This window comes from Prevotella sp. LCP21S3_D2 (genome assembly GCF_052118345.1).
Lineage (GTDB): Bacteria > Bacteroidota > Bacteroidia > Bacteroidales > Bacteroidaceae > Prevotella.
Genome location: NZ_JBQKHJ010000003.1, coordinates 1 through 115,343, shown reverse-complemented (window position 1 = coordinate 115,343; position 115,343 = coordinate 1). Strand labels below are relative to the sequence as shown.

The window sequence follows — 115,343 nt, the reverse complement described above, 5'->3', positions numbered from 1 at the left end:
TCCTTGTCGCTGTAAGCCGGTTTGTACTGCAACTTCTCGCCTACCGCATTCTCACTATATACATCCTTCTTGATCTGATTGCGATTATTCTTAATCAGACTGTTGGCTGCCTTCACGATAGTCTGGGTAGAACGGTAGTTCTGCTCCAGTTTGAAGAGCCGTGTACCCTTCAGCTGCTTCTGATAATTCAGGATATTGTCAATATTGGCACCACGGAAGCTGTAGATACTCTGCGAATCATCACCCACGGCACATACCCGAAGTTTCTCCTTGCACAGCTGCATCACGATAGACATCTGCACATGGTTGGTGTCCTGATACTCATCTACCAGGATATAATCGAAGCGGGCTGCATATTTCTGTCTGATTTCTTCATGTTCTCTGAACAACTGATGGGTCAACACCAGCAAATCATCAAAATCCATGGCGTTGGCTTGTTTGCAACGCTGCACGTAAGCCAAGAATATCTTTCCCACTTCCGGCATCTGTGCACGCTTGTTCTGCTCATAGATGGCAGCATCACTGGCATAGGATTCGGCACTCACCAGATTGTTCTTAGCCATCGATATCTTGGCATGAACAGCAGCAGGCTTGTATGATTTATCATCCAGTCCCATCTCCTTCACGATTGCCTTAATCAGCGAGCGTGAGTCGGCTTCATCATATATGGTAAAGTTGTTGTTGAATCCGATATGCTCAGCTTCAGCACGGAGAATGCGTGAGAAGATGCTGTGGAAGGTACCCATATAGAGATGCTGGGCCAAGTCGTCGCCCACCAGTCTGCCGATACGTTCCTTCATCTCCCTTGCCGCCTTATTGGTAAAGGTAAGAGCCATGATGCTCCAAGGCTTCATCCCCTGGTTCAGGAGATAAGCAATCTTATAGGTAAGCACACGCGTCTTACCCGAACCGGCACCGGCAATCACCAGCGACGGTCCGTCAATATATTCAACCGCAGCTCGCTGCGCTTCATTCAAGTCGTTCAGTAAATCCATTAATCAATATTTACCAGATTTTTCACTCTTCATTCTTCACTCATTACTTTCCCCTATATCCTCCCACAGCTGTACTTGGGTCATAATCCTCACCTTCTCTCGGGAAGGAAGGGATGAATCTCATCTGATGCTCTATCTGGCGCTGACGCTTCTTCATATAGGCACTCGGATGAAGAGAACTGAATTTGCGGGGATTAGGCAGTGTAGCAGCAATCAGGGCGCACTGGTCACGGAAAAGATCCTGCGCTTTCTTGTCGAAATGATACTCAGCCACAGCATCCACACCATAGATTCCAGGTCCCATCTCGATACTGTTGAGATAAACCTCCATGATGCGCTGCTTGCTCCACATCATTTCGATGAGAAAGGTGAAATACACCTCGAAGCCCTTGCGGGTCCATGATCTTCCCGGCCAGAGGAATACATTCTTTGCTGTCTGCTGACTGATGGTACTGGCTCCATGCACCTTTCCGCCACGGGCATTATTCTTGGCTGCACTCTCGATGGCATTGAAGTCAAAACCGTGATGCTTCAGGAACCGGGCATCCTCACTCGCCATCACAGCCACAGGCATATGGGGAGAAATCTTGTCCATCGAAACCCAATGATGATGCAATGTAATACTCTCACCATCAGCTACTTGCTGAAAGCTGCGGATAAACATCAAGGGAGTGAAATACACCGGAATGAAACGATAGGCTACAACAGCAAGAATGGTGGTACTGAAAAACAGCACCACCACCCATCTTACTATATTTCTAATCTTCTTGAGTATCATTATTTCAATGTACCGTTATTAGCAGCGTTAACCATTGCCTGAGAAGCATACATGTATACCTCTACACGACGGTTAGCCTGACGGCCAGCTGCTGTTGAGTTGTCTGCAACAGGATTAGAAGAACCGAAGCCCTGAACAGATTTGATCTGTGAATTCTGCACACCACAAGACATCAGGTAGTTGTATACAGACTTAGCACGGTTCTCGCTCAAAGGCAAGTTGATACCATCGTTACCGGTGCTGTCAGTATAACCCTGGATAGAAACCTCGCAGTCTGTATTATTCTTCAATACGGTAGCAAAGCTAGCCAAATCGTTCTTGGCATTGGCATTGAGAACATACTTGTTGGTCTGGAAGAGGATACCAGAATCGAAAGTAACTTTTACTGCAGCCAAACCGTTGGCATCAGTCACAGTCTCAACCTGTGCATTCTTCACAGCCTCAGCCTCGGCCTTTACCTTATCCATATGCTTGCCAATCAGATTACCTGCAGTACCACCAACAGCTGCACCGATAGCAGCGCCTACAGCAGCACCAGTTCCACGATGGCTATTATTCAACAAACCACCAACGATTGCGCCCAAGGCAGCACCTGCACCTGCACCAGCAGCTGTACCTGTCTTCTGACTTGTTCCACAACTTCCCAAAACGAGCAGCGCTGAAAGTGCTACTACTGTAAAATTCATCTTTTTCATTACTTATTCTCCTATATTTTATGTTATTTAAATGCAAAGATACGTATTTTTTCTCCAATAAGGAGAGATTTCTAATATTTTTTTGTATTTTTGCATGCAAAATTAAAGGTATTTGTCCAAACAGGGTAAGGAAATCTCCTATTTTGGGGTGGAAAATCCCTATATATGACAAAAAAAAGATGATACCTTATTATATAATATAGAAGAATAAAAATAAAATATAAAATAGTAATATGGCTAAAGAACTTAAGAATTTGACCAAGCGCGCTGACAACTACAGTCAGTGGTACAACGACTTGGTAGTGAAGGCTGACCTCGCAGAGTTGTCTCCTGTTCGTGGTTGTATGATCATCAAACCATACGGTTACGCTATCTGGGAGAAGATGCAGCAGCAGCTCGACAAGATGTTTAAGCAGACAGGTGTACAGAACGCATACTTCCCTCTCCTCATCCCGAAGAGTTTCTTCTCTCGTGAGGCAGAGCACGTGGCAGGTTTCGCCAAGGAGTGTGCAGTAGTTACCCACTATCGCCTCCGTTCTACAGAGGATGGCACAGAAGTTGAGGTAGATCCTAACGCAAAGCTCGATGAGGAGCTCATCATCCGCCCTACTTCAGAGACCATCATCTGGAACACATATAAGAACTGGATCCATTCATGGCGTGATCTCCCTATCCTCTGCAACCAGTGGTGCAACGTAATGCGTTGGGAGATGCGTACCCGCCCATTCCTCCGTACTTCTGAGTTCCTCTGGCAGGAGGGTCATACCGCTCATGCTACCAAGGAAGAGGCTGAGGCAAAGGCTCAGGAGATGCTGAAGGTTTACGCTGATTTTGCAGAGAACTACATGGGCGTTCCTGTTTTGCAGGGTGTGAAGAGTGAGACTGAGCGCTTCGCCGGTGCCCTGAACACTTATACCATCGAGGCAATGATGCAGGATGGTAAGGCTCTCCAGAGCGGTACTTCTCACTTCCTGGGTCAGAACTTCGCCAAGAGTTTCGACGTAACATACTTGAACAAGGAGAACAAGCCTGAGTATGTATGGGCTACTTCATGGGGTGTTTCTACCCGACTGATGGGTGCCCTCATCATGGTTCACAGCGATGACAACGGTCTCGTATTGCCTCCAAAGCTGGCTCCTATCCAGGTGGTTATCATCCCTATCAACAAGGGCGACGAGCAGTTGGCTCAGATTACAGCCAAGTTGCAGCCAGTCATCGACCAGTTCCGTGAGCTCGGCATCACTGTGAAATATGATGACAATACAGCTAAGCGTCCTGGGTTCAAGTTTGCTGACTACGAGTTGAAGGGTGTTCCTGTTCGTCTGGCTATGGGTGGACGTGACTTGGAGAACAACACCATCGAAATCATGCGTCGTGATACATTGGAGAAGGAGAACGTTAGCTTCGACGGCATCGTAGAGCGCGTAAAGGATATGTTGGAAGACATCCAGAAGAATATCTTCGAGAAGGCTCGTGCTTACCGTGATGCTCACGTTTACGAGTGCGACAACTACGAGGAGTTCAAGGAGCGTGTGAAGGACGGTGGTTTCTTCCTCTGCCATTGGGACGGTACAGCCGAGACCGAGGCAAAGATCAAGGAGGAGACTCAGGCTACCATCCGCTGCGTGCCTTTCGCTTACGAGCAGACTCCAGGTGTAGATATGGTAAGCGGCAAGCCAGCCGTAGCCCGTGTCATCATCGCAAAAAGCTATTAATCATCCCCGGTGTCGGGAGTTCATCCTGACACCATAATATATTTAACATGAGGCAGTTGATACTTTACATCCTTTTTCTGATGTCCATGGTCTTCGCAGGCTATGGAGAGGTATCTGCTGCCTCTGTTTCTTATACCTCCGACGCTCTTCCAAAGAAGGATAAGCTGGCTAAGGTAGAGTACGACCAGCATCAGGGTGATGCCCAGCTGGAGAATGCTTCCGAGCTCGCCTATCGCATTTGCAGCAGTCGTCCGCAGCGCTTATTGCCTAGTGGTAATATGCACGGAAATCAATCAGCAAGTAGATTGCTTTCAAATAGAATTCATTTATTATTCACCCTTTTATCCGCTATAGATGGTGCGATGGAGCCTTTCCGCCAGGAGACCGCCCCTATCCACTTTGATGTCGCCAGCAAATATTATATCATTTGCCTGCGGCGTCTCCTCTGTTAGCACTTGTTTTTCTCTTATATACATAATATATCATATCGTTTGTCGCATCATCTCTTCAAGATGCGATAAGGATTATCACACCCCTAGCATAACAAAAAAACAGTACAATATATATATTCATTTAAGATAAAAACAAGTAATAAGATTATGGCAAAGATCAATCATATAGAAATGGGTGAAGACGTAATGGCACTCAATGACGTACAGGTAAAGAAGGGTTTCATGGGTTGGAGCGTCAAGCTCACCTACAAGCCAACACAGAGCAAGATCCAGATCAAGGAGAAGGAATATACTGCTGAGGACGGAAAGAAGCTTGAGAACATCCTCACTGCTGCTCCAGCAGAAGTGGAAACTGCCATCAGCAAGTTCCCGGTTTCAGCCATCAGTATGGGAAACTTCAAGTTGCAGGCATGTCTTTCTGACGATTCTCAGTTTGCTGCCCTCCAACTCCTCGCCTACAAGGATTTCGGCTACAAGCCTGTTACCGAGATGAAGGTTTATACCGGTAGAACCGCCGAAGTTTTCTCCAGACTGTTCGCATAGTAACGATAGATAACTATCAGATAGGTTCACCCTCTTCATAGATGGAAGAGGACTTTATTTCATGTGTTTCATGTGCTCCACTTTGCTCCCCGCAAGTGGAGCATTTTAGATTCATTACAGTCATCTTTATAAGCAAGGCGGTCTCAACCTTTTTTCATAACTTCGCAGCAGCTTTCAAGAACGAAGGCTGAAGCTGAACTTTAGCGTTTCACTCTTTTTATAAGCAGCGCATACTAAAGAATATAAAGAAATATGTATCAATAGGTTATATAGAATTTAAACATCCCTTAAACGCAGTTTTTACCCCATTTTCAGTGTTCAGAGTTCAGTATTCAGCCTGATGTTCAGTCTCATGAGACATTGAGCAAACAAGTACTATCAATCTTAATTTACCGAATGGTGAACAGCGGGGTGAACACTTGCCCCAAGCATTCACCTTTTCGGCTCCGGGGTGAACCCTAGTAAAAAGAACTTTGTATATACAGCGCATGCTAGAAATATAAGAGTCTATATTATAATGGGTTATATAGTGTTTTTAACACATTATTAACGCTAAAGGTTGGCTTCGGGGTTCACCCTTCACCGACTTCATTGCCAAGTGTTCACCCCCACTCTTATTTAGAGAACGACTATTCCCTGCAGGATACCGCCCCGACCTGCCCTTCCAGGGGTGGGTAGGGTAAGTAAGGCGTAAACAAGATAGTTACGATTGCTAAGTATCATGGTTACGATTGCTAAGTATCATGGTTACGATAGCTAAGTATCATACTTATGGAGTTATACCAAGCAGGCATTTCCATATCTTCTGATGGACGGCATGAACGAGGCCGGCTTTACCGTATCCGTACTCCATCTCGACGGCAAGCCAACCCAGCAGGCAAGCACGGGCAAGAAACTGACTACAACCCTGGACTTACGCATGATGCTGGATCATGCCAAGACGGTAGATGAAGCTCTCAAGATTCTGGACGGATATGACCTCTGTATACCGGATAATGACGGTAACTATCATTTCTTTATGGCAGATGCCACGGGCCGTTATGCCATCGTAGAATTCGTATATGACAAGGACCACCAAAGCAAGATTTACATCGTCGATGAATATACGGGTGAAGACGGAAAGACTCATTTCAAACATCCTGACGTATTGCCAAACACCCGCGAGGTGATAGAAAAGCGCTATGCCAGCAACTTCTATGTATCTGAAACCATGGCATGTTCAGATAAAGGTCCGAAACTCTCGAACCACGGCAAGACCCGCTACGATATTATGGAATTCGTTCTGAAACAGAACAGCAACCAGTTGTCAGAGGAAGGAGCCATGAATCTGCTCAATGGTATGAGTCAGGCAGAAACTCCAGGCAATCCAACGAGCCATACCCAGTGGTCAGTGGTATACAATCTCTCCAAGCGCAAGGCAACCGTCTGCGTGAACAGAGATTACAAGAACAAGTTTACGTTCTATGCAAAAGAATACATTTTATGCAAAAGAAGATTTTGCAGAGAAATAATATAAAAATAGGTCTAGCGACCCCCGCAAAGCGCGGTGTTGCTAGACCTATCTTCTAATCTATCAAGAACTTATATTCTTATTTTAGTCTTCATCAGCAAACTCATCAAGAGTATATGCGCTGCTGCCATCGAAACAATGGGTACATACCTGGCACTTTGGAAGACCGATAGCCTCTACCAGCTGCTCGATGGTATTGAACTTCAATGTAGTCAAGCCCAACTGGTTGGCAATCTCATCTACCATCTTCTGATACTCAGGAGAACCAGTGGTAGCGTATTTATCAAGATTCTTGTTGGCATCACCCTCAAACTTCTCGATGATGCGACGGGTAATCAGCTCCATATCACTCTTTGAAGAAGTGAAGTTGATAAACGGACAACCATATACCAATGGAGGACATGCAATACGCATATGGCACTCCTTCAAGCCTGCCTGGTCGAAAAGCACCTTCACGTTATCGCGAAGCTGGGTACCACGAACGATACTGTCATCACAGAACAACACACGCTTGCCCTTGAGCATCGCCTTGTTAGGAATCAGCTTCATCTTGGCTACCAATGAACGCATGCTCTGGTTGCTTGGAGTAAAGCTACGAGGCCATGTAGGAGTATACTTGGCAATACAACGCTGATAAGGCACACCCTTGCCGGCAGCATATCCCATCGCCATACCAGTACCAGAATCCGGAATACCGCTGCAGCAGTCTACCTCAACATCATCACTCTTGGCGAGATTGAAACCGTTGGTAAAACGAGCCTCCTCTACATTCTTGCCCTCATAGGTAGATGTAGGGAAACCATAGTAAACCCAGAGGAAAGAACAAACCTGCATCTTCTTGTTGGCAGGACGAAGCTGCTCCATCTTGTCGGCAGTAATCTTGACGATTTCTCCCGGCCCCAGCTCATATTCTGTTTCATAATTGAGGTTAGGGAACGAGGTGGTTTCGCTGGAAGCAGCATAGGCACTATCCTTCTTACCTATAATTATAGGTGTACGTCCCCAACTGTCGCGAGCGCAGATAATACCATCCTCGGTTAGAATCATCATGGTACAGGAGCCCTTGATGTGGTGGAATACATTCTCGATACCTTCGCGGAATGTCTTACCCTGAATAATGAGTAATGCAACCAACTCGGTTGGGTTGGTGCTGCCTGAAGACATCTCTGCAAAGTGCATGTTCTTGTCTAGCAGGTACTGGGTTAGTTCATCCTTGTTTACAATCTTAGCTACAGTACAAATGGCGAAACGGCCAAGATGTGAGTTCATGATTAATGGCTGCGCATCCGTATCGCTGATTACGCCGATACCAGATGTTGCTCCCTCAAACTTGTTGAGTGTAGGCTCAAACTTCGTTCTGAAATAAGAACTTTCAAGGTTGTGAATTGAGCGCACGAAGCCTTTCTCACTACTGTAGGTTGCCAAACCGCCTCGACGTGTGCCGAGATGTGAGTTGTAATCAGTGCCGTAGAACAGGTCTGCGACACAACTTTTCTTGGAAATAGTTCCGAAAATACCTCCCATAAGAGTATAATTCTATGTTATTGTTTGTAATATTGGGTGCAAAGGTAATAAAAAGATGTAAATTATGCAAGAAAAAACAGTCGATTTTCAGAATTTTAATGTATCTTTGCGCTCAACATAAGGTGACTTTGCACATGAATATCAGAATGAACATCATACTGAGCGCGGGTATTATCATAGCCAGATATGGCTATGACCAGATGCCTCCGGTCCTTTGGCTCATTCTCCTGCTGGTCATGACTGGCATGGCTATCATCCTGCGGAAATGGATACTAAGCCAGCACATCCTTTTATATATCTGTATGTTTCTTCTGGGTGGTCTTCTCACTTCCTATCAGGAATATCGGGAGCGAAAGCCTGATACCTATTTTACGATAGATGAACTTTCGGAACTGGACCGGTTTCAGATAACTGCGCAAGAACGGAGAGCGGAAACAGAACAGAAGATGAAGGGATTGGGCATTGAGAATGAAGACTTTGGGGTCATTGCAGCAATGGCACTGGGCGACAAGACGGCGCTGGACAAGGACACGAAAGAGGTTTATTCCGTAGCTGGAGCAAACCATGTATTAGCCGTAAGCGGACTGCATATCAGCATCATCTTCCAGCTGCTCATCATGCTGTTAGGTGGCAATCGCCGCCATATCTTCGTCATTTTTTCTGCCCTTCTAGCCATCTGGATGTATGTTCTGTTCATTGGCGTGCCTGCGAGTGCCGTCCGCTCTGCCACCATGCTGAGTGTTTATGGATTTGTAATGATGACCCGGCGAAAAGGAGAATCGCTCCATTTGCTCTCCACCGCTTTAACCTTCATGCTATTGTGGAATCCACTTTATCTCTTCGACCTCAGTTTCCAGATGTCGTTTGCGGCAGTTGGTTCCATCATCGTGTTTATGCCGTTGCTCAGTTCTCTTTACCATCCTGCTCATCGCCTATCACAATGGATATGGAGTATGCTTTGCGTATCGGCAGCTGCCCAGATTGGAACTCTTCCGCTCATCACTTATTACTTCGGGCGCATCTCGTGCTATTCCCTTCTTACCACATTCATTGCAATTCCTGCCGCCACGGGCATTCTTTACCTCTGTTGCATGCTGATGTTGCTGAGTCCCTTCCTGCTTCTGTCGCCGACAGTCGCTCCCGCCTCCTGGCTGACAAGCTGGATTGCCAAGGCATTGGTATCCATCACTCATTTTGCCAATACCGCCTTCCATCTCATCTCCTTGGCTCCCGGTGCCAGCATTGATGGAATCCACCTTCCCCTCCCTGCCCTATTCTGCATCTATGCCGTTATAGGGTTAGTGTATGCCGGATGGGTAAGAATAAAAAGGATAAGAAACAAAATGGCGAGAAGTCAGGAAGACTTCTCGCCGGAGAATGCATTATTTATGAATCATAGATAATGCTCAAAAAAAATAGGGTTGTCGGGAGAAACCACAGAAGGCATCTCCCAATCATTTTCATTCATTAATCCAACTTCAGGCTCTTCTTGATAGCCTCGATCTTATCCATTGCAGCAGCTGTGCAGCGGTTGTAGCAGCCAGCGCACTTGAATGAAGGATCCTTAACCTCAATATAGAACTTGATCTTAGGCTCTGTACCTGATGGACGGACACTTACCTTGGTGTTGTCATCGCAGAACCACTGGAGTACATTGCTTGTAGCAGGCATATCGAGCTTCTCTACGCTGCCGTCAGCATGCTTAGCCTCCAAAGACTGGTAGTCCTTCCAGGTTACCACCTTGCTGCCACCCAACTCCTGTGGAGGGTTGGCACGGAAGTCTGCCATCATCTGCTTAATCTCGTCAGCACCAGTCTTACCTGGGCGAACTACGTTTACAGTAAACTCCTTGCTGAAGCCATACTCTGCATAAATCTGCATCAGGAGGTCGTAGAGAGTCTTGCCCTGATCCTTAGCCCATGCTGCAATCTCGCAGATGAGGCAGATAGAAGCAGGAGCATCCTTATCACGTACCTTATCGTATGGCAAGAAGCCGAAGCTCTCCTCACCACCACCGATGTACTGCTGCTTGCCCTCAGAGATAGCAATCTCGCGTGCAATCCACTTGAAACCGGTGTAGCAGTCGCGCAACTCTACGTTGTTCTTCTTGGCAATCTCAGCAATAACTTCTGTTGTTACGATGGTCTTTACGAGGAAGTCTGTTGGCTTCAACTTGCCCAACTTCTTCTTGTTCTCGATGATATAGTAGCAGAACATCATGGCTGTCTGGTTACCATTGATGATTATCCACTCACCCTTGTCATCACGGCAAACGATAGCCAGGCGGTCAGCATCTGGGTCTGTAGCTACCACGAGGTCAGCGTTCAACTTAGTACCGAGCTTCATACCGAGGGTCATAGCCTCTGCATTCTCTGGGTTAGGAGAAACCACTGTTGGGAAGTTGCCATCTACAACCATCTGCTCAGGAACAACATTGATGTTCTGGAAGCCCCAAGAACGCAGACAGAGAGGAACGATGACACGACCTGTACCGTGCATAGCTGAATAAACGATGTTGAGGTCTTTCTGACGGTTGATGACATCCTGGTCAATCATAGCAGAATGAACGGCTGTCATGTAGTCGTAATCCATCTCACCACCGATAATCTTGATTTTATCCCAGTTAGCCTCAAACTTCACCTGGTCGATAGTAACCTTGTTCACCTCCTCGATGATACCTGTATCATGTGGAGCCAGAACCTGAGCACCGTCGCTCCAGTAAGCCTTGTAACCGTTGTACTCCTTAGGGTTGTGAGAAGCTGTTACGTTGACACCAGCCTTGGCACCGAGCTCGCGGATAGCGAAAGAAATCTCTGGTGTAGGACGGAGGCTCTCGAAGAGATAAGCCTTGATACCATTGGCAGAGAAGATGGCAGCTACGGTCTCAGCGAAGAGACGGGAGTTGTTACGGCAGTCGTGACCTACCACTACAGAAAGGTTCTCCTCACCTGGGAAAGCCTTGAGAATGTAGTTAGCAAAGCCCTGGGTAGCCATACCAACGATATACTTGTTCATACGGTTGGTACCTGCGCCCATGATACCGCGCAAGCCACCAGTACCGAACTCCAAATTCTGATAGAATGCATCAACGAGAGCAGACTTATCCTCTGCATCGAGCATTGCCTTTACTTCCTTACGGGTTTCTTCGTCAAAAGCAGGTGTGAGCCACTGCTGTGCTCTTTCTTCACACTGCTTGATTAATTCTGCGTTATTAGCCATAGTTTGATTCTATTTTGTTATTAATAATGTTCATATAGAGGGTTGTGCTCGAAAACAGCACAATATATCTCTTTTTGCGTACAAAGTTATATAAAAATTTTGATAAACCAAACAAGATTGAAGTTTTTTTTGTATTTTTGCACATTGAAAAAGAAATAAAATAAAAAGTTAGGTATATGGAATTATATTATACGGGCGTCATCATCGCCATTTCCACCTTTTTAATAATAGGTATCTTTCACCCTATTGTTATCAAGACAGAATATCATACCGGCACCCGATTCTGGTGGGTGTTTCTCGTGACGGGTATCATCTGCGTAGGAGCAGCCTTTCTGGTTGCCAATGTCCTCGGCTCTGCTCTTCTGGGCGTAGTAGGAGCTTCGTGTCTCTGGAGCATCGGTGAACTCTTTGAACAAAAGGAAAGATGCGAGAAGGGATGGTTCCCGAAGAACCCGAAACGGGAAAAGAAAGGATACTATAGGGACGAAGTGAAGAGTGAAGTGTGAAGAGTGAAGAATTCAAGTGTATAGGAAGAAAAATTCAACGAAATGAAAACAGAACTCATACTGGTCGGAAAGACCGTGAACAAGCATTTCATTGCGGGCATCAAGGATTATGCCGAGCGCATCACGCACTACATGCCGTTCAATATAACCACGATTCCTGAGCTCAAGAATACCAAGAGCCTCAGCGAACAGCAGCAGAAGGAACGGGAGGGAGAACTGATTCTGAAGCTTCTGCAGCCTTCTGATACCGTGGTATTGATGGATGAGCATGGACTGGAATTCCGAAGCATAGAGTTTGCGAAGTGGATAGAACGCAAGCAGGCTACGGCTAGAAGGCTTGTGTTTATCATCGGAGGTCCTTACGGATTCTCGCAGGCAGTATATGACCGCGCCAACGAGAAGATCTCGCTTTCCAAGATGACCTTCTCGCATCAGATGGTACGCCTTATCTTTACCGAGGCACTCTATCGCGCATGCACTATTATAAAAGGTGAGCCTTATCATCACGAGTAAAAGAGGATCACTAATCATAAAGTTCAAAGCTCAAAGTTCAAAGTTCAATGTCAAAAGAGAAATATATAGAGATTAAAGGGGCGAGAGCCAACAACCTGAAGAATATCGACGTGAAGATACCGCAGGGCAAGTTTGTTGCCATTACGGGGGTCTCCGGGTCGGGAAAGTCTTCTTTGGCTTTTGATACCTTATATGCAGAAGGTCAGCGACGCTATGTGGAGTCGCTGTCTTCGTATGCCCGCCAGTTTCTGGGCAGAATGAGTAAACCGGAATGCGATTTCATCAAGGGATTACCACCTGCCATCGCCATCGAACAGAAGGTGATTTCACGCAATCCCCGTTCTACCGTGGGAACGAATACGGAGATTTACGAATATCTCCGACTGCTCTATGCCCGCATCGGCAAAACCTATTCGCCTATCAGCGGACAGGAAGTGAAGCGCCATACCGCAGAGGATGTCTTAGCCTGTACCCGCCAGTATTCAAAGGGTACCAAGTATGTCATCCTTGCACCTATCCATGTCATCGAAGGCAGAAGCCTCAGCAAGCAGCTGGAGATGTACATGCAGGAAGGCTATGCCCGCATCATGGAAAAGAATGAGTTTATACGCATCGAAGACTTCCTGGAATCTGCAGATAAGGAACTGCTGGAAGCCAGCGGAGATGACCTCAAGAAAATTATAGAACAACAGGGAAAAGAGATTTATCTCGTCATCGACCGTGCGTCGGTAAGTGATGAGAAGGACGACATCAGCCGTCTCTTCGATTCTGCCGAGACAGCCTTCTATGAAGGAGACGGTGCCTGCCGAATTCTCTTCCTGCCTAGCAATATCAGCTACGATTTCTCTACCCGTTTCGAGGCAGACGGCATCACCTTTGAAGAACCGACAGACAACATGTTTGCCTTCAACTCTCCACTGGGTGCCTGCCCTACCTGCGAGGGATTCGGAAGCGTGATAGGCATCGATGAGAAACTCGTGATTCCCAACACCTCGCTAAGTCTTTACGACGGCTGCGTGGTTTGCTGGCGTGGAGAGAAGATGGGCATGTGGCTCAAAGAGTTTATCCGCCGTGCTGAACCATTCCACTTCCCTATCTTCAAGCCATACTATGAGTTGACCCAGAAGGAAAAAGACTGGCTCTGGCATGGTCTGCCTACAGAGAAAGACCGGGATCCGCACGACCGTGTGAGCATCGATGAATTCTTCAGAATGGTGAAGGAGAACCAGTACAAGATACAATACCGTGTGATGCTGAGCCGATTCCGCGGAAAGACCATCTGTCCGGACTGTCACGGAACCCGACTCAAGAAGGAAGCCAACTATGTAAAAATAGGTGGCAAGAGCATTACGGAACTGGTAGACATGTCGGTTACCAATCTGAGTGCATGGTTCAAGAAGCTGGAGTTGACCGATCACGAGAAAGAGATCAGCAAGCGACTACTCACAGAGATAACCCATCGTCTGCAATTCCTTCTGGATGTGGGACTTGGTTATCTTACACTCAACCGCCTCTCCAACAGTCTTTCTGGCGGTGAGAGCCAGCGCATCAACCTGACCACCAATCTCGGTTCATCGCTTGTAGGCAGTGTCTACATCCTCGATGAGCCAAGTATCGGTCTGCACAGCCGTGATACCGATCGCCTCATCAAGGTTTTGAGAGAACTGCAGGAACTGGGCAATACGGTAGTGGTAGTAGAGCACGATGAAGAAATCATGAGAGCTGCCGACTATCTGATAGATATCGGTCCGGATGCAGGACGCCTTGGCGGAAGAATGGTTTATTCCGGACCTGCATCAGAATATTCCGTAACCGACCAGAAAGAACAGGAAAAGCTTCTGGCGAAATATCCGGAGAGTTATACCATCAAATATCTCACCCATGCCGAGAAGATAGAACGTCCAACCAGTCATCGTGCCTGGAACATGGCGTTGGAAATCAAGGGAGCACGCATGAACAACCTGCGTGGCATCGACGTAAAGATTCCGCTCAACGTGTTCACCGTAGTAACCGGAGTATCCGGTTCAGGAAAGAGTTCACTCATCAAGGGCATCCTCTACCCTGCCATGCGCCGCAAGCTGGATCTGGTAGCCGATGCACCAGGCGAATATACCTCGATAGAAGGCGACCTGAATGCCATCAACCACGTAGAATTCGTAGACCAGAACCCTATCGGCAAGAGTACGCGAAGCAATCCTGCCACCTATCTGAAGGCATACGATGCCATCCGTACGCTCTTTGCCAACCAGCCACTTGCCAAGCAGATGGGTTTCACCACACAATACTTCTCCTTCAATACCGAGGGAGGACGATGCGAGGAATGTAAGGGAGCGGGCTATGTAACCATCGAAATGCAGTTTATGGCTGACCTTGCCCTGACCTGCGAAGCCTGCAAGGGCAAACGGTTCAAGCACGACATCCTGGAAGTGAGATACGGAGGAAAGGACGTGAACGACGTACTCAACATGACCGTAAACGAGGCTATCGAGTTCTTCAGCAACGAGAAGCTGCAGCATAATGAAGAAGACTTTGCAACCTGCCGCATCATCGTGAGCCGCCTGAAGCCATTACAGGAAGTAGGACTCGGCTATATCAAGCTGGGACAGAACTCCAGTACCCTCTCCGGTGGTGAAAACCAGCGTGTAAAGCTGGCATATTTCATCGGCAAGGAAGAACAGTCGCCAACGCTTTTCATCTTCGATGAGCCAACCACGGGACTTCATTTTCACGACATCAAGCGACTGCTCCATGCCTTTGATGCCCTGATAGAAAGAGGACATTCGCTGGTAGTCATCGAGCACAACCTCGATGTCATCAAGTGTGCCGACTACATAATCGACCTGGGACCGGAAGGCGGAGATAAGGGCGGCAGCCTGGTTGTGGCAGGAACACCGGAAGAAGTGGTGGCCTGCCCAGAGAGTCTGACGGGCAAATTCCTGCAGAAATATCTATAGGTAATGAAGCAAAAGACAGGCAAGCGAAGTAACTATTAATATAAATAATGTAAAAAATTAACGTTATACTAAACTTTATGTGTACTTTTGCATCGAATTATATAAAAAAGAAAAGAAATAATAATAAAATAAGAAAGGAAATGAAAAAGAAAAGAATCATATTGGCATTGACTATGCTTGTAGCTATCACAGCGACAGCCTCTGCCCAGGCAGAGATAAAGTTTGAAAAGCTCGTTCATAACTTCGGAACCTTCGAAGAGAGCAACCCTGTGCAGAAAGCAACATTTACTTTCACCAACGTGGGCGACAAACCTCTTATCATCAACCAGGCTATTGCTAGTTGTGGATGTACAGTACCTTCATATACCAAGAAGCCTATTGCTCCAGGTCAGAAGGGACAGATCAGTGTGACTTATAATGGCAAGGGCATGTTCCCTGGACATTTCAAAAAGAGCATCACTGTTCGTACCAATGGCAATGTAGAAATGTCACGCATCTATATCGAAGGCGTGATGTCTGAAAAGAAATAATCATGATATTCTATTTTTCAGGAACAGGAAATACCAAGTGGGCAGCTTCCAAACTGGCGGCTGCCACACATGACAGCTTGATATCCATCGCCCCTTATATGAGAGCCGATGATACCAAGTATGATATGACCGAGCCGTTTACCCTCCAGGAGGATGAACGGCTTGGTTTCGTTTTTCCGGTACATGGCTGGAGAGTACCGAGACTGGTGAGAGAGTTTATCGCAAATCTCAAGATTCAGAGAGCTGAAAACACAGAAGATGGAAAGAAAGAAGAGACAAGACGTCCTTTCGTCTACTGTGTATGCACGGCTGGTGACAGCATCGGACTCACCATCGAGAACCTCAATGAGGTCATCTCATCCAATCCTTCTCTTGCAGATCTGGGCATTACAGCCGTAGATTCGTCCTACTCCCTGATTATGCCGGAATCATACGTGGGACTTCCTTTTATGGATGTAGACCCAAAGGAGCGTGAAATCCGGAAGAAGGAAGAGGCGGCACAGGAACTGGCGGTGGTATGCGAGGAGATATTCAATCGCAAGCAGGGCGTAAACAGGCTCGTAAAAGGTCCCATTCCCTGGTTCTTCACAAAGGTAGTAGGAGGATTCTTTGAGAAAGTGCTCATCACCGACAAGCGATTTCATGTTGAGAAAGACCGCTGCGTGAAGTGTGGCATCTGTGCCAACGTCTGTCCGGTAGGTGATATCAAGGGCGGTCATGGTGCTTACCCGGAATGGCTGCATCACAAGGATTGCCTCACCTGCTTCACATGCTACCACCATTGTCCGCATCATGCCATTGAGTTTGGAAAACAAACCCGGAAGAAGGGACAGTATTTCTTTAAGTAGAGAACTGTATTCCATGATAGAACGGAAAGTATTTCATTTAATAATAACCCATCCTAAACAGTTTAACTATATGAAGAAAATCTTACTAAGCCTGGCATTTTCATGGATGGCAGCAAGTTCTTTGTTTGCTGCCAAAGCAAAGCCTGGCGTATGCCGACTGATGATGACTGACGGAAGCTACGTTTCTGCTACCCTCAAGGGAGATGAAAACTTCCATTACTATACCCTCCTGGACGGTACTCCCTTACAGAAGATGACCAACGGGACATACGAGAGATCATCAACCCAGGCATTGCAAGCTAGATTACAGGCTAGCATGGCACGCAAAACGAGAGCCAGCAGTATCGGAAACCAGCAGTATTTTCCACATCTCGGAACTCCAAAAGCACTGGTTATCCTGGTAGAATTTCAAGACGTTAAATTCAAGAGCACCTCGCCGGCAGCCACCTTCAACCATTATCTCAACGCAGAAGTGGGAGAAGCAGCACCAGTTGCCGATGCCAAGGTTTTCTCGACAAAGGAAGAAACAACCAACTACGGTTCGGTAAGAGAATACTTCAAGCACTGCAGCCTGGGCAAGTTTGTTCCACAATTTGATGTGGTGGGACCGGTTACACTCAGTCAGAACTTTGCCTATTATGGAAATAACAGAAGCGAAGACGACATTGACATTCATTGCGACCAGATGCTGGGTGAAGCCTGCAGCTTGGTTGACGATCAGGTGGATTTCTCCCAATACGATGCAGATGGCGATGGCTGTGTAGACCTGGTTTACGTCATCTATGCCGGTTATTCGGAAAGTATCAGCGGCAATTCAGATGACTGCCTCTGGCCAAAATCAGGAGCTACCCTATTCTACCGATACGACCAGAATGGAAATCCGGCAGGCAACCTGGAGTGCGACGGAATGAGCTTCTCCCGCTATGGCATCAACAACGAACTGAACGGTACCCCGAAGGATACCCAAGACGGCAAGTATCTGCTGAATGGCATCGGCCTCTTCTGTCATGAATTCTCACATACCATGGGTCTGCCGGATCATTATCCGGTATCCGGCTCATCAACCTATGCAGACAATCAGAGTCCGGAATACTGGGACCTGATGGACGCAGGAGAATATACCCAAGACGGCTATTGCCCTACTCCATATACTCCATGGGAAAAGATGATGATGGGTTGGATAGATCCTGTCACTCTATCTTCAACCCAGGCAGAACAGCTGACGCTGGAACCATACGATATGGCATCGAAAGCCTATAAGATTATGGCAGATGTTGACGACAGCAACTTTTTCATCAACGAGAACTACTCTGCCGGCATCATCAGCGAGGCAACCAGACAGAACCTCAAGAAGAGAGCACAGGGAGAATTCCTGCTGCTGCAGAATATCAGAAACGAAGGCTGGTATAAGAGCCTGCCGGGATATGGATTGCTGGTTTGGCGCATAGATTATGCTGACAAGGATTGCGTATCACTCTACGATTATCCCAACGATATCAAGGGAATATCCAGAGTGATGGTAGTACCGGCAGATGGTCTCGTCATCAACCAGATGAACTGTGGAGACAACAACACATATACCTGGAGCGATTATGACACCAGCAACCAAAACGACCCATTCCCAGCTTATGGCATCGGTAAGGATGGCAGCGATGTGAACAGTCTGACCAAGGTGAAATTCAACTGGAGTACCCTTACCTCCCGTCCTCTCTACAACATCAAGAAGGATGAAGCTACGGGTATGGTTACCTTTGATTACCTCAAGGACTTCGCTTCTACAGGCATCAGCAAGACAATCATCAACATTACCGACAAGCGACCTACAGAATACTACGATATGGAAGGTCGTAAGGTGAAGAATCCTATCAAGGGACATCTCTATATCACCAACAAGGGATATAAGATGATATTCTAGAGAAAACAGAAATATACATATAAAATAAGGAGGATGTGACTTTTCATCATCACATCCTCCTTTTTTCATATTAGAGATATTCTTAAGTCTGATAAACTCAAAGACACTATAATCAATAGATTCTAGGACCAAAGATGGTAGTACCCACACGCACCATATTACTACCGTGCTTTACGGCAATCCGATAATCGTGACTCATACCCCAACTTCTTTCACAGAAAGCATCATCATCGGCAAAATACTTCTCCTTCACTTCCTTGAAGAAAGCATAGGCAGCATCAAACTCCTGAGCTATCTGCTGCTCATCATCCGTATTGGATGCCATCATCATGATACCGCAAATCTGCACATGCTCCATCGTTCTCCATTCGCCCGCCTCCAGGAGTTCACGGCAATCATCAAACGAGAAGCCCGACTTGGTTTCTTCCTCTGCAATATGCAATTCCAGAAGAACCTTTACCACACGGTCGTGCTTGGCAGCCTGCTTGTTGATTTCCTTCAGGAGTTTCAGGCTATCCACCGATTCTATCATAGAGATATACGGAGCGATATACTTCACCTTATTGGTCTGAAGATGACCGATGAAATGCCACACGATATCCTTAGGCAAGGACTCTACCTTCCTGGCAAGTTCCTGTTCATGGCTTTCACCAAAGATACGTTGCCCCTCAGCGTATGCAGCCTCGATATATTCGTTGGGATGAAACTTACTGATGGCTACGAGATTGACTCCCGCAGGCAAGTTGCCCAACACTTCCCGAAGATTTCCTTTTACATCATACATAGTTCAATTAATAATTAAGAATTTATAATTAATAATGATTCCTTAGCCATTTGCTTTGCTGGAAGTATGACATAAGGTATACCTAATTACTCAGCTGGCTGTTCTGCATTGCCTTGCTCATACTCAGGCACATCGTTCTTCTCCTCCTTATTAGGAGCCTGATGCTCGAATACATCCATCAGGTTGGTCTCGTTAAGACCAATTGTGTCATAGTCGATCATGGTCTTACCCATTTCCTCGTCAACATAACGGAGTGCACGGGCCAGAGACTTAGCCTGAACGAGATAGTTTACAGTAGAACGCTTCTCCTTCTCAGTCTTATCATCAAGGGTGATAAACTGCAACTTAGCCTTGTACCACTTGTCATCATCGTCTACATCGCTGAAGAAAACCTCATGGTAGGCAGCCTTTGCAATACCACTAACCTGAAATTCTCCGCTGACATAAACAGACATTTCATCGGTGATAGCGCTCTCTGCCTCTGTAAAGCTTAAAGCATCTACGAGATAATTCTCTGTAACCACCTTCTCAGAACCATCCTCCATTGTTTTCTGATATCTCACTTTGGTTGAAAACCAAGTAACATTTGATCTACTTCTCATTTTTTACCTTTTTTATTTTAAATATTTAGTTTTATAATCATTTATTTGAGGATAGGACGAACAAGCCGCTCTACCCGGTTTTGCAATTCTAAATCACTGTTTGGAGATGCAAAGTTATAAAAAAGAATGCAGAAAAGCAACAGAAACACAAGATTTTTATTAAAATATAAAATTAAATTAAAATCTTTTCCGTATTTTCAGCTAATTTTCTTAACTTTGCACACGATTAGCGAGAAGTGGGCTCTTTTTAATGGCCGTAAATTATCTTCTCGACTTGGATAATTAATAGAAAGAAAGAAAAAGATGCCAGAAATATCTGTACGCGGTCTTGAGATGCCAGAGTCACCAATCAGAAAGTTGGCTCCTTTGGCTGCCGCAGCAAAGAAACGTGGAGTAAAGGTATATCACCTCAACATCGGTCAGCCAGACCTGCCTACTCCTCAGTGTGGTCTCGATGCCTTGAAGCATATTGACCGCACCATCCTGGAGTATTCTCCAAGCCAGGGCTATCTCAGTTATCGTGAGAAGCTAGTAGACTATTACAAGAAATTCAATATCAACGTAACTGCCGATGATATCATTATCACATCGGGAGGTTCCGAGGCTGTACTCTTCTCTTTTATGAGTTGCTTGAACCCAGGAGATGAGATTATTGTACCAGAACCTGCTTACGCCAACTATATGGCTTTCGCCATTTCTGCAGGTGCCAAGATCCGTACCATCGCTACCACCATCGAGGAAGGTTTCTCATTGCCTAAGGTAGAGAAGTTTGAGGAGCTGATCAATGAGCGCACACGTGCCATCCTGATCTGCAACCCTAACAACCCAACAGGTTACCTCTATACACGCCGTGAGATGAACCAGATTCGTGACTTGGTGAAGAAGTACGATCTCTATCTCTTCTCTGATGAGGTTTACCGTGAGTATATCTATACGGGTAGCCCTTATATCAGTGCGATGCACCTGGAGGGTATTGAACAGAACACAGTGCTTATCGACTCTGTATCCAAGCGATACAGCGAGTGTGGTATCCGTGTGGGAGCCCTGATTACCAAGAATGCAGAAATCCGCAAGGCTGTGATGAAGTTCTGTCAGGCTCGTCTTTCTCCTCCACTGATTGGTCAGATAGTAGCCGAGGCTTCTCTCGATGCACCTGAAGAGTACTACCGTGACGTATATGATGAGTACGTAGAGCGCCGTAAATGCCTGATTGACGGACTCAACCGTATTCCTGGCGTATACTCTCCTATTCCTATGGGTGCCTTCTATACCGTAGCCAAATTGCCTATCGATGATTCGGATAAGTTCTGCCGCTGGTGTCTGGAAGAATTCGAATATGAGGGCGAAACCGTGATGATGGCTCCAGCTTCTGGTTTCTATACCACTCCAGGTGCAGGTCGTAATCAGGTACGTATGGCTTACGTTTTGAAGAAGGATGACCTGAACCGTGCATTGACAGTTCTTGCCAAGGCACTGGAAGCCTATCCGGGAAGAGTGGAGGATGAAGGACTATAATAATTAATAATGTATAATTGATAATTTATAATTGGGTACATACCATCATCCGCAAGGCAATTAGTAATTATTAATTCTACATTATAAATTCTACATTATAAATTATTCATTAGAATGAATTTTCCTCTATTTATAGCAAAGAGATTATATAGCGATCAGGGCGACAAACGTAAAGTTTCTCGCCCTGCTATTCATATAGCCACTGCGGGTGTTGCCATCGGTCTCGCCATCATGATCATGTCAGTATGCGTGGTGCTGGGATTCAAACATACCATCCGCGACAAGGTGATAGGATTCGGAAGCCATATACAGGTAGCCGACTTCCTGACCCTGCAACAGCAGAACCAATACCCGGTGGTGGTGAACGACTCGATGGTAAACGTCCTGAAGAAGATACCAGGCGTCAAGCATGTACAGCGATTCGCCATGAAGGAAGGCATTCTCAAGACTGACAATGACTTCCTGGGAGTTGTTCTCAAAGGTGTAGGACCAGATTTTGATTCAACCTTTATCAATCAGAACATAGTTGAAGGAAGCATTCCCAAGTTTGACGACAAAGCGAGCCATAACCAGATTCTCATATCCAAGTTGATGGCAGACAAGCTGAAATTGAAGAACGGAGAGCGAATCTTCGCCTACTTCATCGATGACAGCGGAGTAAGAATGCGCAGATTCACCATCAAGGGAATCTACGAGACCAATCTGAAGAAGTACGACGAGATTATAGCTTATACAGATCTCTATACAGCCGTGAAGCTGAATGGCTGGGAAGATGACCAAGCCAGCGGAGCGGAGCTCACCGTCAATGACTTCGGGAAGCTCAACGAAACGGAAGACTATATTATAAATAAGGTGAACCGTACCGTAGACCATTATGGAGAGACCTACAGCAGTGCAACCATCAAGGATTTGAACCCTAACATCTTCCAGTGGCTCAGCCTGATGGACATGAATGTATGGATTATTCTCGGCTTGATGATAATAGTAGCCGGCGTAACGATGATAAGCGGCCTGCTCATCATCATCCTGGAGCGCACTTCAATGATTGGAGTGATGAAGGCATTGGGAGCCCGCAACAATATCATTCGCCACACCTTCCTCTGGTTTGCCGTATTCATCATCGGCAAGGGAATGATATTGGGTAACATCATCGGTCTGGGACTGTTAGCCATTCAGAATCTGACAGGCATCGTGAAGCTTGATGCGCAGACTTACTACGTAAGTAACGTCCCAATAGAGTTTAACTGGCTCTTCATTCTGGCATTGAATGTAGCCACCCTGCTCATCAGCGTATTCATGCTTGTAGCACCAAGTTATCTCATCTCTCACATCCATCCAGCTAAGTCGATGAGATATGAATAAATCTCTTTATCCCATTATTGCTATCCATTTATAGCAATAATGGGATAAAAACTTTACTATTTTACCTAGTTTTTGCATTATTTTGCCTTTAGCACGAAAATAATGCACATTTTTTTTTGCGATGTGCAGTATTTTCTGTATCTTTGCACAAAATTTTGTAAATTGTGCAATGGATTCAATACCAAGTTTTAACTCATATATTGAGAGAAGCATCATCAAGAACTGGAACCTGGATGCGCTCACCGATTATAAGGGAGCTACACTCCAGTATCATGATGTTGCAAGAAAGATAGAAAAACTTCACATCCTGTTCGAGAACAGCGATGTCAAGAAGGGTGACAAGATAGCCGTGTGCGGAAGAAATAGTAGTCAGTGGGCAGTAGCCTTTCTGGCCATTATCACATACGGAGCCATCGTCGTACCTATACAGAACGAATTCAAGCCTGAGCAGATTCACAATATCGTGAATCACAGCGAGAGCAAACTTCTGTTCGTAGGAGATGTGGTAGCTACAGAGATAACTCCTGAAGAGATGCCCTCTCTGGAAGGAATTATCCACCTACCTGACAATTCACTCGTCATATCTCGCTCTGAAAAACTAACCTATGCCCGTGAACACCTCAACAAGATGTTTGGTCACAAGTATCCGAAATACTTCAGAGCAGAACATGTAAAATATCACGTAGACGCCCCGGAGGAGTTGGCGATGATTAATTACACCAGCGGAACAACAGGTTTCTCTAAGGGCGTGATGCTGCCATATAGAGCGCTTTGGGGTAATCTTGATTATCTCATCGACTCGGTAAGTCCTAAGATAGGAAAGAATTGCAACATTCTCTCTACCCTGCCGATGGCGCACATGTACGGACTGATGACAGAGTTTCTCTACAATATCGTAGAAGGTAACCACATATTCTTCCTCACCCGTCTCCCGAGTCCTACGCTCATCTCAGAGGCGCTGGCAGAAATCAAGCCCGACATTCTCTTCGCTGTACCGCTCGTGGTGGATAAGATCGTAAGAAAGGAAGTGTTCCCACATATCCAGACCAACCGCGCAAAGCTTCTGATGAGCATGCCTGTCATCAGCAAGCGCATCAAGGAGAAGGTTCGCGAGTTCGTGCTGCGTAAGTTTGGTGAGCACCCATACGAGGTAGTTGTCGGTGGAGCTCCGCTCAACAAGGAGATAGAGAACTTCTTTATCAGCATCGGATTCCCTATCGCCATGGGATACGGTACCACAGAGACTGCACCGCTCATCACCTTCGCCCATCAGGACAACTACGTGGCAGGAAGCTGCGGTGTTGCCGTGAAGCACATGGAGGTAAAGGTATTGAGCGATGACCCTGAGAATGTAGCAGGAGAACTGGTTTGCCGCGGCATCAACGTGATGAAGGGATATTACAAGAATCAGGAGGCTACAGATGCTGTACTCGACGAAGACGGATGGTTCCATACTGGCGATTTGGCTACCATGAGTGCCGACGGACATTTCTTCGTAAGAGGACGCAGCAAGAACATGCTTCTCGGTCCTAACGGTCAGAATATCTATCCGGAAGAAATAGAGGACAAACTCAATTCCCTGGCAATGGTAAACGAGAGCATCGTACTGCAAAGCAATGACAAGCTCGTAGCGCTGGTTCACCCGGACATGGATGAAGTAAGCAATCTCGGATTCACAGACGAAGACCTTGCCAACATCATGGAAGAAAACCGAAAGGAACTGAACCAGCAGATGCCAAGCTTCGCTCATATCTCACGCATCCAGTTGCACGATACAGAATTCGAGAAGACTGCCAAGAAGTCTATTAAAAGATATTTGTATCAAGACGTAATATAACAGACAATTGTATCAAAACACAATAAATATGGAGATACCAAGCTTTAACGCACTAATAGAGAAGAGTATCATAGACCATTGGGATATGGATGCTCTTACCGACTACAAGGGAGCCACCTTGCAGTTCCATGATGTAGCACGTAAAATAGAGAAACTACACATCATGTTCGAGAATTCAGGCGTGGTAAAGGGTGACAAGATTGCTCTTTGCGGTCGCAATAGCGCCAACTGGGCTGTAGCTTTCCTTGCTACCCTCACCTATGGCGCCATCGCTGTGCCTATTCTGCATGAGTTCATGCCAGATCAGATACATAACATCGTGAATCACAGCGATGCTAAGTTGCTCTTCGTTGGTGATGTAGTAGCTACCCAGGTAGATGCTACCAAGATGCCGGGACTCGAAGGCATCATCTACATACCGGATTACTCGCTTGTTGTATCTCGTACAGATAAGCTGACTTACGCTCGTGAGCACCTCAATGAGATGTTTGGTATCAAATATCCTAAATATTTCCGCAAAAATCACGTCAGCTATTACAAAGAAGAGAATCCTGAAGAGCTGGCTATGATTAACTATACCAGTGGAACCACAGGTTTCTCCAAGGGTGTGATGATACCATACCGTGCGCTTTGGGGCAATGCCGACTTTGCCGAGAATGTATTGGGCAAGAAAATCAAGCCGGGAGATTCTATCATCAGTATCCTGCCGATGGCCCACATGTATGGCATGGCATTCGAATTCATCTTCGAATTCATCAAGGGTTGCCACATCTTCTATCTCACCCGCATCCCTAGCCCAGCCATCATCGCTGAGGCTTTCGGACGCCTCAAGCCTGCCGTCATCATTGCAGTACCATTGGTTATCGAGAAGATTATCCGCAAGAAAGTATTCCCTAAGATACAGAACAACCGCATGCGCATGCTCCTCCACATGCCTGTCATCAGCAAGAAGGTGAAGGAGAAGATCTGCGACCAGGTAAGCAATGCCTTCGGTGGAAACTTCTATGAGGTGATTATCGGTGGTGCAGCCTTCAATCAGGAAGTAGAAAGCTTCCTCCATAGCGTAGGCTTCAGATATACTGTAGGATATGGTGCTACCGAGTGTGCGCCTATCATCTGCTACGAGGATTACAAGCATTTCGTACCGGGTTCCTGCGGCAAGGCAGCTCTCCACATGATGGTTCGCATCGACAGTCCAGACCCAGAGAATGTACCAGGAGAGATTCTGGCTAAGGGTCCTAACGTGATGTTGGGCTATTACAAGAACGAGGAAGCAACCAGGCAGACCATCGATAAGAACGGATGGTATCATACCGGCGACCTCGGCACCATGGATGGTGACGGCAACGTATTCATCAAGGGACGCAGCAAGAACATGCTTCTCGGAGCAAGCGGTCAGAATATCTATCCGGAGGAAATTGAAGACAAGCTCAATTCCCTGGCTCTTGTGGCTGAAAGCGTAGTAGTACAGAAGGGTGATAAGCTCATCGCACTGGTTCACCCGGATTATGACGAGGCTCAGACGCTCAACCTCGGCAACAAAGAACTTGCCGACATCATGGAGCAGAACCGTCAGGAACTCAATTCCATGATACCAGCATACAGCAAAGTATCAGAAATCAGAATCCACGAAGAGGAATTTGAGAAGACTCCTAAGAAGAGTATCAAGCGATTCCTGTATACCATCAATGATTAAACGAATCTCGTCAAGATATAAAAAAAGTGAGCTGTCTTCGGAAGAAGAAGCTCACTTTTTTGTTTTATGTAAATGTTGATGATATCCAATCAACGCCTGAGAGATTTACTCCTGCTCAGCACGATCATCTACATTGTCACCCTCTGTAGGAGAAAGGGTAGCCTTGAAGTCGGTAATACCGTACTTAGCCATGATGTTGTACCACTGGAGCAACTTCTTGATGTCGCTGTCACGTACACGGTCACGGTCATAGCTAGGAAGAACCTCTGCGAAATAGCTGTGCAACTCCTCAGCAGAAGCCTTCTTGTAGTTGAAAGAACTAACCTTACCCTCTTCCTTCTTGCTTACGCTGTCGAGAACTTCCCACAATGGCACCTCATCAGCATCTGTATACATAGCGATGTCGCCAAGGCTTGTTACGCGATCTGTAGCGAAAGCAGGCATACGCTTATGTGACTCGTCGAGCATTTCAACGATTAAGTTTCTATTACCTCTAGATACCAGTTTGTAAAGGCCTGGCTTACCTGCAATTGAAAGAATTGTTTCCATTGTTTTTAATTCAATTATTGATTTATCCTTTTATATTATTATTTTAATTATCTCTCTAAAGCAATCGCCTGAGCAATTGCTGAACCTGCTCTTCCACATCCCTCACTCCATCATTCACGATTTCAAAATCAGAACGGGCAGCAAGTTCTTCCTGCGGCATCACGGCATCTATCCATTCCTGTGCTTTCTGCTCCGAAATATGATCCCGCAGCATGATACGCTTCAGACGTACTGGAACAGGAGCTGTAACACAGACCACGAAGTCGAAATGAGTACGGCGGTCGAAACCACTGTCAAAGAGAATAGCACTCTCCAACCATTGGTAATCGCTCTGCTCAAAATCTCTTGCCACAGCAGGATGCACCACATCATTGACCGTCTGCTTGTTTGCCTCACTAGCCAGGAGAAACTGGGCAAGCACAGGTTTCTGCAAGATTCCCTCTGCACTATATACCTCCTCGCCCACCAGCTGCTTCAAGCTTTCCTGCAAGTCGGCATCATAGCGCATCAACCGTTTGGCTTCAGCATCACAGTCATATACCTTGATGCCCTGTTTTTCCAAGATGCGGCATACATAGCTTTTTCCGCTACCAATGCCCCCCGTTATAGCTATCTTCATCACAATGAATTATAAATTATTAATTGTAAATTAAAAATTATTAATTATCATTGCTGTTCCAACAGATAATCTACAGTTTCGTTTTCCAGATGCGCCTTGCTGACAGAACGAGGCACACTCCTCAGCTGCAAAGTACACTTGTCAGACGGATTGTTAGCCAACTCATTGTAATCCACTACCACCTTGAACTGTTCAGGAGTAATGGTACGGAAGAGACTGGCTCCCACAGTGAATCTCACCGCAACCCTTGCCGGGAATGTACGAAGCACCATATTATCAGGCATATTGATTGCCTTTACCGGAACTTCAACAGATTCCTCTGTCAAGATATCCGGGTAAACGGAAAGTCTCACCTGCTTAGGCACGATTTTCACACCCCGAATCTGCTTGATCTTCACGTCCTGCTGAATCGTATCTTGCAGGTTGCGCTGATTGAACGGAACGATTTCTACCGATTCCAGCTGATCGAGCTGTCGCTTGTTGGCATAGACCGTAACCATTGTCGGGAAAAACTCAGTATGAGCCAGATAATAACGCCTGCTGGTAGTAATCCTACCCTTGAAGACCACCGGCACCTTCTTGGAAGAGCCATAGGTGAAGTAGAAATCAAACTTTCCTGGTTTGACAGAGAGCAACTTGCTGGAGCCATACAACTGCGCCTGCACCTGTTTCTGCACATCAGCCAGTGGTATTACTCCTGCGCCAGCATCATCATCAGCATAAGTTGAGAATTTGAAAGAGATAGGGTGGAATTTCCTTCCATAGGCATAAGTAGCCAGCGTAAATCCCTTATCTCTCACCGTAATCTTAACCGTATCAGGTAATTCACCTGTAATGATCGCATTACGTGGCATGCCAACCAGCTGTACGGGAATAGCAAATTCCCTCTCCAGCGTTTCGTTGAGCGACATCATCAACCAGAAGCCGCCACTGAGGGCCAAAAAGAACAAAAAAATCAGAAACTCCTTATTCATACCACTGAACAGGAAGTTTCTGACAGCAAGCAATATGTTCTTGATACTATGCATTAGGAGTCTGACTTGTAGCATCAGCAAACACGTAGCCCTTAGCCACAGTGATTACCACGCCACGAGCTATCTCAACATCGATAGTGTTAGCCTCTACATTCACGCGCTTTACGGTACCATAGACGCCACCACCAGTAACCACCTTAGAACCCTCCTGAAGAGAATTCTGGAACTTACGGATTTCCTTCTGCTTCTTCTGCTGAGGGCGAATCATGAAAAACCACATGATAACGAAGATAGCCACCATCATAATGAGGAAGGTCATGCTGCTTCCACCCTGCTGTGCCTGTAATACTAAATTTGTCATAGTCTTGTTATATATTTCTTTATAATTATTGATTCTTTTTTATATATCACGCGAATTAGTTCTCGTGATGATCTCTATACTTAGACTTGCGCTCTGGCAAATCTTTGGCAATGATACCCTGCTCATTCAGGTAACGGGCGATATTGTCAAGCATACCGTTCACATAGCCACCACTGCGAGGAGTACTGTAAACCTTAGCCATTTCCACATACTCATTGATGGTTACTGTAGCAGGAATACCAGGGAAGGTAGTCAACTCAGCGATGGCAATCTGCATGATAACCACATCCATGTAAGCCAGACGTGAGAAGTCCCAGTTGCGTGAAGCAGTACTCATATAGCGCTGATAAGAATCTGCATTGAGGATGGTAGCACGGAAGAGCTTTCTAGCAAATTCTCTATCCTCCATGTCCTTGTACTCAGGAAGGAGTTCCTGCTTGCTCTTGTTAGCCTTGTCAAAGCGCTTGATGGTCTTCAGCACGAAGGTATCAACGATATCCTTGTCATCATTCCAGTACAGGCTCTTCTCCTCGAGGAAAGCATCCATCTCATCATTGTTCTGGATAAACTTCTTATATACACGACGCCACCACTCACGGTCACGGTCGTAATCATCCATATCAGGGAGTTCTGCATCGAAAGCACCACTGACATAATCGGCATAGAGATCACTAGAAGTAATAGTATTGTACAAGCTACGAACCACCTCAATGTTCTCATCCCAATTAGAATGCTTCACATCAATCCAGTCGAGCAACATCTTATTCTCCTCCAACTGTACAGCAAATTCATTGAACGCCAAACGAGCAGAAGGCTCCTGGTGGCCCTCACGCTGCGCACGAACCACCTCAACATCGTAACGCTTACGGGCTTCCCCTGTAATAGCAACGATGAGCTGCAACATGTAGTTGTACAGATCGTACGACTTGGAGAGACTGAACATCAACTCCTTCTCAGCATTATCCATGTTGTAATTGCTGTTTTGATAGTATGCGTAGGTTAACTGCACAATCTTACGTCTTATCAAATCCCTATTAATCATTCTCTAATGTTTTTAAAAGATTTATTTATATGTTTACCAATTACGAGTGCAAATATACATATTTTATATAATATGAGCAAGAAAACGAGGAATATTTTCTACTTTTTTAAGGATAAAGGCATTATTTTTGATATTTTCTTCCAAAATATTTGCATATTCCAAATAAAATGAGTAATTTTGCAGCCGCTTTGCGGAAAAGATTCGCAGACACGCTTTTTCAAAGCTAATCCGTGTGATGGCGAGTTAAGGCACATTATTTAATTTTTAACAACTTAATTTAGAGTAACACAAATGAAAGAGATTAATGTAACAGGTCAGAAGCGTACAGACCTTGGTAAGAAAGCTTCTAAGTCATTGCGTAAGGAAGGTTTCATCCCATGTAACCTTTATGGTGAGAAGAAGGATGCTAACGGTGCTCCTGAGGCTATGTCATTCGCAGTTCCATTCACAGAGTTGCGTAAGATTATCTACACTCCTCATGTATATGTAATCAACCTCATCATCGACGGTGAGAGCCACACAGCTATCATGAAGGAGATTCAGTTCCACCCAACAACAGACGCTCCTTTGCACGTTGACTTCTACGAGGTGAACGATCAGAAGCCTATCACTATCGGTATCCCAGTTAAGTTGGTAGGTCTTGCACAAGGTGTACGTGATGGTGGTCGTATGAACCTCTCTATCCGTAAGATCAACGTTACAGCTCCTTACCAGGTTATTCCTGAGCACCTCGATGTAGACGTTACTGAGTTGAAGATCGGTAAGAGCATCAAGGTTGGCGACCTTTCATACGAGGGTCTCGAGTTGGCAACAAGCAAGGCTGTTGTAGTTTGCTCTATCAAGATGACACGTAACGCTCAGCTCGCTGCACAGGCTGCAGCTGAAGAGGAGGCTTAATTGATAAGTCATCGAGATTTTACGAACCTGAGTAAAGCATTATCAAACATTGGATAAATATTTGATTTGTGGGCTTGGTAACCCTGGCGATGAATACGCAGGAACCAGGCACAACACAGGATTTATGGTATTGGACGCTTTTGCTAAAGCGTCCAATATTCATTTTGAGGATAAGCGATATGGATTCGTCGCTGAAACCACACTCAAGGGCAGAAAGATCATTCTCCTGAAACCTACCACCTTCATGAACCTCAGCGGTAATGCAGTGAGATATTGGCTGAATCAGGAAAAGATTGATCAGAGCAGACTTCTGGTAATCAGTGATGAGCTTGCCCTACCCCTCGGTGCTTTCCGTCTGAAAGCCAATGGCAGCAATGGCGGGCACAACGGTTTGGGACATATCCAGCAACTTATCGGACAAAACTATGCTCGCCTGCGCATGGGTATCGGCAACGATTATCCGCGCGGTGGACAGATAGACTGGGTACTTGGTAAATACACCGAGGAAGACATGAAGGAACTTCAGCCTGCTATCGACCTGGGCGTAGAGATTATCAAGAGTTTTGTATTGGCTGGCATCAACAATACGATGAACCAGTACAACAAGCTTGGGAAAAAGTAATCATGAAAGAATCAGCAAGAATAGACAAGTGGCTCTGGGCAGCCCGCATTTACAAGACGCGCAGCATTGCAGCAGATGCCTGCAAGAATGGTCGTGTGACGGTGGGAGGCGTAAACAGAAAGCCATCCTTTATCATCAAGCGTGGCGATGTGGTGAGCGTGAAGAAGGCTCCTATCACCTATTCTTTCGAGGTACTCGACTGCATTGAGCAGCGCGTAGGTGCCAAGATGCTGTTTGGCGTTTACAAGAACGTTACCGATCCTAAGCAGTACGAACTTCTGGAAATGAGCCGCATCAGCGGATTCGTAGACCGTGCAAGAGGTACCGGACGCCCTACCAAGAAAGAGCGCCGTGCGCTCGATGCCTTCGTTGATCCAGCCCTGTTCGGATTCGAAGATGAGGATTGGGACGAAGAAGATCAATAATAAAAAAGAGACGCCCTGTAAAGGCAAAAGCATTCCGACATGGAAGCTTTACCTTTACAGGGCGTTTTTTGTGTTTATATTCCAATGCTTATTACATGAGTACATTAGAACGGATACGAGACAATGTTTCCGGCGTCATCTGCAGATAATTAGCAATATAGGTGAGCGGAGCTCTTAATACTACCTGTGGATTCATCTCGCAAAGGCGCTTATACTTGTTTGGCGCTGTCTCAAAGCGCATCAGGTCGGCATGCACTTGCGACTGTATCAAACTCTCTTCCAGAATCTTACGATACAGCATCTGAATATTGACATTACGCATCGCAGCCGCCTCGAGCTTCGCCTTTGGCAAGATGTAAACCAATGTAGGTTCCAATGCTTCCACTTGTAGATGAGAAGGTTCCTCTTTAAAGAGACTTTCAATACACATGAAGATAGAGTGATCCACACCCAGGTGCTCGGTCACCTCCTTGCCATTCTTGATGTAATACTGTCGCACCAAGCCCTTCTCTATATACGAAATACCCGTACATACTTCTCCCTCGGACAAGATTCTCTCGCCCTTGCCATACTTCACCGGCACAAGCAAATCTTCCAGGACATCCAGCTCGTCGTGAGTCATCGTACTATACTTACGTGCAAGCTCTCTGGCTATGTCGCGCTTAGGTACTATAACCTTCATCAAGTCAGCCATAATAAAAAAAACTCCTATAATTTAGTTAATGTTATTTCAATATTAATCGAGTTTCAGCACAGCAAGGAAGGCCTTCTGTGGAACCTCCACATTACCAATCTGCTTCATGCGCTTCTTACCCTTCTTCTGCTTCTCCAGCAGCTTACGCTTACGGCTCACGTCACCACCATAACACTTGGCAGTAACATCCTTACGCACCTGCTTCACGGTCTCACGTGCCACAATCTTTGCACCGATAGCTGCCTGGATGGCAATATCAAACTGCTGACGTGGAATCAGGTCCTTCAACTTCTCGCACATTCTGCGTCCGAAGCTCACGGCATTGTCGCGATGGGTCAAGGTGCTCAGCGCATCCACCGGTTCTCCATTCAGGAGGATATCGAGCTTCACCAGGTCGGAGTGGCGGAATGAATCGATATGATAGTCGAACGAAGCATAACCCTTGGAAATACTCTTCAGCTTATCGTAGAAATCGATGACAATCTCGCCCAATGGCAACATGAAGTGCAACTCCACACGATTGCCGCTCACGTATTCCTGGTTAATCAATTCGCCACGCTTATCCAAACAGAGCTTCATGATTGGACCGATGTAATCGGCAGCAGTGATGATGGTAGCTCGGATGTATGGTTCCTCGATATGGTCAATCATGGTTGGGTCAGGCAATCCGGAAGGATTGTGGACCTCTTTCTCGCCTCCCTGCTTGTCGTATACCATATAGGATACGTTAGGCACGGTGGTGATGACATCCATGTTGAACTCACGGTCCAGACGTTCCTGCACAATCTCCATGTGGAGCAATCCGAGGAATCCGCAACGGAAACCGAAGCCCAATGCCACGGAACTCTCTGGCGAGAAGGTAAGCGAAGCATCATTGAGCTGCAGTTTCTCCAATGAGGCACGCAGATTCTCGTAATCGCTAGGATCGATAGGATAAACGCCGGCAAAGACCATCGGCTTCACTTCCTGGAAACCGGCAATCGCCTTGTCACAAGGACGGGCGATATGAGTGATGGTGTCACCCACCTTTACTTCGGTAGCATTCTTGATACCCGAGATGATATAACCTACCTCACCGGTACCCAATTCCTTGCGAGGAATCATGTCCATCTTCAGCACACCAATCTCATCAGCATCATATTCCATGCCGGTATTGAAGAACTTCACCTTGTCACCCTTGCTGATCACGCCGTTTTCTATCTTGAAATAAGCGATGATACCACGGAAAGAGTTGAACACAGAGTCGAAAATCAAAGCCTGCAATGGAGCCTTGTCATCGCCTGTAGGAGCAGGCACACGTTTTACAACCGCCTCCAACACCTCTTCAACGCCCTCACCGGTCTTACCGGAAGCGCGGAGGATATCCTCATGCTTGCAACCAATCAGGTCTACGATTTCGTCTTCCACCTCCTCCGGCATAGCCGAAGGCATATCTATCTTGTTGATGACCGGAATGATTTCCAGGTCATGCTCAATAGCCATATAGAGGTTAGAGATGGTCTGAGCCTGCACGCCCTGTGTGGCATCAACGACCAGGAGCGCTCCCTCGCAGGCAGCGATGGAACGTGAAACCTCATAAGAGAAGTCTACGTGTCCCGGAGTATCAATCAGATTGAGAATGTATGTATCACCATCCTTTGCCTTATACTCCATCTGTATGGCATGGCTCTTGATAGTAATACCACGCTCTCTCTCCAAGTCCATGTCATCAAGCATCTGTCCTTCAGTAATCTTGATGGTCTGAGTCTTCTCTAACAATCGGTCTGCCAAGGTACTTTTACCATGGTCTATATGTGCAATAATGCAGAAATTTCTTATCTTATTTATATTCTCCATATAATTTTCTCTCTTTAGAGTGCAAAGATAGTTATTTTTTTCGTATCTTTGCACAAAATATCAGAAATTATAGAGATTTTTAGGTAAAATATAGAAAAATCATGAAGAAAAAGTTGATTTACATCGCTGTTTTGGTCTCTTTATTAGCATCTTGCACCGAAAGTCTGGAAGAAAAGGCTGAAAGAGAAGCTAAGGAGTATACGGAGAAAAACTGTCCTACACCTTTCGTGAATGACAGCAGAACAGATAGTGCAACCTTTGATAAGAACACCAGGGTTTACACTTATTATGTCACCTTGCGCAACAAGGCAGACAACAAGCAGGTCATAGATGCCAACAAGGACAAACTGCATAAGCTCCAGAAAGATGCCCTTGACAACAATCCCGGCTTGCAGAAATACAAGGAGAAGCATTTCAGCTTCCGTTTCGTTTATCATTCGGCAAAGAATCCGAAGGAGGTTCTGCTGGATGATTTGTTCAAGTATTAGATAAGGCACAGATTACTAGTATTAGAAAAGGCACGGATTACAGATAAGGCACGGATTACACGGATTACACGGATTTATGGCGCTAATCAATAGAGCTCATTTATAATTCCGTGTAATCCGTGTAATCCGTGCCTAATATATATCCGTGCCTAAAACACTCTTAATATCCCATTTCCTGCAAGGCTGTGGCCAACTGATCTGGACAGCTAGTAGGCTTATTGCCACAAGTGATACCCTTCAGACGGGCAATGATCTCCTTCGCCTTCATGCCACGAATCAGCGAGCAGATGCCCTTGGTATTGCCATCGCAGCCGCCGATGAACTGGGCATCCTGCACTTTTCCATCTTTATCTATACTGATGCAGATGTATTTTGAGCAGGTACCATGAGTCTGATAAGTTACCTTCTGCAACTTATCCTGATTTTCATTGTTAGAATTAATCATAATGTTTTCTCCTTATTTTAAAGCTTTTGCTCTTACAGGGCGCGTGGTGAAATAAACACAAAACCCAGGGCGGTGCCCTGGGCTATGTGCTTCTGCCCTTTACCTTTCCCTTCGGCCGGTGACCGTTGGTTCAGGGCGTGCCTGTAAAAAGCAGCGCCTATCAGGGCGTAATATTATTCTGCGTCTGCAGGAATTTCTGGCTTCATGTTGGTATAAACAGTCTGAACATCGTCAAACTCTTCCAACTTCTCAACCATCTTGTCGATAGTTTCACGCTCCTCAGGAGTTACATCCTTCAAATCGTTAGGGATGTAAGTGAACTCGGCACCAGTTACCTCGAAACCCTCAGCCTCCAGATGCTTCTGAATCTCGCCGAAGCTTGTAGGAGCACCGTAGATAGTGATTTCGTTGTTCTCCTCATCCTCATCAAACTCATCTTCTACGCCGTAGTCGATCAGGTCGAGAATCATCTCGTCCATATCCAGACCATCCTTCTTCTTGAATGTGAACACTGCCTTGTGGTCGAAGAGGAAAGACAAAGAACCTGTTGTACCCAGGTTACCGCTGAACTTGTTGAAGATAGAACGAACGTCAGCCACAGTACGGGTAGTGTTGTCTGTCAATGTATCAACGAAGACAGCAACTCCGTGAGGGCCATATCCCTCGTATGTTACCTCCTTGTAATCGCTGGTATCCTTGCCACAAGCGTTCTTGATGGCACGAACGATATTATCCTTAGGCATGTTCTCACGCTTACAGTTAGCGATGATAGCACGCAATGTTGGGTTGTTCTCTGGCTCTGGACCGCCTGCCTTTACTGCAATAGCAATCTGCTTACCCAACTTAGTAAATGTCTTGGCCATGTGGCCCCATCTTTTCAGCTTTGTAGCTTTACGATATTCAAATGCTCTTCCCATTGGAATAAATTTTTAAATGTTTATCGTTTTTTGTTTATAATATTATCTCAGTTCTGCGTCAATCGCATTCTGCATTATCTCAGTTCTGCATTGAGCTTGCCTGTAAGGTTGGCAATGAGCTTCTTCATGATAGCATCAATCTGCTTGTCATTCAATGTCTTCTCCTCATCCTGCAGGATGAAGTTTACGGCATAGCTCTTCTTGCCCTCTGGCAGGTTCTTACCCTCATATACGTCGAAGAGTACCACACTCTTCAGGAGCTTCTTCTCGGTCTGACGGGCAATCTGCTCAATCTGTGCAAACTCTACGTTCTTGTCAACGAGCAGTGCAAGGTCGCGGCTCACAGATGGATACTTGCAGATATCTGTGTAAGTAAGGTTCACCTTCTTCACGGTCTTCACCAGGTTATCCCAGTGAACATCAGCATAGAATACATCCTGCTCAATGTCGAATGCCTTCTTCAGCTTGTTGCTCAGAATACCCATCTCTACCAATACCTTGCCGGCACGGGTCTCATAGCTTACGCCCTTTGAGAAGATGTTGTTGTCGCTGTGCTTGATAACCAGGTTGTTCTGTGGCATACCTACACGGCGTAGGATATTCTCTACAACAGCCTTCAACTCGTAGATGCTGCTCTGCTCATCTGCATGAGCCCAACTGCCCTCTACGCGCTTTCCGGTGATCAAGAGTGACATGTGAGCCTCCTGAGAGTAAGCCTTGATAGGACTCTCCTCGCTCCACTTCTCCTTATTATATAAATAGGTGTTACCCACCTCGAAGAACTTCAGGTTCTGGCTCTTGTGGTTGATGTTGCGGGCTACGCTCTCCAAACCGCCGAAGAGCATGGTCTGACGCATCACGCCGAGATCAGCACTCAATGGGTTCATCACCTTCACTACATTCTCCAAAGGATACTTGTTCAGCTCCAGGTCTGTATAGTAGCTGGTCTTGCTCAGAGAGTTGTTGAGAATCTCCATGAAGCCCTCGCCTACCAACTGCTCTGCCACGAGGTTCTGGCTGTGATAAGCCTTGTCCTCATCACCCTGAACAGTCAAAGAACTCTTCAGCTGGGTTGGAATCTCTACATTATTATATCCGTAGATACGGAGGATATCCTCTACCACGTCGCAAGGACGCTGGACATCCACGCGATAAGCAGGAACCAAAAGGTCGATGCCCTCAGCATCCTCCTTCACGATCTTCATCTCGAGAGATGTGGCGATATTCTTGATGGTCTCAGCACCAATCTCCTTACCGATAAGGCGATGCGCATACTCATAGTTCAGGCGAACTGGGAAATCCGGCATTGGCTCTGGATATACATCCTTGATCTGCATGGAAATCTTGCCGCCAGCCAACTGCTTGCAGAGGATAGCAGCCTGCTTCAATGCATAAATCTGTCCGTTTGGATCTACGCCACGCTCAAAACGGTAGCTGGCATCTGTGCTCAAACCATGACGGCGAGCGCTCTTGCGAATCCATGTCGGGTGGAAGTAAGCACTCTCCAGAACCACGCTCTTGGTGGTCTCGTAAGTACCGGAACCCTTACCGCCGAAGATACCGGCGATACACATTGGCTCCTCAGCATTGCAGATGCTCAGGTCGTGCTCACCCAGGGTGTGCTCCTCGCCATCAAGAGTGATGAACTTGGTACCCTCTGGCTGGGTGCGGACTACAATCTTATGACCGGTAACCATGTCGGCATCGAAGCAGTGCAATGGCTGACCGTATGCCATCATGATGTAGTTGGTGATATCCACGATATTGTTGATTGGACGCAATCCGATGATATTCAGCTTATCCTGCAACCACTTAGGGCTCTCCTTCACCTCGCAGTCGGTGATGCTTACGCAGGCATAGCGCTTGCAAGCCTCGGTATTTTCAATCTCTACATCGATAGGAAGATCCTCGTTGTCTACTACGAACTCATCGCAAGATGGGCGATGCAGACTGGTTTCGTAGCCGTTCTGCTTCAACCAGGCATAGAGGTCGCGGGCCACACCCCAGTGGCCGAGTGCATCGGCACGGTTGGCAGTGATATCAATCTCGATGAGCCAGTCGCTCTCCAGGTGATAGTACTCGGCAGCAGGCTGACCAACAGGTGCATCCTCTGGGAGCACGATGATACCGTCGTGAGAAGTACCCACACCGATTTCATCCTCAGCGCAGATCATACCCAAGCTCTCTACACCGCGCAGCTTGCTCTTCTTGATGGTAAAACTCTGGTCGCCGTCGTAGAGCACGCAGCCCAGGTCGGCAACGATTACCTTCTGACCGGCAGCCACGTTAGGCGCACCGCAGACAATCTGCTGTGGCTCGCCCTTGCCCAGGTCAACGGTTGTTACGTGGAGGTGATCGCTGTTAGGATGCGCCTCGCATGTCAACACTTTACCTACATAGAGTCCCTTCAGTCCACCCTTGATAGACTGTACTTCTTCCAAAGCGTCCACTTCGAGTCCGCAAGAGGTCAGCACATCAGCTGTCTCCTGTGGTGTCAAGTCGAAATCGACGTATTCTTTAAGCCATTTATATGAAACGTTCATTATAATGATTTTTTATTTTATTTCCTTGATTCAAGCAAAGAGCCCGACCGCCGGCATGGCCTTATCAGTCATAATAGCCCTAAAACTTTGCAAAAATACAAAAAAAAACGCATATAAGCAAAAAACATTCGCCATTTTTGCACAATTTAAAAGTAAAACTATGCAAAAATGGCGAATGCCTACTCAAACACCTCATCGATGCCGTCTACCTGCTCGAAATCATCCTGGTCAGATTTCGGCTTAGAGCATGGATCATAACCGTCTGGTAAATCAAATTTTACGTCCGGTCTGATGCCCAGCGTCGGATCGGCATAAACCTTCTTCATGAATATCGCCCAGATAGGAAGCGCCATGGTGGCTCCCTGTCCCATACTCATCGAATCGAAGTGGATATCACGCTCCTCACCGCCTACCCAGCAGCCGCTGACCAGCTGTGGAGTGAATCCGATAAACCATCCGTCACTGTTATTGTTGGTGGTACCTGTCTTGGCACCAATCTGTCCTTCCAGGTTATAGCGGTAGCGCAGTCTTCCAGCCGTACCGCCATCCACTACTCCCATCAGCATGGTGAGCATCTTCATGGCGTTCTCCGCACCAATCACCTCGTTCATGCGTGGCTGGAAGGTGGCTAAGGTATTGCCCTCATTGTCCTCAATGCGGCTCACGAACATCGGAGCCGTACGGATGCCGTGGTTGGCAAAGGCCGTATAGGCACTTACCATCTCGCTCACACTCACCTCACAAGGACCCAGACACAAGCTCATAGAGGCATGGATATCAGGACTGTTGATACCGAAATCGCGCAGCATCTGAACAAACTGCTGCGGATTCAGCTTACTCATCAGATAAGCACTGATCCAGTTGTTACTCTGCTGCAATCCCCACTTCAGCGTCACCATCTGTCCATAGCGCGAATGGTTGGCGTTACGTGGCGTCCAAGGCCTTCCGGCTACCATATAGGTATGCTGGCGGTTTGGAGCCAGATCGCATGGCGAGAAGCCGTTTTCCATCGCCAGACTGTAGAGGAAAGGCTTGATGGTAGAACCTACCTGTCGGCGTCCCAGACTCACCATGTCGTACATGAAGTGAGAATAGTCCAGTCCTCCCACGTATGCCTTCACGGCACCTGTCTTCGGATCCATACTCATGAATCCGCTGCGCAGGTAGGTCTTGTAATAGCGGATGGAATCCAATGGACTCATCAGCGTATCCACGTCACCATGATAGGTGAACACGGTCATATCTATCTTCTTGCGGAAGGCATCATGAATCTCCTGTTCAGAACATCCTGCTGCCTTCATCGTCTGATAGCGCTCGCTCTGCGTAATGCTGCGGTTCAGGATTACCTTGATCTGCTTAGGCGTCAGCTTGTCGCTGTATGGCGAACTTGGCTTGCGTGCAGTCTCCTTGCTGAAGATAGGCTGCAGATAGCGTGCCACGTGCTGATATACAGCCTCTTCGGCATATCGCTGCATGCGGCTGTCGATGGTAGTGAACACCTTCAGACCGTCACTGTATACATTGTATGGCGAACCGTCTTTCTTATAGTTCTTGTTGCACCATCCGTAGAGCGGATCGGTGTTCCACAGGATGGAATCGGTCACGAACTGCGCATAGTTCCAGGATGGATAATTGCCACGTTCCGGACGCTTTGCCATCATGTAATGGCGCAGGTATTCACGCAGATAAGTGGCAGTACCGTCCTTATGGTCTGTACGGTGGAAGTTCAGCGTCAGCGGTTCGGCAGCATACCGGCTATACTCACCCCGGCTGAGATAACCTGCCTTCACCATCTGAGAGAGCACCACATTGCGTCTGTCGCGTGCACGGTCCGGATAGCGTACCGGATTGAAGAGCGACGGGTTCTTGCACAGTCCTATCAGGGTAGCCGCCTCGCAGAGCGTCAGGTCCTTCGGCTCCTTATTAAAATAGGTATTAGCCGCCGTCTTGATACCCACGGCATTATGCAGGAAATCGAAGTAGTTGAGATAGAGGGCGATAATCTCCTGCTTGGTATAGTATCGCTCCAGCCTGATGGCAATCACCCACTCTATCGGTTTCTGCAGCAATCGCTCCAGCGTACTCCCTGCCTTCTCGGAATAGAGCTGCTTGGCAAGCTGCTGGGTAATGGTACTGCCACCGCCGGCATTGGTCTGTCCCAGGATTCCACGCTTGATGATGGCACGTCCCAGGGCACGGTAGTCGATACCCGAATGCTCATAGAAACGGGCATCCTCGGTAGCCACCAGCGCCTTTATTAAATAAGGTGACATCTTCTTGTAAGGTATCACGATACGGTTCTCCTTGTTCAGGTTCCATGTACCCAGCACCTTTCCGTCTGCCGAATACACCTGAGTGGCGAATCTGCTGATAGGATTCTGCAGGTCCTCGATGTCCGGCATGTAACCGATCCATCCGTTCCAGATGGCAAAGAAGGCCAGCATAGCCGACACGACAAAGGTAGCAAAAATGCCCCATAATGTATAGATAAAATGTTTTCTCATCTCTATTTCTTCATTTATTTTGTGCAAAATTACATAAAAGTTTTGACTTTTCGCACATAAATCGAAAATTATTTGTAACTTTGGGGGCGATTTTAGAACATTACAATCAAAAACAAATGGAAAAACATAATTTTGTAACGATTGCAGACCTCTCTAAAGAGAAGATTACCTATCTCTTGGAGATGGCACAGGAGTTTGAAAAGCATCCTAACAGGGAGCTGTTGAAGGGAAAGGTTGTAGCGACCCTTTTCTTCGAGCCTTCTACTCGTACACAGCTCAGTTTCCAAACAGCAGCCAATCGCCTTGGCGCTCGCGTCATCGGTTTCTCCGATGCCAAGACTTCCAGCACCACCAAGGGCGAAACGCTCAAAGACACCATCCTCATGGTAAGCAATTACGCTGACGTGATTGCCATGCGCCATTTCATCGAGGGTGCCGCACAGTATGCAAGCGAGGTGGCTCCTGTGCCTATCGTCAATGCAGGCGACGGTGCACACATGCATCCTTCACAGTGCCTGCTCGACCTCTACTCTATCTACAAGACCCAAGGTACCTTGGAGAACTTGAACATCTATCTCGTGGGTGACCTCAAGTATGGCCGCACCGTTCACTCACTTATCACTGCCATGCGCCATTTCAATCCTACCTTCCACTTCATCGCACCTAAGGAACTTGCTATGCCTGAGGAGTATAAACTCTACTGCAAGGAGCATAACATCAAGTACGTGGAGCATGAAGACTTCAACGAGGACGTGATTGCCGATGCCGACATTCTCTACATGACCCGTGTTCAGAAGGAGCGCTTTTCCGACCTCATGGAATATGAGCGCGTGAAGAACGTATACATCCTGAAGCGCGACATGCTCTGCAAGGCAAAGGAGAACATGAAGATCATGCACCCGCTGCCACGTGTGAACGAGATTGCATACGATGTGGATGATGATCCACATGCATACTATATCCAGCAGGCTCAGAACGGTCTCTATGCACGTGAGGCTATCTTCTGCCACTGCCTCGGCATCTCGCTTGAGGACGTAAAGAACGATAAGACCATTATTGAGTAATTGATAATTAATAATTAACAATTAATAATTATGGGAAACAATAAAAGTCAATTAGTGGTTGCGGCTATCGAGAACGGTACCGTAATCGACCATATACCAGCTGAAAAGACCTATCAGGTAGTGAATCTGCTCCAGTTGGAAAAGATGGACACTCCTGTTACTATCGGCTACAACCTGCCATCCAAGAAGATTGGCAAGAAGGGCATCATCAAGGTTGCCAACAAGTATTTCACCGACGAAGAAATCAACCGTCTCTCCGTGGTGGCTCCTAACATCGGACTGAGTATCATCAAGGACTACGAAATCGTAGAGAAGAAGACCGTAGAGACTCCGGATACGCTGAAGGGCATCGTGAAGTGCAACAACCCTAAGTGCATCACCAACAACGAGCCTATGCAGACCCTCTTCCACACCGTAGACAAGGTGCTCGGCATCGTGCGTTGCCACTACTGCGACAAGGAGCAGCAACTGGGCACAGTAGAGCTTTGCAAGTAATTTAAAGGCAATAAAATAACAAAAAGTAAGCAATATCACTCAAAATATTACGATTTATTTGGTAGTTTGAGAGATATTGCTTATTTTTGTACCCGATTTCATTAAACATCAACCATAAAAAGTAAAGAGAATGGTAAAAGATCAAGAGATTTTCGACTTAATCGAAAGAGAACATCAGCGTCAGCTGAAAGGTATGGAGCTGATTGCTTCTGAGAATTTCGTGAGTGACGAGGTGATGAACGCTATGGGTTCTTACCTTACTAACAAGTATGCAGAAGGTCTGCCAGGAAAGCGCTACTACGGTGGCTGCCAAGTGGTGGATATTGTTGAGAACCTGGCTATCGAACGCGTCAAGAAACTCTTTGGTGCTGAGTACGCTAATGTACAGCCTCACTCTGGCGCACAGGCTAACGCAGCTGTATTGCTCGCAGTATTGAAGCCTGGCGATACTTTTATGGGCCTGAACCTCGATCACGGTGGTCACCTTTCTCATGGTAGCCTCGTCAATACTTCCGGTATCCTCTACCACCCTATCGGTTACAACCTCAACAAGGAGACCGGTCGCGTGGACTACAACGAGATGGAGAAGCTGGCGCTGGAGAACAAGCCTAAGCTGATTATCGGTGGTGGTAGTGCCTACAGCCGTGAGTGGGATTATGCACGTATGCGCAAGATTGCCGACGAGGTAGGTGCGCTCCTCATGATTGATATGGCTCACCCTGCTGGTCTGATTGCAGCTGGTCTGCTGGACAACCCATTGAAATATGCCCACATCGTTACTTCTACTACTCACAAGACTCTCCGTGGTCCTCGTGGCGGTATCATCCTCATGGGTAAGGATTTTGACAATCCTTGGGGATTGACTACCAAGAAGGGCGAGGTCAAGAAGATGAGCATGATCTTGAATTCTGCCGTATTCCCTGGTCAGCAGGGCGGTCCTTTGGAGCACGTCATCGCTGCCAAGGCTGTTGCCTTCAACGAAAACCTGCAGCCTTCATGGAAGGAGTATGCTGCTCAGGTGAAGAAGAACGCAGCTGTTCTTGCTGATGACCTCATCGGCCGTGGATTCAGCATCGTGAGCGGTGGTACAGACAACCATTCCATGCTCGTTGACCTCCGAAGTAAATATCCTGACCTTACAGGTAAAGTGGCTGAAAATGCGCTCGTTGCAGCCGACATCACAGTCAACAAGAACATGGTTCCATTCGACAGCCGTTCTGCTTTCCAGACATCAGGTATCCGCCTTGGTACAGCAGCCATGACAACCCGTGGCGCCAAGGAAGACATGATGCACCTCATAGCTGAACTCATCGAGGAAGTATTGAATGCTCCTGAGGACGAGAAGGTGATCGCACGCGTTCGTGAGAAGGTGAATGAGACCATGAAGGACTATCCTTTGTTCGCATACTAAAAGATATTTACAAAATAAAGATATTATTATTACAAACTGCGGGCTTACCGTCCGCAGTTTTTTGTTTCACTAAATAAATAATTAAGAAAAGAAAAGATTTATGAAAAAGATGAAAAGCCTACTGCTCATGGCACTTGCGTTGCTCCCTGCGAGCAAAACTTTAGCACAGACCAATGCCCAAGTCTTCTATGATTTCGGCAGTGACCGCAAGTTTGTTACCCTCACCCTCGAAATGTTCAAGCAGGACAAATGGGGTAACACTTATTTCTTTGTAGACCACGACTTCAACCTCGATCAGATGACAAACACTGATACAGGCAAGAAGTACGAGCACAACATGTCACAGGGTGGAACCTATACCGAGATCTCGCGCGCCCTCAACTTCTGGCAGAACACGAAGTTGAAGAATCTGAGCCTCCACGTAGAGTACAACGGCGGTATCTACAAGGACTACCCTATCAACAATGCCTGGCTCTTCGGTGTGGAGTATTTCATGCACGACAAGAGTTTCAAGAACACCTTGACGTTCCAGGCACTCTACAAGACTATCCGCAAGACCGACCAGAATGTGCCAATGCAGCTTACTGCTGTATGGGGATGCAAGGACATCTTTGGATTAAAGGGTTTGAACTTTAGCGGTTTCGCTGATTACTGGTGGGAGACCCACAGTTCGTTCAAGGACAAGGATGGCGACCTGAAGTTTGACAAGGACGGCAACGTAGCCTTCACTCCTGAGCACACCGTCTTCACCACAGAGCCACAGCTCTGGTACAACGTTGGCCAGCACTTCGGCTGCGAGAACCTCAGCGTAGGTAGCGAGGTAGAGATCAGCCACAACTTCGGCAGCAATGCCGGCTGGATGGTCCGTCCTTGCCTCGGTGTAAAATGGGACTTCTAACCGTTCTCTTTTGAACCTTTTCTAAGGGCGCTTCTGATGCTTTTCAAATGTTAAATACCGTAAATTCGGTATTCTTGTGAGAAGAAAAAAAGAAAACAAGAAAAAAGAAAAGAAAAAAGCGACAAGAAGAAGTAGCAAGAAGAAAAGAGAAAAAAGAAAATAAATAAAAGAAAAAATAGAAAAAAATAAGAGGGTTTAGCCGAAGCCGAATTGCTCAAATTTTCGCAATTTGGCTTCGGCATTTTCCTCTTCCGTTTTTTATTTTGATTTTCAACAACTTACGTTATTTTCTTACCGTCAATCCACTATCCGAAATTCCTCCAACTCCGTCTTTCTTCTTGCTGTATTGACGGGTGACGCCACTCAGATTGATTCCGCCTACTCCTTCCGATGTTGCTTTGACAGACTGGCAATCAACCTTGGCTTTCACGCTTCCTACACCTTCGTTCAGGATATTCAGGCTGCCGCCCTTGAAGAATCCCAGGTTCACAGAGCCTACGCCCTCGTTGTCCACCTTCAGACTTCCCATGGAAACGTTCGTGATCTTCACAGAGCCTACGCCTTCATTATCAACCGTCATGTTATCTCCAACCACGTCATCGATATTCACGGAGCCTACACCCTCGTTGGCTACAGTCACCTTGTTGGCAAGAATCTTTCCGATATAGACAGAGCCTACGCCTTCGTTATCAATGGCGAAACGGTCGCTGTTGATGGTCTTGGCATGGAAGCATCCCGTACCCTCCTGTGTCACCTTCAACAGGTCTGGACTGGTGATATAAATCTTCAGTCGCTTGTTTTCAGAGTTGCAGGACGCAGGCACGGTCAGTCTGCCGTTGTATCCGATAACCACCTCGTCGTTGCGATACACCACCTTCAGTTTCTCCTTCATCTGCTGCAGGAACTTTGCGTCCTTGATGGCAGAGTAGTCCAGTCGGACATCGCATTTATCGCCATCATTCTGGGTATAATAGACGTCAGCCACAGCCTCCACATCAATCGCCTTAAAAGGCTTCTGGCGCAAGTCATCCTGCACGTAACTCAACTCTCCCTTCACGGTAGAACCCGTAGAATCAAAGCTGCAGGCAGTAAGCCCGGCAGCAGCCAAGAACATAGCGGCACCAGCTACCCTCAAACCAATACTTTTCATAATCCTTCTATTTTAAATTGTTCGTATTTCTGGCATTTAGACGAAAGAAAGGAGCAAAAGGTTGCAGGAAATTTCAAAAATAATTCCCCAGACTTCAAAAAAGCCCTAATTCAATTTTAAAGAAGCCTCTTTCCGGTTTCATTTAAGCCTTAAACGGAGTTGGTTTAAGGCTCATTTAACTGTTACGTTAGGCTTAAACAAACCTTACATAAGCCTTATTCCAAATCTATTCTTATAAAAAATCCCGGAAAAAGCTTGCAGGTTTGGGAATAAAGCCGTATCTTTGCGATAGAGTTTTAGAACAGATTGGCGTAGAGCAACCATTATTATCGCTCACAGCCATACGAACAGCTATCCGTTTATTAAACTTTGCCAATATTAAACATCTTTAACAGAAAAATCTGCTTCGTTTGAAATAATTACACTATATTTGCACCGTCTAATTGATGGCTAAAGCCCGAAGAGCTAACTAGTTAACTCCTAAAAGTAAGCAAAAATAACTTTGCTAGGCAAATTTAGTAAAAGATTTTAGGCAAAATGATAAAGAATTTAAGCAAAATGATAAAGATTTTAGGCAAAATGATAAAGATTAATTGAACAAAAAGAATCATAAAGTAAGAAATTACAATTTAAACTTAAATAGATATGAAAGTATTCAATTCTAAACTTGCTGCTATCGGTTTGGCAGCATTCGTATTCGCATCATGTAGCGACAGCTCTTCGGATCCTGCCACTCCTATCACCTCTGGTACCGTCCCTTCTGAGATTACCAAGATTGGACTTACACAGACTGATGCTGCACAGTTGGCAGCTAGCGTTACCAACTACAAGCGCAGCAGTTCTAACAAGGCAAGAACTCGTGCTATTGACGAGACCTTGTTCAATGGACTTACTGAAAGCACCGTACCAGAAGCTCCTTCTGTTGATGGTGCAAAGCAGTTGAACACTGCAACAAATTTGTCAAACGACAAATACAAGACCAGAAGCGGGAAAACTTACGACTTCTCTAACAATACAATTGAGAACACAATTCTCTTTGTTGCTGGTAACAGTACTGTAAAATACAGCAACTTAGGAAGTGGCAACACCATCGTCGTCCTGATGGGTGGTAAACTGGAGTATACTGGTTCAGAAAGCGCTATTCCTCAGAACAATACCATTTATGTTCTAGAGTCTGGTTCATACAGCATCAAGAATGAAAACATCACCATTGATGGTACCTTGTATTCTTCAAGAGCTCTCGGAAAGATTAAGGGAGAAATCACTGACAAGAAATCTGAAGGTACTCCAACACAAAACATTACCATCAATGGTTCTGTATACCTCAGTGGCTACAAGCATACTGTAACAGATCCTGATAGCAAGAATTACGGAAAAGAAATAACAGAATATGCTTCTCTCCGTGCAAAGACTTTGACTATCAATGCTGATGCAAAAGTCAACACTTTGGATCGTGTCACCTTTACCAATGACGTCGTTATTGCCGGTGCATTGCATGTAGGTAAGGCTGCCATTGTCAAGAACATGACTATCAAAAATGGCGGTGTATTCTATTCTGACTACTCTGCTAAGATCAAGAACCAGCTCACTATGGAGGCAGGTTCATACATGGATCTAAAATACCTGAACGTAACAGACAACGAATACACCGACAATGGCACAGAAAAGCCTACCAAGGTTCCTGGAAACGCTGTAGCAGACTTACAGGGCGCCTGCAAGATTGTAATCGGCAACCACGGTGTAATGTCTTTCAATACTTTGAAGACAGACAACACTTCCGGTCAGATAGTAATGGGCGATGATGCCAACAACGTGGCTGTCATCAAGGCAGACAAGTTTATCTATGCAGGAAGCGACGAAAACGTCAATTTCACCAGCACTCCAAATACAAACAACCAAACTATCCTGGCTCAGTTCAAGGAGTGTTATAAGAATGGTGAAGAGTCTGCAGGTAACAAGGTTGACTTTGACTATTTGAATTGGAATGCTGATGTACAGAGCTACGACTACATCACTGGCGGTGGAGCCTTGACTGCAGGACCAAACTTCAGCTATGTACTGAAGGATGAATACGAGGTAGCAAAACAGAAGAAGCTTATGCTGTTGTCTACTATCGCAAACTACGAAAGAGACACTCAGTCAGCAACAGCCATCGTACCTACTGACAACAACAAGGTATACGTTTCATACCATACCAATGGTGCTGAATTCGGAGGAAGCATTGATGTTGCAGAAATGAATGGCGAACAGCTTACTTTGAGACAGAGAGTACAGCAGGCTGAAGCAGGAGGAGCTACATACGACTTCAACCACTTGAACGTCATCAACAACAAACTGTACCTGGCAGGAAGTGCCAAGGGCAAGGATGGAAAACAGTTTGGTGGTGCTACCGTAAGTTATGCAGCCATAGGCGGCGATGGTACACTGAACGTAACCGAAGGTTTAAGTACTGTTGCGTTAGACAACACCGTTAAGGGCGATGCTAACTGCGTTGTACCATTCGACAACAACATTGCCGTAGCAAGCACTCTTGGTTACTCCGTTTATGAGCCAACATTAGCAAAAGAAGCAAAAGATAGAGTCTCAACTACAGGCAAAGCTAAGTTCGTGGCAGTAAATGGTACATCACTCGTTGGCTTGAACTACACATCTGAGATTACAGCAGGTGATGCAGAAGTTCAGGGTGAGGTACAGGTATTCGACAATTCTATGAAGCAAACAAGTAGCTTCAATGTTGGTTCAATTGCACCTAACAACGGTAAGAACATGATTGCCATTGACAGCAACGGCAGAATCTACGTCTGCAAGAGCGCTAAGGGTTTGATGTGTTACGAGAATGGTAGTCCTGCTTGGGCATCAGAATGGACAACACCAACTTCTAAGAGTGATAAAAATGTAAGTGTTGACAAGCGTCAGGGTTACATCAATGGTGTAGCAGTAGACGACAACTACGTATACGTTGCAGCTGGTGCTTATGGTCTCGTAGTCCTCACCAAGGATGGTAAGGAAGTTACTCACAAGAGAATCGGAACATCTGGCAACTCTGCCAACTATGTAGCAGTTAAGAATGGTCTTATCTATGTTGCATACGGTAAGGGACGTATCCAGGTATTCAAGCTCACTGGCGGAGACGCTCAACAATAAAGGATTATAAAATTCACTCTGCTCTCCCATCCTATCGATAGATGGGAGAGCAAACCTTATTCAAAACTTTACCAGCTCATCAAAAAAGCCAGCTAAAGCTAACTTTAAGGTTATCCGCTAAATATCAATCAATAAATAACATTTAAAAGAAAGCTAAAATGAAAGCATTAAATATCAAACTTGCTACATTCAGCTTTGCAGCATTGCTTCTCGCATCTTGTAGTGATAGCAATAGCGATGGTACTACAAATGTGCCTATCGCCAGCATGAATTCCAAGATTATAGGAAGCGACTTGATGCAAAACACGAACGCTCAGGAATTAGCTAGCCGCGTATTTAACTATAAGAGTAAAATTGCGACTAAATCTAGAACTATAGATGAAAGCAACTCATCATATTTTACAAATATTCTCAGCATGCCAGAGGCGCCAGCTTCTATTCCTGCTGATGCCAAGAATCTGAAAGACTATACGGGTTGGGATTTACCTGCAGGAACATATTATGTACCAGCAGGCGAAACAGTAGAATGCAACCATCCATACTCTGGCGTGACACTCTATGTGGCAGGAACATTCATCCAGAACGGAATGAATGCTGACGACAATACCAAGATTTATATCTTGAAAGGTGGAAAATGGAAGACAAACTACCAAGAATTAGTCAACGGCAACGCTACTGTTTACAATTATGGAACGCTGGAGGCTACAAATAGCCAGTTCACCATTAAAGGTACATACTTAACTGATGGCGACTTAAACTTCCCTGGAGATAAGTTAAACATTGAAGGTAGCTGCTATGTTGGAGGTAATCTTACAGCTAAGGAGCTGACGAATAGCGGTATGCGCCTTAATGTTAAAGGAAATTGCAACCTGGGTTCAAGTACATTGAAAATTAATGGTAGTGGAAATGCATATTGGGAAGATCCTAATGCAGGTATCATGAATGTTGATGGTACATTAACCTGTGGTAATCTTGAAATTTGCTCAAGTGCAAAACTTTACAGCAGTTGTGCCGTTAAGGTAGCAAATGAGGTAAATATCAACAGTTCATCTACATTTAGTGTATCATACCTGAAAGCAAATAAAATTATTCAGAGTTCTGGAACAATATTTAAGCTTAAGAATCAAAGTCTGATAGAATGTGATACATATATAGACAATAATGCAAGCGACAATATTGATACACAGGCTGGAAGTGCAGGTTCAGTTATTGAAGGCGACAATGCGGTAGCTGTCATCAAAGCAAATAAATTTGCATTCAACACAGGAGCTCCGACAGAAAATGGAACTATGAAATTTGACTGTTTCATGTTCAGAACTCCATCAGCAACGAAGATTGTTCTTGACGGTAAATTCTATCAGCAGAATTTAACAACGGAAATCATTCCGTTCTTCCCAGGAACTCAGATTTACAGAATTGATCAGACAGACAACATCTCTGATGTAATCATCAATAAGACTGAATGTAATGGACAGACAGGTTGGAAGCCAGGAAAGGATCCGGATCCAGAACCAAATCCAAATCCAAATCCAACTCCTACTCCAAAGCCATCACCTCTTACACCAATCAGCGTGATAGAGCCTGATCATACACATGATATTTCTGCAACATGTGTTCAGCCTTTCGAAGGAAAGATGTATATGTCATATCATACTCGTGGTGACGGACATGGTTCTTGTTTGGAAGTTTTCGACCCAGTTGATGCTAACAACGAAGTGAAACTGCTCCAGTACATTTACGATAGTGAAGGTTTGTTAGACTGGAACCACTTGATGGTGTACGATGCTAACAATGCCAAACAGGTTTACGCTGTTGGTAGTCACTACAAGAAAGCAGGTACATTAGGCTACATTGATATCACAAGTAGCGGATTGCTAAATGCAGATCCAAAAACTATCGTAACTGAAGAAGGAGAAAAGAAGGAAATCAAACCGCTGAATATTCTTCCTCTGAATGCAAAAGAAAAGGGAACAGATGAAAACTGCATCGTATACGACAGCAACTCTAACCGTTTTATTGTTGCAACAACAAAGGGATACACAACATACGATCCTGCAACATTAAATGAAATTGAGACTGTAGAAAAACCTGGTAAAGCAAAGCATGTTGCTATTGGAGACGGTAAGGTTGTTACATTGGTATTCACAGAACAAGCACAATACAATCCATCCAAGGACCCTGCAGAAGCAGCCAAGGAATGGATTAATGCTCAGATAGAAGTGAGAGACATATCGGCAAGTATGAAATCTACACCGGATGTTACAATCACAACACCTGCCATTTTACCTCACTACGGTAAAAATACTATCGCTGTGAAGAACGGTAAGATTTATGCTTGCCTCGGTGCTGCAGGTCTCTACTGCTACGACCTGAATACAGGAGCTGAACTCGGACACTACCAGATGCCAAATCCTATCATCAAGGATAGCAAGCAGGGTAAGAACGGTTCCTATAAGGCTTATGCTAACGGTTGCTTCGTTGGTGAGGATGGCAAGGTATACATTGCATATGGTTCATACGGTGTCGTTGTTCTCAAAGCTGGTACTCTTGAATCAGGAAGTCCTGAAACCATTGCTCATAGAGAAGAAGGCAAGTCTGCCAACTATATCACTGTTTACAATGGTTACATCTATGTAGCATACGGACAGAAGAGATTGCAAGTTTATCAACTCGTAGAAAATTAATCTTAAAAGCTAGCATAAAAAACTAGCATACAGATTGATATAGATATTTTAATAAACTAAGAACATAGTGAATGCAGCTGCAACAGCTTGCAGCTGCATTCATCGTGTTTAAATAAGAAAAAAGATGAAGCGTAAATTTATACTATATACAACAACGGTTCTTCTGACGATGATCGGAGGACAGCAAGGATGGGCACAAACTCAAGGCAAAAAACAGCAGAAGAGTTTCAGCCCTAAAATGCTCGTCTACGAAAATCTGAAGAACGAAAACGTATTGAGACACTTCAACCAACGCTTTGCACAACTCGACACACTCATCAATAACCCAATCTGGGTGAAATCACCAGTCATCGAACTGGGACTCAACAAACAACATACTGCTGACATTAAAACCACTGACTCATTATACTGGGCTAAAACTGCATACGAACAGTTGGCTATCAACAGACATAACGGACTGGAAGTAACCGGTCAGATATACGCCAGACCAGACGCATACTTCGATGCCGACAACGACGATGCAGAACAGGTCTCCAAGTACAAAGCCAAAGTACAGGCCGAACTGGGATGGAACATCATCAACAGCAAGTTCTACCAGGGAAAGGAAAAGAGAAACAAAGTGGCCCTAGCTAACGAACTCTCACGTCTACAAGACAAAAAGAGACAGACTGCAGACATCTATGAAAAGGCAGCAGATGAGCTGACCGAACAATATAACTTCTATATCGGTACCGTCATAGCACACAAGCTGGACAACCTCGACATCATGAACGAGGCTTACCAGTATATGCTGGAGAAAGACCGAATAAGCAACGACAAGATGCTCAAGGTGATGAACGACAAGCTGGAGGCGGAATACGACATCTCCATCCTCTGCTCCGACAGAGACATCACCAACAAACCGATTTACCGCATCAAGCCTACCCGCGTGGTGGTAGACACCACAGCCCTCTGGGAACACGTAGAAAAGGAAAGCCTGGATGCAAGAATCGTAATGACAAAGCTGGAGATAGCCAACAACGAAAGCAAGCTGAACAACTATCTCAGCACTACCCGACTCACCCCATTCGCCAGATGGTCAACCTACTGGCAGAGCAACGACAAGTTCTCGCACAATGGTGATGTAGGAATCAGATTCACCGTGCCAATCTACAACGAAAACCCAAGAAAGAGAAAGGCACTGGAGACACAGAAAGAGATTATCATGAACAGCAGAAGCACCGACGTGAAGGAAATCAGACAGTCGGTAAAAATCCTGCTGAAAAAGATAGAAAACCTCAACCAGGCTATAGCCACTGAGGCTTACCACATTCAGCAGACAGGAAAATACATCGACATGCGACGGTTCGCATATAAAAACCAGAAAAACGGGTACAACTACCTGATGAGAATGGAAGAATATACCGGACTCCTGGAAAGCATGGAAAGAATGTACAAGCTGATGTTGAACCGCGGACTCGCCATCATCAATATAGAGAAGGCAGTAAGCATCTATAACAACAACAATATATTCAACGAGATCGAACTATGAATGAGTTTCAATATGACAGCACGCCACAGGAACAGGCGATGGCCGACTTGCTGAAATCGCAAAGCCACCGCTTGGCTAGACAGCAGATTATATTCGCGCTGATCTTCCTCCTCATCATCGTACTGACAGCATACTATATCGTTACCCGAATGATCTGGGCCATCTATGACGGATATGTAACACTCGATGAAAACCATATCTGTGCGGTTGACGACATCTACATTCTGAAGGTAAACAAGGAGGTGGGAGAAATAGTACACAAAGGTGATACGCTCTACTCCTACGTACTGCTGGGAAATATCGTAACCCAATATGACCCCAACATCATTCCGTCGGCGGTAAAGGAAACCCACGATATGGAAGTGCAGGCCAAACTGGCTAGAGAAGAGATTCCGGTACTGCGCACCCGACTGGCTGAACTGAAGAAACAGAAAGCTTCGGAAAGCTCGGACATCTACTACGGACTGACCAACAACACCAAGCGCAATCAGCTGGATGCTGAGATTGCCGAGGTGGAGGAAGAAATAAGAAAGCAGATGAACAAGGTGACCATCTACTCACAAGCCAAGAACACCACCTATAACTTCATGAGCAGAAGAGGTGCAGGCATGGCGGGTGCAGACATGCCATACTCCAGCAATTCCAGCATCTACAACCACGGTCTAATACACTACTGCTGTGCGCCTGCCGATGCCTACGTCACAAAGGTGAACGTGAGCGACAAGACACTGGTGTTCAAGAGCGATGAAGTGCTCACCATCCAGCATACCGACTATGCAGCATGCCACCTGGGCATCATCACATACGTGCCTAGTGAGAAAATCAAGTATATGGAAAGTCCTGACGATGCTGACGTCATCGTGAACAAGGACCTGGTACTGAAGGCTAAGCTGCAGATGGTGGGTCTGAGAGTGGAGGAAATTCCAAAGCACCTGCAGAGCAACTTCTCGCACGATGCAAATGCCGTAGTGGCAGTATTCACCTTCAAACCCAACCAGCAAGTGCCGGCTTGGGTGATGAGCAACAAACTGCCGGTGAGAATCAGGGTGAACAAGATCAGTGCGATGTTAGACCCTAAGCCACTGCCGATGTATACCATCCCAGTGGAGAAGAATCAAAATGTGATGAGAAGTTCAAAGCTCGTCACACCTGACCAAAACAAAGACAACGTGAAGAAATGATTGGACTAAGAAGAAACAAAAGAGGAGACATGGTGCTGACCATCGATACCTACATCGATATCGACTCAACACCAGATATCCAGTCTGACTACTTCGACTGCATATACATCAATACGACGAGTGAACGTGCGTTCCATGCAATCCTGTTTGGAGCCAGTCCTATCCTATCGTATAAATGTAGCTATAAGCCGTTATTCGTCAATACGGCGGTATCGGGAAAGGAACAGATCACTGACTATATCGTAGACGCATACGTCAGCGACATGAGCAATGAGAAAGTTTACGAGATTATCGACCGAATCAAGATGGCAAAAAAGAAGTACGGCATCAAGCAGGAAACTGCAAGACCTACACAGCCGAACCAGCTCTTTGCCAACATTCTGCGATATCTCCTATCACGCGACCAGAGAATCATGGGACACCGACTTCTGGAGAAATCATCGCTGGGATACATCAACCCTATTTTTGAGCACTATCACAGTATGGGTCTGTTCCATCTCAACGAGATGTTCATGTTCAAGGATACAATGGTGGAATATGGTGTACTCAAGATGCACCGCTTCCTCATCAAGGAACACCTCTGCCCGAAGTGCAACCACTCGCACCTGTTGTATACAGAGTGCTGCCCGAAGTGTGGAAGTTCCAACCTGAAGATTCAGAACATCATCCACCACTTCAGCTGCGCCAACGTCTCGCCGGAGAATACGTACAACGTAGGCGGTGTGCTGATCTGTCCGAAATGTCATAAGAAACTGCGCCACATCGGTGTAGACTATGACCGACCTGCAGTGGTATATACCTGCAACGACTGTGAGAACTCGTTCACAACGCCACTGACCAAGGCTACCTGCTGCTACTGCGAGAGTACCTTCCCGGTGAATGCACTGGTGCCACGAGACGTAGAAGACTATGAGATAACAGAGGAAGGTGTGCGCGCCCTGACACAGGACAGCCTCATATTCAACAACATGACCAACCTCTATGACAACTTCATGGATTATCAGCTGCTGGTAAACCGCCTGCGCCGACTCCTGATAGAGACCTTCCGCAAGGAACAGGTATCAGTACTGGTAGGAAAGATATGGATACTGAATGCCGAACAAGACACGGTGAAGATTAAGGACAGTCTGCAAGCCAGCTTCTGCCGCCTCTTCTCCAACCACAAGGTGTCGTACAACAACAACATCTTCTACATCACGTATTCCGTATTCAGCGACATTACCGTAGAGGATGCACAGCATGAACTGAGCAAGCAGATGTCAAAGGCTATCAGAAAGGTGGCCGACAAGATAGAACCGGACGAGCTGATATGCTGCGTTCTCGATACCAAGACCAAGGAGGTGACCGGCAACTACGAGGAATTCTTCAACAAGATGAACTACGTAGAGCTGACTCCAGACGACTACTGCGGTTATTCGGAGGCAAAAATGACCGAAGAAGAAGAAAACAAGACCGCAGAGACCCCACTGGAAATAAAGCCGAAGGAAGATGAGAACGACAAGATCATGAAGCGCGTCAAGCTATACAAGCAGCTGGTAGCCGTGCTGATTACCATTGCCGGTATACTGATACTGCTAGCCATACTGGCGCTCACGATATTGAGATAAGAAACAACTAGTAAAGAAAGGAGATGAGTAGGTATGTTTGAAATCGTAGAAACTCTGAACCACTTCATGGACTGGTTGAGTACACTCTCACTGAGCAGCATCCTGAGTACCTACTGGTTTCTGTTCTTCATTGAGATGCCGAGATATTACCTGCTGGAATATCTGGTAATATTCAACCGACTGACCAATAAGAACAAAATAGAAAAGGAAAAGGAAGTGGCAAGATTCTATCTCTACAGAGAGAATCCGCTCGTTTCGATACTCGTACCGGGAAAGAATGAGGGAAGCCATATATTCAAGATGGTGAACTCGCTCGCCGAACAGACCTACAGAAACTATGAAATCATAGTGGTAGACGACGGCAGCGATGACTACACCAAACTGATATGCACCGACCTCTATCGGGCTGGTTACATCACCCATTATCTGAGACTGGAAGACCGAGGAGGTAAGGCTGCGGCAAGCAACTATGGTGCACAGATGGCTAAAGGAAAATACATCGTCTGCCTGGATGCCGACTCATCACTGGACCGTGATGCGCTGGAGAAGATTCTCCTCCCCTTCTACATCGACGGTATGGTAAAGGGTGTGGGCGGATGCGTGAAGGTACGCAACAACAAGGACACTATCTGCTCATCGCTGCAGGCGTTCGAATACCTGAAACGCATACAGGTGGGACGAATCGTGACGAGCGAGCTGGGCATCTACCACATCATATCGGGTGCCTTCGGCGCCTTTGATAGAGCAACACTGAAAGAGGTAGGATTCTGGGACATCGGACCAGGACTGGATGGTGACCTCACACAAAAGATAAGAAAGGCAGGATACAAGGTGAAATTCGCAGAAGATGCCATCTGCATGACCAACGTGCCGACGCAATGGTATAAACTGTATCACCAGCGTATCAGATGGTCGCGTTCGCTCGTAAGATTCCGCTTGCGCAAACACCGCGACATCCTGCTGCCAACCAAGAACTGGTCTATATTGAACTGGATCTCCAACATGGAGAGCGTAACGTACGACTGCTTCCTCAACTTCCTGTGGTTGTGGTATATCGTGAAACTCGCCATCACCTTCAATAACCACATCGTAGAGATATTGGCGCTGGGCTACTTCATCCGAGTATGCTTCTCCCAATTCGCCTTCCTGCTGGTGATGATGGTGACAGAGAGAAGAAAAGAGGAAATGTTCCTCTACCGATTCTTGCCGCTGATGTCGCCGTATACAGGTTACTTCCTGCGTATCGCACGACTTTCAGCCCATCTGCAGGAACTCTTCTTCCATCGCTCGTATGCCGATGCATGGAATCCGGAGAAAACTTCCCGATACGCTCAGCTGGAGGGAATGTAAAGAATGAATAAACAATAATACAAATTTAATATATATAGTATATGAATAACAAATCTTTTGAGTTTAAGATAGGCGTGATTGGACTAGGCTATGTAGGTACACCGCTTGCATGCTTATTCTCAAAGAAATACGATACTTGGGGTTACGACATCAATGCTGCCAAGGTAGCTAAATTAGCCAGGAAACAGGGAGCGGAAGACAGAATGCTTTCTAAAGCTCTCGAAAGGGGACTAAAGCTGACCTGTGACATCAGCGACTTGAAAGGCTGCAATGTATACATCATAGCTGTACCGACACCGGTAAACAAGTCGAACAAACCTGATATCAGCTGTGTCAGAAATGCAACTACAGCAGTAGGCAAAATCCTGAAACCGGGAGACATCGTGGTATATGAATCTACAGTCTATCCCGGACTGACAGAAGAAGTATGCGCTCCGTTGCTGGCATCAACATCGGGACTCAAGCTGAACGATAACTTCTTCGTAGGTTTCTCACCTGAAAGAATCAACCCGGGAGATACCGTCCACACCATAGAGAACATCGTAAAGGTGACCAGTGGTTCTACACCCGAAGCGGCAGAAATCATCGACAACCTCTACAGCTCGGTTCTCACACATGGCACTCACAAGGCGAAGAGCATCAAAATAGCCGAAGCCTGCAAGCTGATGGAGAACTGCCAGCGAGATGTTCAGATAGCATTCTTCAACGAGATGGAAAAAATCTTCGACAAGATGAACATCAGCATCAAGGATGTGACGGAAGCAGCCAGCACAAAATGGAACTTCGTTCCTGCTATCCCAGGACTTGTTGGCGGTCACTGTATCGCTGTAGATCCGTACTATCTCATCAACAAGGCACAGGAGGTGGACGTGGTTCCTTCGCTCCTCTCTACGGCACGCGAAGTGAACGAGCAGATGGCGGTCTGGATGGCAGGCAAGATCAAGAGTGCATGCGACTTCAGAAAGTTCAAGGCTCCAGAGACCAAGGTGCTCATCCTGGGCTTCTCGTTCAAGCCTGACAGCGATGACATCAGAAACACCAAGGTGGCTGACCTCTACATCAACCTGGTGGGAACAGGATACAAAACTACCCTTTACGACCCGCTGGTAGACAAAGAGGAAGTGAAGAATGAATACGGCATCCATGTAGAGGATGACGCTAAAGTACTGGATAAAGTCTACGATATCGTGGTGATAGGTACACATCACAAGATATTCGATAACATCAATATGAACAAGTTGCTCTCAGCCAAAGGCTTCATGTGCGACATATACGGAGTACACAAGGCAAGAAAAGCTTAGAGCAGCGACGTCCAAGACCTAACTGTACAATAAAAGAAAATCCAAAGAAAAAGTAAATGATTATGAACAAATATAAAGTGCTGATCGTTGACGATATCCCTGAGAATATCCAGACTCTCGGAGAAATGATCAAGGATTTTGACCTGGATGTGAAAATTGCAGAAGGTGGTCAGGAAGCCATCGACATCATTGATTCATGCACACCAGACATCATCTTGCTAGACTTGATGATGCCTCGTGTGAATGGATGGGACGTGATAGATCACGTCAGAAAAAAATATAGTAAGAACGAGATGGTCATCATCGTTGTCTCCCTGTTAAACAACAAGGACAACATCGATGAATGCTATGAACTGGGAGTCAACGACTATATCACCAAACCGGTGATCAAAGCCCGACTCACCAGTTCAATAGAATCTCATCTCAGGAATCTCAGCAGAAATTAAGATATAGCCTTCTGCAAGATGTCGTTGGCATGAGCCACACGGTCACTTGTAGGAGGTTCTATCCCTGACAACGGGTAAGATATACCCAATTTTTCATACTTGTAGATGCCCATCGTATGATAAGGCAATACATCAATACGCTCTATATTAGAGAGCGTAGAGAGGAAGTCGCGCAATTCTTCCAGGTATTCATCCTTGTCGGTGATACCTGGAATGAGGACGTGACGAATCCATACCGGCTTGTAGATTTCGCTCAGATAGCGGGCACAATCCAGTATATTCTTATTGGAATGAAGCGTGAGTTTACGATGCTCTTCATCATTGATATGCTTGATATCAAGAAGAACAGTATCAGTGACGGTCATCAGACGCTCAAATTTCTCGAAGTTTTTCCCTTCTCTATGAAAGGGTTGAGCCGAGGTATCAAGACAGGTATTGATGCCACGCTGATGGGCTTTCTCGAAGAGTTCGATGAGAAAGTCTATCTGCATCAATGCCTCGCCACCGCTCACGGTAATTCCTCCATTATCTCCCCAATAACTCTTGAATCGCTCTGCCTTGTCCAGCAGGTCATCGGCAGTCCACTCTTCTCCTACCCCCGTCTTCCAGGAATCCGGATTGTGGCAGAACTGGCAGCGCATGGGACAACCCTGCAGAAAGATCAAAAATCTGATGCCTGGTCCATCAACAGAACCAAAGCTCTCTATGCTGTGAACAAAACCCTTCATGCAGCTTTCCTCTCTTGGTAATTATCCCAAAGAATAAAAGCAAGCCCAGGAACGACTATAAGAGCAGTGACGACACCCAAAAAATCAACTAAATCCATAATTATTTTATCTTTTTAGAAATGATTAAAAACAAGAAGCCCACTTAAGCCTGCATTTTACGATAATCAATATATGCCCATAGGGTAAACCCACCTGCAAGCAAAGCAAAAAATCCCATAAATACCAATAGTTCCATATTTATTTTCCTTTCTTATTTTTATCTTTAGACATTAATATTAAAAAGAATCCACATACAGCTAGAAACATTGTTATTAGAGCACCAAATACTAAAAGTTTCCCTGTATCTATATCCTTTTTCATAATACTTGCCAAGATGATACCACCAAATATCAGTTTGGCTAAATCCAGGCAAAACTTTCCTCCTTCACTCCAAAGAGTTGTTTTTTGTTCTATATTCAATTTCATACCGCAAAGATAGCACTTTTTTCAATACCAAGTTTAAATTTGCAGTTAAATAAGCTAAATTGCCCGCTAAATATCCTCGGAAAGAAAATCTAGCGGGCAATCTATATGTTACAAAGAGACAAGAGGATTCTTCAATCTTCCCTCTTCATTCTTCACTTCCTTAGAGTCTCTCGTGAGCCTGACGAGCGATTACGTCGAGCTGCTGCTCGCGTGTCAAGTCGATGAACTTAACAGCGTAACCACTTACACGGATGGTGAAGTTCTGGTATTCTTCCTTCTCTGGGTGCTCCATCGCATCCTTGAGCTTGTCGATTCCGAATACGTTCACGTTCAGGTGGTGAGAACCCTGGTTGAAGTAACCATCCAATACACCTACCAATGTCTGGGCACGCTCCTCATCGTTGTGACCGAGAGCACCTGGACTGATGGTCTGAGTATTAGAGATACCATCGAGAGCATACTCGTATGGCAACTTAGCTACAGAGTTCAATGAGGCCAAAAGACCGTTCTTCTCTGCACCGTAAGATGGGTTGGCACCTGGAGCCAAAGGAGCACCGGCTGGACGACCATCAGGCATGTTGCTGGTGTACTTACCGTATACTACATTTGATGTGATAGTCAGGATAGATGTAGTTGGCTCAGAATTGCGGTATGTATGATGCTTCTTGATCATGTTCATAAAGGTCTTGAGCAACCATACTGCAATCTCATCAGCACGCTCATCATCGTTACCATAACGTGGGAAGTCACCCTCGGTCTTGAAGCTGAGAGGGAAACCGGTCTCATCACGGATGATGTTAACCTTGGCATACTTGATAGCAGAGATAGAGTCAACTACGTGGCTGAAACCCGCGATACCTGTAGCGAAAGTACGACGAACATCTGTGTCGATGAGCGCCAACTCTGCTGCCTCGTAGAAGTACTTGTCGTGCATGTAGTGGATGAGGTTCAATGTCTTCACATAAACGCCAGCCAACCAGTCCATCATATCCATGAAACGTGGCATGAACTCCTCGTATGTCAATACATCACCCTCTACGGCGCGATACTTAGGACCGCACTGCTCGCGTGTCTTTGAGTCAACACCGCCAGAAACTGCGTAGGTCAAGCACTTAGCCAAGTTGGCACGGGCTCCGAAGAACTGCATTTCCTTACCTGTCTGTGTAGCAGATACACAGCAGCAGATGCTATAGTCGTCACCCCAAACTGGGCGCATTACATCGTCGTTCTCATACTGGATAGAGCTTGTCTTGACAGAAATCAGAGAAGCGTAGTGCTTGAATGCCTTTGGCAAGCGAGAGCTATAGAGTACGGTCAAGTTTGGCTCTGGTGAAGGACCCATGTTCTCCAATGTGTGGAGGAAACGGAAGTCGTTCTTGGTAACCATTGAGCGGCCATCCTGACCCATACCACCTACTTCGAGAGTAGCCCATACTGGGTCACCAGTGAAGAGCTCGTTGTAAGAAGGGATACGGGCGAACTTCACCATACGGAACTTCATGACCAAGTGGTCGATGAGCTCCTGAGCCTCATCCTCAGTAAGAGTACCCTCGTTCAAGTCGCGCTGGATATAGATATCGAGGAAGGTAGAGATACGACCTACAGACATCGCAGCACCATTCTGAGTCTTCACTGCTCCGAGGTAACCGAAGTACAACCACTGAACAGCCTCACGAGCGTTCTTAGCAGGCTGAGAGATGTCGTAACCATACAACTGAGCCATCTCCTTCAAGCCCTTGAGCGCCTTGATCTGCATAGCAACCTCTTCACGAAGACGGATAACGTCGTCGATCATCTCACGGTCGCCCATGTTAGCGAGGTCGTTCTGCTTCTCCTTGATAAGGAAATCGATACCATAAAGAGCAACACGACGGTAGTCACCTACGATACGGCCACGACCGTATGTATCAGGCAGACCAGTGAGGATGTGGTTATGGCGCACGAGTTTCATCTCAGGTGTATAAGCATCAAACACGCCGTCATTGTGAGTTTTGCAATACTTGTGGAAAATCTCGTGCAACTTCTCTGATGGCTGGTAGCCGTATGTAGTACAAGCCTGCTCTGCCATCTTGATACCACCGTATGGCATGAAGGCACGCTTCAAAGGCTTGTCGGTCTGCAGACCAACCACCTTCTCCAACTCCTTAGTACCCTCGCCGATGTAGGCAGCACCATAAGCTGTCAATCCTGAAACCACCTCGGTCTCCATATCGAGCACACCACCCTTGGCACGCTCTTCCTTCTGGAGCTCCTTCAACATACCCCAAAGGGTATTGGTAGCCTGAGTAGGTTCTGCCAGGAACGACTCGTCGCCATCGTAGCTAGTATAGTTGTGCTGGATGAAATCGCGAAGATTCACCTCACTCTGCCACAAGTTTCCCTTGAAACCTCTCCATTCTGTTTTCATCATTTTGATATCCTTAATAAGTTAATAATTAATTATATATTTTGTACACACTGTTTCTTGTTATCAGCTGAATCCTTATACCTTTTATATATTATATAAAATCCGGCTATCGATAATTTCGATGCAAAGGTACTACAAAAAAACGAAATCCAAGCAGAAATCACAAAGATTTTATCCTCTTTACACTAAAAATCATCATTTATGAGTACAGTTTCTGCACAAAAGATATTGAATGTGCAAAGGTAACAAATGTTCATTCAAATGACTGGGAAAAATGAGCAAATAAGGGGGTTTTATCGATTTGTCCCCATTAAATAATATTTTATACCCTTCTGTTTGATAAATAATGCATACCTTTGCAGTCGAAATGAAACAAATAACAATGTAAAGATCATCATAGAATAACAATACATGAACATGAATTGGAATCATACAATCAAGACATTAGCCTTTGCCTCGCTATTGGCACTGGCACCGGCTCAGATGATGGCTGCACAGAAAGGTGGCACCTTCACTACCGGCGACAAGACATTCCTTCTCAATGGCAAACCTTTCGTGGTTAAGGCTGCCGAGTTGCACTACCCTCGTATTCCTCGTGCCTACTGGGAGCATCGCATCAAGATGTGCAAGGCTCTTGGCATGAATACCGTCTGCCTCTATGTGTTCTGGAATATCCATGAGCAGGAGGAAGGCAAATTCGACTTCACAGGCAACAACGATGTGGCTGCTTTCTGCCGCCTCGCCCAGAAGAACGGCATGTATGTCATCGTTCGCCCGGGTCCATACGTTTGTGCTGAATGGGAAATGGGCGGTCTGCCTTGGTGGCTCCTCAAGAAGAAGGACATCCGGCTTCGTGAGCAGGACCCTTACTTCATGCAGCGTGTCGAAATATTCGAAAAGGAAGTAGGCAAGCAGCTGGCTCCACTCACTATCCAGAATGGTGGCCCTATCATCATGGTTCAGGTGGAGAATGAATATGGTTCTTACGGAAAGGACAAGCCATACGTAAGTGCTATCCGTGACATCGTTCGCAAGAGTGGCTTCGACAAGGTGAGCCTCTTCCAGTGCGACTGGTCATCCAACTTCCTGAACAATGGTCTCGATGACCTTACCTGGACCATGAACTTCGGTACAGGTGCCAACATCGACCAGCAGTTCAAGCGTCTTGGCGAGGTTCGTCCTAACGCCCCAAAGATGTGCTCTGAGTTCTGGAGCGGCTGGTTCGACAAGTGGGGAGCACGCCACGAAACCCGTCCTGCCAAGGATATGGTAGAAGGAATGGACGAGATGCTGAGCAAAGGCATCAGCTTCTCTCTCTATATGACCCACGGCGGAACCAGCTTCGGCCATTGGGCAGGTGCCAACTCGCCTGGTTTCCAGCCAGACGTAACCAGCTACGATTACGATGCCCCTATCAACGAATGGGGATTGGCTACTCCTAAGTTCTACGAACTGCAGAAGATGATGGCGAAATACAACGACGGCAAGAAGTTGCCAGCCGTGCCTAAGGCTCCGATGCAGATCATCAAGGTGCCAGAATTCAAGTTTACCGAATACAAGCCATTGAGCTACGGTATCGGAAAGGCGAAGGAAACCCATGCTCCTCAATGCTTCGAGGATATGGACATGGGATGGGGCACCATGGTTTACGAGACTACCGTTCCAGCCATCGAAAGTACATCAACCCTGACCGGCGAGTTCCACGACTTTGCCCAGGTATATGTGAACGGAAAATATGTTGGCAAGATAGACCGTGTAAAGAACGAGAAATCACTCGAATTGCCAGCCATGCCACAGGGTGCTCAGCTCACCATCGTGGTAGAAGGTATGGGAAGAATCAACTTCGGTCGTGCCATCAAAGACTACAAGGGTATCATCGGCAACGTAACCCTCACTACTCAGAAGGAGGATTGCGAACTTGCCCTCACCCCTACCCGATGGAACAACAGCACCATCGCTGATGATTACCAGACAGCTGTGAATGCACTCGCCATGCCAACCAACAAGATGCGTGGTCTCCTGACCAAGGCGGGTTACTATCGCGGCTACTTCAACCTGAAGAAGGTGGGCGACACCTTTATTAATATGGAGGCATTCGGCAAAGGTCAGGTTTACGTAAACGGTCATGCCCTCGGCCGCTTCTGGCAGATTGGTCCTCAGCAGACCCTCTATCTCCCGGGTTGCTGGTTGAAGAAGGGCAAGAACGAGGTGATTGTTCTCGACGTTGTAGGTCCTAAGGGTGAAGCAGGCAAGCCAGGTTCTACCGTGGCTCCTACCGCCTTCTGCCAGGATCATCCGGAGCTCGACAAGCTGAATCTCGAAAAGAGCAACAAGCACAACGAGCCAGGTCATCGCATGGATCTCAATTCAGAGACTCCTGTATTGAAGGGCGAGTTCAAGGCTGGTAACGGCTGGCAGACCATCAAGCTCGACAAGCCTGTAACCGGTCGCTACTTCGCCATCCAGGCAGAGAGCAGCCAGAGTGGTGACAGCCAGATTGCCATCGCCGAGTTTTATCTCCAGGATGCACAGGGCAACCGCATCGACCGCAACAACTGGGTGGCTTACTACGCAGACAGCGAGAAGGGTAACTCAACTCTCGACAAGATGTTCGACCTCCAGGAGAGCACCTATTGGCAGACCGAGAAGGGCGCCAACTTCCCACATCTGGGAATCGTGGATATGGGTAAGGAGGTTACCATTTCAGCTTTCGAGTACTTGCCACGTGCCGAGCAGGGTGCACCGGGCAGCGTCAAGGGCTTTAAGCTCTACGTTAGAAAATAAAAAGATAAGTTCATAGGTTTGGTCAGCCACAGGCTGACTGTGGAAAATTAACACATATAGTTTAAAATGTAGTATTTCTATTGGAGAATAGAAAGTTAGTTAGATTGTAAAAAAGAGGTAGATGTGAATCTGCCTCTTTTTTCGTTTATATTAAAACTCCTTTTTTAGTATATAATAAACTCCTTCTCCCCCACTTTTTGTTTTTTTATACATTGATTTGCCATTATGTGAATACTTTTGCGTACCTTTGCAGCAAAATACAAATACATTTTTTATGTTGACAGATATTGAAATAGCTAAATCAGTAAAATTGCGCCCTATCAAAGAAGTGGCAGCAGAACTTGGAATCCATGAAGACCAAGTAGAAAACTACGGCCGTTACATCGCTAAGATTACTACGGACAAAATTGACAGAAACAAGTTTAAGAACCATCATCTTATCCTCGTTACCGCTATCAGTCCTACCAAGGCTGGTAATGGAAAGACCACCGTATCCGTGGGTCTCGCCCTCGGTATGCAGAAGATTGGCAAGAAGGCAGTTGTTGCATTGCGCGAGCCTTCTCTCGGTCCTTGCTTCGGCATGAAGGGTGGTGCTGCCGGTGGCGGTTATGCACAGGTATTGCCTATGGATAAGATCAACCTCCATTTCACTGGCGACTTCCATGCCATCACAGAGGCCAACAACATGATTGCTGCCCTCCTGGACAACTACCGTTTCCAGCACGAGGCAGAGGGATTCAAGCTCAAGAAGATTCTCTGGCGCCGAGTAATGGACGTCAACGACCGTGGTCTCCGTCGCATCATCACCGGTATCGGCGATAAGAACGGCATCGAGACAGAGGCAGGATTCGATATCACTCCTGCTTCTGAAATCATGGCTATCATGTGTTTTGCAACAAGTGTAGACGACCTCCGCCGTCGCATCGACAATATTCTCCTCGGCATCACTGAGGATGACAAGCCATTCACCGTCAAGGATATGGGTGTAGGTGGCAGTATTGTTGCCCTCCTCCTCGATGCCCTGAAGCCAAACCTGGTTCAGACCACAGAGGGAACTCCTGCTTTCGTTCACTGCGGTCCTTTCGCCAACATCGCTCATGGCTGTAACTCTGTGATGGCTACAGCAGCAGCTCTCGAGTATGGCGACTATGCCATCACTGAGGCAGGATTCGGTGCAGATCTCGGCGCAGAGAAGTTCTACAACATCAAGTGCCGCAAGACTGGTTTGCAGCCAGACCTTACCGTTCTTGTTGTTACTCTCCAGGCATTGAAGATGCACGGTGGCGTAGCTCTGGAAGATATCAAGCAGCCTAACGTTGCAGGAATGGAAGCTGGTTACTGGAACCTCGACAAGCACGTGAAGAACCTTCAGAGCTTTGGTCAGACCGTTGTCATCGCCTTCAACAAGTTTGCTACTGATACCGACGAGGAGATTGAGGTATTGCGCAAGCACTGTGAGGAGATGGGTTGCGGATTCGCTGTCAACAGTGCCTTCGCCGAAGGTGGCAAGGGTGCGATGGAATTGGCAGAACTCGTAGTAAAGACCATCGATGAGCGTCCATCTGCTCCTCTCTATTTCACTTATGCTGACGAAGATTCTGTAGAAGAGAAGATTGAGAAGGTTGCGTTCAATCTCTATGGTGCCGGCAGCGTAACCATGAGCGATTCTGCAAAGGCTATGATTGACGAGATCAAGAAGTTGGGTGCAGAGAAGTTCCCTATCTGTATTGCCAAGACCCAATACAGCTTCTCTACCGATGCTAAGGCTTACGGTCCAACAGAAGGCTTCGAACTCCACGTTCGCGACATCACCCTGAACATGGGTGCTGAAATGATCGTAGTCATCGCCGGTCCTATCATGCGTATGCCAGGTTTGCCAAAGAGCCCACAGGCTGAGCGTATCGATGTGGTTAACGGTGAAATCACAGGCCTTTCTTAAATAGGCATCTAGCCTAGAATATAGAAAAGGCACGGATTACACAGATTACACGGATTTATCATGAATGTCATTAATCCGTGTAATCTGTGTAGTCCGTGCCTAAAATCCCTGCGCAGAAAAACACTTTATCTCATGCTGAATTCACAACCGCAATACAATTGGTTGTAGAATTCATTCTCTTTCAATAATTCTCCACGGCGATTCTGCAAACCGCCCTTTCTCCAATTCATATCCCACCACTCTACATCCGGACAACCTTCTACGGCGAGATGTCCGGCTGCATCTATCTGCTGGATATTCTTCCACCGGGAAGAAGCCAAGGTAGTAGTAAGCAGATGAAAGCCATGCTCCTGAGCATACCTAGCCGCATGCGTCAAACGATACCGGAAACACATCGAGCAACGGCTTCCCCTTTCAGGCTCCAGCTCCAACCCCTTGATGGTAGCCAACCATTCCTCATGATCATACTCATCCTCCACATACGGAACCCCCTGCGCTTCCAGGAAGCGCATCAGCTCGTGCTTGCGAATTTCAAACTCCTGTAAGGGATAAATGTTACTGTTGCTGAAATATACCGTCGGCTTCATGCCGTTGCGAAGCATACACTCTACAATCGCTGACGAACAAGGCGCACAGCAGGCATGCAGCAACACATCATGACCTTCAGCCTTGCTACCATCAGGAAGCGATAACTTCACGAATTTATATTGTTCTTCTACTGGAATCTTCATTTTACTTGGAACTTTTTACTTTGAACTTGAAACTTGGAACTTTATGATTAGTATTCATGCTGAATACTCTTCCATTTCACTGGAAATAAAGAGAGGAGAAAAGGGATATTTGGGGAGGCATAAAAAAACAAATGGAGTACAGTCGTCTCGACACCCCCCATTTGCCCAAATATATGCGAAAACTAGTGCAAAGATACTATTTTTGTTCGTATCAGCAAAAATTTCAGCAGATATTTATTTAAAACCTAATGTTTTAAGAGAGTATTTAAAAATAATTAACAACATGAGGTCATTTTAAAGTTCTTTTTAACGTTATTACAGTCATTTCTGGCCATGCTCCCAATCGGAACGGGAAGGAGCCGCCAATACCCGATGAAACGTTCAGCATCTGACTGCCTTTGCGATAAACACCACCCCACTCCTTGAATGCCATGCGGGCTGGTGTCCACTTGCCTATCTGCAACTGTCCTGCATGTGTATGTCCTGCCAGTGTCAGCTGGACAGGTCTGTCCCATACCTCTCTGCGCCAGTGATGCGGATCATGGGTCAGCAGTATCTTGAACCCTTCCTTCTTCAGTCCCTTCATCGCCTTCGGCAACTTGCTGCGGTTACTGAAAGGAGGCTGCCCCGCATTCTCCACACCGATGATATCGATGGAAGCCATACCATGACTCACGGTGAAATGATCGTTCATCAACTGATGCCACCCCAACTGGCATTGATAGTTATAGAGCAGCTTCCAGTTGTTTCTCAGTCCTGCTATCGTATGATTGTTGCCATACTCGCAGTAATCATGGTTTCCCCATACCGAGAAGATGCCATCGTGGGCATGCAGCTGTTTCAGCGTTTCCAGATAAGGCTCCACCTCCCTGGCATCATTGTTCACCAGATCGCCCGTAAAGAGCATCATGTCCGGTTCCTCATTATTGGCTGCATCCACCACCTTCTGTACGAAGTCACTATCCTTCGGGAAAGAACCCAGATGAAAATCAGTGAAATGCAACAGACGGTAACCGTCAAAGTAAGGTGGAAGGTCGGGCGATTCATAGGTTACGTACCGTATCTCCAACCGCTTCCAGCCCTCAATGAATCCGAAGGCAAACCATCCCATCAGCGCCAGCGCCGGAAGGAGGGCAAAGAACCACGGCATCATGAAATCGAAGAGGATGAACACCACCTTGGGCATCACCGAAAACAGAATCGTAGTGAAGAGGATGCGGACGGAGAGCTTATGAAAGAAGCCCATCTGCAGCCCTACCTCTGCTAGCAGAAGCAGCAAGGAAGGCACCCACCATAGAATGGCTAGCGCCAAAGGCCACCCGCTCACTCCCAGATGCCAGAGCCAGATGTCGGGCAAGAGAGCAAGCCCTGCCATACCTATTATATATAAGAAGGATCTGAATATCCTTTTAATAATCTTTTTCATTTACCTGTTCAAGTATTTCTACGGTGCAAAGATACATAAAAATCTGCTTAACCGTTCATGTTTGTAGATGTTTAACTTTATTTTTTTTGCCGTTTCATCAGATTGCAGTATCTTTGCAAGCCGTAAACTGTAAAAAACATCATCAATAAATATGGCAAGAAGACTCAGAAAGAAAAGAATAGCTATCATATTGCTCACATTCACGGCCATCGTCGCATGGTCTACACATAGTTGCGTATCGCGCTGCACCTCATCTTCGGATAAGGAGAAGGCAAAGGATACGCTCCCCAAGGTGCATATCAACGATTCCATCAGCAATGCCCTCACCGAGGGAAAGGAATATCACAAGATGGATTCGCTCGTGGAGAGATACCTCAAGCGATGGGAAATCAACGGTGCACAGCTCGTCATCACCCGCAACGACTCCCTGCTCTATGCCCGCGGTTTCGGATGGGCAGACAAGGAGAGGGGCATCCGAATGGAACCGAACATGCTGATGCGCTTCGCCTCTGTATCAAAGCTTATCACTGCTGTAGGCATCATGAAACTGCAGGAGATGAAGAAGCTCAAGATGAACGAGAAGGTATTCGGACCGAAGGGAATCCTGAACGATACCACCTACAATAACAGTATCAAGGACCAGCGCTACTACAACATCACCGTAGAACAGCTGCTGCGCCATCAGGCAGGTTTCAACAACTATGCCGGCGACCCGGTATCCTCTACCCGCTACATCATGATGCAGAACCGCCTCACCACGCCTCCAGACCATAAGACCCTGCTCAAGATTCTCCTGAAGCGCCATCTGGGTTATACGCCGGGCGAGGGCAAATGCTACAGCAATCTGGGCTACATGATTCTCTCGATGATTATCGAGAAGAAGAGCAGAATGAAGTACGAGAACTTCATGCAGAAGTACGTGCTCCAGCCTGCCGGATGCTACGACATGCATATTGCCGGCACCTACTACAAGGACCGCCGTCCTAACGAGACGAAATATTACATGCACCAGGGCAGCATCCCGGTATATGAATACAACAACAGTGGCAGAATGGTAGAAAAGTGTTATGGCGATACCGACCTTCCTCGCCTCTCTGGTGCCGGAGCATGGTGTGGTTCAGCAGCCGAACTGAGCCGTCTCATCGCCAGCATCGACGGTCTGCCTCATGTCAAGGACATTCTCAGCCAGAAGAGCATCCAGTTTATGACCACCGAGCAGCCCGACCATCAGTATTCCATCGGTTGGAACTACACCCCAAAGAGCAATCGTCCGTGGATTCGTACCGGTTCTCTTGCCGGCACCTCTGCCATTGTCCTGAAGTACCCCGATGGTCAGTGCTGGATTCTCATCACCAACACCTCCACCTGGAAGGGTCACGGCTTCAGCAACGACACCATGGCATTCTTTGAGAAGCTCCGCAAGCAGTTCATGGCAGATATGCCGAAGAAGGATTTGTTCATATAGAGAAGGAAGAAAAGTTGGTGCATAACAGTTGGGCAACGCATGCACATCAGCTGTTGTGCGAGCGCATATCAGCTGTTATGCAAGCGCACAACAGCTGTTGTGCGGCCGGAGATACTAAATAACTTAGAAATATATCCTGTCTTTTCCGACAATATATCTTTAATATACGAATAAAAGAGGGTGCATCATAAATTCATGATACACCCTCTTTTCGTTTTTTATCAACTATTATAAACTTGCCTTATATTAACGAAAAGCCCTAGTATCGCATTTGGCGACACTAGGGACTCTATGGAGTTTGAATAAAATGGCAGAGATTAGAAGGTGTACTTCAAACCTACCTGACCACGCCAGCGACTGTAGTAATCGCTATAGCTCTTGTAGGCATAGGCACCGGTGAACTGGTAAACACCACCACCCTGATAGTTGACAGGTGAGAAATAGGTACCGAAACCGTCACCGTAGGTATGACCCCAATCCTTGTTCAGGAGGTTGCCTACATTGAGGATATCGAAGGTCAGCTCGATGGAATTGATCTGACCAGCCACCTTGAAGCTGAACTTCTGACCGAAGTGAACATCGAAGTGATGCTCGAAAGCCAGATTGTCAGCATAACGCTCGTAGTATTCTCCACGATGCTTGCTGAGATAAGAATCGTCAGCAATCCACTTCTTCAGCATCTCGCGCTGCATTTCCTCGGTAAGCTTATCACCATGATTGTCGCCAAACATACGGTTGGTGAAGGTATTCTTGTTGTACTTGGTCTCCTCGAAACGCATCTTGTCAATCTGTGCATCGGTTGGGATGTAGAAGAGGTCATTACCCTTAGATCCGTCTTCGTTTACGTCTCCATAATAATAATAGGTATAAGGAGAACCGCTCTTACCCTGGTAGATGACACCGAGAGTGGTCTGCCACTGCTTCTGATGACCGTACTTGATGTGGTAGTAAGCAGAAGCCTGGATGCGATGAGGCACATTGTAGGCAGAGTTGCCCACCTCCAGATCGTTGCAGTCACGATGGGTATACTGGTAGGTCCAGCTACTCTTTGCTACAGAAGAACCACCGTTGGCAGCACTGCGTGAACGGGTCCAGGTATAGCTTGCCATCAGGTCGAGACCGAAGTTGAAATGCTTCTCAGCCTTGAGCGAGAGGTTTACGGTATAACCCTTGGATGTATTTCCGAGGGCATAGACACCGGCGATAGGAGTACCCTTCACCACACTCTGATAGAGCGGACGGTTGTCCCACTCATATCCGTACTTCTGTGAGAAGGTCTGACCACTCTGCTCCTGAGCGAGATTCTTATAGATGATATCGTTCAAAGTCTTGGAGTAGATAGCCTCAGCAGTCCAGTCGATACCCAAAGCCTCGAAGTCGAAACCGAGGTTGAGACGGAGGTTCTGAGCGAACTTGAAGTTCTTGTCGCATACAGCCACATCCTGGTTGCCGGCACTCGCCTTCATCTTATCAGCATTGGCATTCTGCTTGGTTGGGTCAAGGATGAGTTCCAATCCCTTGGTAGAAGAGTTGTTGCTATCGTAAGAAGAGAGCTGCAGACCTGTACCCGAGTAGTTGTTGCTTACCCAAACGAATGGGATTCTACCGGTAAAGACACCCGCTCCACCACGGAGGATGAACTTACGGTCGTTGTTGATGTCCCAGCGGAAACCTACACGAGGCGAGAGCATTGGCGAGAAGCTAAGCTTATCGTTGGTCTTCAATCCCCACCCCATCTTCTCTGACAAGGCGTTGAACTCCGGATTCTCCACTGGAGTATCGAAGAATACAGGAATATCCAGACGCAGTCCGTAGGTCAAGGTGAAGTTGTTGCTTGCATTCCACTTGTCCTGTGCATAGAAACCGAACTGACCAGATGAGAACTCAGAAGCCCAGTTAGGGTCGCCGGTAACATCGGTGTTAGCCTGACCATAACGGTACTGGTTCATGTAAGCCTTGTTAGGGTCCAGCTGTCCAGCCATGTAGTCATCGTAATAAGCCTTGAAGCTGTCGTATCCCTTGAAGGTATAGGAGCCGAACTTATCCGAGATGAACATATTCTTGAAATGGTAGAACTCGTTATGGGTACCGAAGATGAAAGTATGGTTGCCACGGAGCCATGTCAGGTTGTCCTCTAAGGTCCAGATGTCCTGATCCAGGTAGTTAGCCTGGGAGTTTCGCTCAGTACCGATATTGACAGTACCGCTACCAACGCCCGTGATGGAAATCATCGGTAGATGAGCCTTGATGTCACGGCTATCGCGCACTCTTACGAAGCTGACACGTGCCTCATTGCTCACACTTGGAGAGAATCGGCTCTGAAGCTCAGCGATGAAGGAGTTGGTATTGCTCTTGAACGGATAGCTGTAACCGTATGAGTTCAAGCTGCTGGCACTGCCGCCACCACTCAACTGCTCAGCCTTGACCAGGCTCCAGCGGATGGCAAACTTATTGAACTCGTTGATGTTCCAGTCGAGTTTCAATCCAGCCTTATCGCTCTTGGTGTAGATGTCCTGGTTACTGTAGTAATCGTTGAAGTTGACTCCCTGCTTTTCAGCTATCTTCTGGAGCATGGTCAGAATATCCTTTGCCTGCTCGGTATTCACCTTGGAATTGCCGGAGTCTACACCATAGAGATTAGGATATTCCTTGTTGGTGCGCTCATAGTTGGCGAAGAAGAAGAGCTTGTTCTTGATGATTGGTCCACCGAGGGTGACACCCATGTTATACTGGGTCTGCTTCTGATACTTTGGCGCATAACCCGTGCCATCAAGGTAAGGATACTTGGTACCGATGAGGTCCTGGTTGTAGCCATAGTAGTAAGCCGAACCGTGGAACTGGTTGGTACCGCTCTTGGTGATGGCGTTGATGGCACCTCCGGTGAATCCGCTCTGGCGCACATCGAAAGGAGCCACGGAAACCTGAATCTGCTCAATAGTCTCCATAGATACCGGCTGAGCACCAGCCTGACCACCGTTGTTACCACTGGATGCCAGACCGAAGACGTCATTGTTTGCCGCACCATCAATCATGAAGTTGTTGTATCGGTTGTTGACACCAGCGAACGACATATTGCCGGAATTGGTAACAGTGAGCTGTGGGTTCAATCGAGCCACGTCAGCAATACCGTGAGTAATGCTAGGCATGTTGTTGATCTGCTCTGCCGTCATACTGGTAGCAGCACCTGTACGGGAAGCAGCAAGACCCGCCTTACCGGAAACCACCACTTCCTGGAGCTGGTGGGCATCCTCCTGGAGCGAGCATGAGATATTCTCTGTTTCACCGAGGCTCAGGTTGAGGTTTTTGATCACCTTGTCCTTGTAGCCGATATAGGAGATGTCTACCTTGTAAGGACCACCTGGTCGCATACCCTGGATGGTATATCGTCCATCGATATTAGTAACGGCACGATATACGGTACCGGAAGGTTGGTGAGTAGCAGTAACAGTAGCTCCGATGACGTTCTCGCCATCAGATGTAATCTTACCGCTGATTCCAGAGGTAGTAATCTGTGCCATGGCAGCGTTCACCGTCAGGATGAACAAAGCCAGAAGTAAATGCAATCTTTTCAGCATATTTCTTTAGATTATTTCGTTAATAATTTAGGTTTCACCCCGCCAACAGGCAAGTTTTTCACCCATTTTATACAATATGGTGCAAATATAACTAAAATATTTGAAATAACAAGAAATTAGCGTGAGAAAAACGTGTTACAAATAAAAAATATCAGTAAGTATGGAGAAAAGGGACAAAAAGAAAGCGCCCTGAAAGAGCAAAAGCATTCTATATACAATGCTTTCCCTTTCTGGGCGCTTATTGATGATTCGTATTCGAAATCTCCATTAGTTGAAGATATAACGGATAGAGAACTGGATAGAATAGGTAGAGTTGAAGCTTGTCAAGTTAGTGTATGTCTTTGACAATACATCCTTACCGTTCTTCTGGAACTGGAATGAACCAGCAGCACCATCCTTACCAGCAGTATACTTCAACAACTTGGTGTTGTTAACAGTCTTGTAGAGACCCCAGCTGTTGTTCAGCAGGTTAGCGAGGTTCTTGATGTCAACACCAAACTGGAGAGTGTTCTTCTGACCAGCTACGTTGAGGTAGAAGTTCTGGTTGAACTTGAAGTCCAACTGATGATGCCAAGGCATTACAGCACCACCACGCTCAGCATACTCACCCTTGTGATTCTTCAGATAATCATCCTGGTTGATGTAAGCCCAGAAGTCATCCTTCTGCTGCTCAGCTGTATAGGTTACTTTACCAGCCTTATCCTTTACGTCGGTGAACTTCCACTCGTTCAAAGCCTCGCGGGAAGCTGGGATGTAAACCAAACCGTTAGAACCGTAGTCGTTAACTACATTGCCAGTCAACTGGTAAGTGTAACGTGTACAGCTGTAACCATCAGCATAACCCATATTCATACCTTCGTAGATCAAGCCAACCTCAGAACCGAAGTTCTTGCCGTAGTCCTTCTTGTAAGAAGCAGAGATGAGCAAGCGGTTAGGAGCCACGTAGGTACCATAACCTAACTCCATATCGTTGTTACCATTTACAGAGTAACGGTTGTTATAGTATGCTGAGTTAACCTGATCGCCCACACCATCACCGTAAGACTTAGCCTTAGAGTAGGTGTAAGAAGCAGAGAGGTTCAAACCGAATGCAAACTTCTTAGCCAAAGATGCAGTGATTGAGTAGTAGTATGCCTTATGACCAGCATTTGTGATCATGTAAGGGTTGATGGAAGAGTTGCGTGAATACCACTTACGCTTGTCACCAGGAGCCAGCTCTGTGTATGACTTACCATCCCAGTAGCGGTCGAGGTTGATGACAGTAGCAGGATTGAACTCACGGCTATAGATACCCTCCAAAGAGAAGTCGATATCGTATGGCAACTTGGCATCCAAAGCCAGAGAAGTCTTCCATGTAGCGTTCATCTTCAAGTCCTTGTCGATGATGGTAGGAGTAGAAGGCGCAGCTGCATCCTCACGGTTCACAGCCAAGCCCTGCTGCTGCAATACCTTCAACTGATCCTCACGGCTCTGATAGAACTTATCCATCTTATAGGTAGCACCCTTGTCAGATGGAGTATTATAATAATAGGTGTACTGACCACAACCAGCGTTACCTACTGCAGATACGAGCCATACGAATGGCAGACGACCGATGAAGTAACCTGTACCACCACGGAGAACCAACTTGTGGTTGCCGAGGATATCCCAGTTGAAACCTACACGAGGAGAAACTGTCAATGGAGCATCAGGGAGCTGATCGGTAGAATACTGAGACTCAACGCCAGCATCGTTCTTCCACTTCATGGCAGCGAAAGCCTTGTTATAGTTGTTCTCCAACTCTGGGTAGATAGGCAACTCGAAACGCAAACCAGCTGTCAGGCGGAAACGGTCAGAGAAGTTAACCTGATCCTGAACGTAAGCAGAGAACTGGTTGTACTTCATGGTAGCCAGGAACTGGCCAGAACCGTCCATTGGGAAGGTAACGCCATAGCTTCTAGGAGCCTTGCCGTTCATGAAGTCGTCCATAGACTCGAATACATAGTAACCGGCAGAAGCTGCACCGAAGCCGTTGGTAGCCTTGTTGGTCTCAAACTGGAGACCAGCGGTGAAGTTCTGGATGCCCATAGACCATGTAGCCTCATCAGTAGCAACGAAAGTCTTCACCTGACGGAGGTTACCCTCAGTAAATGGATCAGGACCGAATCCCATATAGTAAGAACCATTCTTCAGGATATCCACTGTTGGGAACATACCACCCACATAAGTACGTGGCTCATCCTGATAAGAGTAAGTAGCACGGAGAACATTGTTTACACCACCCCACTTAGAGTTCCACTCAGCAGCGAAAGAAGTAAAGTTCTTCTCCTGATAGTAGCGTGCACTCTCGAAGTAGAGACCAGCGTTAGCTGTACGACCAGACTGAGACTTACCACCCGTAGCATCCTCACCACCAGGATAGATGACAGAATCCTTGAATGGAGTTGTAGAGCTTGATGGAGCTGAAGAATCCTTGTCGTGACTCTTAGAGAAACGGATGTTCAACTTGTTGTTCTCGTTGATGTTCCAGTCGATACGAGCCAGGAACTTGTATGATGGAGTATCAAGAGAATATCCCTGATAACGACCTGGGTTGTAACCATAGTTCTTGCTGAGGAAGCTGAGCATATTGTCCATGTCGCTCTGCAATGGGCGATGAACAGTACCTGATGATGGAGACCACTCATCAGAAGCATTTACACGAGCTGTACCAGAAGGACCAGCAGAGATATTGTTCTGATATTCACCATTGGCAAAGAAGAACAACTTATCCTTGATGATAGGACCACCGAAACTTGCACCCCATGTAGTAGAATGAGACTGGAGACGGTTCAACTCATAATCACTTACCTTGTTACCACGCAAGTGAGAGTTGGTAGTGTACATATAAGCTGTACCCTTGAATTGATTGGTACCGCTCTTGGTTACGGCGCTGATAGCACCACCTGTAAATCCACTCAAACGAACATCGTATGGAGATGAAGATACAGAAATCTGATCCAAAGCATCAAGAGAGATTGGAGATCCGTTGCCAGGGAGGTTACCACCAATACCGAAGGCGTTGTTGAAAGCAGCACCATCGACAGTAACGTAAGACTGACGGTAGTTACCACCACCAACAGAGAATCCGCTACCTACGTTAGCACCCTGAGGAGTCAACTTCAAGAGGTCGTTCATGCTACGTGATACGGTAGGAACAGCCTCAATCTGGTCGGCATTGATACTTGTTGTAGCACCAGCGCGGTCAGTACGCATGTTGTTGTTGCGATCAGCAGTAACAACAACATCCTGCAACATCTCTGCGTTTTCAGAGAGACTTTCGTTCAGAATGGTGTTCTGACCGAGAGAGAGATTAAAATTCTTAACTTCCTTAGTCTTGTAACCTACATAAGAAACTTCCAAGACATAAGGACCACCTGGGCGCATACCCTGAATAGAATAACGACCATCAATGTTGGTCACTGCGCGATAGACTGTACCAGAAGGTTGGTGAACAGCCTTGATTGTTGCACCAATGATGTCCTCACCATTGGCAGTCACTTTACCACTAATGCCAGATGTAGTAATCTGCGCCATAGCGGTTGAAACCATAAAGGCCAGCAAAGCCACTAATAAATGCAATCTTTTCTGCATACCTTTTTTTATAAAATTAATTAATAATACGGGGGAATAGCCCCCAAATATCTATTACGGGTGCAAAATTAAACAAAAAATTCGATATAAGTGTTACATCTGCATGAAAAATTGTGTTTTATAACATAAAAAAAATCTGCGTTAAGGAAATAACGCAGATTTTCTTTAAATTATTATTTATAACGGGGGTTTGGTTATAATTTTTCGAGGGGCTCGAGGCGGAGGGCTGCCTCGGGGGACTGACCTTCTATACCAGGCGATGGAATCGCCTGGAACGGGGGCTAGGCTCCCTGAGAGGGGACCTAAAGAGGACCTGAAACGGACCTAAAGAGGACCTGAAACGGACCTGAGGAGGACCTGAAGAGGACCTGAGGAGGACCTGAAGAAGACCTGAAGAGGGAGCTGAAGAGGACCTGAGGAGGACCTGAAACGGACCTGAGGAGGGCCTGAAGAGAACCTGAAACGGACCTGAGGAGGGGCGAGCTGCCCCTACTCCTTTCTCTGCCAAATGGTCATTACCTTGCGACGGATGGCGAGGATGTTCAGGATAGAGACTATCAGGAACAAAAGCATGCCTAAGCAGATGGATGGGAGCATGGTGCCCTCTTCGATGTCAGGGAAGATTGCCTCGATAAACTCCATGTAGTAGCCACGGACGAAGAAGAGGATGACCCAGGCAATGATGAGCACCACCAGGTTGAGCGACATGGTGAGCACCTGATATGGCTTCGCCACATTGGCAGGACTATAGCCTATCAGAAGCAGGTTCTCCAACTTGGATGAGTTCTTCTGTACCAGCAGATAGATGCTGAGCATCAGAATGTAGAAACTCAGGATGGAGATGACCAGTCCGATAATCATTACCATGGATACCATCATACGAAGGAAATAGGTGGTCTTCTCGGCATCGAGCTTATCAGTCTCTACCTCATAACCGTTATCATCCAGGTATTTGGTGATGTTCTCGTCTCCCGGATTGCCTACCTCTACGATGAGGCGGTTAGGATCGCTCTTCTGGTTTGGAGCAAACTCCTGGTTACTCCAGTCCATAAATGCCTGTGGCACGAGGATGGTGTTGAGACGGGAAGAGAATCCGATGACCTTACCCTTGAACTGCTCCTTCTTGCCGGCTGCCTGAATCTGGATATTGAAATCAATCATTCCCATCAGTCCATCGCTGATTTTCGGGAGCGAATGACTCTGGGCGAATCCGAAGTTATACATATTAATATAGGTACGCGGGAGGATGATTGGCACTTCCTTGGCTCCTGGCGTATACTTCCAGTCCTTGAGCGGCACATCGACGAAGCCGTCGGGCACGCTCTCAAAGAAGAGTTCGCTGTTCAGTACATTCACGCCGTTGACGCCCATCTGGGCATCTACCTTATATTCCGTAGAGGTGAATTTTCCCACCTTCTTCACGAACTTCTGGTCTCTGACATCATCTATCTCAGCACCCGTGAAGGTATTGGAGCGGCCGCTGATGGTATTTCCCATACCTATCTTCTTGCTCATGATGAGATAGTCGGCTTTCATGAAACTGTCTTCCTGTGTGAAGACAGGCAGCACGTCCTTATAAAACTGGAAGCCGAAAAGGACGATGAGCATACCGAAGAGATTGGCAAAGGCGAAACCTGCAAACTGAGGTATACTGATATGCTGACGAAGTAATTTCCAAACTAAATTCATTTTTGAATTGTTGAATGTTAAGTGTTGAATGACAAATTACAACTTAAATGTATGCTCGTAAGGCAAGTCCATGTGCTTACCTATACTGGTAACGATGACACCAGCCCCCTGCTCCTTGGCTTCCGCCATCATGATTTCCGCCATGATACGGGAGTTGTTGTCGTCGAGGTGACTGATAGGTTCATCGGCAAGGATGAAGTCGAAAGGCTGGCATAGAGCTCGCATCATTGCCACACGCTGCTGCTGTCCGAACGACATTCTTCCAATCTTTGCGTCCACCTTGTCGGCGATACCGAGCATATCAAACCATTTCAAGATCTGTTCACGGCTCTTGAATCCGGTAATCTTGTTCTTGATTTCTACATTCTCCAGAGCGGTAAGCTCCGGGAAGAGACGAAGTTCCTGAAAGAGGTGGCTGATATGACGCTTTCTCATTTCCACCCAATCCTTAACCTTATAATTAGCGGTAACATCCTTGTCGAACATCACGCTTCCGCTGTAGTCGTGACGATAGCCGAGCACATAGCTGCAGAAAGTACTCTTTCCGCTGCCACTCTCTGCCTCGATAAGATAAAGATGCCCTTTCTCGAAGGTGACATCCTGCTTCCATATCTCCGAATCCAGGTCATTACGCTGGGCGAAGACCTGTGGGAGAACGGAATGAAGCTGAATCTTTTCCACGTTATATTATTTAATGTATAATTATTAATGTTTAATTGCAGGAACAACCTTACATTTAAAGCCTTTTTGCCCTTTTAGCTTTTACTCTTTTTACCCTTTTTGCTTTTACTCTTTTTTCCCTTTTTGCCTTTTACTTCAAGGTATAGACCACGGAAGTAAGGTTGCCGAATACTGGAGACAGCAGACCGGTTACAGTAGAGATGGCATCGTCCTTGCCCGAACCGTTGCCGTCGGAACTCTTGGCGAGATTGATGACCATCGCCAGCTTCTGCCCCACGATGAGCTTCTGAATCTTGGCATCTATCGGATGATTGCTTGGCTTCACGGCATACTGGGCAGTGAGTTCATCGCTTCCGCTGAAGAACTGCTTGTCATCGGTTACGCCGAAATAGAAAGAAGTCTTGCCGTCGGTATAGAAGTAAGCATTCTTAGCCCAGTTGGCAATTTTGGCACCCGGAGGACATGATTTCTTCCAGTAATCCACATCGCCCAACCACTTGCTATGAGCCAGTTTAGCCGCCATCATGATCTTGAGGTCGGCATCTCCCAAGGTTGGCATCACGATGGCCATATCTCCATCCACACTACGGATGATATTGTCCATATCCACCGCCTGATTAATACCCATGAGGAGGGTCTGCAGACTGCTGTTGCTCTGCATCATAGGCAGGAACTGCTCGCCCTTTACGTTCATGAAGATGCCAGCCAGAGCATCTCCCGGCATCGACTTGACGTAGGCTCCCTTGATAGGACGATAGGTTTGAGCCGCCTTCTTCAAGGCAGCGTCAATGGTTTTATTGAAAGAGAAAGTTTCTCCGTGAATCTGCAAGATACCGTCATTGACATTCATCTCGGCAGCAATCACCACCTGGGAAGGGTCGGTATCCTTAGGTGCACCGAGGGTGAACGGAGCGATGAACTTTTCCGGCAAAGCCTGAGCCTGAGCCACCATCGCCATTGGAGACGTGATGGTCTGCAAGCGCTCGAACAAAGGAGAAACGGTGATGCCCTCCTCCTCTTCAGCCTTGAGATATCTTACCATCTGCTGCTGGAGCTGAGCCTGTGCATCAGCCACTACCGGTCCCATGACGAGAAGCGCCTGGTCAGAAAAGCCCACGAGCCATGAGTCCTTCAAGACGGCGAAATGGAAGCCCTTGCGTTCCTTTACTTCGGATGCGATATGCTGCTTGGCAAGCGAAGCGAGCCAGTCTTCCACATCGCTCTCGCTGCTGACCTTGGCACAGAGACCGAGGTTTCCGTCAGCACTCTCGAAGAGATACATTTTTTCTGTAATGTCGATACCGCACTTGTCTACATCCTCTACATGAAGGAGTGATTTGAGCATGCCCGCCTTGTCTTCCGCATGAATATCGGAAGCCATCTGCTGCATATCCACCGAAATAAGTGCAGTACTTTTCTTAGGAATGGCATTGAGATAGTCGCTGCCAGAACATGATGCGAGCATCCCGACAAGGCATGCCAAGCACATCATAACCAAATTCTTATACAATCTTTTCATCTCATTTAGATAAATATTTTAAAGCTTTTGCCCTTACAGGGCGCATTGCTGTTGCCTAATTAAACCCAGGGCGTTGCCCTGGGCTAGGAGCTTCTGCCCTTTACCTTTCCCTTCGGCCGGTGACCGTTGGTTCAGGGCGTATTGGATCAAACTGGCTTCTGTCCTTTACCTTGGATTGATGACCATTGGTTCAAGGGCGTATTGGATCAAACTGGCTATAATCTCCTTGCGATATGCGCCATGTGAACCGCTACAAGGCCGGCGGTTTCGGTACGGAGGCGGCTGGTGCCCAGGGATACGCTCTCGTAGCCGTTCTCCAGGGCAAGGCGAACCTCATCGATGGAGAAATCGCCCTCCGGACCTACCAATACTGTAATATCAGCTGCATCTGCAGTTGGAGATTCAGAAGCAGCAGTGGCTACATCTGCATTTGAAGATTCAGTAGCAGCAGGAGCATGAGCTTCATTCAGAATACCAGAAATCTCGGTAAAGAAGTCTTTCTTCTCTACCTCTTCGTAGCAATGACAGATAAACTTTCTGCCGGGACGAGGGGTCTGGATAAACTCCTTGAAGCTGACCAGCTCGTTCACCGCCGGTTTCCACGCCTTATGACTCTGCTTGACGGCAGAAATCACAATCTTGTCAATTCTTGGCGTCTTCACCACCTTGCGTTCAGAAAACTGGCAGTTGAGGAACGAGAGTTCATCAAAACCGATTTCCGTGGCTTTCTCAGCCATCCATTCGATACGCTCCATCATCTTGGTTGGCGCAATCGCCAGATGGATATGTCCCTTCCAGGCACGCTGCTGCGGCATCTCTTCCTTGATTTCATAGAGACATCGCTTGCTGGATGCAGCAGTAACCTCAGCACGGAAAAAGGAGCCTTCTCCATCCATGAGGAATATCTCGTCCCCACCCTTCAGTCGCAGAACGCGCAGGGCATGGGTAGCTTCCTCAGCAGGCAGTTCCACCTGATTAGCCGCATCCGGCACATAGAAATATCTAACTTCCTTCATTATTTGTTCGCATTTTTCGCCTTTTCCTCACGGCGCTTGATTTCATCACGGATATAAGAAGCATCTTCATACTTCTCATCTTCTACAGCTCTCTGCAAAGCCAGTTCCAGCAGCCGGTCTGGCAGGGTAAGGATAGGAATAGCCACACGCTGCATTCCTCCCTCGTAAGGAGTAGAGAAGTTCTTGATTACCTCTTCAGATGTCAGAATTTCATACCCATTCATCAAGGAAAGCAGGATGGCATCTTCTATCTGGAGCAGGTAAGAACGGTCGGTGTCAACATTCACCAGCTTCGTCTTCAGTCCCACTCCCTTAATGCCCAAGATCTCAATCTCATAACGAGCAGCGTCGTCTTCCTTGAGAATCTTCGCCAGCACGTCAACGGCACCTATTCTCTCTTCATCCTTGTGCTGCTCATAATCCTTGATTTTCATCGCCACCTCCGGAATGGTGAGAATGGTAAGCACGCGGGTTTCTTCCTCATTGGTGAGGGCAATGACCCCGGCATCAACCGACTCAGCTATTGCAAAAGATCCTTTATATACTAACTTTACCATTTATTTTGTCTCCTTCTTAGGTCTGAACAAGATGGCGAAGGCAACTCCGACCAAAAGAGCATAACCTGCGAAGATAAACCAGCAGGTCTGCCAATCGCCCATTAAATACCCATTTTCCCAATGACAGTAATGATTGATTACCTGTCCGGCAAGAATGGTACCGATAGAGGCACCCAAACCATTCGTCATCAGCATAAACAATCCCTGTGCCGAAGCTCTCACCTTAGGTTCGCACTTCTGGTCTACGAACAGACCACCCGACACATTGAAGAAATCGAAAGCCACACCGTATACGAGGCATGAGAGAATGAAGAGGATAACGCCAGGGAACGCCGGATTGCCCATTCCGAAGAAGCCGAAACGGAACACCCATGCAAACATGGCGATGAGCATCACGATCTTGATGCCATAACGCTTGAGGAAGTATGGAATCAGGAGGATGCAGAGCGCCTCAGCAATCTGAGAGATGGATACCAGAAGCGTAGCATTATTGGCAGCAAAGGTATCCAGCATGGCAGGATCGCCCTTGAAACTGGTGATGAAAGGTGTAGCATAACCGTTGGTCACCTGCAGGCTCATACCGAGCAGACATGAGAAGATAAAGAACAGCGCCATCTCGCGGCTCTTGAAGAGCTTGAAGGCATCGAAGCCCCATGTCTCCACCCAGCTGCGCGCCTGCTTCTTCACCAGCTGGCACTGTGGCAAGCCGAAGCAATAGAGGAAGAGTACGATACTCAGGATTCCCGATACGAGGAACTGGAGATGGGTATACTGAAACTTGTTGGCATTCTCTGAGAAGAGGAACAGGAAGGTTCCGTTATCCCAGGTGGCACAGTTGACAATCCACATGGTGACGATGAAACCTACGGTTCCAAAAACACGGATAGGCGGGAAGTCCTTGATGGTATCCCGTCCATGGTTCTTCAGAATGGTGAAAGCTGCGGTATTGGAAAGCGCCAGCGTAGGCATATAGAACGCCACGCTGAAGGTATAGAAAGCCATGAAGAGCGCCTCATCAGGAGTGGCACTCGCCTGTCCCATCAGGAAAAGTCCTATCATCGACAGACCTGCCAGCAGATGACAGTATCCCAGAAGGCGTTGTGGCTGGATATACTTATCCGCTACAATACCCATCAATGTAGGCATGAAGATGGAGACTATACCCTGAATGGTATAGAACCAGGAGATTTCTGCACCCATTCCGGCCTTTCCGAGATAGTTGCCCATAGATGTGAGATAGGCTCCCCAAACAGCGAACTCCAAGAAGTTCATTATTGATAATCGTACTTTCAGATTCATATTCTTTTTTCTAATTTCTATTGGTATTAAGATTCTACTTGAACTGCTCAGAATACAACCGTTTTTGGAATTGTTTCCCGCAGTTTATAGTTTGCAAAGATACATATTTTATCGAAAAGAGCGTAATTTTTTGCAGATTATCCGCCGGAAAGCTAGTTTATTTAACAAATAATGTGTAATTTTGCAGTCAAAATCATAGAATCAATAGAAAATGTTATTAAAGTTTTTCCTTACGTGTAACAAGATTGGTGCCTTCACGCTGGGTGGAGGCTACGCCATGATTCCTATCATGGAGAGAGAATTCGTGGATAAGAACCGGTGGATGAACAAGGAGGAATTCATGGACATTATGGTGGTGGCTCAGGCTACTCCGGGTATCTTCGCCATTGATATGGCGAGTCATATCGGCTATAAGCTGAAGGGGGTATGGGGCGGCATCGTGGGTGCCATCGGTATTGCGCTGCCTTCCATCATCGCCATTCTCATCATCGCCATGTTCTTCCAGCAGTTCAAGGACAATTACTGGGTGGCGAAGTTCTTTGCGGGTGTTCGTCCGGCTGTGGTAGCGCTGATTGCAGCTCCCTGCTTCAAGATGGCTAAGACTGCCAGCATCAACCGCTACAACATCTGGATTCCCTTCGTCTGCTGTGCGCTGATTGCTGTTTTCGGCATCTCGCCTATCTATATCATCATTGCTGCCGGCGTGCTTGGCTGGCTTTATGGAAAGGTAAAAAGGTAAAAAATATAGAGATTATGTTGTTTCTGAAATTATTTCTTATATTTACCAAGATTGGTACATTTAATTTTGGTGGTGGATATGCGATGCTTTCGCTCATCCACAACGAGACGGTGGTGAAGAACCACTGGCTCTCTAATGCTGAGTTTACGGATATTGTGGCTATCAGCCAGTCTACTCCGGGCCCTATCGGCATCAACTGCGCCACCTACGTGGGTTACACCGCCTGCCTTCACGATGGTTACCCGGTCTGGGCAGCGTGGTTGGGTTCCGTACTGGCTTCGCTTTCCATCATGTGGCTTCCCTTCATCATCATGATTCTCATCAGCCGTTATCTGATAACGCATAAGGATTCCAAGATTGTGAAGGATGTCTTTGCGGGGCTTCGTCCTGCCATCATCGGTCTGATAGCAGCTGCAGCGGTTCTGTTGATGAACAAGGAGAACTTCGGTTCACCTCATGACAATCCATTTGCTTTCGGAGTAAGTGTAGCGCTGTTTATCGGTGCTTTCTACTTTACAAAGGTAAAGAAGACCAACCCGATATTGCTGCTTTTCATCTGTGGCATCATCGGATTATTCATCTTCTAAAGCCTTGCGGTCCTTAAGGGCAAAAAGCCTTTCCCATAGGCACAAAAAAAATTGATTGTCTCACGACAACCAATCTTTTATTAACCTTAATAATCTAATACCATGAAAAACACGTTGCAAAATTACTAATTTTATTGCAACAACTGGTATAAGATATGGAAAAACTTTCTATTTTTAACTCTCCTTAAAAGATTTTCCGCTCCAATTAAATTTTCTTTGCAATTTAATTGCGTTTACGAGTTTCTTGTCTTCTGTAGAGAGAAGGGGTAAAGAAAGGCGGACCACCACTGCATTTTCATGCTGCAGCAGCAAGGCGCTCACCATTCTCGGTTCAATCATCGCCTTCAACTCCTCAAAGCGTGATTCGCTCATCGTATCCGGTTTCTGAACCAGACTACCTGCCAGTTCCCCGATGCTCTTGCCATCGAAAAGACGACTTGCATCCAGGGCTTTCCAATCCTGGGTGAAAAGATGCAGTGCGCTCTCCTTCTCCGGTCCGGCGAAGGTCTTGACAACGCAGAGCACAGAGTCGCCCTGCTCCATCGGCAATTTCTTCATCTGAAGAGTAGAAGCCGAACTCAAACGTATCTGCACGAAATCCTGGGCAAGCGTATCCATCACGCTCGCCTCCCCCAGCAGGTTCTTCACCTCTGCCTTCACGCCCATCTCCTGCAGCTCTGCAAATTCCAGTCGCAGGTTGCTGTTGAGAGCAGGCGTCATCGAATCCGGCATCGAAACCAGCAAGTCCTTCATTGACTTGGCTTCCATGCCCAGGCTTGCCATCATCAGGCAAGCGCATAATATATATTTTATCTTCTTCATCACTACAATTCCTTAGACCACTTCTTTCCCCAAGGGGTAAAGAGCCATGCAAGAAAGGCCAATGCTACTATTGAGCACACGGCGAAAGTTAAAGCCAATGTATTCATATATTTATCTTTTAGAAATTAACAAACCAATCACAAATAAAATGACAGTCAAAAACACACCCCAAAAAATCGCCCAATAAGAATCTACCTGATTGGTCTCAACGATACCAAACAGAGCAGCCATCCCACCTAATACCATAACGGTAAAAGTGGACTTACACATATCAAAGAAATACTTCACAACGCTTTCTCTGACGAACTTAGCTTTTTCATTTTCTTCTTTTGCTGCCATATTTCTCAAACTATAAAATTAGAGATTCTCTAAGAATTTCTTACCCCATTTTGTATGAAGCCAAAGTGCCATAGCACCAGCAACGACCGTAATAGTCGCATAAATCATTACCAATCCTTCCATATTTCTCTATTTTCCGACAAAATTACGGAAAATAAATGTAATCTGCAAATGATTTAATACTTTTCTTCTGATTTTTAACCTAAAAGAAACGAAAAAGGAGGAAAAAGTTCTATCAAAAGAAACGAAAAGGAGGAAAGTGCTTCCTTTTGAAACACTTCCCTCCAAATTATCTAATCTACTGAACTTTCGCATATCAGGAAGTTAAAGGAGTTAAGGAAGTTAAGGAGTTAAGACGTATGTCTTGCTGCTTAAAAACTACGACAAAAAGACTATTGTCTTAACTCCTCAGCGACCGTAGGGAGCGATAACTCCTTTAACTTCATTAACTTCTGAACTTGCGAAACTTGAATTAACAACTTATGCTTTTTTGTCAACAATTTCTTTTCCATATACCTTATTATATACACGTACCTTATTATATATGATGCCTTTCTTGACCTGCTCTCAATCGTAGAGACCACTAAGAAACACAACAACTCACCATACGCAGCTATCCGGGCTTTGTTCTAAGCACGGACAACTGCTATATGGTTATCGCTGAATAGTTACAGGGCAGCAAACTTGGGTTAATTCTTGTTAATTTTAAGATTTATGCAAAAATTTCTTTTCAATTGTTATCATCTAATTAAAAAATTATGCGTACCTTTGCACTAGGACTATTAGCCTTTAGTTCCATCTGTCACAGTTAGACGTGTTCTTTCATGGCATTGGGCGAGGCAGCCTACGCCGTGCTGAGTATGGCGGAGTCACATAATGACAAAGCAGTACAAAGCGGGCATTGGGTGGGAAAAGTAGTGCAAACCGAATGCAAAATCGCCAAGCTGGCTTGAGCGTGTTGCTGAGGTGCCGCCTACTTTATGTAAAATAGTCCAGACATAATGAAAGCGTTTACTTGACGCTGTGTTTGAGACGGTCTGTAATCTAGCAAGTCACAGAAATGTTTGGTCTTGAACGTAGCAACGGTAGATGTCCCGGGTGTGATTATATCACTCCTGCGGAGACCTTGTAAGCACGAATTGTACCTTTTCGGGCGCAATAAGATTGTTTATATAGGTCTCCCAAAAGTAGCGCAAACCGAAAGCGGAACCGCCAAATTGGCTTGAGCGTTTTGCTGAGGTGTCGTCTACTTTATGCAATGGAGCGATTACTCATATCGGCGTGGGCTCTGACGTTGTCTGTTCAACCAAAATAGGCAATTGCTAGAGCCTCAGACCGTGGGATAGACAACAGGACGACTCACGCTTTTTTTATGTCTTTAACGGAGTTCTGTCTAGAGCAAAGTAAGGTCACCGATATGAAAATCGCTGATAACGCATCAATAGATGATAACACCCATGGAGGCGGTGAAATTCCTCCCTGCACCGGGCTTACCCCCGATGTCCTCCCCGAAGTTCAAGAGCCAGTTTTGGCGGAGAACTCACATACAGGGGTGTCCACCAGAAATGCCCTGTCGGGAACCGATGACAAACCGAGTGGAGGATACAAAGCCTGCTTTGACTATCCTGAGGTCGAAGGAGGAAGAGCCAACAGCTCAACTCCCCTTAAAACCCTTAGGAGGAAACCGAAAGAAGTTCCCCATTGGTATGCCCTCCGTGTCACCTACGGACGCGAAAAGAAGGCATACGATTATTTGGTCGGAAAGCATGTAGAGGCATACTATCCGACAATCAAGACCGTCAAGGAAGTTAACGGCAAGCGAAAGACCGTTGAAGAATCTCGTCTTCCAAATATATTCTTTGCACGTGGAACGGAAGAAGAGATAAAGTCATTTGTTTACGACAATATAAACCTCCCTTACTTACGTTTTTACTATAAGCACACTCACATAGGTGCGCGCATTATGAAAACTCCTCTGATTGTTCCAGACAATCAGATAAAGAGTCTTCAAATTATTTGTGAGAAAGAGGGATCTGACACCTTAGTTTTGCAAGAAGAAGTAACGAAGTTCAAACAAGGCGAGAAGGTAAAAATCATCGAGGGTAATTTTGCCGGAGTAACTGGTATAGTAGCACGTTATCGTGGACAACAAAGAGTGGGTTTGGTTATAGATGGTTTATTGACAGCTGTAACAGCATACATTCCGTCAGCTTTTCTGCAAGCCATCGACTGACCATCTTTACCAGGAGATCTCGCTTTGACCATGATACTATTAAGTTTAAGTGAAATAAATCCAAATATCACCTGTTGAGGTTGTTTGGGAAGAAAATAGTGTATGAGCGTTTCATGGATTGTTGATTGTCTGTCAACCTTCGCGTTATGTATTTTGATTATCGGAGTGGCCATACCACGTGTCCAGTTGTTGGCCTACCGCAAGAATCTGTTAGACAAACCCGCCAAAAGAAAGGTGCACAAAGCCCCCACTCCTCGTCTGGGCGGCACCACCTTCCTGCCGGCACTGATGTTGTCGTTCACCATTGTGGTGGCGGTGAATATAGTGACAAGACAAGGCGAGCTGCTTGCCGAAGTCGCATCAGAGTCCCTGCCATTGGCCAGTGTCTTCTGCGCCCTGATACTATCGTATATCCTTGGTGTCGTTGACGATATCAGAGGAGTGGGCTACCATCTCAAGTTCATCGCCCAGTCCATAAGTGTACTGATTATCATTTTCAGTGGTGTGGAACTGTCAGGCCTCCGCACCCAGTTGCTGCTTGCATCATGGCCTCAGTGGACGGTTGTCCCCCTCACCGCGCTTGCCATGGTATTCATCATCAATGCCATCAACCTCATCGACGGCATCGATGGTCTGGCCTCCGGTCTGTGCATCCTTTCCTTTGTCTGCTACGGAATCGCCTTTGTATTTTGCAGTCAAAACATCTACGCCCTGTTGTCGTTTGCCTTTGTCGGAGTGCTCATCCCGTTCTTCTATTACAATGTGTTCGGCACACAAAGGAAAAGGAAGATTTTCATGGGAGACACGGGCAGCCTCACCTTAGGAATGATGCTCTGCTTCCTCAACATCAAACTCACCCAGATGCCGCAAGACTCCCTGCCCCACATCAACAAGTACCTTCTGGCCGCCTTGCCGCTGATGATACCGTGTTTCGATGTGATGAGGGTGTTTGCTTACCGCCTGCTCCATGGCAACAACCCATTCCTGCCCGACAACAACCATATCCACCACCTCCTGATAAGGACAGGACTCAGTGAACGCACAACCATGATCACCCTCATCCTGTCATCGGCCCTGCTCACCTTGACCAATGTGATGCTGTGCAACGATTTGGGGGTCATGTTGCTGCTGGCAGCCGACATCACCCTCTGGATAGTGGTCAATATCATCATCTACCTGTTGGTGAAACGCAAAGAAAAAAGAACGAACAATTCATTGATTGAACAACAATAGATGAAAAAAAGAGAAATTATATTGAATTGGCGTCACGCCATGCTATGGATAGCGGCAGCATTGCTGTATTCATGCTCCACTCCTAAAGACATTGCCTACTTCCAAAATGCCATGCAGCTTAAGGGCATGGCACTCCAGGCAGAACATAAGTTCCGTCTGCGCCCCGAAGACAAAATCAGCATTGTGGTGAACAGCAGCAACCCCATGCTCGAACAGCAGTTCACCCTCACTTCGCGGGGCAACAGCAACAACATCCTCGGTGCCGAAACGTCGCCCGCCACAGTCAGCAGCGGGTCGGGAAGTTCAATCATCGCCTACACCGTGGACGAACAGGGCACCATCGACTTTCCCGTGTTGGGCAAGATACGCGTAGAGGGCATGACACGCGAGGAGGTGGCAGCCTATATCAAGGAACGCCTCATCGCCCGCGAATTGGTGAGTGAACCCATCGTCACCGTAGAGTATGTCAATATGAGCGTCAATGTGCTTGGCGAAGTGTCCAGTCCCGGCAATGTGCCCATCACCAAAGACCACTTCACCGTCATCGACGCCCTGGCCAAGTCGGGCGACCTGACCATCAACGGCAACCGCCGTGCCGTCATGGTGAGCCGCAACAACAATGGGGTGAACGAGGTCCATCAGATAGATCTTACCGACATGCAGCAGACAATGCTTTCAGACGGCTACTATCTGCAGCAGAACGACCTGGTGTATGTCACCCCCAACGACAAGCGCAAGCGCGACTCCACCAATACAGGCAACATATTCCACACGCCCTATATCTGGATGTCAATCATCTCTATGCTAGCCTCATTAATAGCAATATTCAAATAACAAGATAACAATGAACAGCAATACATCTTTTAACAAACAGATAGAAGAGTTTCTGTCGTTGCAGGATTTTTGGATATTATGCCGCAGCCACTCCAGCTGGTTTGGCCTCTCCCTCGCCATGTTTCTGCTGGTGGCCATCTATTACCTGTCCATCACGCCCGATGTTTACACCTGTGAGGCTTCAGTGCTGGTAAAAGAGGAGACCACCCAAGGCACCGTGGCCCAGAGCTCAAACGGCAACAACTTCAACAACATGGCGCTGATACAGCAGCCGACCAATGTGCCCAACGTGCTCCGCAAATACACATCGCTTGCCCTGCTCACCGATGTGGCCTACCGCCTAGATACCATCAGGACAAAGAGCGAGGCCAAAAGGGTGGCAAAGACCCTACAAGGTGGACTAACCACGACACTCGACGATGAGAAGTCAACCATCATCAACCTGAAATACACCGACACTTCACCCGAGCGTGCAGAGCGGGTGCTCAACACCATCATAGAGGTCTATAACGAACGGTGGATCAACGAGAAAAAACAGATGGCAAGAAACACGGCAAGTTTCATCGATGAGCGTCTCTTGGTGATAGAGAAATCGCTCAACCAGGTGGATGACAGCATCTCCACCTTCAAGACACGCCACCATATCACCAACCTCGAACAGGCCAGCGGCCTCTACCTGCAGCAGCAGAACGAGTCGGAGTCGGAGATACTTCAGCTCACCAACCAGCTGTACATGGCGCAATACATCCTTGATGTGCTGAAAGACAACAAGTCGCGCTACAAGCTGCTGCCGGCACACACAGGTTTGACCAGCAGCGAGGCAGGCCAGCAGATAGCCCAATACAACACCTTGCTGCTGAAACTGAAGAACAATCTTGAAGGCACATCCACCCAGAACCCCATCATCATGCGCCAGGAGGAAGAATTGGGAGAGATACGCCAGAACATCATCGCCACCATCTCCAACTACATCAAGACCATTCAGATACAGATAGGCTCGATGCAGGGCTACAATGCCGATGTAAAGGAGAAGGTGACATCCAACCCCGACCAGGCCAAGAAACTGCTGTCGGTCGAGCGCGACCAGAAGGTGATGGAGAGCCTCTACCTCTACCTGCTACAGAAGAAAGAGGAGAACGAAATCAGCATGACCTATACCCCGGCACCCACGCAGGTGGTTGACATGCCCCACGGCAGCCCGTTTCCCACCTACCCCAACAAGAAGAACGTACTACTTGCTGCCATACTCATAGGCTTGCTCTTGCCTGCAGTCATCATCTTTGTCAGGGAAAGCCTCAACACCACGGTGCGCGGCAAACTCGACATCGAGAGCCGCACCCAGATACCTGTTGTCGGCGAGGTGCCCTTGTTTGACAACGTCAAGAAGCGTGTGGAGTTGAACGGCATCCATTTCAAGAAAAATAAAAGGAGCAGGCGTATGCCTCCACCCCTGTTGGTGCAGCAAGACAGCCAGAACGCCATCAACGAAGCATTCCGCATATTGCGCTCCAACATAGAGTTCATGTCCGACACGCCCAAGCACAAGAATGTGTATCTTGTCACCTCAATGTTTGCCGGTTCGGGCAAGTCGTTCATCACCATGAACCTGGCTTTGGCATTGGCCATCAAAGGGCGCAGGGTATTAATCATCGACGGCGACATGCGCCGTGCAACCGCCACACACACCTTCGGCAACAGAGAGGTTGGTCTGGCAAACTATCTCGGAGAGAAGGTAGAGCATGTAGAGGAGGTCATCTACCAGCACGACGAACTCCCCTCGCTGTATATCCTTCCTGTGGGAACTACCCCTCCCAACCCCACCGAACTGCTGTCAAGCCCGCGTATGCCCCTGCTGCTTGAACAGGTGCGCCCACAGTTCGATTTCATCCTCATCGACTGTCCGATGACAGAATCATTGGCCGATGCCAGCATCATCGAGCACCATGTCGACCGCACACTGTATGTGATTAGGGCAGGCCTGTTCCAGTGTCGATCGGTATATCAGCTCGATGCCCAAGTGCAGAACGGTAAATACAAGAATCTCTCCATTGTGCTCAACGCCATCAAGCCGGTGAGCCAATACGGTTACAAATACGGCTATTATTACAACTACAAATATTGACAAGGCGTGTAATCAACAACTAAAGTTTTTATGAGATGAAACAACATTATTTCTTCATATTCAGTTGCATCTGCATGATGCTGGCCACATCCAGTCTCAACACGCATGCCGATGATGTCCTGTCGGGAACCTCCCATACAGGCATTGACAATCTCAACTTCCAGTTGTATGGAGGAATCAACAAGTCGGCCAACGAAAATCTGCCCATGTCTGAATTTTCATCCTATCCATGGTCCGGCGGCGTGTTCCTCGGCATAGGCCAAGAGTTCAATGCCCTTTGGGGATGGCGCACCACCTTGAGATACAACTATAACAAGAGCCGCAACGTGCAGCAATGTGAAACCCCCGACACCTGGGGCTGGCAGAGCCTTGGCCTGTTTGCCGATGCCACCTTCGACATTACCGATGCGCTAGTAAGCCCCAAACGCCGTGGAGCCAGACTGAATGTCAAGGCATTTGCCGGTGTGGGAGCATCCTACGCCTTCGGCTATCCCAAAGACATTCCCCTCTCCTACTCGGCTTCCTATTCAACAGAGAGCAAGGTGGTGCCTGCAGCAAGGGCAGGCTTCGACATCACCTATCGGCTTAACGACAAATGGAAATTGGGCATGGAACTGAGCCACACCATTTTTGCCGACCGCTTTAATGGTGTGAAGACAGGCTCGCCTTTGGACATGCGTTCCAACATGAAGATAGGTGTCACCTATGTCCTGGGCAAAAAGACCCCAAAGCCAGGGGGAACAGACACCACCATCATTTACGACACTCGTCTGCACACGGTACCCACCCTGCCATTCAGAATTCCAAACAGCGAAGGACTCAAGCAGCGCATTGTAGAGGGAAGGGCATTCCTTGATTACCCCATCAACGAAACCTTCATCGATTCCAAATACCGCCGCAACCCCGAGGAGCTGAAACGGCTGCGCAAGACAATAGAGCATGCGCTCTTCGACAAGTCTATCCGCGTGCAACGTGTCACTTTCCACGGCTATGCCTCTCCAGAGAGTCCTTACAGCAACAACACCCGCTTAGCCAAGGGGCGCACCCAGTCGCTCAAACAGTATGTCTGCAAGCGCTACGGCATCCGAGAGTCGGTGGTAAAGACTGCCTATACGCCTGAAGACTGGGCCAACCTACGCACCTTTATCGACACCCGTGGCGTGAGCCGCCGCACCAAGGACAACATTTGGTATGAACATCAGTCAATTGTGGAGACACCCGAAATGCCACAATATGTGATCGATCACCGTGACGAACTGCTGCGGGTAATTAACCTCAACATGGACCTCGACGAGAAGGAGCAGTTGCTCAAGCAGGTGGGCGGTGGCGAACCTTACCGCTGGTTGCTGCAATATGTCTATCCAGGTCTGCGCCACACCGACTATACCATAGAATATGAGGTCAAGCACTATCCCGTAAAGGAAGCGCGCCGCCTGATATACACCCATCCTGAGGCTTTGAGTATAGAGGAAATGTATCGAGTGGCACAGAACTACGGCGAGGGCACCGACGGATGGATGGATGCGCTGCTGATAGCTGCCCGCCAGTATCCCGACGATGCCACAGCCAATCTCAATGCGGCATGTGGCTGTGTGAAGATGCGCCGCCTCACCGATGCCAAGAATTATCTCAAGAAGGCAGGCAACCTGCCCGAGGCTGCCTATTTGGCAGATATCATCCGTGCCATGGAGGGCAAGGTGAAATGGAAAATGGAAAATGACAAAGTAATCATAACCGAAAACAGATGAAGACGATGGACATAATCAAAGGATGTATTGCCCTGGCTGTCACTGCTCTGACCCTCATGGGCTGTAGCGACGGCAAGGACATTTCGGCAGTAGAACACACCCAAAACGCCTTTAAAGAACTGCTGGGTGGAGACTACAATACGATGCAATGGTGGCAAACCGCCGTGAAACTGAAGGTGGTGGCCAAGGCCGATGAGCCTACAGACATATACGCCTATTTTGTGGAAGGAGAAAGGGGAACCATGCTTGATTACCAGTTTGTAAACAAAGACACCACCTTTTATATGACTGTGCCTCAGTCGGGCAACACGAGAGTGGTGCTGATGGCCAAAGAAGAGAAGCAGATGGTTAGACAAGACGTGATTCTTACTGGTGCTCCCGTCCAAACGGTGGCATTTGACGTTAATCAGTTGAAAGACAACACCCGCAGCACATCTCGCGCCACACGTGCCGGACAGTCGCTCTATGGCACAGACATCCTGAGGAACATCGGCTATACGGAGGTGAACCGCGAAGGCATCGACATTGTCACCCAGTACACCAGAGAAGGAATGGACATCGAGAAGCGTGGACTCAACGGCAACTATGAGCTGATATCCCAAGGGCCTTTCAAGATCACGGTGTTCTATGGATTCACCGGATGTAATTCTTCTCGAATTCTTGGCTATTACCGCCATTCTCCCGGCACCTACCAGGATCTGGAATTAGTGGACATGGTAGACACACATGCCTACGACTATATCAATGGCGAAGCCAAACTGCAATATCAGTTAGACGGAATAGACACATGGTATGACAGTAATTTCGACTACCGCGACGGCTATACGGCCCCCTTCACCACGAAGGCCGACCGTTTGGGCGACGATACCTATAACATACAGCATGTAATGAACAAATACGGCAACCGGATGACCAAGGCTCGCGGACTGACATGGGAGATTAATGTAAAACCAGGCGACCGCATCGGCTTCTATCTGAAGATGGAGGGACGGCAGAACAGTGCACAGCGCGAGCTTGACGTGAAGAGGGGCCTGCCCTCCGGCAGACTGCCCAACCCCATGTACGAGACCAACTGGTCGGCCAAGGTGCTCAACACCGACGGAAAGCACAGGAGTGTGCTGATACAGGACCATGGCTATACCATCATGGGCATGGAGGATGAAGGAGCTAACAGCGACTTCGACTGCAACGACGTGCTCTTTGGCCTTCATGCCGATATGGAGAGCGAGATGCCCCTCATCACCGTCCCCGACATTGATGTGCTGCTGCCATCGGTGGAAAAACAGGTATGGACCATTGCCTACGAGGATGTGTGGCGCGACAACGACTTCGACTTCAACGATGCCGTGATTAGGATTCAGCCAGATGATGAGAACGAGACATGCGGCATCACCCTTATGGCCGTTGGCTCTTCAGAGAAAATGTACCTGCATTACGATGGACCTGACGGCGACCAGAACCTGGGAGAAATTCATGAACTGTTTAGACAAAAGAGTACGACCAAGGTGAATACCACTTCGGCTTACGCCACAGTGACTTTCGTAGAGCTGGACAAGGTAAAATGGTTGCGCAACTATACCGTTTCAGACGATGCCAAGAGATTCTACATCGAGGTGCAGCGCGGCACTTGCGAGGACTGCGGCGACCTGCTCACCCTACCCTACGAACCGGGCGTGATGCCACAAGCCATCCTTGTGGCAGGCAACTGGCACTGGCCCATGGAAGGCGTGCATATCACCACCGCCTACAACAAATTCTCGCCTTGGGCAATAGACATGAGCAACCTGAGATATTGGAACTGGTACACCGCTCCCCAACCCAACACCACCGTTGCCTACGAATAGGAGGTGACGTGACCCACGTCACAATATAGGAGATGAAGTGTCTTGCATCACCACAAAAAAAGCAATGAACAAAGAATCGAGAACCAACAAATCGCTGCTTAATGCCAGGGTAAACCTGCTGTTCTATTTCCTGGCGCTCCTCGTTTCCTTCTTCTCCCGGAAAGTCTTTCTCGACCATTTGGGGGCAGACTTTATCGGATTGACAGGCACATTAGGTAATATCTTAGGGTTTCTCAACTTAGCCGAATTGGGCGTGGGAGCCTCGGTGAGCTATGCACTCTATCAGCCCATTGCCAAGGGGAACAGAGACGAGATATGCAGAATCGTATCGGTCTTTGGCAGCCTTTACCGCTACATCGGCTGTTTTGTACAGGCGGCAGGCATCATCGTCAGTGCTTTCTTCCCCCTCATGTTCCAACACACCATCTTCGAGTTGGGCATCATCTATTTCGCCTTCTTCTCGCTGCTCACCTCCTCGCTCATCGGCTATTTCATCAACTACCGCTCCATACTGCTCTATGCCGACCAGAAGAACTATGTGGTGACGGCTTATTTCCAGACAGCCATACTCATCAAAACATTGGTGCAGATGGGCTTGGTCTGTTACACCGCCAACCTCTACCTGTGGGTGTCTATCGAACTGGTCTATAGCTTCATCCATGCCTCCATCCTGAACTGGAAAATTCGACAGACCTATCCTTGGCTCACAGCATCCGCCGCAGTGGGAAACAGGATGCGCAGCCAGTATCCCGAGATTGTGCAGAAGACCAAGCAGGTCTTCGTCCACAAGATGAAGGATTTCCTTATCCAGTAGAGCGACCAGATACTCATCTTTGCTTTCGTGTCGCTTAAGATGGTGGCCTATTACGGCAACTACACGCTGGTCGTCGGGCGCATCACCATGCTCTTCACCACCATGATGGGCGGTATTGTGGCAGGCGTGGGCAATCTCATTGCCGAGGGTGACAAGGAAAAAATACAGCGTGTGTTTGGCGAGATGCTGTTCACGCATTATGTCATTGCGGGCATCGTAGTATTTGCCATATATCAGGGCATTCAGCCATTCATTTATCTATGGTTAGGACAAGAATACCTGCTCAGCCATCCTATCCTCATCCTGCTGCTGGTCAATGCGTTCATCATGCTTTCCCGCGGTGCCGTGGATACCTTCAACGCAGCCTGTGGCAACTATCACGACACCTGGTCGGCATGGGTTGAGGCAGGCATCAACATCAGCGTCACCATCTTTTCGTGCATCCAGTGGGGGTTGGCAGGTGTATTGATTGGAAAGATAGCCAGTTTAGTGCCCATCATCGTGGTATGGAAGCCCCTGTTTCTTTATCGCACCAGTTTCAAACGTTCTATATGGCACTATTGGAAGACCGTTGCTCTTACATGGCTCGGCTTTGCCATTGCCTTTGGCATAGCCTCTTACAGCTCACGCCTCCTTCCATTCGACCCTTATCACGACTTTATGCAATGGACAAGCTATTGCGTGTCACTCACTGCCATCTTTGTCCTGCTATATGTCATCACCCTGTTTCTGTTCACGCAAGGAGCAAAAGACATGACACATCGGGTAATCAACACCATGCTGAAGAACAACCGAATATCCTAAATGGTGAGATTTCTGACAAAACATGTTTTGCTTCCCCCAAATAGTGACTACTTCGATGAACAAGTAAATACTACTTCGATGAACAAGTAAATACTACTTCGATGAACAAGTAAGTACTACTTCGATGAGAAACATCACCCCATCATATCAAGAAATCAATATCCCATCATGAAACTATCCATCATCACCGTCAACCTCAACAATCTGGAGGGGTTGAAGAAAACATACGACAGCATAGTCTGCCAGACCTTCACCGACTACGAATGGCTCGTCATTGACGGCGGCTCCACGGATGGAAGCCGTGAATTCATTGAGCAGCATCAAGATAAGTTTGCCTATTGGTGCTCAGAGCCTGACAAAGGTATTTACAATGCGATGAACAAGGGTATCGTGCGAGCCAAGGGGGAATATCTGAACTTCATGAATTCTGGGGATTGCTTTGCCAGTGAAGAAACGTTGACAGGTGTGTTTGATAAGGAAAGGAAGGCAGACATTCTTTATGGATATGTTACAAATAGAGTTATAAATGGGGAGTTTCATCATTCAAGTCTAATGAAACAAGTAGTCTGTTGGTATGATTTGTTTCTCTATACAATACCCCACCAAGGAGCATTTATCAGAAAGACCATGTTTACAATTGTTGGTTTGTATGAGGAAAAATGTAAAATTGTTGCGGATTGGAAATGGTTTGTTGTAGCAATACTCATTCACAAAGCATCATACGAATTTATACCATATAAGATTGCTGTAATGCAAGAGGTTGGCATTAGCAGTACTACTGCTAGTCAATTGGAGAGACAACAGCAGATGAAAGGTATTTTCCCCAGTTATATATCTGAAGATGATGCGCATAATCTGACAATTTTATCTATCATTCAATCAACAAAGTTTACTCGTTTCCTGTTTAAAATTGTAAAAATAACAGCGTTTCAGATTCACTTTATTCGCAAGAAGCGTGAGATTAGACATCAAACACCTCAATAACACCAATATGTTCATGGAAAACTATATGTACTAAAAGAATATGCTTGTTTCAAGATTACAAGCAAAATCGTATTTTTGTAGCGTTGACAGCAAACGGACAGTTATGAGCGAAGTAAAACAATTACCCTACGGAGTGGCAGATTTCGAGACCGTAATGAAGGACAACCTTTATTACGTCGATAAGACCATGTATATACCCCTGCTTGAGGAGCAGCCGCATAATCTCATGTTCATCCGGCCCCGCCGTTTCGGAAAAAGCCTTTTGCTGAGTATGCTCAGGACCTATTACGACAAGGCGAAGAAAGATCAGTTTGAGGAAATCTTTGGCTCGCTCTGGATAGGCAAACATCCCACGCCACTTATGGGAAGATACCAAGTGATGCATCTTGACTTCTCGCAGATTGGAGGCACGATAGACGAATTGGAGAAGAAGTTCGATGAATACTTGTGTTACAGACTTGATGCCTTTGTCAGGAAATATGCTGATGACTATCCAGCATATTTCCTAAAGTCATTCTTTGCGTGCAATACTTACACAGGCAAATTGATTCAGATTACCACAACAGCCAATGAACTCCGCATCCCGATGTACCTCATCATCGACGAGTATGACAACTTCACGAATGTCGTTCTCGGTGAAAATGGTGAGGAGATATATCATCAAATGACCCATGCCGAAGGCTTCTATCGGGATGTGTTCAAGAAGTTCAAGGGTACATTTGAGCGGATATTCGTCACGGGAGTAAGTCCTGTGACGCTGGATGACCTCACCAGTGGTTTCATTATCGGCTGGAACATATCCACATTGTTCTATTTCGATAAGATGCTCGGCTTCTCTACGGAGGACGTGCGGGAGATGTTTACCTATTACAAAGAAGTCGGTTCTTTGCCCACAAACTGCGATATTGAGGCCATGATAGAGGAGATAAGGCCATGGTATGACAACTACTGCTTCGCAGAAGAATGTCTTGAAGATGGCAATCGTGTGTTCAACAGCGACATGGTATTGTTCTACCTGCGCAACTACATACTATACAAGTCTGCGCCGAAAAACATGCTCGATCCGAACACTAAGACCGACTACAACAAACTGAAGCGACTCATACGTCTTGACCAACCGGACGGTGACCGCAAGGGAGTACTCAAGGAGATAGCGGAAAAAGGTGAGATTACATCCAACATCGTACTTTCCTTCCCCGCTTCAGACCTAATCAAGCCAAACAAGTTCGTCAGCCTTCTGTTTTATTACGGAATGTTGACTATCAAGGGGGTGTCTGGTCTTCAGCTCGTCCTTGCGATACCTAATAACAACGTCCGCATGCAATACTATAACTTCCTTATGGAAAACTACGATGAGGTATGCGGCGTAGATACTATGGAATTAGTCAGCAAGTATTCGGCAATGGGTGCGCAAGGCAATTGGCGCGATGCACTCCAGTATCTGTGCGACCGCTACAAACTCCTCTCCTCCGTGCGTGACTCTATTGAGGGCGAGAAAAACATTCAGGGGTTCTTTATGGCTTACCTAAGCCTATGTAGTTACTATATCATAGCCCCAGAAATGGAATTCAACCATGGCTATTGTGACTTGTTCCTCATGCCTAACATGGCACACTACAAGGCGAAGCACAGCTATATCATTGAACTCAAATACCTGTCGAAAGCAAATTTTACAGATGAGACGGCCACGAAACAATGGAATGATGCAGTGGAACAGATTAACCGCTATGCTGTGGCTCCAAGAGTGGAAGCCCTTCGCCAAGGTACACAACTCCATAAAATCATCATCCAGTTCTGCGGATGGGAGATGATGAGGATGGATGAGGTTTAGTCCCTATAAGTTCACTTTTGATGTAGATATAATAAATCAGGGTCTGTTTCGATCAAAAATACTCAATTTAGGGCATATTTCCTATTTGAAACTGCTGAAATATCCTACATGACAGCTTAAAATGATGAACATCTGCATTGTTAATTTACGCGAGAATAATCCAAATATCGGTGGGGTTGAAAGAGTGTCTTATGAATTAGGTCACGATTGGATGAAGAAAGGACATAATGTTTTTTTCTTGTCACAATATAAGAGTACGATAAAAAAGTCGTACCAATCGCTATGCAAGGAATTTTTCTTACCTAATAGAGATAAAGCTGATTCTACAGAGAATGTGGAATTTTTTATCAAATTATTAAAGGAGAACAATGTAGATATTATCTTGAATCAAGGAAGTGTATTTATTCAACTATGTGAATTGTGTAGATTGGCTAAAGAAAGTACAGGAATCAGGGTGATAACAACAATTCATTATGCTCCCTTGTGTAAGGTTACTGATGTTGAAAATAGCTTTTTCATAGAGGCAAAGTTAGGGACCAATATCCGAAAGTGGATGATTGATATAGGACTATACCTAAGATATGTTTTATATAAAAAACAAGCATTGATAAAAACAGAAAAGGAAGAGTTAAAGCGCGTATCAACTTTTAGCGATGCCATGGTTTGTTTGTCGTCTTCATTCTTATCGACGTTTCAGAACTTATTAGGAGATTCTGGTACTGCACAATTAATAGCCATACCAAATCCTATCAAACAGATTGAGAAATCGATGGTGCTGAAAAAGCAAAAATCAATTATTTATGTTGGTAGATTAGAGTTTGGACTAAAAAGAATAGATCGATTGATAAAGATATGGGCTAAAACTGAGCATCAGTTCCCCGATTGGGAATTTCGTATTGTTGGTGATGGAGGACTGCGTCCATTTTTTGAAAAGATGGCCTATCAGATGGGACTCGAAAGAATTTATTTCGAGGGGTTTAAAGACCCCGATAGGTATTATGCAGAAAGTCCTATTATTTGCCTTTCTTCTTCTTCAGAAGGTTTTGGAATGGTTCTAGTTGAAGCACTAAGATATCAATGTATACCCATTGCATACAATTCTTTCTCGGCTCTTTCAGATATAGTGATAAATAATGTGAATGGGTATTGCATTCCAGCATTTAAGGAAAAAAAATTTGTAAAGAAATTGCATCATCTAATGAACAATGAGGATGAAAGGAACCGACTTGCATCGAATCATGCCATTACGCTTGACAAATTTGCATTTGACAAGATTTCTCAAAGGTGGTTGGATTTGTTTGAAGAACTTATAAATCGCCGATAATAGCTATAAATTCCGTACAGATATGCGCATACTTTGGTTTTCAGTAACACCCTCATTGTTCCATTCCTATAGCAATGGTCATAACGGTGGTGGATGGATTGCGTCATTGGAAAGAATCGTGAGACAGATTCCTGAAATTAGGTTGGGCGTTGCCTTCAATTTCACTGATAAAGGGTTTGTTTATGAGCAGAATGGTGTAAAATATTATCCTATCTCTCATGGAAGCTTGGAAACATACAAAAAAATCATTGATGATTTTAAGCCAGATGTGATACAAATATTCGGAAGTGAAAATGAGTTTGGTGTGATTTGCGGCAACACAAAGATTCCAGTTGTCATTCACATGCAGGGCTGTTTGCCTCCATACCATAATGCATTGTTCCCCATTGGAATGAGTCCGATAGATTTCATCCTTCAAAAAGGATTGAGTTTACGATACCGTTATATTGGCTTAAGATCAGAATCGGCATTCCGTAAGCATGCAAAACGGGAATTGCAGACTATTGGCAATTGTCGGTATTTTATGGGACGTACCGACTGGGATTGTCGTTTGATTGATTTGTTCAATCCATCTGCGACCTATTTCCACTGTGAGGAGGCATTACGTCAGTCTTTTCTTGATGGAGAGGAGGTATGGACAGGGAATGAAAATGGAACTAAAAGGGTAGTCAGCGTTATCTCACGACCTTGGTATAAAGGATGCGATTTGATTCTGAAAACTGCGAATCTCTTGACGAAATACACGGATATTGATTTTGAATGGCAAGTATATGGCATCCCTGAGATGCATTTTTATGAACACAAATATGGAATAAATGCTTCAAACGTCCATATTAAGGTAATGGGGACTGCAACAGAAGAGGAACTGTTGAAAGCACTCTGCGGTTCTTCCTGCTATGTGCATTCAAGTTATATCGACAACTCCCCGAACAGCCTCTGTGAGGCACAAATTCTGGGCGTTCCTGTATTGGCGACACACGTTGGAGGAATCTCCTCCTTAGTCAAGGATGGAGAGAGCGGGATATTATTCCCTGCCAATGATCCATATACCCTAGCCTCACTAATCAAACAGATTTTCCATGACAGAGAGTTGGCAGACACTCTGAGCAAAGGAGCAAGGAAACAAGCTCTTCTTCGCCATGATCCTGAACGTATAAAGCAAAGATTGATACAGATTTATAGGCATATCATTCATGAAAATAATACTTGATATCTTTTTTGTTGTCGGTTTATACTTGGGGAGGCTTTTTTCCTTGCTGAGTGGAAAAGGAGATTTCCTTCTCTATCAGTTTCGACGTGCGCTTATTACCGGTTACCATAAAGGTAGGTTCAAGTCTTTTGGCCAAGGAAGCAAATTGGCATCAGGGCTGTTGTTATTGAACCCTCAATATATGGTTGTCGGAAAGAATGTTTCTATATTAGGGAAGTGTGTGTTGGAATGTAGCCCATCTGAAGACAATAAGCCTGAAATGGTACTTGGAAATGATATTTCCATAGGGGAATACTCGCATATCAGCTGTGCTCAACAAATTATAATTGGGGATGGTCTATTGACTGGACGATTTGTATTGATTACAGACAATGCTCATGGGCAGAATTCTGCATCAGAACTGACGATAAATCCGTTGGCGAGGAAAATCTACTCTCCAGGCCCAATTACAATAGGAAGAAATGTGTGGATTGGGGACAAGGCAACCGTTTTACCGAATGTTACTATAGGAGATGGAGCGATTATTGCTGCCAATGCCGTAGTAGTCAAAGATGTTCCGCCCTATTCTGTTGTTGCAGGATGTCCTGCTAAGATTGTAAAAATAATTAAATAATAATAGCTATGAAGGTAATTCCAGTATATCTTCCTCAATTTCACTGCATTCCCGAAAATGACAGATGGTGGGGAAAGGGTTTTACGGAGTGGACGAATATGAAAAGTGCTCAGCCGCTTTTTGAGGGACACAACCAACCAAGAGTGCCATTAGACAATAATTATTATGACCTGAGTGATATTGCCACTCTTAAATGGCAATGTGAACTTGCCCGTAAATATGGTATCTATGGCTTTTGCATGTATCACTATTGGTTTAGTGGAAAAACGTTATTGGAAAAGCCAATGGAGATGCTGCTGGCTCATCCCGAAATAGATATTCATTACTGTATTTCGTGGGCAAATGGAGAATGGCGTGACGCATGGAAACGCAAAGACACCAAGCAGTCGAAAATTCTGATTTTCGATGATTACGATGATGAGCAGCTATGGGTGGATCATTTCAACTACATGCTTCCGTTTTTCAAGGATAAGCGCTATATGAGAGAAGATGGCAAGCCCATTCTGGTCATCTATGCTCCCCACCTGATTCCAAAGTTGAACAAGATGCTCGACCTATGGGACACAATGGCAAAAGAGAATGGATTGTCTGGATTGATTTATATCTATCAAAGTGCAGCCTCAAGTTTAGATCGTTCATGGGACAGATCACGCTTTACATATGGAGTGGAAATGAATCCGGGATATGCTCATGTGGTTGGGACATCGAATCATAATCAATACAAGTTAAGATTGATAAAAATCGTCAATCACCTTAAGCGGAAATTAAATATTAAAAGAAGTTTGTATATTAGTCGATCGGTGTCTCAGATTAAACATGTTGATTATGATCAGGTATGGCAGAAGATATTATCATTACGCCCAGAGGAGGGCCAGAATACAATCCCTTGTGCGTTTACGGACTGGGACAACTCTCCCAGATTTGGCAAGAATGGTATCGTATATGATGGGGTAACTACACAAAAATTCTATCATTACTTTGCCTTGCTCTGCCAAAACGCAAAAAAATATTATAAAAGCGACAAGGTGTTTGTCTTTGCATGGAACGAATGGGCAGAAGGCGGATATTTGGAGCCTGACCAATTGTACGGTTTAGGATTCTTGGAGGCAATCAAAAAAGTACTGGACGAAGAACAATACGGAACAGAATAAATGCAACTTCTTTCCTCTCCGACAAGCCCATCACAATTATCCAATTATAACTACCAGAGTTTTTGGAATCATTGCATGAAGACTATAGGTTGGAAAAGCTATCTGGCATTGTTCTGCACGGGAGATTATGTAAGAAGCATCATGCAAAGAAATAAGCAATAAAAATGTGGATTCTACAAAAAATCAAATTTATCTATGAGGACAAGGTGCTGGCCACAATCATGCTGGTACTTTTTAATATCATGTTTGTTCCCCTAGAGCAAGGTCCATTTAGTCCAGTGAAGATTGGCTTTATGGGTATCTGTCCCTTGATATTCATTGCCAAGAAGCCAATCGTCACCAAGGCACTCGTTCTGGCTGCAATTTATTGGCTCGTTTGTTATACCTTGTCCTTGCTGAAAGGTGAAATGCGATTCTCCACCTTGGGCTTCTTGGGCATGTATTTGATTTTGTATGTAAACTTTTACAGCTTTGTTGTGAAAGGAACGTTTACGTTAGACTTTTTTACCAAAATCCTGCAATATCTGATTATGGCATACGGCATTACTTTGATTGGACAACAATTATGTGTGTTAGTAGGCCTTCGGAATATGCCTTTATTTAATTTGCAGAATCAGTTCTTTTTATCCATTACGAAATTGCCTGCTTTAACCTTAGAGCCCAGTCATTCGGCACGCATTTTGACCTTTGCCATGTTGGGTTATTTACGGTGCTTAGAAATAAAGAAGGGTAAAAAGCCGACTATTCAAGAATGGTTTGATAAGGATCATCGCACCGTGACTTTCTTATTCTTATGGAGCATGCTGACGATGGGAAGCGGAACCGCCTTTGTGGGCATGGGAGTTCTGAGCTTCTACTTCATAACACGCAAAACCGTTATCTATATTATCCCGTTGATAATCGGAATGTTCATGTTGGGGCAGTCAATGGAATTGAAACAAATGGACCGTGCTGTAGCACTGGCAGAAGCTGCATCAACAGGAAGCGCAGAAGAGGCCATGGCTGCCGATGGCAGCGGAGCAACGAGAATAATTCCCGTGATGAACGTCTTCACAAAGACCGATGTCACCCAACTTGAAACTTGGATAGGGAAAAAAAGCATGGAAAAGGACAAATACTGGTGGAAGCGTACAGACACAAAGATATATGACCAATATGGTCTTATTGCATTTATTATATCTTTAGTGTTTATTTATTCATGTGTCATACGTCATTTTTTCAGCATTGAAACATTGCTGTATTTGATCCTTCTTGGTTTCACACTTGGTAATATTTATTATGCATGGGGGTGCTTGATGATTATGACAGGTGTGAGGTATTTTCAAAATAACTATGGTGAACAATTAGTGTTGACAACGGTTCAGAAAAAGAAATATGAGGACTGAAATAACCCTTGCCATCTGCATGTACAATGCGGAGAAATACATTGAAGAGACATTGGCTTGCATCATGACACAAACGATGCAAGATTTTCACCTTTTGTTGGTGGATGATTGCAGCACGGATAGAACGGTAGAATATGTGGAGCGGTTCTTTCAGCAGAATCAGCGCCAATATGAGTTGGTGAAGCTTGCTCAAAACCAAGGTATTGCATATGGACGGAATTTTGCATTACATCATGCACAAACCAAATACTTGATATTTGTTGATTCGGATGACCTGCCTCTTCCTCAGCTTCTTGAAAAGGAATATCAGGTTTTATCGAATGATGAGAATTTGATCGCTGTGAGCTCATGGTCTCAATTTATAGATGCAAAAAGTAAGAAAATGAGAGGTGGCCTGTTCATTGGTGACACTACAAAGGCACAATTCTTGAAAAGAGCACAGGCGGCAAAACGAGTCTATCTTCCCATACAAACTATGTTTGATCGTGAGGCTGCTATTCGAGTAGGTGGTTTTTCCTTAGATGGTTATCCAGTTGGAAAACCACGTTATAGGGATTTTTGTGAAGATTTAGAACTTTGGACACGCCTTAGTGATTTGTATGCGGAAGGAAAGTATATTATAGTGTTGCCCGAGGTGCTATATCTTTATCGAAAATCCGAAGGATTATCTTCAAGCCATTTTAATATGATTATCAAGATGGAATATGTGAAGGTAAATTTGCGACGTCGCCGTAAGGGAATGAAAGAGTTGACTTTTATTGACTATTATAATTCGCTTTCGGAGATAGAACGGGCACGACTGCAAAAAGACTCCCATGCGGCAGACTGTTTGCGAAATGGCGTTTTCTACATCAGAGAGAAAAAAATAATCAGGGGGTTAGCTCTTCTATTTGAATGTGTGTGGAACCACCCTTCTTATATTATAGACAAAGTGATTGCCAACTCTGGTTTGTTCAAAAAATAATGGTATGAGTGAGATTTCGGCTAAACATATTTCGGATGTCGTTGGCTTACTCAATGATAATGCGGACTATGCTGTTCTGAGGAATTTTGAGGGTCTTCCCGATAATAACAAGAGTCGCGACATTGATATCATCATCACACGGAAGAGTTATGTCGCACTGAAAAGTGAACTGCTAAAACTGATTGATTCCTCAGGGTGGAAAATCATCACTTATCTGCATAGTGACCGGCTTATTACATACGTGTGCGGTTTCTCATGTGGTGAACACATCGAACTGGTGCAATGGGATTTTTTCTTTAATACATCTGTATGGGGAATATTATTGATGGATGCCAGTGAGTTCGTTCAGCATCGACAGTTCAACGGTTTCCTCTATTATATGGAGGTTGAGTATCAGTTTCTCGACAAGTATCTTTATAATCGTGCAGTGGGAAGTCAGTTCCCCGATAAATACGCATGGATGAGAGAGAAAGCAAGCCAAAACTTGGTCGTGAAGGAAAAGATCAAGGCGGTTTTTCGTGTCAATTCGATTGAAGAATGTGACAATATAGATAGCCATATATTAGTGATGCGAGCCGTTGCTGCTAATTTTTTACAGCGCCCCCTTGATTCCATCGGAAACGTTCTCCTTTTTCTGTGGACTTTTATAAGGAATTACATCTGCTCCAATACAGGCTTTTCCATTGGCTTTACCGGTCCTGACGGTTCAGGTAAAACCACGGTTATTGATTTGATGATAGAGAACCTTGGGGAGGTGTTCCGCAAGGCACATGTCTATTTTCACTTCCGTCCCATGCTGTTTGGCAATCTGGGTGAAGTGGCACATAGTGCAGGCATAAAGAAAGAGGTGGACAGGAGCTACGAAAAGCCTCATCGTGGAGCGAAAACAGGTATGCTGAGTTCCTTGCTTCGGTTGGCTTATTATTCTGTGGATTACCTTTTGGGTTATTTTCTGCGGGTGAAGCCTGTAACCCGTATCACCCGACTTGCCATCTTCGACCGTTATTATACGGATATTATTTGTGACAGCCGTCGCAGCCGCATCTATCTGCCTGTCAAGTTTCTTTACGGGTGGGGGAAGTGTTTCATTCCCTCGTTGGATTACAACATCCTGCTCACGGCTCGTACGGAGACGATATTAACCAGAAAGAGAGAACTGGATGCAGCAGGTGTTGAGGCAATCAACCAGAAAATAGACTATTTGGCGGATAAGCCAGGTTTCTATAAGGTGATGAATGAAGGCACGCCTCAGGAGGCTGTAGCAAGAATTCTGCGAATAGTCTTTGAGAGGCAACATAAGAAGAATATGAAAAGATTATCGTAAGTTTATGAATAGTCCATTTTTCTCAATCATTATTCCTGTGTATAATAGGTTGTCACATGAAATGATGCTCTCTACCAAGAGAACCGAACAAGAAAAACTTAAGATATTCGTTTCAGCCTACGCTTGTGAGCCTCATCTGGGAAGTGAGATTGGCGTGGGCTGGCACTGGGTGCTGGAGATGTCGAAGTACTTCGAGCTGTGGGTGCTGACACGCGAAAGCAATCGGCACACCATCGAGCCTTGGATTGACAAGCATCCCGTATATAAAAATATCCACTGGCTGTATTACGACTGGCCCAAATGGGCACGTTTCTGGAAAAAGGGTTTGCGCGGCGTGCGTACCTATTATAATATATGGCAGGTGTGTACCAACCATATCGTGAAAAAGACCATGCAGGAGAATGACATCAGGATTTTCCACCATCTCACCTACGGAAACGCATTGTGGAAGGTGAGCAGCTATGGACAAAAGCAATTCTTTATATGGGGACCCATAGGAGGTTTGGAAACCATACCTGAAGAATTTTGCAAACACTACGGAAAAAAAAGCTATATCATTGAAAGGATTCGTAGGCAAATAGCTTCGTTGAGCAAATGGAACATGGGATTCAAAAAACGATGCAAAAATGCCAATCTGATATTATGTAAAACGGACTTTACCCGTCAATACATTCCTTCGGCTTATGCCAACAAGACCATCATTTTTACTGATGTTGCTGCTGAAGCAACGCTTTACCCTTGCCACAAACAAACGGGAAAAAAGGATGTCACCGAATATGTCACTATAGGCCGCCTGGATGCTTGGCGTGGATTTGACCTGATCATTGAAGCTACCCATGCCGCCGTGAAGCAGAATGACCAAATTCATGTGACAATAGTAGGAGAAGGCTATGACAAGGAAAGACTTGAAAGGATGGTCAAAGACAGGGGGCTTGGCAAATATATATCGCTTACAGGCAAGATTTCCATGGAGAAATACAAAACATTGATGGCTGATGCTGATGTTGTGATCAATGCAGCATTGAAGGAGGGAGCCGTCACTGTTTCATTTGACGCTATGGCATTGGGGAAACCCTTGATATGCATAGACACAACTGGATATACACGATACTTCACGCATGACTATGCGATCATCATACCCAGAAAAGGAAGAGATTTTGTGATAGACCATATCACGAAGGGGATGTTGAGACTTACTGATGTAGAGACAAGAAAAATGATGGGCAAAAAAGCTCAAGATGCTTCCGCTACATGCTGCTGGGAACACCATGGAGCCGAAATAAAAGATGTGATTACCCGAGCATATCGTTCGTAGATAAACCTTTGCATTTGATGACTATCACTGCTGTTTTCAAAAAATTGTTTAACCTCGATGAAGGATGCCTGTTCTATCGGTTCAATAATGCCGATGGAAAGATCTGGATAATGCCTGCCAAAAACCTTCGCACAGCAATGGAACTATATCAGCCAAGCGGCTGGAAGGGGAAATGGATGAAAAGAGGCTTTCCTATGCTGCACAAGATACGGATGGTGAGGAGTCTGATTCATACGGAGAAAATCAGATGCAGATTTGATGGGAAATTGAAGAAGTTGTTAGAGAAGGTAACTGACACGGAAGAATTGGATTTTTCCATCTTCTGCGGAACACCCTGTGTACATCAGAAAATAACGATTCAACTCAGCAAAGGACACAGGATATTGGGGTATTGCAAGGCTACAGACAGCTGTGAAATAGCCGCATTGTTTGATAATGAAGCACAGTTGTTGAATGTTCTGCATAAAAAAGGTATAAGGAGTGTGCCCGAATGTCTGTTCTGTGGAGATTTGGGCAACGGGGTGAGCATATTCGTGCAAAGTACAACAAAAACAAGTCAGTCAAAGGTGGTACACGAATGGGGAATACTACACGACAAATTTCTGTTACGGCTGAAAGAAGCGACCATTCAAGAAATAGCATTTGAAAAGAGCGACTTTTGTCGGGTGCTCACGGCTTTGCAAAAACATACCGACTGGCTACCCGAAGAGGTGGACAAGGCTATGGTGATGAATGCCGTTGAAGATACGGTCAAGCAATGGGAGGGAAAACGTGTTGGATTTTGTGCTTATCATGCTGACTTCACTCCATGGAACATGTATGTGGAGCAGGACGAACTATTTGTCTTTGATTGGGAATATGCCCAGATGACCTACCCTCCCCTGTTGGATAAATATCATTTCTTCATCCAGACATTCATTTTCGAGCGTCACTGGACAGCCCAGGACATCATGGCTTATGTTGATTCGCCGGATGGGAAATGGATGGACAAGATACTGTTCAAATGCTATCTGCTGGACATGATAGCACGTTTTACCATAAGAGAAAAGGGAACAATAAACGGCGACATCAGAAGGCTGATGCAAATATGGAGTGGACTTTTGGCTTGATTAATCATGTAACCATGATTGTTACAAATATCATTGATGAAATCTAAATGAATGAAAACTATCGTCTGTTTCCATCTTTTCAACGATTATAGTGGAAGCCCCAAGGTGCTGAGGATGGTGCTGGAGGGGTTGCTGAACAAAGGCTACAACGTGGACTTGGTGTCTTCGTGTGGCGGTGTGCTGGATGAACTGGAGGGCATGAAGAATTTCAGAAAACATTCGTATTTCTATCGCTTTTCCAACAATCCGGCTATTACCATGGCAAGATATGCCGTGGTGCAGATCTATACATTCTTCCTTGCACTGAAATGGATGTTCCGCCGTGATGTGGTGTTTTATATCAACACGTTGCTCCCTATAGGCGGAGCTTTGGCAGGACGACTCACGGGCAAACGGGTGGTGTATCATTACCACGAGAATGCGTTTGTGAAAGGAGTTTTCTACAAGACGCTGGCATGGATGATGCAACGGCTGGCTCACGAAATCGTCTGCGTATCGGGTTATCAGGCTTCTTCATTGGCCGACCCAAGCAAGGTGACGGTAATCCCCAATGCGCTGCCCAAGGATTTTGTGGAACGAATGACACCCGATGCCGAAAAGGCTTTCAACCTCAAAACCATACTCATGATTGCCTCGCTTAAAGCATATAAGGGTACAAGGGAGTTTGTTGAATTGGCTGTAAGAATGCCTGAATATCGCTTCATCCTGGTGCTCAACGAAACGCAGGAGAATATCAACAGTTTTCTGAATTCTATTCACTGGAAAGCAACCAAGGGTGCCAACCTCAAGATTTATCCTCGGCAAAGCGATACGACACCTTTTTACATGAAGGCTTCTATTGTGCTGAACCTGTCGGACAAGGAGAAATTCATCGAAACATTCGGCATGACAGTGCTTGAGGCCATGAGTGCCGGACTACCGGTAATCGTGCCCACTGTTGGTGGAGTGGCTGAGCTGGTGGAAAACGGCAAGAATGGATATAAGATTGATGCGAAAGACTTGGAACTGATAGAGAAGCGCATACATGAAATGCTGTCAGACAAACAAAACTATATCGGAATGGCCAACAATGCACTGAAAAAAGCAAGGCTTTTCTGTGCAAAGAACATGATTTCTGCCATAGAAACGCTTCTGCAGAATGGCATACGGTAAACCAATAGAATACAAAAAACAATAATTATTAAACAATGAAACGGATTGCAATAGTTGGCACACAGGGAGTGCCTGCTCAATACGGTGGATTTGAGACACTGGTGGAAAACCTGATTGGAGTGAACTGTAGTTATAACATCAAATACACCGTGTTCTGTTCGGCAAAGGATTATGATGACAGACGAAAGACATTCAAGGGGGCCAAACTGAAATATATCCCTCTATTCCACGCCAACGGTGCACAAAGCATTTTCTACGATATATTGTCGCTGATGTGCTGCATCATAGGTTTTGACACTGTGCTTGTTCTGGGTGTTTCAGGGGGTGTTTTCCTGCCCTTTTTCCGTTTGTTTTTCCATAAGAAACTGATTGTCAACATTGACGGTTTGGAACATACCCGTGCCAAATGGGGAGGATTTGCCAAATGGTATCTCAGACTGAGCGAAAAGCTGGCGGTGAGGTGCGCTGATATCGTTATTGCCGACAACAAAGTGATACAGCGATATGTTGAAGAAAAATATGGAAAAAGTCCAGAACTGATAGCCTACGGTGGAGACCATGTGCTGCGCAATGTGTCGGAGGAGAAACAAAGCAGCATATTGAACAAGTATATGCTCGACAAAAAAGGATATGCCTTGTCGATATGCCGCATAGAGCCTGAAAACAAATGCGACATCACATTGCAGGCCTTTGCCGAAAGCGGTATGCCGCTGGTGTTTATCGGCAACTGGAACCACAGCAGCTACAGCAAGAACTTGAGGTTCAAATATGGCATGATACACAATATCCGTATTTTAGACAGTATCTACGACCTTGACGTGCTCTATACTCTGCGCAAAAACTGCCGCTTGTATGTCCATGGGCATAGTGCGGGCGGCACCAATCCTTCATTGGTGGAGGCCATGTTCTTCGGATGCCCCATACTGGCCTACGGAGTGGAATACAACAGAGAAACCACCTTCAACATGGCTCACTACTACCTTGATGCCGAACAATTGAAAGAACTCTGCATGAACGTAAAGCAAAATGATGGTGACTTGACCAATCTGACTTACCATCACTACCCATGGAAAAACATCATCAAACAATATGAAGCCCTCTTTTAAAAGGTAGCAAAGCATTATACCTAAAATCCGCAACTATCATCCAATACACGATTAAGGGTAGATTTATGAGTCGTTAGTAGCAGCTTTCAGTAAAAAGCAACAGCACAACATCAATATGTAGCCACCATCCCCTTACCCCACGATGCGACTTGAGGTAATACGCAGATTCAAACCGGAAAGAAAGGATTCTTA

At 46.2% G+C, this 115,343-nt stretch carries 92 protein-coding genes (1 of these 92 running past the window's edge); 58 read left to right on the top strand and 34 right to left on the bottom strand.

Annotation, left to right across the window (positions count from 1 at the left end):
* The 3 genes in view from ACTQ16_RS03760 to ACTQ16_RS03750 are tightly spaced (at most 43 nt apart) and all read right to left on the bottom strand, a layout consistent with a single transcriptional unit that may run on beyond the window.
* On the bottom strand, positions 1-995 hold the 5' portion of the coding sequence (locus ACTQ16_RS03760; RefSeq protein ID WP_441936164.1) for an ATP-dependent helicase. Its footprint begins 1,492 nt before the window's first position; the window shows 995 of its 2,487 coding nt (coding positions 1-995); its start codon is at positions 993-995; its stop codon lies off the left edge, out of view.
* A 43-nt stretch (positions 996-1,038) separates the two neighbouring features.
* Positions 1,039-1,773: a monofunctional biosynthetic peptidoglycan transglycosylase gene (gene mtgA, locus ACTQ16_RS03755; RefSeq protein WP_294970859.1), complete on the bottom strand. Its 735-nt coding sequence runs from the start codon at positions 1,771-1,773 to the stop codon at positions 1,039-1,041.
* On the bottom strand, positions 1,773-2,468 hold the full coding sequence (locus ACTQ16_RS03750; protein WP_294970857.1) for an OmpA family protein: 696 nt from the start codon (positions 2,466-2,468) through the stop codon (positions 1,773-1,775). Before ACTQ16_RS03750 ends, mtgA begins: the two co-directional genes overlap by 1 nt.
* 233 nt (positions 2,469-2,701) lie before the next feature.
* Here ACTQ16_RS03750 and proS point away from each other — a divergent pair, with 233 nt between their 5' ends.
* The 4 genes from proS to ACTQ16_RS03730 all read left to right on the top strand — a co-directional run bounded on the left by proS (position 2,702) and on the right by ACTQ16_RS03730 (position 6,694).
* Positions 2,702-4,183 carry a proline--tRNA ligase gene (gene proS / locus ACTQ16_RS03745; RefSeq protein ID WP_294970855.1) on the top strand — a complete coding sequence of 494 codons (1,482 nt, stop codon included), beginning with the start codon at positions 2,702-2,704 and terminating at the stop codon, positions 4,181-4,183.
* Positions 4,184-4,230: 47 nt separating this feature from the next.
* A complete protein-coding gene (locus tag ACTQ16_RS03740) occupies positions 4,231-4,635 on the top strand; it encodes a hypothetical protein (RefSeq protein WP_294970853.1) in 405 nt (134 codons plus the stop codon).
* A 147-nt stretch (positions 4,636-4,782) separates the two neighbouring features.
* Positions 4,783-5,178, top strand: a complete 396-nt coding sequence (locus tag ACTQ16_RS03735; protein ID WP_441932738.1) for a hypothetical protein — start codon at positions 4,783-4,785, stop codon at positions 5,176-5,178.
* Between the two features lie 805 nt (positions 5,179-5,983).
* The gene (locus ACTQ16_RS03730) at positions 5,984-6,694 is read left to right on the top strand and encodes a carcinine hydrolase/isopenicillin-N N-acyltransferase family protein (RefSeq protein ID WP_441936266.1); all 711 of its coding nucleotides are present in this window, start codon (positions 5,984-5,986) and stop codon (positions 6,692-6,694) included.
* A 78-nt stretch (positions 6,695-6,772) separates the two neighbouring features.
* Here ACTQ16_RS03730 and ACTQ16_RS03725 read toward each other — a convergent pair whose 3' ends face one another.
* Positions 6,773-8,212, bottom strand: coding sequence for an amidophosphoribosyltransferase (locus ACTQ16_RS03725; protein WP_294968027.1), 1,440 nt, complete (start codon positions 8,210-8,212; stop codon positions 6,773-6,775).
* A 134-nt stretch (positions 8,213-8,346) separates the two neighbouring features.
* Between ACTQ16_RS03725 and ACTQ16_RS03720 the strand changes: the two genes are divergently transcribed.
* Positions 8,347-9,615 (top strand): ComEC/Rec2 family competence protein, encoded by a 1,269-nt coding sequence (locus ACTQ16_RS03720; protein WP_441936161.1) that lies wholly within the window; start codon positions 8,347-8,349, stop codon positions 9,613-9,615.
* 64 nt (positions 9,616-9,679) lie between these two features.
* Here the strand turns inward: ACTQ16_RS03720 and ACTQ16_RS03715 are convergent, their stop codons facing one another.
* Positions 9,680-11,431, bottom strand: coding sequence for a phospho-sugar mutase (locus ACTQ16_RS03715; RefSeq protein WP_288283524.1), 1,752 nt, complete (start codon positions 11,429-11,431; stop codon positions 9,680-9,682).
* Positions 11,432-11,607: 176 nt separating this feature from the next.
* On the opposite strand from ACTQ16_RS03715, the gene ACTQ16_RS03710 reads away from it, so the two are divergent.
* The 6 genes from ACTQ16_RS03710 to ACTQ16_RS03685 all read left to right on the top strand — a co-directional run bounded on the left by ACTQ16_RS03710 (position 11,608) and on the right by ACTQ16_RS03685 (position 18,697).
* The gene (locus ACTQ16_RS03710; RefSeq protein ID WP_441936159.1) at positions 11,608-11,937 is read left to right on the top strand and encodes a DUF4491 family protein; all 330 of its coding nucleotides are present in this window, start codon (positions 11,608-11,610) and stop codon (positions 11,935-11,937) included.
* Between the two features lie 42 nt (positions 11,938-11,979).
* On the top strand, positions 11,980-12,450 hold the full coding sequence (rlmH, locus tag ACTQ16_RS03705; protein ID WP_217760127.1) for a 23S rRNA (pseudouridine(1915)-N(3))-methyltransferase RlmH: 471 nt from the start codon (positions 11,980-11,982) through the stop codon (positions 12,448-12,450).
* 47 nt (positions 12,451-12,497) lie between these two features.
* On the top strand, positions 12,498-15,404 hold the full coding sequence (uvrA, locus tag ACTQ16_RS03700) for an excinuclease ABC subunit UvrA (protein ID WP_441936158.1): 2,907 nt from the start codon (positions 12,498-12,500) through the stop codon (positions 15,402-15,404).
* A gap of 140 nt (positions 15,405-15,544) precedes the next feature.
* Entirely contained in the window at positions 15,545-15,934 is a 390-nt protein-coding gene (locus ACTQ16_RS03695) for a DUF1573 domain-containing protein (protein ID WP_294968014.1), read from the top strand.
* A gap of 2 nt (positions 15,935-15,936) precedes the next feature.
* The gene (locus ACTQ16_RS03690) at positions 15,937-16,782 is read left to right on the top strand and encodes an EFR1 family ferrodoxin (protein ID WP_294968012.1); all 846 of its coding nucleotides are present in this window, start codon (positions 15,937-15,939) and stop codon (positions 16,780-16,782) included.
* 70 nt (positions 16,783-16,852) lie between these two features.
* Entirely contained in the window at positions 16,853-18,697 is a 1,845-nt protein-coding gene (locus ACTQ16_RS03685; RefSeq protein WP_441936156.1) for a M6 family metalloprotease domain-containing protein, read from the top strand.
* 112 nt (positions 18,698-18,809) lie between these two features.
* On the opposite strand, the gene ACTQ16_RS03680 is transcribed toward ACTQ16_RS03685, so the two are convergent.
* On the bottom strand, positions 18,810-19,481 hold the full coding sequence (locus ACTQ16_RS03680; protein ID WP_294968008.1) for a YggS family pyridoxal phosphate-dependent enzyme: 672 nt from the start codon (positions 19,479-19,481) through the stop codon (positions 18,810-18,812).
* An 86-nt stretch (positions 19,482-19,567) separates the two neighbouring features.
* Entirely contained in the window at positions 19,568-20,083 is a 516-nt protein-coding gene (locus ACTQ16_RS03675) for a DUF4494 domain-containing protein (RefSeq protein ID WP_218415865.1), read from the bottom strand.
* A 303-nt stretch (positions 20,084-20,386) separates the two neighbouring features.
* On the opposite strand from ACTQ16_RS03675, the gene ACTQ16_RS03670 reads away from it, so the two are divergent.
* The 4 genes from ACTQ16_RS03670 (at position 20,387) to ACTQ16_RS03655 (ending at position 26,493) form a co-directional block, all read left to right on the top strand.
* Complete coding sequence (locus ACTQ16_RS03670; RefSeq protein ID WP_294702872.1) at positions 20,387-21,598, top strand: pyridoxal phosphate-dependent aminotransferase; 1,212 nt, start codon at positions 20,387-20,389, stop codon at positions 21,596-21,598.
* A gap of 114 nt (positions 21,599-21,712) precedes the next feature.
* Entirely contained in the window at positions 21,713-22,960 is a 1,248-nt protein-coding gene (locus ACTQ16_RS03665) for an ABC transporter permease (RefSeq protein ID WP_441936155.1), read from the top strand.
* Positions 22,961-23,129: 169 nt separating this feature from the next.
* A complete protein-coding gene (locus ACTQ16_RS03660) occupies positions 23,130-24,797 on the top strand; it encodes an AMP-binding protein (protein WP_294968006.1) in 1,668 nt (555 codons plus the stop codon).
* Positions 24,798-24,825: 28 nt separating this feature from the next.
* Positions 24,826-26,493, top strand: coding sequence for an AMP-binding protein (locus ACTQ16_RS03655; protein ID WP_294968004.1), 1,668 nt, complete (start codon positions 24,826-24,828; stop codon positions 26,491-26,493).
* A gap of 105 nt (positions 26,494-26,598) precedes the next feature.
* Here the strand turns inward: ACTQ16_RS03655 and ACTQ16_RS03650 are convergent, their stop codons facing one another.
* Genes ACTQ16_RS03650 through nusB form a run of 5 tightly spaced genes read right to left on the bottom strand, consistent with a single transcriptional unit; the run spans position 26,599 to position 30,038 of the window.
* Positions 26,599-27,042, bottom strand: coding sequence for a DUF5606 family protein (locus ACTQ16_RS03650; protein ID WP_153122125.1), 444 nt, complete (start codon positions 27,040-27,042; stop codon positions 26,599-26,601).
* 55 nt (positions 27,043-27,097) lie between these two features.
* Entirely contained in the window at positions 27,098-27,661 is a 564-nt protein-coding gene (gene coaE / locus ACTQ16_RS03645) for a dephospho-CoA kinase (protein WP_441936153.1), read from the bottom strand.
* Positions 27,662-27,708: 47 nt separating this feature from the next.
* Positions 27,709-28,689: a CdaR family protein gene (locus tag ACTQ16_RS03640; protein ID WP_294968002.1), complete on the bottom strand. Its 981-nt coding sequence runs from the start codon at positions 28,687-28,689 to the stop codon at positions 27,709-27,711.
* Positions 28,682-28,996 (bottom strand): preprotein translocase subunit YajC, encoded by a 315-nt coding sequence (gene yajC, locus ACTQ16_RS03635; protein WP_153122128.1) that lies wholly within the window; start codon positions 28,994-28,996, stop codon positions 28,682-28,684. Before yajC ends, ACTQ16_RS03640 begins: the two co-directional genes overlap by 8 nt.
* 55 nt (positions 28,997-29,051) lie before the next feature.
* Entirely contained in the window at positions 29,052-30,038 is a 987-nt protein-coding gene (gene nusB, locus ACTQ16_RS03630; RefSeq protein WP_441936151.1) for a transcription antitermination factor NusB, read from the bottom strand.
* Between the two features lie 291 nt (positions 30,039-30,329).
* Here nusB and ACTQ16_RS03625 point away from each other — a divergent pair, with 291 nt between their 5' ends.
* From ACTQ16_RS03625 to ACTQ16_RS03615, 3 genes are read left to right on the top strand one after another with little or no spacing between them, the layout of a single operon-like run.
* A complete protein-coding gene (locus ACTQ16_RS03625; RefSeq protein WP_294967998.1) occupies positions 30,330-30,935 on the top strand; it encodes a 50S ribosomal protein L25/general stress protein Ctc in 606 nt (201 codons plus the stop codon).
* Between the two features lie 49 nt (positions 30,936-30,984).
* The gene (pth, locus tag ACTQ16_RS03620; RefSeq protein WP_218415853.1) at positions 30,985-31,557 is read left to right on the top strand and encodes an aminoacyl-tRNA hydrolase; all 573 of its coding nucleotides are present in this window, start codon (positions 30,985-30,987) and stop codon (positions 31,555-31,557) included.
* 2 nt (positions 31,558-31,559) lie between these two features.
* Complete coding sequence (locus tag ACTQ16_RS03615; protein ID WP_153122132.1) at positions 31,560-31,982, top strand: RNA-binding S4 domain-containing protein; 423 nt, start codon at positions 31,560-31,562, stop codon at positions 31,980-31,982.
* Between the two features lie 91 nt (positions 31,983-32,073).
* Here ACTQ16_RS03615 and ACTQ16_RS03610 read toward each other — a convergent pair whose 3' ends face one another.
* Both ACTQ16_RS03610 and lepA read right to left on the bottom strand, forming a co-directional pair.
* Entirely contained in the window at positions 32,074-32,664 is a 591-nt protein-coding gene (locus ACTQ16_RS03610; protein ID WP_153122165.1) for a Crp/Fnr family transcriptional regulator, read from the bottom strand.
* A 54-nt stretch (positions 32,665-32,718) separates the two neighbouring features.
* A complete protein-coding gene (gene lepA, locus ACTQ16_RS03605) occupies positions 32,719-34,512 on the bottom strand; it encodes a translation elongation factor 4 (protein ID WP_294967992.1) in 1,794 nt (597 codons plus the stop codon).
* Between the two features lie 101 nt (positions 34,513-34,613).
* On the opposite strand from lepA, the gene ACTQ16_RS03600 reads away from it, so the two are divergent.
* Positions 34,614-35,000: a hypothetical protein gene (locus ACTQ16_RS03600; RefSeq protein ID WP_217760106.1), complete on the top strand. Its 387-nt coding sequence runs from the start codon at positions 34,614-34,616 to the stop codon at positions 34,998-35,000.
* Between the two features lie 160 nt (positions 35,001-35,160).
* Here ACTQ16_RS03600 and ACTQ16_RS03595 read toward each other — a convergent pair whose 3' ends face one another.
* The 4 genes from ACTQ16_RS03595 to ACTQ16_RS03580 form a co-directional block, all read right to left on the bottom strand.
* Positions 35,161-35,445, bottom strand: coding sequence for a TIGR03905 family TSCPD domain-containing protein (locus tag ACTQ16_RS03595; RefSeq protein ID WP_441936148.1), 285 nt, complete (start codon positions 35,443-35,445; stop codon positions 35,161-35,163).
* 173 nt (positions 35,446-35,618) lie between these two features.
* On the bottom strand, positions 35,619-36,362 hold the full coding sequence (locus ACTQ16_RS03590; RefSeq protein WP_235390180.1) for a YebC/PmpR family DNA-binding transcriptional regulator: 744 nt from the start codon (positions 36,360-36,362) through the stop codon (positions 35,619-35,621).
* 74 nt (positions 36,363-36,436) lie between these two features.
* Complete coding sequence (gene pheT / locus ACTQ16_RS03585) at positions 36,437-38,905, bottom strand: phenylalanine--tRNA ligase subunit beta (protein WP_441936146.1); 2,469 nt, start codon at positions 38,903-38,905, stop codon at positions 36,437-36,439.
* Between the two features lie 179 nt (positions 38,906-39,084).
* On the bottom strand, positions 39,085-41,409 hold the full coding sequence (locus ACTQ16_RS03580) for a penicillin-binding protein 1A (protein ID WP_441936144.1): 2,325 nt from the start codon (positions 41,407-41,409) through the stop codon (positions 39,085-39,087).
* A gap of 116 nt (positions 41,410-41,525) precedes the next feature.
* On the opposite strand from ACTQ16_RS03580, the gene pyrB reads away from it, so the two are divergent.
* The 4 genes from pyrB to ACTQ16_RS03560 all read left to right on the top strand — a co-directional run bounded on the left by pyrB (position 41,526) and on the right by ACTQ16_RS03560 (position 45,277).
* Positions 41,526-42,473, top strand: a complete 948-nt coding sequence (gene pyrB, locus ACTQ16_RS03575; protein WP_153122139.1) for an aspartate carbamoyltransferase — start codon at positions 41,526-41,528, stop codon at positions 42,471-42,473.
* 30 nt (positions 42,474-42,503) lie between these two features.
* Entirely contained in the window at positions 42,504-42,968 is a 465-nt protein-coding gene (gene pyrI, locus ACTQ16_RS03570; protein ID WP_295346884.1) for an aspartate carbamoyltransferase regulatory subunit, read from the top strand.
* Between the two features lie 130 nt (positions 42,969-43,098).
* On the top strand, positions 43,099-44,379 hold the full coding sequence (gene glyA / locus ACTQ16_RS03565; RefSeq protein WP_441936142.1) for a serine hydroxymethyltransferase: 1,281 nt from the start codon (positions 43,099-43,101) through the stop codon (positions 44,377-44,379).
* Between the two features lie 100 nt (positions 44,380-44,479).
* A complete protein-coding gene (locus ACTQ16_RS03560; RefSeq protein WP_294967980.1) occupies positions 44,480-45,277 on the top strand; it encodes a DUF5020 family protein in 798 nt (265 codons plus the stop codon).
* A gap of 283 nt (positions 45,278-45,560) precedes the next feature.
* Here the strand turns inward: ACTQ16_RS03560 and ACTQ16_RS03555 are convergent, their stop codons facing one another.
* Complete coding sequence (locus ACTQ16_RS03555) at positions 45,561-46,427, bottom strand: GIN domain-containing protein (protein ID WP_441936140.1); 867 nt, start codon at positions 46,425-46,427, stop codon at positions 45,561-45,563.
* Between the two features lie 645 nt (positions 46,428-47,072).
* Between ACTQ16_RS03555 and ACTQ16_RS03550 the strand changes: the two genes are divergently transcribed.
* From ACTQ16_RS03550 to ACTQ16_RS03515, 8 genes are all read left to right on the top strand, one after another.
* Positions 47,073-49,571: a hypothetical protein gene (locus tag ACTQ16_RS03550; protein ID WP_441936138.1), complete on the top strand. Its 2,499-nt coding sequence runs from the start codon at positions 47,073-47,075 to the stop codon at positions 49,569-49,571.
* Positions 49,572-49,729: 158 nt separating this feature from the next.
* Positions 49,730-52,255, top strand: coding sequence for a hypothetical protein (locus ACTQ16_RS03545; RefSeq protein ID WP_441936136.1), 2,526 nt, complete (start codon positions 49,730-49,732; stop codon positions 52,253-52,255).
* A 124-nt stretch (positions 52,256-52,379) separates the two neighbouring features.
* Positions 52,380-53,786 (top strand): TolC family protein, encoded by a 1,407-nt coding sequence (locus ACTQ16_RS03540; protein WP_441936134.1) that lies wholly within the window; start codon positions 52,380-52,382, stop codon positions 53,784-53,786.
* Positions 53,783-54,967 carry a multidrug transporter gene (locus tag ACTQ16_RS03535; protein ID WP_441936133.1) on the top strand — a complete coding sequence of 395 codons (1,185 nt, stop codon included), beginning with the start codon at positions 53,783-53,785 and terminating at the stop codon, positions 54,965-54,967. Before ACTQ16_RS03540 ends, ACTQ16_RS03535 begins: the two co-directional genes overlap by 4 nt.
* Entirely contained in the window at positions 54,964-56,574 is a 1,611-nt protein-coding gene (locus ACTQ16_RS03530) for a hypothetical protein (RefSeq protein WP_295346851.1), read from the top strand. Before ACTQ16_RS03535 ends, ACTQ16_RS03530 begins: the two co-directional genes overlap by 4 nt.
* Before the next feature lie 33 nt (positions 56,575-56,607).
* A complete protein-coding gene (locus tag ACTQ16_RS03525; protein WP_294967965.1) occupies positions 56,608-57,924 on the top strand; it encodes a glycosyltransferase family 2 protein in 1,317 nt (438 codons plus the stop codon).
* 41 nt (positions 57,925-57,965) lie between these two features.
* Positions 57,966-59,225, top strand: a complete 1,260-nt coding sequence (locus tag ACTQ16_RS03520; protein ID WP_295346849.1) for a nucleotide sugar dehydrogenase — start codon at positions 57,966-57,968, stop codon at positions 59,223-59,225.
* A 62-nt stretch (positions 59,226-59,287) separates the two neighbouring features.
* Positions 59,288-59,671 (top strand): response regulator, encoded by a 384-nt coding sequence (locus ACTQ16_RS03515; protein WP_295346848.1) that lies wholly within the window; start codon positions 59,288-59,290, stop codon positions 59,669-59,671.
* On the opposite strand, the gene pflA is transcribed toward ACTQ16_RS03515, so the two are convergent.
* The 3 genes from pflA to pflB all read right to left on the bottom strand — a co-directional run bounded on the left by pflA (position 59,668) and on the right by pflB (position 63,271).
* Positions 59,668-60,399 carry a pyruvate formate-lyase-activating protein gene (gene pflA / locus ACTQ16_RS03510; RefSeq protein ID WP_441936131.1) on the bottom strand — a complete coding sequence of 244 codons (732 nt, stop codon included), beginning with the start codon at positions 60,397-60,399 and terminating at the stop codon, positions 59,668-59,670. The genes ACTQ16_RS03515 and pflA overlap by 4 nt on opposite strands.
* A 237-nt stretch (positions 60,400-60,636) precedes the next feature.
* Complete coding sequence (locus ACTQ16_RS03505; protein ID WP_294967957.1) at positions 60,637-60,864, bottom strand: DUF6722 family protein; 228 nt, start codon at positions 60,862-60,864, stop codon at positions 60,637-60,639.
* Between the two features lie 160 nt (positions 60,865-61,024).
* Positions 61,025-63,271: a formate C-acetyltransferase gene (gene pflB / locus ACTQ16_RS03500; RefSeq protein WP_294968030.1), complete on the bottom strand. Its 2,247-nt coding sequence runs from the start codon at positions 63,269-63,271 to the stop codon at positions 61,025-61,027.
* 417 nt (positions 63,272-63,688) lie between these two features.
* Here pflB and ACTQ16_RS03495 point away from each other — a divergent pair, with 417 nt between their 5' ends.
* Both ACTQ16_RS03495 and ACTQ16_RS03490 read left to right on the top strand, forming a co-directional pair.
* A complete protein-coding gene (locus ACTQ16_RS03495) occupies positions 63,689-66,055 on the top strand; it encodes a beta-galactosidase (protein ID WP_441936129.1) in 2,367 nt (788 codons plus the stop codon).
* Between the two features lie 274 nt (positions 66,056-66,329).
* Complete coding sequence (locus tag ACTQ16_RS03490) at positions 66,330-67,994, top strand: formate--tetrahydrofolate ligase (RefSeq protein WP_441936127.1); 1,665 nt, start codon at positions 66,330-66,332, stop codon at positions 67,992-67,994.
* Positions 67,995-68,119: 125 nt separating this feature from the next.
* On the opposite strand, the gene ACTQ16_RS03485 is transcribed toward ACTQ16_RS03490, so the two are convergent.
* Complete coding sequence (locus tag ACTQ16_RS03485) at positions 68,120-68,725, bottom strand: epoxyqueuosine reductase QueH (protein WP_295346844.1); 606 nt, start codon at positions 68,723-68,725, stop codon at positions 68,120-68,122.
* A gap of 43 nt (positions 68,726-68,768) precedes the next feature.
* On the opposite strand from ACTQ16_RS03485, the gene ACTQ16_RS03480 reads away from it, so the two are divergent.
* Positions 68,769-69,023, top strand: a complete 255-nt coding sequence (locus tag ACTQ16_RS03480) for a hypothetical protein (RefSeq protein WP_294967948.1) — start codon at positions 68,769-68,771, stop codon at positions 69,021-69,023.
* Here ACTQ16_RS03480 and ACTQ16_RS03475 read toward each other — a convergent pair.
* Positions 69,015-70,100 carry a metallophosphoesterase gene (locus ACTQ16_RS03475; RefSeq protein WP_295346843.1) on the bottom strand — a complete coding sequence of 362 codons (1,086 nt, stop codon included), beginning with the start codon at positions 70,098-70,100 and terminating at the stop codon, positions 69,015-69,017. The two genes, ACTQ16_RS03480 and ACTQ16_RS03475, sit on opposite strands and share 9 nt — an antisense overlap.
* Positions 70,101-70,302: 202 nt before the next feature.
* Between ACTQ16_RS03475 and ACTQ16_RS03470 the strand changes: the two genes are divergently transcribed.
* The gene (locus tag ACTQ16_RS03470; RefSeq protein ID WP_441936125.1) at positions 70,303-71,616 is read left to right on the top strand and encodes a serine hydrolase domain-containing protein; all 1,314 of its coding nucleotides are present in this window, start codon (positions 70,303-70,305) and stop codon (positions 71,614-71,616) included.
* A 317-nt stretch (positions 71,617-71,933) separates the two neighbouring features.
* Here ACTQ16_RS03470 and ACTQ16_RS03465 read toward each other — a convergent pair whose 3' ends face one another.
* From ACTQ16_RS03465 to ACTQ16_RS03430, 8 genes are all read right to left on the bottom strand, one after another.
* A complete protein-coding gene (locus ACTQ16_RS03465; RefSeq protein WP_441936123.1) occupies positions 71,934-75,191 on the bottom strand; it encodes a TonB-dependent receptor in 3,258 nt (1,085 codons plus the stop codon).
* Between the two features lie 267 nt (positions 75,192-75,458).
* Positions 75,459-78,803, bottom strand: coding sequence for a TonB-dependent receptor (locus ACTQ16_RS03460; protein ID WP_441936121.1), 3,345 nt, complete (start codon positions 78,801-78,803; stop codon positions 75,459-75,461).
* Between the two features lie 489 nt (positions 78,804-79,292).
* Positions 79,293-80,492: an ABC transporter permease gene (locus ACTQ16_RS03455; protein ID WP_441936120.1), complete on the bottom strand. Its 1,200-nt coding sequence runs from the start codon at positions 80,490-80,492 to the stop codon at positions 79,293-79,295.
* A 36-nt stretch (positions 80,493-80,528) separates the two neighbouring features.
* Positions 80,529-81,173 carry an ATP-binding cassette domain-containing protein gene (locus ACTQ16_RS03450; protein WP_217761184.1) on the bottom strand — a complete coding sequence of 215 codons (645 nt, stop codon included), beginning with the start codon at positions 81,171-81,173 and terminating at the stop codon, positions 80,529-80,531.
* Positions 81,174-81,303: 130 nt separating this feature from the next.
* A complete protein-coding gene (locus tag ACTQ16_RS03445; RefSeq protein WP_441936118.1) occupies positions 81,304-82,692 on the bottom strand; it encodes a DUF4836 family protein in 1,389 nt (462 codons plus the stop codon).
* Positions 82,693-82,907: 215 nt separating this feature from the next.
* Positions 82,908-83,708, bottom strand: a complete 801-nt coding sequence (locus ACTQ16_RS03440; protein ID WP_295346837.1) for a 16S rRNA (uracil(1498)-N(3))-methyltransferase — start codon at positions 83,706-83,708, stop codon at positions 82,908-82,910.
* Positions 83,708-84,265 (bottom strand): UvrB/UvrC motif-containing protein, encoded by a 558-nt coding sequence (locus ACTQ16_RS03435; protein ID WP_294971498.1) that lies wholly within the window; start codon positions 84,263-84,265, stop codon positions 83,708-83,710. The genes ACTQ16_RS03440 and ACTQ16_RS03435 overlap by 1 nt, the downstream gene beginning before the upstream one ends.
* Positions 84,266-85,564, bottom strand: coding sequence for an MFS transporter (locus tag ACTQ16_RS03430; protein ID WP_441936116.1), 1,299 nt, complete (start codon positions 85,562-85,564; stop codon positions 84,266-84,268). It abuts the gene before it with no gap.
* A 211-nt stretch (positions 85,565-85,775) separates the two neighbouring features.
* Here ACTQ16_RS03430 and ACTQ16_RS03425 point away from each other — a divergent pair, with 211 nt between their 5' ends.
* Both ACTQ16_RS03425 and ACTQ16_RS03420 read left to right on the top strand, forming a co-directional pair.
* Positions 85,776-86,303, top strand: a complete 528-nt coding sequence (locus tag ACTQ16_RS03425; RefSeq protein ID WP_217760318.1) for a chromate transporter — start codon at positions 85,776-85,778, stop codon at positions 86,301-86,303.
* A 14-nt stretch (positions 86,304-86,317) separates the two neighbouring features.
* Entirely contained in the window at positions 86,318-86,890 is a 573-nt protein-coding gene (locus ACTQ16_RS03420) for a chromate transporter (RefSeq protein ID WP_153123311.1), read from the top strand.
* Between the two features lie 174 nt (positions 86,891-87,064).
* On the opposite strand, the gene ACTQ16_RS03415 is transcribed toward ACTQ16_RS03420, so the two are convergent.
* A complete protein-coding gene (locus ACTQ16_RS03415; RefSeq protein WP_441936114.1) occupies positions 87,065-87,712 on the bottom strand; it encodes a DUF3256 family protein in 648 nt (215 codons plus the stop codon).
* A gap of 111 nt (positions 87,713-87,823) precedes the next feature.
* A complete protein-coding gene (locus tag ACTQ16_RS03410; RefSeq protein WP_441936112.1) occupies positions 87,824-88,051 on the bottom strand; it encodes a DUF6722 family protein in 228 nt (75 codons plus the stop codon).
* A gap of 1,417 nt (positions 88,052-89,468) precedes the next feature.
* On the opposite strand from ACTQ16_RS03410, the gene ACTQ16_RS03405 reads away from it, so the two are divergent.
* From ACTQ16_RS03405 to ACTQ16_RS03305, 21 genes are all read left to right on the top strand, one after another.
* Positions 89,469-90,284, top strand: coding sequence for a UpxY family transcription antiterminator (locus ACTQ16_RS03405; protein ID WP_441936110.1), 816 nt, complete (start codon positions 89,469-89,471; stop codon positions 90,282-90,284).
* 102 nt (positions 90,285-90,386) lie between these two features.
* Positions 90,387-91,517, top strand: coding sequence for a glycosyltransferase family 4 protein (locus ACTQ16_RS03400; RefSeq protein WP_441936108.1), 1,131 nt, complete (start codon positions 90,387-90,389; stop codon positions 91,515-91,517).
* Positions 91,518-92,351 (top strand): polysaccharide biosynthesis/export family protein, encoded by an 834-nt coding sequence (locus tag ACTQ16_RS03395; RefSeq protein WP_441936106.1) that lies wholly within the window; start codon positions 91,518-91,520, stop codon positions 92,349-92,351.
* Positions 92,352-92,535: 184 nt separating this feature from the next.
* The gene (locus ACTQ16_RS03390; protein ID WP_441936104.1) at positions 92,536-94,473 is read left to right on the top strand and encodes a polysaccharide biosynthesis tyrosine autokinase; all 1,938 of its coding nucleotides are present in this window, start codon (positions 92,536-92,538) and stop codon (positions 94,471-94,473) included.
* Positions 94,474-94,508: 35 nt separating this feature from the next.
* Complete coding sequence (locus tag ACTQ16_RS03385; protein ID WP_441936103.1) at positions 94,509-96,221, top strand: hypothetical protein; 1,713 nt, start codon at positions 94,509-94,511, stop codon at positions 96,219-96,221.
* A 5-nt stretch (positions 96,222-96,226) separates the two neighbouring features.
* On the top strand, positions 96,227-98,065 hold the full coding sequence (locus ACTQ16_RS03380) for an LruC domain-containing protein (RefSeq protein WP_441936102.1): 1,839 nt from the start codon (positions 96,227-96,229) through the stop codon (positions 98,063-98,065).
* Positions 98,066-98,129: 64 nt separating this feature from the next.
* Positions 98,130-98,879 (top strand): hypothetical protein, encoded by a 750-nt coding sequence (locus ACTQ16_RS03375; protein ID WP_441936100.1) that lies wholly within the window; start codon positions 98,130-98,132, stop codon positions 98,877-98,879.
* Positions 98,880-98,918: 39 nt separating this feature from the next.
* The gene (locus ACTQ16_RS03370) at positions 98,919-99,683 is read left to right on the top strand and encodes a hypothetical protein (protein ID WP_441936099.1); all 765 of its coding nucleotides are present in this window, start codon (positions 98,919-98,921) and stop codon (positions 99,681-99,683) included.
* A 168-nt stretch (positions 99,684-99,851) separates the two neighbouring features.
* Positions 99,852-100,667 carry a glycosyltransferase family 2 protein gene (locus ACTQ16_RS03365; protein WP_441936097.1) on the top strand — a complete coding sequence of 272 codons (816 nt, stop codon included), beginning with the start codon at positions 99,852-99,854 and terminating at the stop codon, positions 100,665-100,667.
* A 103-nt stretch (positions 100,668-100,770) separates the two neighbouring features.
* Positions 100,771-102,498, top strand: a complete 1,728-nt coding sequence (locus ACTQ16_RS03360; protein WP_441936095.1) for an ATP-binding protein — start codon at positions 100,771-100,773, stop codon at positions 102,496-102,498.
* Between the two features lie 121 nt (positions 102,499-102,619).
* Positions 102,620-103,822: a glycosyltransferase gene (locus ACTQ16_RS03355; protein ID WP_441936093.1), complete on the top strand. Its 1,203-nt coding sequence runs from the start codon at positions 102,620-102,622 to the stop codon at positions 103,820-103,822.
* Positions 103,823-103,940: 118 nt separating this feature from the next.
* The gene (locus tag ACTQ16_RS03350; RefSeq protein WP_441936091.1) at positions 103,941-105,032 is read left to right on the top strand and encodes a glycosyltransferase family 4 protein; all 1,092 of its coding nucleotides are present in this window, start codon (positions 103,941-103,943) and stop codon (positions 105,030-105,032) included.
* Positions 105,016-105,645, top strand: coding sequence for an acyltransferase (locus ACTQ16_RS03345; protein WP_441936090.1), 630 nt, complete (start codon positions 105,016-105,018; stop codon positions 105,643-105,645). The genes ACTQ16_RS03350 and ACTQ16_RS03345 overlap by 17 nt, the downstream gene beginning before the upstream one ends.
* Positions 105,646-105,653: 8 nt before the next feature.
* Entirely contained in the window at positions 105,654-106,796 is a 1,143-nt protein-coding gene (locus tag ACTQ16_RS03340) for a glycosyltransferase WbsX family protein (RefSeq protein WP_441936088.1), read from the top strand.
* 164 nt (positions 106,797-106,960) lie between these two features.
* On the top strand, positions 106,961-108,181 hold the full coding sequence (locus ACTQ16_RS03335; RefSeq protein ID WP_441936087.1) for a hypothetical protein: 1,221 nt from the start codon (positions 106,961-106,963) through the stop codon (positions 108,179-108,181).
* A complete protein-coding gene (locus ACTQ16_RS03330) occupies positions 108,171-109,145 on the top strand; it encodes a glycosyltransferase family A protein (protein WP_441936085.1) in 975 nt (324 codons plus the stop codon). Before ACTQ16_RS03335 ends, ACTQ16_RS03330 begins: the two co-directional genes overlap by 11 nt.
* Before the next feature lie 4 nt (positions 109,146-109,149).
* On the top strand, positions 109,150-110,469 hold the full coding sequence (locus ACTQ16_RS03325; protein ID WP_441936084.1) for a hypothetical protein: 1,320 nt from the start codon (positions 109,150-109,152) through the stop codon (positions 110,467-110,469).
* Between the two features lie 4 nt (positions 110,470-110,473).
* Positions 110,474-111,784 carry a glycosyltransferase gene (locus ACTQ16_RS03320; protein ID WP_441936082.1) on the top strand — a complete coding sequence of 437 codons (1,311 nt, stop codon included), beginning with the start codon at positions 110,474-110,476 and terminating at the stop codon, positions 111,782-111,784.
* Positions 111,785-111,828: 44 nt separating this feature from the next.
* A complete protein-coding gene (locus ACTQ16_RS03315; protein ID WP_441936080.1) occupies positions 111,829-112,893 on the top strand; it encodes a hypothetical protein in 1,065 nt (354 codons plus the stop codon).
* A gap of 51 nt (positions 112,894-112,944) precedes the next feature.
* Positions 112,945-114,045: a glycosyltransferase family 4 protein gene (locus tag ACTQ16_RS03310; protein WP_441936079.1), complete on the top strand. Its 1,101-nt coding sequence runs from the start codon at positions 112,945-112,947 to the stop codon at positions 114,043-114,045.
* A gap of 35 nt (positions 114,046-114,080) precedes the next feature.
* Complete coding sequence (locus tag ACTQ16_RS03305) at positions 114,081-115,151, top strand: DUF1972 domain-containing protein (RefSeq protein WP_441936077.1); 1,071 nt, start codon at positions 114,081-114,083, stop codon at positions 115,149-115,151.
* The last annotated feature ends 192 nt before the right edge of the window (positions 115,152-115,343 follow it).

Bases quoted from the DNA above. Each gene is read 5' to 3' on its own strand.
- mtgA (WP_294970859.1), bottom strand. From the start codon at position 1,773: ATGATACTCAAGAAGATTAGAAATATAGTAAGATGGGTGGTGGTGCTG.
- ACTQ16_RS03750 (WP_294970857.1), bottom strand. From the start codon at position 2,468: ATGAAAAAGATGAATTTTACAGTAGTAGCACTTTCAGCGCTGCTCGTT.
- proS (WP_294970855.1), top strand. From the start codon at position 2,702: ATGGCTAAAGAACTTAAGAATTTGACCAAGCGCGCTGACAACTACAGT.
- ACTQ16_RS03740 (WP_294970853.1), top strand. From the start codon at position 4,231: ATGAGGCAGTTGATACTTTACATCCTTTTTCTGATGTCCATGGTCTTC.
- ACTQ16_RS03735 (WP_441932738.1), top strand. From the start codon at position 4,783: ATGGCAAAGATCAATCATATAGAAATGGGTGAAGACGTAATGGCACTC.
- ACTQ16_RS03725 (WP_294968027.1), bottom strand. From the start codon at position 8,212: ATGGGAGGTATTTTCGGAACTATTTCCAAGAAAAGTTGTGTCGCAGAC.
- ACTQ16_RS03720 (WP_441936161.1), top strand. From the start codon at position 8,347: ATGAATATCAGAATGAACATCATACTGAGCGCGGGTATTATCATAGCC.
- ACTQ16_RS03715 (WP_288283524.1), bottom strand. From the start codon at position 11,431: ATGGCTAATAACGCAGAATTAATCAAGCAGTGTGAAGAAAGAGCACAG.
- ACTQ16_RS03710 (WP_441936159.1), top strand. From the start codon at position 11,608: ATGGAATTATATTATACGGGCGTCATCATCGCCATTTCCACCTTTTTA.
- rlmH (WP_217760127.1), top strand. From the start codon at position 11,980: ATGAAAACAGAACTCATACTGGTCGGAAAGACCGTGAACAAGCATTTC.
- uvrA (WP_441936158.1), top strand. From the start codon at position 12,498: ATGTCAAAAGAGAAATATATAGAGATTAAAGGGGCGAGAGCCAACAAC.
- ACTQ16_RS03695 (WP_294968014.1), top strand. From the start codon at position 15,545: ATGAAAAAGAAAAGAATCATATTGGCATTGACTATGCTTGTAGCTATC.
- ACTQ16_RS03690 (WP_294968012.1), top strand. From the start codon at position 15,937: ATGATATTCTATTTTTCAGGAACAGGAAATACCAAGTGGGCAGCTTCC.
- ACTQ16_RS03685 (WP_441936156.1), top strand. From the start codon at position 16,853: ATGAAGAAAATCTTACTAAGCCTGGCATTTTCATGGATGGCAGCAAGT.
- ACTQ16_RS03680 (WP_294968008.1), bottom strand. From the start codon at position 19,481: ATGTATGATGTAAAAGGAAATCTTCGGGAAGTGTTGGGCAACTTGCCT.
- ACTQ16_RS03675 (WP_218415865.1), bottom strand. From the start codon at position 20,083: ATGAGAAGTAGATCAAATGTTACTTGGTTTTCAACCAAAGTGAGATAT.
- ACTQ16_RS03670 (WP_294702872.1), top strand. From the start codon at position 20,387: ATGCCAGAAATATCTGTACGCGGTCTTGAGATGCCAGAGTCACCAATC.
- ACTQ16_RS03665 (WP_441936155.1), top strand. From the start codon at position 21,713: ATGAATTTTCCTCTATTTATAGCAAAGAGATTATATAGCGATCAGGGC.
- ACTQ16_RS03660 (WP_294968006.1), top strand. From the start codon at position 23,130: ATGGATTCAATACCAAGTTTTAACTCATATATTGAGAGAAGCATCATC.
- ACTQ16_RS03655 (WP_294968004.1), top strand. From the start codon at position 24,826: ATGGAGATACCAAGCTTTAACGCACTAATAGAGAAGAGTATCATAGAC.
- ACTQ16_RS03650 (WP_153122125.1), bottom strand. From the start codon at position 27,042: ATGGAAACAATTCTTTCAATTGCAGGTAAGCCAGGCCTTTACAAACTG.
- coaE (WP_441936153.1), bottom strand. From the start codon at position 27,661: ATGAAGATAGCTATAACGGGGGGCATTGGTAGCGGAAAAAGCTATGTA.
- ACTQ16_RS03640 (WP_294968002.1), bottom strand. From the start codon at position 28,689: ATGCATAGTATCAAGAACATATTGCTTGCTGTCAGAAACTTCCTGTTC.
- yajC (WP_153122128.1), bottom strand. From the start codon at position 28,996: ATGACAAATTTAGTATTACAGGCACAGCAGGGTGGAAGCAGCATGACC.
- nusB (WP_441936151.1), bottom strand. From the start codon at position 30,038: ATGATTAATAGGGATTTGATAAGACGTAAGATTGTGCAGTTAACCTAC.
- ACTQ16_RS03625 (WP_294967998.1), top strand. From the start codon at position 30,330: ATGAAAGAGATTAATGTAACAGGTCAGAAGCGTACAGACCTTGGTAAG.
- ACTQ16_RS03615 (WP_153122132.1), top strand. From the start codon at position 31,560: ATGAAAGAATCAGCAAGAATAGACAAGTGGCTCTGGGCAGCCCGCATT.
- ACTQ16_RS03610 (WP_153122165.1), bottom strand. From the start codon at position 32,664: ATGAAGGTTATAGTACCTAAGCGCGACATAGCCAGAGAGCTTGCACGT.
- lepA (WP_294967992.1), bottom strand. From the start codon at position 34,512: ATGGAGAATATAAATAAGATAAGAAATTTCTGCATTATTGCACATATA.
- ACTQ16_RS03600 (WP_217760106.1), top strand. From the start codon at position 34,614: ATGAAGAAAAAGTTGATTTACATCGCTGTTTTGGTCTCTTTATTAGCA.
- ACTQ16_RS03595 (WP_441936148.1), bottom strand. From the start codon at position 35,445: ATGATTAATTCTAACAATGAAAATCAGGATAAGTTGCAGAAGGTAACT.
- ACTQ16_RS03590 (WP_235390180.1), bottom strand. From the start codon at position 36,362: ATGGGAAGAGCATTTGAATATCGTAAAGCTACAAAGCTGAAAAGATGG.
- pheT (WP_441936146.1), bottom strand. From the start codon at position 38,905: ATGAACGTTTCATATAAATGGCTTAAAGAATACGTCGATTTCGACTTG.
- ACTQ16_RS03580 (WP_441936144.1), bottom strand. From the start codon at position 41,409: ATGAGAAAACATTTTATCTATACATTATGGGGCATTTTTGCTACCTTT.
- pyrB (WP_153122139.1), top strand. From the start codon at position 41,526: ATGGAAAAACATAATTTTGTAACGATTGCAGACCTCTCTAAAGAGAAG.
- pyrI (WP_295346884.1), top strand. From the start codon at position 42,504: ATGGGAAACAATAAAAGTCAATTAGTGGTTGCGGCTATCGAGAACGGT.
- glyA (WP_441936142.1), top strand. From the start codon at position 43,099: ATGGTAAAAGATCAAGAGATTTTCGACTTAATCGAAAGAGAACATCAG.
- ACTQ16_RS03560 (WP_294967980.1), top strand. From the start codon at position 44,480: ATGAAAAAGATGAAAAGCCTACTGCTCATGGCACTTGCGTTGCTCCCT.
- ACTQ16_RS03555 (WP_441936140.1), bottom strand. From the start codon at position 46,427: ATGAAAAGTATTGGTTTGAGGGTAGCTGGTGCCGCTATGTTCTTGGCT.
- ACTQ16_RS03550 (WP_441936138.1), top strand. From the start codon at position 47,073: ATGAAAGTATTCAATTCTAAACTTGCTGCTATCGGTTTGGCAGCATTC.
- ACTQ16_RS03545 (WP_441936136.1), top strand. From the start codon at position 49,730: ATGAAAGCATTAAATATCAAACTTGCTACATTCAGCTTTGCAGCATTG.
- ACTQ16_RS03540 (WP_441936134.1), top strand. From the start codon at position 52,380: ATGAAGCGTAAATTTATACTATATACAACAACGGTTCTTCTGACGATG.
- ACTQ16_RS03535 (WP_441936133.1), top strand. From the start codon at position 53,783: ATGAATGAGTTTCAATATGACAGCACGCCACAGGAACAGGCGATGGCC.
- ACTQ16_RS03530 (WP_295346851.1), top strand. From the start codon at position 54,964: ATGATTGGACTAAGAAGAAACAAAAGAGGAGACATGGTGCTGACCATC.
- ACTQ16_RS03525 (WP_294967965.1), top strand. From the start codon at position 56,608: ATGTTTGAAATCGTAGAAACTCTGAACCACTTCATGGACTGGTTGAGT.
- ACTQ16_RS03520 (WP_295346849.1), top strand. From the start codon at position 57,966: ATGAATAACAAATCTTTTGAGTTTAAGATAGGCGTGATTGGACTAGGC.
- ACTQ16_RS03515 (WP_295346848.1), top strand. From the start codon at position 59,288: ATGAACAAATATAAAGTGCTGATCGTTGACGATATCCCTGAGAATATC.
- pflA (WP_441936131.1), bottom strand. From the start codon at position 60,399: ATGAAGGGTTTTGTTCACAGCATAGAGAGCTTTGGTTCTGTTGATGGA.
- ACTQ16_RS03505 (WP_294967957.1), bottom strand. From the start codon at position 60,864: ATGAAATTGAATATAGAACAAAAAACAACTCTTTGGAGTGAAGGAGGA.
- pflB (WP_294968030.1), bottom strand. From the start codon at position 63,271: ATGAAAACAGAATGGAGAGGTTTCAAGGGAAACTTGTGGCAGAGTGAG.
- ACTQ16_RS03495 (WP_441936129.1), top strand. From the start codon at position 63,689: ATGAATTGGAATCATACAATCAAGACATTAGCCTTTGCCTCGCTATTG.
- ACTQ16_RS03490 (WP_441936127.1), top strand. From the start codon at position 66,330: ATGTTGACAGATATTGAAATAGCTAAATCAGTAAAATTGCGCCCTATC.
- ACTQ16_RS03485 (WP_295346844.1), bottom strand. From the start codon at position 68,725: ATGAAGATTCCAGTAGAAGAACAATATAAATTCGTGAAGTTATCGCTT.
- ACTQ16_RS03480 (WP_294967948.1), top strand. From the start codon at position 68,769: ATGATTAGTATTCATGCTGAATACTCTTCCATTTCACTGGAAATAAAG.
- ACTQ16_RS03475 (WP_295346843.1), bottom strand. From the start codon at position 70,100: ATGGCAGGGCTTGCTCTCTTGCCCGACATCTGGCTCTGGCATCTGGGA.
- ACTQ16_RS03470 (WP_441936125.1), top strand. From the start codon at position 70,303: ATGGCAAGAAGACTCAGAAAGAAAAGAATAGCTATCATATTGCTCACA.
- ACTQ16_RS03465 (WP_441936123.1), bottom strand. From the start codon at position 75,191: ATGCTGAAAAGATTGCATTTACTTCTGGCTTTGTTCATCCTGACGGTG.
- ACTQ16_RS03460 (WP_441936121.1), bottom strand. From the start codon at position 78,803: ATGCAGAAAAGATTGCATTTATTAGTGGCTTTGCTGGCCTTTATGGTT.
- ACTQ16_RS03455 (WP_441936120.1), bottom strand. From the start codon at position 80,492: ATGAATTTAGTTTGGAAATTACTTCGTCAGCATATCAGTATACCTCAG.
- ACTQ16_RS03445 (WP_441936118.1), bottom strand. From the start codon at position 82,692: ATGAAAAGATTGTATAAGAATTTGGTTATGATGTGCTTGGCATGCCTT.
- ACTQ16_RS03440 (WP_295346837.1), bottom strand. From the start codon at position 83,708: ATGAAGGAAGTTAGATATTTCTATGTGCCGGATGCGGCTAATCAGGTG.
- ACTQ16_RS03435 (WP_294971498.1), bottom strand. From the start codon at position 84,265: ATGGTAAAGTTAGTATATAAAGGATCTTTTGCAATAGCTGAGTCGGTT.
- ACTQ16_RS03430 (WP_441936116.1), bottom strand. From the start codon at position 85,564: ATGAATCTGAAAGTACGATTATCAATAATGAACTTCTTGGAGTTCGCT.
- ACTQ16_RS03425 (WP_217760318.1), top strand. From the start codon at position 85,776: ATGTTATTAAAGTTTTTCCTTACGTGTAACAAGATTGGTGCCTTCACG.
- ACTQ16_RS03420 (WP_153123311.1), top strand. From the start codon at position 86,318: ATGTTGTTTCTGAAATTATTTCTTATATTTACCAAGATTGGTACATTT.
- ACTQ16_RS03415 (WP_441936114.1), bottom strand. From the start codon at position 87,712: ATGAAGAAGATAAAATATATATTATGCGCTTGCCTGATGATGGCAAGC.
- ACTQ16_RS03410 (WP_441936112.1), bottom strand. From the start codon at position 88,051: ATGGCAGCAAAAGAAGAAAATGAAAAAGCTAAGTTCGTCAGAGAAAGC.
- ACTQ16_RS03405 (WP_441936110.1), top strand. From the start codon at position 89,469: ATGAAAATCGCTGATAACGCATCAATAGATGATAACACCCATGGAGGC.
- ACTQ16_RS03400 (WP_441936108.1), top strand. From the start codon at position 90,387: ATGAGCGTTTCATGGATTGTTGATTGTCTGTCAACCTTCGCGTTATGT.
- ACTQ16_RS03395 (WP_441936106.1), top strand. From the start codon at position 91,518: ATGAAAAAAAGAGAAATTATATTGAATTGGCGTCACGCCATGCTATGG.
- ACTQ16_RS03385 (WP_441936103.1), top strand. From the start codon at position 94,509: ATGAAACAACATTATTTCTTCATATTCAGTTGCATCTGCATGATGCTG.
- ACTQ16_RS03380 (WP_441936102.1), top strand. From the start codon at position 96,227: ATGGACATAATCAAAGGATGTATTGCCCTGGCTGTCACTGCTCTGACC.
- ACTQ16_RS03375 (WP_441936100.1), top strand. From the start codon at position 98,130: ATGAACAAAGAATCGAGAACCAACAAATCGCTGCTTAATGCCAGGGTA.
- ACTQ16_RS03370 (WP_441936099.1), top strand. From the start codon at position 98,919: ATGGTGGCCTATTACGGCAACTACACGCTGGTCGTCGGGCGCATCACC.
- ACTQ16_RS03365 (WP_441936097.1), top strand. From the start codon at position 99,852: ATGAAACTATCCATCATCACCGTCAACCTCAACAATCTGGAGGGGTTG.
- ACTQ16_RS03360 (WP_441936095.1), top strand. From the start codon at position 100,771: ATGAGCGAAGTAAAACAATTACCCTACGGAGTGGCAGATTTCGAGACC.
- ACTQ16_RS03355 (WP_441936093.1), top strand. From the start codon at position 102,620: ATGATGAACATCTGCATTGTTAATTTACGCGAGAATAATCCAAATATC.
- ACTQ16_RS03345 (WP_441936090.1), top strand. From the start codon at position 105,016: ATGAAAATAATACTTGATATCTTTTTTGTTGTCGGTTTATACTTGGGG.
- ACTQ16_RS03340 (WP_441936088.1), top strand. From the start codon at position 105,654: ATGAAGGTAATTCCAGTATATCTTCCTCAATTTCACTGCATTCCCGAA.
- ACTQ16_RS03335 (WP_441936087.1), top strand. From the start codon at position 106,961: ATGTGGATTCTACAAAAAATCAAATTTATCTATGAGGACAAGGTGCTG.
- ACTQ16_RS03330 (WP_441936085.1), top strand. From the start codon at position 108,171: ATGAGGACTGAAATAACCCTTGCCATCTGCATGTACAATGCGGAGAAA.
- ACTQ16_RS03325 (WP_441936084.1), top strand. From the start codon at position 109,150: ATGAGTGAGATTTCGGCTAAACATATTTCGGATGTCGTTGGCTTACTC.
- ACTQ16_RS03320 (WP_441936082.1), top strand. From the start codon at position 110,474: ATGAATAGTCCATTTTTCTCAATCATTATTCCTGTGTATAATAGGTTG.
- ACTQ16_RS03310 (WP_441936079.1), top strand. From the start codon at position 112,945: ATGAAAACTATCGTCTGTTTCCATCTTTTCAACGATTATAGTGGAAGC.
- ACTQ16_RS03305 (WP_441936077.1), top strand. From the start codon at position 114,081: ATGAAACGGATTGCAATAGTTGGCACACAGGGAGTGCCTGCTCAATAC.